Source organism: Amycolatopsis kentuckyensis (assembly GCF_041679295.1).
Taxonomy (GTDB): domain Bacteria; phylum Actinomycetota; class Actinomycetes; order Mycobacteriales; family Pseudonocardiaceae; genus Amycolatopsis; species Amycolatopsis kentuckyensis_A.
In genome coordinates, this window is the sequence record NZ_JBGDMD010000010.1 from 169923 (window position 1) to 281321 (window position 111399).

Annotated in this window: 112 protein-coding genes and 2 pseudogenes (2 of these 114 running past the window's edge); 68 read left to right on the forward strand and 46 right to left on the reverse strand. The window is 71.5% G+C overall.

What is annotated here, in order from left to right:
* The 5 genes in view from kdpB to ACERZO_RS37145 are tightly spaced (at most 21 nt apart) and all read left to right on the forward strand, a layout consistent with a single transcriptional unit that may run on beyond the window.
* Positions 1 to 543, forward strand: the 3' portion of a protein-coding gene (kdpB, locus tag ACERZO_RS37125) for a potassium-transporting ATPase subunit KdpB (protein ID WP_372670570.1). Its footprint begins 1509 nt before the window's first position; 543 of the gene's 2052 nt are visible here — the last part of the coding sequence; its start codon lies off the left edge, out of view; it ends in the stop codon at positions 541 to 543.
* Between the two features lie 4 nt (positions 544 to 547).
* Complete coding sequence (locus ACERZO_RS37130) at positions 548 to 1159, forward strand: potassium-transporting ATPase subunit C (protein WP_372670571.1); 612 nt, start codon at positions 548 to 550, stop codon at positions 1157 to 1159.
* Positions 1160 to 1163: 4 nt separating this feature from the next.
* Positions 1164 to 3692: a sensor histidine kinase gene (locus tag ACERZO_RS37135; RefSeq protein ID WP_372670572.1), complete on the forward strand. Its 2529-nt coding sequence runs from the start codon at positions 1164 to 1166 to the stop codon at positions 3690 to 3692.
* Entirely contained in the window at positions 3689 to 4387 is a 699-nt protein-coding gene (locus tag ACERZO_RS37140; RefSeq protein WP_372670573.1) for a response regulator, read from the forward strand. The genes ACERZO_RS37135 and ACERZO_RS37140 overlap by 4 nt, the downstream gene beginning before the upstream one ends.
* Positions 4388 to 4408: 21 nt before the next feature.
* Complete coding sequence (locus ACERZO_RS37145; RefSeq protein WP_372670574.1) at positions 4409 to 4636, forward strand: hypothetical protein; 228 nt, start codon at positions 4409 to 4411, stop codon at positions 4634 to 4636.
* Here ACERZO_RS37145 and ACERZO_RS37150 read toward each other — a convergent pair.
* Positions 4633 to 5772: an acyl-CoA dehydrogenase family protein gene (locus tag ACERZO_RS37150; RefSeq protein ID WP_372670575.1), complete on the reverse strand. Its 1140-nt coding sequence runs from the start codon at positions 5770 to 5772 to the stop codon at positions 4633 to 4635. The genes ACERZO_RS37145 and ACERZO_RS37150 overlap by 4 nt on opposite strands.
* A gap of 65 nt (positions 5773 to 5837) precedes the next feature.
* Here ACERZO_RS37150 and ACERZO_RS37155 point away from each other — a divergent pair, with 65 nt between their 5' ends.
* Positions 5838 to 6479: a TetR/AcrR family transcriptional regulator gene (locus ACERZO_RS37155; protein WP_372670576.1), complete on the forward strand. Its 642-nt coding sequence runs from the start codon at positions 5838 to 5840 to the stop codon at positions 6477 to 6479.
* 45 nt (positions 6480 to 6524) lie between these two features.
* On the opposite strand, the gene ACERZO_RS37160 is transcribed toward ACERZO_RS37155, so the two are convergent.
* On the reverse strand, positions 6525 to 7148 hold the full coding sequence (locus ACERZO_RS37160) for a hypothetical protein (protein ID WP_372670577.1): 624 nt from the start codon (positions 7146 to 7148) through the stop codon (positions 6525 to 6527).
* Between the two features lie 186 nt (positions 7149 to 7334).
* Between ACERZO_RS37160 and ACERZO_RS37165 the strand changes: the two genes are divergently transcribed.
* Both ACERZO_RS37165 and smc read left to right on the forward strand, forming a co-directional pair.
* Entirely contained in the window at positions 7335 to 7622 is a 288-nt protein-coding gene (locus ACERZO_RS37165) for an acylphosphatase (protein ID WP_372670578.1), read from the forward strand.
* 101 nt (positions 7623 to 7723) lie between these two features.
* Entirely contained in the window at positions 7724 to 11326 is a 3603-nt protein-coding gene (smc, locus tag ACERZO_RS37170; protein WP_372670579.1) for a chromosome segregation protein SMC, read from the forward strand.
* A 6-nt stretch (positions 11327 to 11332) separates the two neighbouring features.
* Here smc and ACERZO_RS37175 read toward each other — a convergent pair whose 3' ends face one another.
* The 4 genes from ACERZO_RS37175 to ACERZO_RS37190 form a co-directional block, all read right to left on the reverse strand.
* Positions 11333 to 11557, reverse strand: coding sequence for a hypothetical protein (locus ACERZO_RS37175; RefSeq protein ID WP_372670580.1), 225 nt, complete (start codon positions 11555 to 11557; stop codon positions 11333 to 11335).
* Positions 11558 to 11612: 55 nt separating this feature from the next.
* Positions 11613 to 12113, reverse strand: a complete 501-nt coding sequence (locus ACERZO_RS37180) for a DUF3455 domain-containing protein (RefSeq protein ID WP_372670581.1) — start codon at positions 12111 to 12113, stop codon at positions 11613 to 11615.
* An 86-nt stretch (positions 12114 to 12199) separates the two neighbouring features.
* Positions 12200 to 13768: a sodium:solute symporter gene (locus ACERZO_RS37185; protein WP_372670582.1), complete on the reverse strand. Its 1569-nt coding sequence runs from the start codon at positions 13766 to 13768 to the stop codon at positions 12200 to 12202.
* A gap of 16 nt (positions 13769 to 13784) precedes the next feature.
* Positions 13785 to 14984, reverse strand: a complete 1200-nt coding sequence (locus tag ACERZO_RS37190; RefSeq protein ID WP_372670583.1) for an anhydro-N-acetylmuramic acid kinase — start codon at positions 14982 to 14984, stop codon at positions 13785 to 13787.
* A 140-nt stretch (positions 14985 to 15124) separates the two neighbouring features.
* Here ACERZO_RS37190 and ftsY point away from each other — a divergent pair, with 140 nt between their 5' ends.
* Entirely contained in the window at positions 15125 to 16414 is a 1290-nt protein-coding gene (gene ftsY / locus ACERZO_RS37195; RefSeq protein ID WP_372670584.1) for a signal recognition particle-docking protein FtsY, read from the forward strand.
* Here the strand turns inward: ftsY and ACERZO_RS37200 are convergent.
* Together ACERZO_RS37200 and ACERZO_RS37205 are read right to left on the reverse strand one after the other, a co-directional pair.
* Positions 16411 to 17196: a hypothetical protein gene (locus ACERZO_RS37200; protein ID WP_372670585.1), complete on the reverse strand. Its 786-nt coding sequence runs from the start codon at positions 17194 to 17196 to the stop codon at positions 16411 to 16413. The genes ftsY and ACERZO_RS37200 overlap by 4 nt on opposite strands.
* Positions 17197 to 17233: 37 nt before the next feature.
* Positions 17234 to 17686: a hypothetical protein gene (locus ACERZO_RS37205; RefSeq protein ID WP_372670586.1), complete on the reverse strand. Its 453-nt coding sequence runs from the start codon at positions 17684 to 17686 to the stop codon at positions 17234 to 17236.
* A gap of 147 nt (positions 17687 to 17833) precedes the next feature.
* Between ACERZO_RS37205 and ACERZO_RS37210 the strand changes: the two genes are divergently transcribed.
* Positions 17834 to 18334, forward strand: a complete 501-nt coding sequence (locus ACERZO_RS37210) for a GNAT family N-acetyltransferase (RefSeq protein ID WP_372670587.1) — start codon at positions 17834 to 17836, stop codon at positions 18332 to 18334.
* Here ACERZO_RS37210 and ACERZO_RS37215 read toward each other — a convergent pair.
* Positions 18331 to 19107 carry an IclR family transcriptional regulator gene (locus ACERZO_RS37215; protein ID WP_372670588.1) on the reverse strand — a complete coding sequence of 259 codons (777 nt, stop codon included), beginning with the start codon at positions 19105 to 19107 and terminating at the stop codon, positions 18331 to 18333. The two genes, ACERZO_RS37210 and ACERZO_RS37215, sit on opposite strands and share 4 nt — an antisense overlap.
* A gap of 113 nt (positions 19108 to 19220) precedes the next feature.
* Between ACERZO_RS37215 and aceB the strand changes: the two genes are divergently transcribed.
* From aceB to ACERZO_RS37230, 3 genes are all read left to right on the forward strand, one after another.
* Positions 19221 to 20798 carry a malate synthase A gene (aceB, locus tag ACERZO_RS37220; protein WP_372670589.1) on the forward strand — a complete coding sequence of 526 codons (1578 nt, stop codon included), beginning with the start codon at positions 19221 to 19223 and terminating at the stop codon, positions 20796 to 20798.
* Positions 20798 to 21985, forward strand: a complete 1188-nt coding sequence (locus ACERZO_RS37225) for a DUF6986 family protein (protein ID WP_372670590.1) — start codon at positions 20798 to 20800, stop codon at positions 21983 to 21985. The genes aceB and ACERZO_RS37225 overlap by 1 nt, the downstream gene beginning before the upstream one ends.
* Positions 21986 to 22223: 238 nt before the next feature.
* Positions 22224 to 22547: a DoxX family protein gene (locus tag ACERZO_RS37230; protein WP_372670591.1), complete on the forward strand. Its 324-nt coding sequence runs from the start codon at positions 22224 to 22226 to the stop codon at positions 22545 to 22547.
* Here ACERZO_RS37230 and ACERZO_RS37235 read toward each other — a convergent pair.
* Both ACERZO_RS37235 and ACERZO_RS37240 read right to left on the reverse strand, forming a co-directional pair.
* Entirely contained in the window at positions 22544 to 23026 is a 483-nt protein-coding gene (locus ACERZO_RS37235; RefSeq protein WP_372670592.1) for a MarR family winged helix-turn-helix transcriptional regulator, read from the reverse strand. The two genes, ACERZO_RS37230 and ACERZO_RS37235, sit on opposite strands and share 4 nt — an antisense overlap.
* A gap of 1 nt (position 23027) precedes the next feature.
* On the reverse strand, positions 23028 to 24350 hold the full coding sequence (locus ACERZO_RS37240) for a PucR family transcriptional regulator (RefSeq protein ID WP_372670593.1): 1323 nt from the start codon (positions 24348 to 24350) through the stop codon (positions 23028 to 23030).
* Positions 24351 to 24472: 122 nt separating this feature from the next.
* Between ACERZO_RS37240 and ACERZO_RS37245 the strand changes: the two genes are divergently transcribed.
* The 4 genes from ACERZO_RS37245 to pucD are packed head-to-tail and all read left to right on the forward strand — an operon-like array spanning position 24473 to position 29395.
* Positions 24473 to 25345: an FAD binding domain-containing protein gene (locus ACERZO_RS37245; protein WP_372670902.1), complete on the forward strand. Its 873-nt coding sequence runs from the start codon at positions 24473 to 24475 to the stop codon at positions 25343 to 25345.
* Positions 25336 to 25803 (forward strand): (2Fe-2S)-binding protein, encoded by a 468-nt coding sequence (locus tag ACERZO_RS37250; protein WP_086679939.1) that lies wholly within the window; start codon positions 25336 to 25338, stop codon positions 25801 to 25803. Before ACERZO_RS37245 ends, ACERZO_RS37250 begins: the two co-directional genes overlap by 10 nt.
* Entirely contained in the window at positions 25800 to 27140 is a 1341-nt protein-coding gene (locus tag ACERZO_RS37255; RefSeq protein WP_372670594.1) for an 8-oxoguanine deaminase, read from the forward strand. Before ACERZO_RS37250 ends, ACERZO_RS37255 begins: the two co-directional genes overlap by 4 nt.
* The gene (pucD, locus tag ACERZO_RS37260; protein WP_372670595.1) at positions 27137 to 29395 is read left to right on the forward strand and encodes a xanthine dehydrogenase subunit D; all 2259 of its coding nucleotides are present in this window, start codon (positions 27137 to 27139) and stop codon (positions 29393 to 29395) included. The genes ACERZO_RS37255 and pucD overlap by 4 nt, the downstream gene beginning before the upstream one ends.
* On the opposite strand, the gene ACERZO_RS37265 is transcribed toward pucD, so the two are convergent.
* From ACERZO_RS37265 to ACERZO_RS37295, 7 genes and pseudogenes are all read right to left on the reverse strand, one after another.
* Entirely contained in the window at positions 29388 to 30956 is a 1569-nt protein-coding gene (locus ACERZO_RS37265; RefSeq protein WP_372670596.1) for a glycoside hydrolase family 27 protein, read from the reverse strand. The genes pucD and ACERZO_RS37265 overlap by 8 nt on opposite strands.
* A gap of 103 nt (positions 30957 to 31059) precedes the next feature.
* Positions 31060 to 31644: a TetR/AcrR family transcriptional regulator gene (locus tag ACERZO_RS37270; RefSeq protein ID WP_444843243.1), complete on the reverse strand. Its 585-nt coding sequence runs from the start codon at positions 31642 to 31644 to the stop codon at positions 31060 to 31062.
* Between the two features lie 197 nt (positions 31645 to 31841).
* On the reverse strand, positions 31842 to 32723 hold the full coding sequence (gene pucL / locus ACERZO_RS37275) for a factor-independent urate hydroxylase (RefSeq protein ID WP_372670597.1): 882 nt from the start codon (positions 32721 to 32723) through the stop codon (positions 31842 to 31844).
* Between the two features lie 3 nt (positions 32724 to 32726).
* A complete protein-coding gene (gene uraH, locus ACERZO_RS37280; protein ID WP_372670598.1) occupies positions 32727 to 33044 on the reverse strand; it encodes a hydroxyisourate hydrolase in 318 nt (105 codons plus the stop codon).
* Positions 33041 to 33505: a 2-oxo-4-hydroxy-4-carboxy-5-ureidoimidazoline decarboxylase gene (gene uraD / locus ACERZO_RS37285; protein WP_372670599.1), complete on the reverse strand. Its 465-nt coding sequence runs from the start codon at positions 33503 to 33505 to the stop codon at positions 33041 to 33043. Before uraD ends, uraH begins: the two co-directional genes overlap by 4 nt.
* A gap of 79 nt (positions 33506 to 33584) precedes the next feature.
* Complete coding sequence (locus ACERZO_RS37290; protein WP_372670904.1) at positions 33585 to 33962, reverse strand: helix-turn-helix domain-containing protein; 378 nt, start codon at positions 33960 to 33962, stop codon at positions 33585 to 33587.
* Positions 33963 to 34067: 105 nt separating this feature from the next.
* Positions 34068 to 34298: pseudogene (locus tag ACERZO_RS37295) on the reverse strand (helix-turn-helix domain-containing protein); the annotation flags it as partial.
* 131 nt (positions 34299 to 34429) lie between these two features.
* On the opposite strand from ACERZO_RS37295, the gene allB reads away from it, so the two are divergent.
* Both allB and alc read left to right on the forward strand, forming a co-directional pair.
* On the forward strand, positions 34430 to 35758 hold the full coding sequence (gene allB, locus ACERZO_RS37300; RefSeq protein WP_372670600.1) for an allantoinase AllB: 1329 nt from the start codon (positions 34430 to 34432) through the stop codon (positions 35756 to 35758).
* 1 nt (position 35759) lies between these two features.
* Positions 35760 to 36773 (forward strand): allantoicase, encoded by a 1014-nt coding sequence (alc, locus tag ACERZO_RS37305; RefSeq protein WP_372670601.1) that lies wholly within the window; start codon positions 35760 to 35762, stop codon positions 36771 to 36773.
* On the opposite strand, the gene ACERZO_RS37310 is transcribed toward alc, so the two are convergent.
* From ACERZO_RS37310 to ACERZO_RS37325, 4 genes are all read right to left on the reverse strand, one after another.
* Complete coding sequence (locus tag ACERZO_RS37310) at positions 36770 to 36946, reverse strand: hypothetical protein (RefSeq protein ID WP_372670602.1); 177 nt, start codon at positions 36944 to 36946, stop codon at positions 36770 to 36772. The two genes, alc and ACERZO_RS37310, sit on opposite strands and share 4 nt — an antisense overlap.
* Before the next feature lie 547 nt (positions 36947 to 37493).
* Entirely contained in the window at positions 37494 to 38249 is a 756-nt protein-coding gene (locus ACERZO_RS37315; RefSeq protein ID WP_372670603.1) for an MBL fold metallo-hydrolase, read from the reverse strand.
* A gap of 36 nt (positions 38250 to 38285) precedes the next feature.
* Positions 38286 to 38762 (reverse strand): CoA-binding protein, encoded by a 477-nt coding sequence (locus ACERZO_RS37320; protein WP_372670604.1) that lies wholly within the window; start codon positions 38760 to 38762, stop codon positions 38286 to 38288.
* Positions 38759 to 40045: an O-acetylhomoserine aminocarboxypropyltransferase/cysteine synthase family protein gene (locus tag ACERZO_RS37325; RefSeq protein ID WP_372670605.1), complete on the reverse strand. Its 1287-nt coding sequence runs from the start codon at positions 40043 to 40045 to the stop codon at positions 38759 to 38761. Before ACERZO_RS37325 ends, ACERZO_RS37320 begins: the two co-directional genes overlap by 4 nt.
* A 278-nt stretch (positions 40046 to 40323) precedes the next feature.
* On the opposite strand from ACERZO_RS37325, the gene ACERZO_RS37330 reads away from it, so the two are divergent.
* From ACERZO_RS37330 to ACERZO_RS37350, 5 genes are all read left to right on the forward strand, one after another.
* Positions 40324 to 40854 carry a DUF3887 domain-containing protein gene (locus tag ACERZO_RS37330; protein WP_372670606.1) on the forward strand — a complete coding sequence of 177 codons (531 nt, stop codon included), beginning with the start codon at positions 40324 to 40326 and terminating at the stop codon, positions 40852 to 40854.
* Between the two features lie 39 nt (positions 40855 to 40893).
* The gene (locus ACERZO_RS37335; RefSeq protein ID WP_372670607.1) at positions 40894 to 42192 is read left to right on the forward strand and encodes a serine hydrolase; all 1299 of its coding nucleotides are present in this window, start codon (positions 40894 to 40896) and stop codon (positions 42190 to 42192) included.
* Positions 42189 to 42626, forward strand: coding sequence for a VOC family protein (locus tag ACERZO_RS37340; protein ID WP_372670608.1), 438 nt, complete (start codon positions 42189 to 42191; stop codon positions 42624 to 42626). The genes ACERZO_RS37335 and ACERZO_RS37340 overlap by 4 nt, the downstream gene beginning before the upstream one ends.
* A 61-nt stretch (positions 42627 to 42687) precedes the next feature.
* Positions 42688 to 43101: a PPOX class F420-dependent oxidoreductase gene (locus ACERZO_RS37345; RefSeq protein WP_372670609.1), complete on the forward strand. Its 414-nt coding sequence runs from the start codon at positions 42688 to 42690 to the stop codon at positions 43099 to 43101.
* Positions 43102 to 43211: 110 nt separating this feature from the next.
* Positions 43212 to 44069, forward strand: a complete 858-nt coding sequence (locus ACERZO_RS37350) for a sigma-70 family RNA polymerase sigma factor (RefSeq protein ID WP_372670610.1) — start codon at positions 43212 to 43214, stop codon at positions 44067 to 44069.
* Between the two features lie 6 nt (positions 44070 to 44075).
* Here the strand turns inward: ACERZO_RS37350 and ACERZO_RS37355 are convergent, their stop codons facing one another.
* Both ACERZO_RS37355 and ACERZO_RS37360 read right to left on the reverse strand, forming a co-directional pair.
* Positions 44076 to 44702 carry a (2Fe-2S)-binding protein gene (locus tag ACERZO_RS37355; protein WP_372670611.1) on the reverse strand — a complete coding sequence of 209 codons (627 nt, stop codon included), beginning with the start codon at positions 44700 to 44702 and terminating at the stop codon, positions 44076 to 44078.
* Positions 44703 to 44769: 67 nt separating this feature from the next.
* Complete coding sequence (locus ACERZO_RS37360) at positions 44770 to 45621, reverse strand: putative RNA methyltransferase (protein ID WP_372670612.1); 852 nt, start codon at positions 45619 to 45621, stop codon at positions 44770 to 44772.
* A gap of 173 nt (positions 45622 to 45794) precedes the next feature.
* Here ACERZO_RS37360 and ACERZO_RS37365 point away from each other — a divergent pair, with 173 nt between their 5' ends.
* From ACERZO_RS37365 to ACERZO_RS37375, 3 genes are read left to right on the forward strand one after another with little or no spacing between them, the layout of a single operon-like run.
* Entirely contained in the window at positions 45795 to 47177 is a 1383-nt protein-coding gene (locus tag ACERZO_RS37365) for an ammonium transporter (protein WP_372670613.1), read from the forward strand.
* Positions 47174 to 47512, forward strand: coding sequence for a P-II family nitrogen regulator (locus tag ACERZO_RS37370; protein WP_086677886.1), 339 nt, complete (start codon positions 47174 to 47176; stop codon positions 47510 to 47512). The genes ACERZO_RS37365 and ACERZO_RS37370 overlap by 4 nt, the downstream gene beginning before the upstream one ends.
* Positions 47513 to 47522: 10 nt before the next feature.
* Positions 47523 to 49832 carry a [protein-PII] uridylyltransferase gene (locus tag ACERZO_RS37375; protein ID WP_372670614.1) on the forward strand — a complete coding sequence of 770 codons (2310 nt, stop codon included), beginning with the start codon at positions 47523 to 47525 and terminating at the stop codon, positions 49830 to 49832.
* Positions 49833 to 49936: 104 nt separating this feature from the next.
* Here ACERZO_RS37375 and ACERZO_RS37380 read toward each other — a convergent pair whose 3' ends face one another.
* From ACERZO_RS37380 to ACERZO_RS37405, 6 genes are all read right to left on the reverse strand, one after another.
* Positions 49937 to 51268, reverse strand: coding sequence for an FAD-dependent oxidoreductase (locus ACERZO_RS37380; RefSeq protein ID WP_372670615.1), 1332 nt, complete (start codon positions 51266 to 51268; stop codon positions 49937 to 49939).
* On the reverse strand, positions 51261 to 51923 hold the full coding sequence (locus tag ACERZO_RS37385; RefSeq protein ID WP_372670616.1) for a VC0807 family protein: 663 nt from the start codon (positions 51921 to 51923) through the stop codon (positions 51261 to 51263). Before ACERZO_RS37385 ends, ACERZO_RS37380 begins: the two co-directional genes overlap by 8 nt.
* A complete protein-coding gene (locus ACERZO_RS37390) occupies positions 51920 to 52522 on the reverse strand; it encodes a TetR/AcrR family transcriptional regulator (protein WP_372670617.1) in 603 nt (200 codons plus the stop codon). The genes ACERZO_RS37385 and ACERZO_RS37390 overlap by 4 nt, the downstream gene beginning before the upstream one ends.
* Before the next feature lie 69 nt (positions 52523 to 52591).
* On the reverse strand, positions 52592 to 53896 hold the full coding sequence (locus tag ACERZO_RS37395) for a GGDEF domain-containing protein (protein ID WP_372670618.1): 1305 nt from the start codon (positions 53894 to 53896) through the stop codon (positions 52592 to 52594).
* 537 nt (positions 53897 to 54433) lie between these two features.
* Positions 54434 to 55186, reverse strand: a complete 753-nt coding sequence (locus tag ACERZO_RS37400; RefSeq protein ID WP_372670619.1) for a glucose 1-dehydrogenase — start codon at positions 55184 to 55186, stop codon at positions 54434 to 54436.
* Positions 55187 to 55209: 23 nt separating this feature from the next.
* Entirely contained in the window at positions 55210 to 55794 is a 585-nt protein-coding gene (locus ACERZO_RS37405) for a TetR/AcrR family transcriptional regulator (RefSeq protein ID WP_372670620.1), read from the reverse strand.
* Positions 55795 to 55882: 88 nt separating this feature from the next.
* On the opposite strand from ACERZO_RS37405, the gene ACERZO_RS37410 reads away from it, so the two are divergent.
* From ACERZO_RS37410 to ACERZO_RS50380, 3 genes and pseudogenes are all read left to right on the forward strand, one after another.
* A complete protein-coding gene (locus ACERZO_RS37410) occupies positions 55883 to 56275 on the forward strand; it encodes a hypothetical protein (protein ID WP_372670621.1) in 393 nt (130 codons plus the stop codon).
* 52 nt (positions 56276 to 56327) lie between these two features.
* A pseudogene (gene ku, locus ACERZO_RS37415) lies at positions 56328 to 56900 on the forward strand (non-homologous end joining protein Ku); the annotation flags it as partial.
* 77 nt (positions 56901 to 56977) lie between these two features.
* On the forward strand, positions 56978 to 57202 hold the full coding sequence (locus tag ACERZO_RS50380) for a hypothetical protein (protein ID WP_444843245.1): 225 nt from the start codon (positions 56978 to 56980) through the stop codon (positions 57200 to 57202).
* Positions 57203 to 57465: 263 nt separating this feature from the next.
* Here ACERZO_RS50380 and ACERZO_RS37420 read toward each other — a convergent pair whose 3' ends face one another.
* The gene (locus ACERZO_RS37420; RefSeq protein ID WP_372670622.1) at positions 57466 to 57930 is read right to left on the reverse strand and encodes a MarR family winged helix-turn-helix transcriptional regulator; all 465 of its coding nucleotides are present in this window, start codon (positions 57928 to 57930) and stop codon (positions 57466 to 57468) included.
* 9 nt (positions 57931 to 57939) lie between these two features.
* Positions 57940 to 59730 carry an ABC transporter ATP-binding protein gene (locus ACERZO_RS37425; protein ID WP_372670623.1) on the reverse strand — a complete coding sequence of 597 codons (1791 nt, stop codon included), beginning with the start codon at positions 59728 to 59730 and terminating at the stop codon, positions 57940 to 57942.
* Between the two features lie 183 nt (positions 59731 to 59913).
* Here ACERZO_RS37425 and ffh point away from each other — a divergent pair, with 183 nt between their 5' ends.
* The 17 genes from ffh (at position 59914) to ACERZO_RS37510 (ending at position 74667) form a co-directional block, all read left to right on the forward strand.
* Positions 59914 to 61452, forward strand: coding sequence for a signal recognition particle protein (ffh, locus tag ACERZO_RS37430; protein ID WP_372670624.1), 1539 nt, complete (start codon positions 59914 to 59916; stop codon positions 61450 to 61452).
* 8 nt (positions 61453 to 61460) lie between these two features.
* Positions 61461 to 62537: an amidohydrolase family protein gene (locus ACERZO_RS37435; protein ID WP_372670625.1), complete on the forward strand. Its 1077-nt coding sequence runs from the start codon at positions 61461 to 61463 to the stop codon at positions 62535 to 62537.
* Between the two features lie 45 nt (positions 62538 to 62582).
* Complete coding sequence (locus ACERZO_RS37440) at positions 62583 to 63308, forward strand: CPBP family intramembrane glutamic endopeptidase (RefSeq protein WP_372670626.1); 726 nt, start codon at positions 62583 to 62585, stop codon at positions 63306 to 63308.
* Between the two features lie 102 nt (positions 63309 to 63410).
* A complete protein-coding gene (locus ACERZO_RS37445) occupies positions 63411 to 64202 on the forward strand; it encodes a CPBP family intramembrane glutamic endopeptidase (protein ID WP_372670627.1) in 792 nt (263 codons plus the stop codon).
* Between the two features lie 159 nt (positions 64203 to 64361).
* Complete coding sequence (gene rpsP, locus ACERZO_RS37450) at positions 64362 to 64805, forward strand: 30S ribosomal protein S16 (protein ID WP_155545316.1); 444 nt, start codon at positions 64362 to 64364, stop codon at positions 64803 to 64805.
* Positions 64802 to 65041: an RNA-binding protein gene (locus ACERZO_RS37455; protein WP_003103110.1), complete on the forward strand. Its 240-nt coding sequence runs from the start codon at positions 64802 to 64804 to the stop codon at positions 65039 to 65041. Before rpsP ends, ACERZO_RS37455 begins: the two co-directional genes overlap by 4 nt.
* Before the next feature lie 22 nt (positions 65042 to 65063).
* Complete coding sequence (gene rimM / locus ACERZO_RS37460; RefSeq protein ID WP_372670628.1) at positions 65064 to 65576, forward strand: ribosome maturation factor RimM; 513 nt, start codon at positions 65064 to 65066, stop codon at positions 65574 to 65576.
* Position 65577: 1 nt separating this feature from the next.
* Positions 65578 to 66357, forward strand: a complete 780-nt coding sequence (trmD, locus tag ACERZO_RS37465; RefSeq protein WP_372670629.1) for a tRNA (guanosine(37)-N1)-methyltransferase TrmD — start codon at positions 65578 to 65580, stop codon at positions 66355 to 66357.
* 131 nt (positions 66358 to 66488) lie between these two features.
* Positions 66489 to 66857, forward strand: a complete 369-nt coding sequence (gene rplS / locus ACERZO_RS37470) for a 50S ribosomal protein L19 (protein ID WP_086680529.1) — start codon at positions 66489 to 66491, stop codon at positions 66855 to 66857.
* Between the two features lie 31 nt (positions 66858 to 66888).
* A complete protein-coding gene (gene lepB / locus ACERZO_RS37475; protein WP_372670630.1) occupies positions 66889 to 67815 on the forward strand; it encodes a signal peptidase I in 927 nt (308 codons plus the stop codon).
* Between the two features lie 91 nt (positions 67816 to 67906).
* Positions 67907 to 68740: a ribonuclease HII gene (locus tag ACERZO_RS37480; protein WP_372670905.1), complete on the forward strand. Its 834-nt coding sequence runs from the start codon at positions 67907 to 67909 to the stop codon at positions 68738 to 68740.
* Entirely contained in the window at positions 68737 to 69060 is a 324-nt protein-coding gene (locus ACERZO_RS37485; RefSeq protein ID WP_003096226.1) for a DUF2469 domain-containing protein, read from the forward strand. The genes ACERZO_RS37480 and ACERZO_RS37485 overlap by 4 nt, the downstream gene beginning before the upstream one ends.
* Positions 69061 to 69313: 253 nt before the next feature.
* Positions 69314 to 69691 (forward strand): YraN family protein, encoded by a 378-nt coding sequence (locus ACERZO_RS37490; protein WP_372670631.1) that lies wholly within the window; start codon positions 69314 to 69316, stop codon positions 69689 to 69691.
* Positions 69691 to 71202 carry a YifB family Mg chelatase-like AAA ATPase gene (locus tag ACERZO_RS37495; RefSeq protein ID WP_372670632.1) on the forward strand — a complete coding sequence of 504 codons (1512 nt, stop codon included), beginning with the start codon at positions 69691 to 69693 and terminating at the stop codon, positions 71200 to 71202. The genes ACERZO_RS37490 and ACERZO_RS37495 overlap by 1 nt, the downstream gene beginning before the upstream one ends.
* A 280-nt stretch (positions 71203 to 71482) precedes the next feature.
* Positions 71483 to 72622 carry a DNA-processing protein DprA gene (dprA, locus tag ACERZO_RS37500; RefSeq protein ID WP_372670633.1) on the forward strand — a complete coding sequence of 380 codons (1140 nt, stop codon included), beginning with the start codon at positions 71483 to 71485 and terminating at the stop codon, positions 72620 to 72622.
* A 103-nt stretch (positions 72623 to 72725) separates the two neighbouring features.
* The gene (locus ACERZO_RS37505) at positions 72726 to 73709 is read left to right on the forward strand and encodes a tyrosine recombinase XerC (protein ID WP_372670634.1); all 984 of its coding nucleotides are present in this window, start codon (positions 72726 to 72728) and stop codon (positions 73707 to 73709) included.
* A 109-nt stretch (positions 73710 to 73818) separates the two neighbouring features.
* A complete protein-coding gene (locus ACERZO_RS37510; protein ID WP_372670635.1) occupies positions 73819 to 74667 on the forward strand; it encodes a FliA/WhiG family RNA polymerase sigma factor in 849 nt (282 codons plus the stop codon).
* Here ACERZO_RS37510 and ACERZO_RS37515 read toward each other — a convergent pair whose 3' ends face one another.
* On the reverse strand, positions 74668 to 75144 hold the full coding sequence (locus tag ACERZO_RS37515) for a M23 family metallopeptidase (protein ID WP_372670906.1): 477 nt from the start codon (positions 75142 to 75144) through the stop codon (positions 74668 to 74670). It lies immediately after the preceding gene.
* 635 nt (positions 75145 to 75779) lie between these two features.
* Between ACERZO_RS37515 and rpsB the strand changes: the two genes are divergently transcribed.
* The 5 genes from rpsB (at position 75780) to ACERZO_RS37540 (ending at position 80130) form a co-directional block, all read left to right on the forward strand.
* Positions 75780 to 76640 (forward strand): 30S ribosomal protein S2, encoded by an 861-nt coding sequence (rpsB, locus tag ACERZO_RS37520; protein WP_372670636.1) that lies wholly within the window; start codon positions 75780 to 75782, stop codon positions 76638 to 76640.
* Between the two features lie 88 nt (positions 76641 to 76728).
* On the forward strand, positions 76729 to 77544 hold the full coding sequence (gene tsf / locus ACERZO_RS37525) for a translation elongation factor Ts (protein WP_372670637.1): 816 nt from the start codon (positions 76729 to 76731) through the stop codon (positions 77542 to 77544).
* A gap of 118 nt (positions 77545 to 77662) precedes the next feature.
* Positions 77663 to 78406: a UMP kinase gene (gene pyrH / locus ACERZO_RS37530; protein WP_003065595.1), complete on the forward strand. Its 744-nt coding sequence runs from the start codon at positions 77663 to 77665 to the stop codon at positions 78404 to 78406.
* 48 nt (positions 78407 to 78454) lie between these two features.
* Positions 78455 to 79012 carry a ribosome recycling factor gene (frr, locus tag ACERZO_RS37535; protein ID WP_003065592.1) on the forward strand — a complete coding sequence of 186 codons (558 nt, stop codon included), beginning with the start codon at positions 78455 to 78457 and terminating at the stop codon, positions 79010 to 79012.
* Positions 79012 to 80130, forward strand: a complete 1119-nt coding sequence (locus tag ACERZO_RS37540) for a phosphatidate cytidylyltransferase (protein ID WP_372670638.1) — start codon at positions 79012 to 79014, stop codon at positions 80128 to 80130. The genes frr and ACERZO_RS37540 overlap by 1 nt, the downstream gene beginning before the upstream one ends.
* Here ACERZO_RS37540 and ACERZO_RS37545 read toward each other — a convergent pair.
* Entirely contained in the window at positions 80080 to 81006 is a 927-nt protein-coding gene (locus ACERZO_RS37545) for a LysR family transcriptional regulator (RefSeq protein ID WP_372670639.1), read from the reverse strand. The genes ACERZO_RS37540 and ACERZO_RS37545 overlap by 51 nt on opposite strands.
* Positions 81007 to 81101: 95 nt before the next feature.
* Between ACERZO_RS37545 and ACERZO_RS37550 the strand changes: the two genes are divergently transcribed.
* Positions 81102 to 82424: an MFS transporter gene (locus ACERZO_RS37550; RefSeq protein ID WP_372670640.1), complete on the forward strand. Its 1323-nt coding sequence runs from the start codon at positions 81102 to 81104 to the stop codon at positions 82422 to 82424.
* On the opposite strand, the gene ACERZO_RS37555 is transcribed toward ACERZO_RS37550, so the two are convergent.
* Positions 82412 to 83257, reverse strand: coding sequence for a VOC family protein (locus tag ACERZO_RS37555; RefSeq protein ID WP_372670641.1), 846 nt, complete (start codon positions 83255 to 83257; stop codon positions 82412 to 82414). The genes ACERZO_RS37550 and ACERZO_RS37555 overlap by 13 nt on opposite strands.
* 112 nt (positions 83258 to 83369) lie before the next feature.
* Between ACERZO_RS37555 and ACERZO_RS37560 the strand changes: the two genes are divergently transcribed.
* Positions 83370 to 84179 (forward strand): class I SAM-dependent methyltransferase, encoded by an 810-nt coding sequence (locus ACERZO_RS37560; RefSeq protein ID WP_372670642.1) that lies wholly within the window; start codon positions 83370 to 83372, stop codon positions 84177 to 84179.
* On the opposite strand, the gene ACERZO_RS37565 is transcribed toward ACERZO_RS37560, so the two are convergent.
* Positions 84119 to 84763, reverse strand: coding sequence for a PadR family transcriptional regulator (locus ACERZO_RS37565; RefSeq protein WP_372670643.1), 645 nt, complete (start codon positions 84761 to 84763; stop codon positions 84119 to 84121). The two genes, ACERZO_RS37560 and ACERZO_RS37565, sit on opposite strands and share 61 nt — an antisense overlap.
* A 162-nt stretch (positions 84764 to 84925) precedes the next feature.
* On the opposite strand from ACERZO_RS37565, the gene ACERZO_RS37570 reads away from it, so the two are divergent.
* The 6 genes from ACERZO_RS37570 (at position 84926) to ACERZO_RS37595 (ending at position 91684) form a co-directional block, all read left to right on the forward strand.
* A complete protein-coding gene (locus tag ACERZO_RS37570) occupies positions 84926 to 85933 on the forward strand; it encodes a FecCD family ABC transporter permease (protein ID WP_372670644.1) in 1008 nt (335 codons plus the stop codon).
* The gene (locus tag ACERZO_RS37575; RefSeq protein ID WP_372670645.1) at positions 85930 to 86955 is read left to right on the forward strand and encodes a FecCD family ABC transporter permease; all 1026 of its coding nucleotides are present in this window, start codon (positions 85930 to 85932) and stop codon (positions 86953 to 86955) included. Before ACERZO_RS37570 ends, ACERZO_RS37575 begins: the two co-directional genes overlap by 4 nt.
* Positions 86956 to 86965: 10 nt before the next feature.
* Positions 86966 to 87784, forward strand: a complete 819-nt coding sequence (locus ACERZO_RS37580; RefSeq protein WP_372670646.1) for an ABC transporter ATP-binding protein — start codon at positions 86966 to 86968, stop codon at positions 87782 to 87784.
* Positions 87774 to 88781 (forward strand): ABC transporter substrate-binding protein, encoded by a 1008-nt coding sequence (locus ACERZO_RS37585; protein WP_372670647.1) that lies wholly within the window; start codon positions 87774 to 87776, stop codon positions 88779 to 88781. Before ACERZO_RS37580 ends, ACERZO_RS37585 begins: the two co-directional genes overlap by 11 nt.
* A gap of 13 nt (positions 88782 to 88794) precedes the next feature.
* The gene (locus ACERZO_RS37590; RefSeq protein ID WP_372670649.1) at positions 88795 to 89280 is read left to right on the forward strand and encodes an Lrp/AsnC family transcriptional regulator; all 486 of its coding nucleotides are present in this window, start codon (positions 88795 to 88797) and stop codon (positions 89278 to 89280) included.
* Positions 89281 to 89389: 109 nt separating this feature from the next.
* The gene (locus ACERZO_RS37595) at positions 89390 to 91684 is read left to right on the forward strand and encodes a transketolase-like TK C-terminal-containing protein (RefSeq protein WP_372670651.1); all 2295 of its coding nucleotides are present in this window, start codon (positions 89390 to 89392) and stop codon (positions 91682 to 91684) included.
* On the opposite strand, the gene ACERZO_RS37600 is transcribed toward ACERZO_RS37595, so the two are convergent.
* Positions 91677 to 92273, reverse strand: coding sequence for a hypothetical protein (locus ACERZO_RS37600; RefSeq protein ID WP_372670653.1), 597 nt, complete (start codon positions 92271 to 92273; stop codon positions 91677 to 91679). The two genes, ACERZO_RS37595 and ACERZO_RS37600, sit on opposite strands and share 8 nt — an antisense overlap.
* A gap of 126 nt (positions 92274 to 92399) precedes the next feature.
* On the opposite strand from ACERZO_RS37600, the gene rlmN reads away from it, so the two are divergent.
* Together rlmN and ACERZO_RS37610 are read left to right on the forward strand one after the other, a co-directional pair.
* Positions 92400 to 93506, forward strand: a complete 1107-nt coding sequence (rlmN, locus tag ACERZO_RS37605) for a 23S rRNA (adenine(2503)-C(2))-methyltransferase RlmN (protein ID WP_372670654.1) — start codon at positions 92400 to 92402, stop codon at positions 93504 to 93506.
* Positions 93507 to 93537: 31 nt separating this feature from the next.
* Positions 93538 to 93804, forward strand: a complete 267-nt coding sequence (locus ACERZO_RS37610) for a hypothetical protein (RefSeq protein ID WP_372670656.1) — start codon at positions 93538 to 93540, stop codon at positions 93802 to 93804.
* A 39-nt stretch (positions 93805 to 93843) separates the two neighbouring features.
* On the opposite strand, the gene ACERZO_RS37615 is transcribed toward ACERZO_RS37610, so the two are convergent.
* The 9 genes from ACERZO_RS37615 to ACERZO_RS37655 all read right to left on the reverse strand — a co-directional run bounded on the left by ACERZO_RS37615 (position 93844) and on the right by ACERZO_RS37655 (position 104417).
* Entirely contained in the window at positions 93844 to 95508 is a 1665-nt protein-coding gene (locus ACERZO_RS37615) for a glucosaminidase domain-containing protein (RefSeq protein ID WP_372670657.1), read from the reverse strand.
* Positions 95505 to 97094: a CHAP domain-containing protein gene (locus tag ACERZO_RS37620; RefSeq protein WP_372670659.1), complete on the reverse strand. Its 1590-nt coding sequence runs from the start codon at positions 97092 to 97094 to the stop codon at positions 95505 to 95507. Before ACERZO_RS37620 ends, ACERZO_RS37615 begins: the two co-directional genes overlap by 4 nt.
* 219 nt (positions 97095 to 97313) lie before the next feature.
* Positions 97314 to 99092 (reverse strand): hypothetical protein, encoded by a 1779-nt coding sequence (locus tag ACERZO_RS37625; protein WP_372670661.1) that lies wholly within the window; start codon positions 99090 to 99092, stop codon positions 97314 to 97316.
* A 157-nt stretch (positions 99093 to 99249) separates the two neighbouring features.
* Entirely contained in the window at positions 99250 to 100044 is a 795-nt protein-coding gene (locus ACERZO_RS37630; RefSeq protein WP_372670663.1) for a dimethylarginine dimethylaminohydrolase family protein, read from the reverse strand.
* A gap of 91 nt (positions 100045 to 100135) precedes the next feature.
* Entirely contained in the window at positions 100136 to 100282 is a 147-nt protein-coding gene (locus tag ACERZO_RS37635; RefSeq protein ID WP_372670665.1) for a hypothetical protein, read from the reverse strand.
* A 75-nt stretch (positions 100283 to 100357) separates the two neighbouring features.
* Positions 100358 to 100840 carry a hypothetical protein gene (locus ACERZO_RS37640; protein WP_372670667.1) on the reverse strand — a complete coding sequence of 161 codons (483 nt, stop codon included), beginning with the start codon at positions 100838 to 100840 and terminating at the stop codon, positions 100358 to 100360.
* A gap of 299 nt (positions 100841 to 101139) precedes the next feature.
* Positions 101140 to 102465 carry a helix-turn-helix domain-containing protein gene (locus ACERZO_RS37645; RefSeq protein ID WP_372670668.1) on the reverse strand — a complete coding sequence of 442 codons (1326 nt, stop codon included), beginning with the start codon at positions 102463 to 102465 and terminating at the stop codon, positions 101140 to 101142.
* Between the two features lie 200 nt (positions 102466 to 102665).
* Positions 102666 to 103883, reverse strand: coding sequence for an MFS transporter (locus tag ACERZO_RS37650; protein ID WP_372670669.1), 1218 nt, complete (start codon positions 103881 to 103883; stop codon positions 102666 to 102668).
* Between the two features lie 237 nt (positions 103884 to 104120).
* Entirely contained in the window at positions 104121 to 104417 is a 297-nt protein-coding gene (locus ACERZO_RS37655; RefSeq protein ID WP_372670671.1) for a putative quinol monooxygenase, read from the reverse strand.
* Between the two features lie 167 nt (positions 104418 to 104584).
* On the opposite strand from ACERZO_RS37655, the gene ACERZO_RS37660 reads away from it, so the two are divergent.
* The 6 genes from ACERZO_RS37660 to ACERZO_RS37685 form a co-directional block, all read left to right on the forward strand.
* Positions 104585 to 105964 carry an AlkA N-terminal domain-containing protein gene (locus tag ACERZO_RS37660; protein WP_372670673.1) on the forward strand — a complete coding sequence of 460 codons (1380 nt, stop codon included), beginning with the start codon at positions 104585 to 104587 and terminating at the stop codon, positions 105962 to 105964.
* A gap of 21 nt (positions 105965 to 105985) precedes the next feature.
* Positions 105986 to 106810, forward strand: coding sequence for an isocitrate lyase/PEP mutase family protein (locus ACERZO_RS37665; protein ID WP_372670675.1), 825 nt, complete (start codon positions 105986 to 105988; stop codon positions 106808 to 106810).
* 164 nt (positions 106811 to 106974) lie between these two features.
* Positions 106975 to 108150, forward strand: a complete 1176-nt coding sequence (locus ACERZO_RS37670) for an acyl-CoA dehydrogenase family protein (RefSeq protein ID WP_372670677.1) — start codon at positions 106975 to 106977, stop codon at positions 108148 to 108150.
* 30 nt (positions 108151 to 108180) lie between these two features.
* The gene (locus tag ACERZO_RS37675) at positions 108181 to 109845 is read left to right on the forward strand and encodes a peptide ABC transporter substrate-binding protein (protein WP_372670678.1); all 1665 of its coding nucleotides are present in this window, start codon (positions 108181 to 108183) and stop codon (positions 109843 to 109845) included.
* A gap of 56 nt (positions 109846 to 109901) precedes the next feature.
* The gene (locus ACERZO_RS37680) at positions 109902 to 111227 is read left to right on the forward strand and encodes a SidA/IucD/PvdA family monooxygenase (protein WP_372670679.1); all 1326 of its coding nucleotides are present in this window, start codon (positions 109902 to 109904) and stop codon (positions 111225 to 111227) included.
* Positions 111224 to 111399: the 5' portion of a cupin domain-containing protein gene (locus ACERZO_RS37685; protein WP_372670680.1), read on the forward strand. It continues 196 nt past the right edge of the window; only the first 176 of its 372 coding nucleotides appear in the window; the start codon lies at positions 111224 to 111226; its stop codon lies beyond the right edge, outside the window. Before ACERZO_RS37680 ends, ACERZO_RS37685 begins: the two co-directional genes overlap by 4 nt.

The following is a 111399-nucleotide window of genomic DNA, read 5'->3' on the forward strand; positions in this document are numbered from 1 at the left end:
AAGAAGGAGCAGGAAGGCGGCCGGCTGGTCGCGATGACCGGCGACGGCACCAACGACGCCCCCGCGCTCGCGCAAGCCGATGTCGGCGTGGCGATGAACACCGGCACCTCGGCCGCCAAGGAAGCCGGGAACATGGTCGACCTCGACAGCGACCCGACGAAGCTGATCGAGATCGTCGAGATCGGCAAGCAGCTGCTGATCACCCGGGGCGCGTTGACCACGTTCAGCGTCGCCAACGACCTGGCCAAGTACTTCGCGATCCTGCCCGCGATGTTCACCGGCATCTTCGCCCAGCTCGGCGCGCTCAACATCATGCACCTGGCCACGCCGGAGTCGGCGATCCTGTCCGCCGTCATCTTCAACGCGCTGATCATCGTCGTGCTCATCCCGCTGGCCCTGCGCGGCGTGCGGTACAAGCCGTCGTCGGCCTCGGCCCTGCTGCGCCGCAACCTGCTCGTCTACGGCCTCGGCGGGATCGTCAGCCCCTTCCTCGGGATCTGGCTGATCGACCTGCTCGTGCGCCTCATCCCCGGAATTGGGTGACCTCGTGAACACTCTCGTCAAGCAGACCTGGGCCGGGTTGCGCGTCCTCGTCGTGATGACGGTCCTGCTCGGGATCCTCTACCCCCTTGCCGTGTGGGCCGTGGCCCGCATCCCCGGCCTCGAGGGCAACGCCGAAGGCTCGGTCGTCACGCAGAACGGCCAGGCCGTCGGGTCGTCGCTCATCGGCGTCGACCCGGTGCCCGCCGACCCCGCGCACGACCCGTGGTTCCACAACCGGCCCTCGGCGCTTGCGAAGGACGCGCTCGGCCCCGGCGACCCGTCGACGTCGGGCGCGTCCAACAAGGGCCCGTACAACGAGGACCTCGTGAAGACCATCGAAGAACGGCGTGCCGCCATTGCCCAGCGCGAAGGCGTTTCCCCCGGTCAGGTGCCGCCGGACGCCGTGACGGCGTCGGGTTCGGGTCTCGACCCGGCGATCAGCGTCGCCTACGCCGACCTGCAGGCCGCGCGGGTCGCGAAGAACACGGGTCTGTCGCTCGACCGGGTGAAGCAGCTGATCGAGCAGAACACGAGCGGGGCGGGGATCGGCGTCCCGGGCGTGAATGTGCTCCAGCTCAACTTGGCCGTGCAAGCCGCGGCCGGAGGGGCACACTGACAGCGTGACCAGTGCAAAGAAGCCGCGCCGAGGGGAGCTGAGGATCTACCTCGGCGCGGCTCCGGGCGTCGGCAAGACCTTCGCCATGCTCGGCGAAGCACGCCGGCGGCTCGACCGCGGCACCGACGTCGTCGTCGGCCTGGTCGAGACACACGGCCGGGCGCTGACCGCCGAACTGCTCGACGGCCTCGAGATCGTCCCGCGGCGGCACGCCGGCCACCGCGGCCGCGAGTTCGACGAGATGGACGTGGACGCCATCCTGGCCCGCGCGCCCGAGGTCGCCGTCGTCGACGAGCTCGCGCACACGAACGTGCCCGGCTCGCGCAATGCCAAGCGCTGGCAGGACGTCGAGGAGCTCCTGGCGGCCGGCATCGACGTGCTGTCCACGGTCAACGTGCAGCACCTGCAGAGCCTCAACGACGTCGTCGAGCGGATCACCGGCGTCACGCAGCAGGAGACCGTGCCCGACGAGGTCGTCCGCCGCGCCGAACAGCTCGAGCTGGTCGACATCACGCCCGAGGCGCTGCGACGGCGGCTGGCCCACGGCAACGTCTACCCGGCCGAGCGGATCGACGCCGCGCTCGGCAACTACTTCCGCCCCGGCAACCTCACGGCGCTGCGCGAGCTGGCCCTGCTCTGGGTGGCCGACCAGGTCGACGTCGCCCTGCAGCGCTACCGCGCCGAGCAGCGCATCACCGAAACGTGGGAAGCGCGCGAACGCGTCGTCGTCTCCATCACCGGCGGCCCGGAGAGCGAGACGCTCATCCGCCGCGCCAGCCGGATCGCCACCCGGGCCGGCGCCGAGCTGCAGGTGCTGCACATCCTGCGCGGCGACGGCCTCTCCGGCATCGGCCCGACCGCGATGGCCCGGTGCCGCACCCTGGCCGAAGAGGTGGGGGCCACCTTCCACACGGTCGTCGGCGACGACGTCCCGGCCGCGCTGCTGGACTTCGCCCGCGGCGTCAACGCGACCCAGCTCGTCATCGGCACTTCGCGGCGCTCCCGCGTGGCGCGGCTGTTCGACGAGGGCATCGGCGCGTCGGTCGTCCAGCGGTCGGGTCCGATCGACGTGCACATGGTCACCCACGCCGAGGCGGGCGGGCGGCTGCGGGCCCGGCTCGGCGCCAGCCCGCTGGGGTTCTCGCGGCTGGTCGCGGGCTGGGTGCTCAGCGTCGTACTGCCGGTGCTGGTCACCGTCGTCGGCTTCTTCATCCCGGCCGGCCTCGACTTCGCCACCGACGTCATCTCCTACGTGCTGGCCACGGTCATCGTCGCGCTGGTCGGCGGCCTCGGCCCGGCGCTGGTCGCGGCCGTGCTCGGCGCCGGCCTCCTCAACTTCTTCTTCACGCCGCCGCTGTACACGCTCAACGTGCACACCCCGCAGAACCTGGTGACGCTGATCGCGATGGTCGTGGTCGCGGTGCTCGTCGCGCTGGTCGTCGACCAGGCGGCGCGCCGGGCCACGCAGGCGGCGCGGGCGCGGACCGAGGCGGCGCTGCTCGCGTCCTACGCGCGGACCGTGCTGACCCACGCGAACCCGATCGAGCGGCTGCTGGAGAAGGTGCGGGAGAACTTCGCGCTGACATCGGTGACGCTGCTGGAAAAGCAGGAAGGCGAGTGGCGGGCGGTGGCGTGCGCGGGGGAGCACCCGTGCGCGGACCCGGACGAGGCCGACGTCGACATCGCCGTCACCGCGGACGTCCACCTGACCCTGCGCGGCCGGGCGCTGCCCGCGGCCGACCGGCGGGTCCTGGAAGCCGTGGCGGGACAGGCGCTGCTCGCCCTGCGCCAGCAGCGGACGGCGGCCGCGGCGGCCCGCGCCGAGCGCAAGGCCGAGGCGACCGAGCTGCGCACGACGCTGCTCTCGGCCGTCGGCCACGACCTCCGGACGCCGCTGACCTCGATCAAGGCGTCGATCGGCAGCCTGCGCGCCCCCGACCTCGATCTGTCCGAAGAGGACACCGCGGAGCTGATGGAGGCCATCGAGCTGTCGGCCGACCGGCTCGCGGGGCTGATCGACAACCTCCTGGACTCCTCGCGGCTGGCCACCGGCGCGGTGAAGCCGCACCTGCGCCCGGTCGGCTACGACGAGGTCGTCGCGCACGCATTGTCCACTGTGGACGGCTCGGACGACGTGCGGGTGGCGGTGGACGACCAGCTCCCGGCGGTGCTCGCCGACCCCGGCCTGCTGGAGCGGGTGGTGGCGAACGTCCTGGACAACGCCCTGCGGCACGGCGGGGGAGCGGTGTCCGCGCGGGCGTCGGCGCACTCCGGGCAGGTGGAGCTGCGGATCGTCGACCACGGCAAGGGCCTGCGCAAGGGGGTCGCGGACTCGGCGTTCGCGCCGTTCCAGCGCCTGGGCGGCGACCGCGACACGACACCGGGGGTCGGACTCGGGCTGTCGGTGGCGAAGGGGTTCACCGAGGCGATGGGGGGCACGATCCGCGCGGAGGACACCCCGGGCGGCGGGCTCACGATCGTGGTTTCGCTGCCCGCGTTCAGTGTCGAGTTCGAAGAAGAGGGGGTGCGATGAGCGACCCGGGTGCCACCGTGCTGGTGGTGGACGACGAGCCGCAGATCGTGCGGGCGCTGCGGATCAACCTCAACGCCCGCGGCTACAAGGTGATCACCGCGCACGACGGCACGGCCGCGCTGAAGGCGGTGGCCGAGACCAAGCCGGACGTGGTGGTCCTGGACCTCGGCCTGCCGGACCTGGACGGCACGGAGGTGATCGCCGGCCTGCGCGGCTGGACGACGGTCCCGATCATCGTGCTGTCCGCCCGCGGCGACTCGGCGGACAAGGTCCAGGCCCTCGACGCGGGCGCGGACGACTACGTCACGAAGCCGTTCGGCATGGACGAGCTGCTGGCGCGGTTGCGGGCGGCGGTCCGCCGCTCGGCGGTGACCGGCGCGGACGGCGCGGACGCGGTGGTGGAGACGTCGTCGTTCAGCGTGGACCTCGCGGCGAAGAAGGTCCGCCGCCACGACGGCGTGGAGGTCCACCTGACGAAGACCGAGTGGGGCGTGCTGGAGCTGCTGGTCCGCAACCGCGGCCGGCTGGTGGCGCAGAAGCAGCTGCTGCACGAGGTGTGGGGGCCGTCGTACGAGACGGAGTCCCACTACCTGCGGGTGTACCTGGCCCAGCTGCGGCGCAAGCTGGAGCCGGAGCCGTCGCGGCCCCGCCACCTGCTCACCGAACCGGGGATGGGCTACCGCTTCGAGGTCTAGCGGCGTGGATACCCCACGGCCATGGACGGGACGAAGACGTGGCTGCGGGGCGGTGAGCGCATCCCGCCGGTGATCGTGCTGACGCTGGCGGTGGGAGCGACGTTCGGCGCGTTCGGCTGGCTGATCACGGCGTTCGACGGCGGCGTGAGCGGGGTGACGTGGCTGCGCGTGGCGGCGGCGGGCGCGGGTGCCCTGCTGACGGTCTACCTGTGGGCGCTGTTCGCCCACCGCCTGCGACGCCGGCGCTAGAACCAGAAGGTCGGCTGCTCGATCCCGAACCGCAGCTTGGCGTACCTCTTGGCCGCCGCCGCGGAGAAGTAGATGTGCTGCGAAGCCGCGTGCAGGTCGCGGAAGCACCGCTGCACCGGCTGGTCCGCGTGCAACGCCCCCGCGCCCGCGAGACCCGTCACCGTGTCCACCGCGCTCAGCGAAGCCCGCATCGCCTGCTGGGTCGACAGCAGGAACTGCCCGCGCTGGGCCGCGTCCGGTACATCGCCCGCGCAGGCCGTCTCCCACAGCGCGCCGAGCGCGTCGAACACGAACGCACGGGCCGACCGCAGCTCTCCCTCGGCCCTGGTCAGGGCGACCTGGACGTCGCCGTCCTCGGCGATCGGGCCCGGGCCGGGCGGGCGGAACTTCGCCGGCGCGAACTCGGTGAACTCGTCCAGCGCGCGCCGGGCGATGCCGAGCGGGACCCCCGCCAGCAGCGTGCCGATGAACGTGAAGAACGGGAACCGCCACAACGGCCCGTCGTGACGCGCCGGGTTCGTGAACGGCGAGATCGTGTGCTCCTCGCGCACGACGGCCTCGATCTCGACGTCGTGGCTGCCGGTGCCGCGCAGGCCGCTGACGTCCCAGTTCTCGACCACCCGCACCTCGGCGGCCGGCACGACGGCGAGCCGCCAGTCCCGCGGGTCGCCGCCGGCGAAAGCGCCGTTGAAGAACAAGTCGGTGTGCGGGCTGCCGCTGCAGAACCCCCACCGGCCGGCGAACGCGAACTTCCCGGCGCCGTCCGGGGTGAGCCGGCCCATCGGCGCGAAGACGCCGCCGCCGATCGGGTCCGGCGTCCCGGCGACGAGCTCCGCGGCGACCGCGGGGTCGAGCCAGGCGAGGAACGCCGAGCCGTTGCCGATGGTGATCGTCCAGCCCGCGGACCCGTCGGCGCGGGACAGTTCCTCGACCACCTCGACGAGCTGGGCGGGCGGCAGCTCCTGCCCGCCGAGGGCGCGCGGCGTCGCCAGGCGGAAGAGCCCGGCTGCCCGCGCCTTCTCGACGAGGTCACGCGGCAGGGTTTGGAGCCGTTCGGCTTCGACGGCCCGCGCGCTCAGCTCGGGCGCGAGCTCCCGCGCGGCGGTCACGGCGTCGGTGGTGGCTTGTCCCATCATGGTCAGCGCCCCCTCAGGGTGTCATGATAGATGGACATCTATTCGATAGAGGAGTCTCTACCTAAATGGCCGAGCCTGTCAAGCGCCGGTACGACACGTCGCGACGCCAGGAGCAGGCGCGCGAGAACCGCCGCCGGATCCTGACGGCGGCGTCGGGGCTCTTCCGGGACAAGGGGTACGCGGGCACGTCGATGCCCGAGGTGGCGAAGGCGGCGGGCGTCGCGGTCCAGACGGTCTACAAGGCGTTCGCGAACAAGGCGACGCTGCTCAAGGCGGTCTTCGACGTCACGGTCGCGGGCGACGACGAGGACGTCCCCATCGCCGGCCGCGACTTCATCGCGGCGATCCAGGCCGAGCCGGCCGCCGCCCGGAAGATCGCGATGTACTTCGACCACCTCGCGGCGATCGCGCCGGTGGTGGTCCCGGTCCAGCTGCTGGCCAGGGAAGCGGCCGCGGCCGACCCGGCGGCCGCCGAGGTGTGGGCGCAGATGCGCGCGGAGACGCTCACGGCGATGACGTACTTCTCGGCCGATCTGCTGGCCACCGGGCAGGTCAAGCCGGACCTGGCCGCCGACGACGTCCGCGATGTCCTGTGGGCGTACCACGGGCCGGAGCAGTACGAGCTGTTGTGCCTGGAGCGCGGGTGGCCGCCGGAGCGCTACGGGACGTTCCTGCGCGACGCGGTCGTCGCCGCGATCCTGGCCTAGACATGCCGAAGGCCACCGCCGCAACGGTGGCCTTCGGAGCTCGGGTCACTGCGCGCGCGTGGTGCTCCCGCTCGCGCTCGGGGAGTCGGTCGTGCTCGGCGACGGCGCACCGCCGGTGCTGGAGCTGCCACCGGTGGTCGTCGACGGCGGCGGGTCGTCCGTGGTCGACGGTGGCGGCGTGGTGGTCGGCGGCTTGGGCGTCGTCGTGCTGGTCGGCGGCTTCGGTGAAGAAGTGGTCACCGGCGGCGGGTTGCCCGTGTCGTTGCGCGGCGGCGGGGGCGGGTCGGCGTGGGTGACGACCGTGGTGGTCGTCTTGCCGTCCGGGCTGACCGAAACCACCGTGGTCGGCGCGCTCGGCGACGACGTCGTCGCCGACTCGCTCGACGGCACGCCGCCCACCGTCGACGGGCCGCTGGACGACGGGGTGTTCGGCACCGTCTGCAGGCCGGCCTGCGAGGTGCCCTGGCCGCCGGTGCCACCGGTGCCGCCCGCGGTCGTGGCCGGGTCCGGGCCGGCGAGCTCGGCGACGGCGGCGAACGCGGTCGCGACCACCAGCCCGGCCACCCCGAGCACGACGTACCCGGTGCGGTTCGGTTTGCTGCTCTTCGGCGGGGCGGTGTCGATCCTGGTCACGGGGGAGTTCGAGGCGGACCCGTCGGGGCGGGGCATTGCAGGCTCCTCGGGGGTTCGGGAGAGGCGCGGTCGAGGCCGTGAATCGATCACTGCGTCCCCGGGCGGGGGAACCCGGGAGGACGACCTCGGCGGCGAGGTTATCACCGTGGGTGCCGCATTCGCCCAGGTAGTGGGCCTGTGTGATCACTGTGCGGAGTCGAAGAGTCCGGAAAGGATGAAAGCGTGAGTGAGGAACAAACGAACACGCGGTTGACGGCGTGGGTGCGCGGTCGCGTGCAGGGCGTGGGTTTCCGCTGGTGGACCCGTAGCCGGGCGCTGGAACTGGGGCTGGTGGGCAGTGCCCGCAACATGCCCGACGGGCGTGTCGAGGTCATAGCGGAGGGTGATCGAGACCACTGTGAGCGGTTGCTGACCGCTCTTCGGTCCGGAGAATCACCCGGAAGTGTGGAGACCGTCGTCGAGCGCTGGTCCGACCCGAAAGGGGGACTCACCGGCTTCCTCGAGCGGTAGGCCGCGCCGATGAGGGGGCGCGTCCGGCGGCCCGCCGGGGCCCCCGGGTAGCCTGGGACGATTGAACCGCCCGTACCGGCAGCCAGAGGGGTCAGCACCCAGTGCACCTGAAAAGCCTGACGCTCAAGGGCTTCAAGTCCTTCGCTTCGGCCACCACGCTGCGCTTCGAGCCGGGCATCACCTGCGTGGTCGGCCCGAACGGCTCCGGCAAGTCCAACGTGCTGGACGCCCTGCGCTGGGTCATGGGCACCCAGGGCGCCAAGGACCTGCGCGGCGGCAAGATGGAGGACGTCATCTTCGCCGGCACCGCGGGCCGCGCCCCGCTCGGCCGCGCCGAGGTCACCCTCACCATCGACAACGCCGACGGCGCGCTCCCGATCGAGTACTCCGAGGTCTCGATCACCCGCCGGATGTTCCGCGACGGCGCGAGCGAGTACGAGATCAACGGCGACCGCTGCCGCCTGATGGACGTCCAGGAACTCCTCTCGGACTCCGGCATCGGCCGCGAGATGCACGTCATCGTCGGGCAGGGCCAGCTCTCGGCGATCCTCGAGTCCAAGCCCGAAGAGCGCCGCGCGTTCATCGAAGAGGCCGCGGGTGTCCTCAAGCACCGCAAGCGCAAGGAACAGACCCTGCGCAAGCTGGCCAACATGCAGGGCAACCTCGACCGCCTCGGCGACCTGACGACCGAGCTGCGCCGCCAGCTCAAGCCGCTGGGCAAGCAGGCCGAGATCGCCCGCAAGGCCCAGTCGGTGCAGTCCGAGCTGCGCGACTCCCGCCTGCGCCTGCTCGCCGACGACCTGGTCACCCAGCGGACCACCATCGAACGCGACGAAGCCGACGAGAAGACGGCCCGCGCGCGCCGCGCCGAGGTCGAGCAGCACCTCGAGATCGTCTCCGCCGAAGAAGCCGAGCTGGAGGCCTCGCTCGCCGAGGACGCTCCGCTGCTGCAGACCGCGCAGGAGACCTGGTACAAGCTGTCCGCGCTGGCCGAGCGCCTCCGCGGCACCGTCCGCCTCGCGATCGAGCGTCAGCGCCACCTGTCGGCCGACGTCTCGACGTCGACCGGCGGCCGGGACCCCGAGGAGCTGCTCGAAGAGGCCGAGCGCGTCGCCGAGCAGGAAGAAGAGCTCAACGAGGCCGTCATGGAGGCCCGGGAGCTGCTCGCCCAGACCGTGCTGCGCCGCGAAGACCTCGAACAGCGCGTCCAGGCCGCCGAGCGCGCGCACTGGGCCGCCGTCCGCGCGATCGCCGACCGCCGCGAGGGCATGGCGAAGCTGACCGGCCAGGTCGAGGCGCTGCGCAGCAAGAACGGCGCCACCTCCGACGAGATCGACCGCCTCAGCGTCTCCCTCGAAGAGGCCGCCGAGCGCGCCGAGATCGCCGTCGAGGAACTCGAGATGGCCAAGGCCGAGGGTGGCGTCGAGGAGTCCGACGACGCCGGCCTGATGGACCGCCACGACCGCGCGGTCGAGGCCAACAACGCGGCCAAGGCGCGCGTCGAAGAGCTGGTCAAGGCCGAACGCACCGCCGAGCGCGAGATCGCGTCGGAGAAGGCGCGCGTCGAGGCGCTGTCGATGGGCCTGCGGCGCAAGGACGGCGCGGGTGCGCTGCTCGGCGCGTCCCACGAGCTGCCGGGCCTGCTCGGCTCGGTCGCCGCGCTGCTCACCGTCGAGCCCGGCTACGAGGTCGCGCTGGCCGCGGCACTCGGCCCGGTGGCCGACGCGGTCGCCGTCACCGGTGGCGAAGACGCCCTGCGTGCCCTGAAGTACTTGAAGGACACCGACTCCGGCCGCGCGGGCATCCTGCTCGGCGGGCCCGAGTCCACTGTGGACACCCACTCGTGGCCGTCGCTGCCGGAAGGCGCGCGCTGGGCGCGGGAGGTCGTCACGGCGCCGGCGCAGCTGCGGCCCGCCGTTGAGCAGGCCCTCGAGAAGCTGGCCCTGGTCCGCGACCTCGACGCCGCCCGCCACCTCGTGGCGGTGCACCCCGACGTCCGGGCGGTCACCGCCGAGGGCGACGTCTTCGGCGCCCGCTGGGCGATCGGCGGCTCCGGCAAACGCGAGAGCGTCATCGAGGTCCAGGCCGCCGTGGACGAGGCGGGGGAGCGGCTCCGCACGGCCGAACGCCAGCTGGAGCGCTACGCGGCCGAGCTGGAAGGTGCCCGCGCCGAGCAGCAGGCGCGTCGCGAAGAGGTGTCGCAGGCCAAGGACGCCCTCGGCGAGGCCAAGGTCCGCAAGGCGCGGTCGTCGGAGCGGCTCAACCGGCTGCAGCAGGCGGCCCGGCAGGCGCAGGCCGAGGTCGAACGCCTCGCCGGCCAGCGCGCGAAGGTCGAGCAGAGCCGCGAGCAGGCCCTCGCCCAGCTCGCCGAGCTGGAGGAACGCCTCGCCGCCGTCGCCGAGCAGCCCGTCGAGGACGACCCGGACACCGCCGAGCGCGACGCCGCCGTCGAAGAGCTGGCCGTCGTCCGGCAGGAAGAGATGGAAGCGCGGCTCGCGCAGCGCACCGCCGAAGAGCGGGCGCGCAGCATCGCCGGCAAGGCCGAAGGGCTCCGCCGTGCGGCGCACGCCGAGCAGCAGGCCCGGGAACGCGCCGAGCGCGCCGCCACGGCCCGCAAGCGCGGCGCCGAGATCGCCACCGCCGTCGTCGACGCCGGTGAGCTGGCGCTGGAGCGCATCGAGCACTCCGTCCAGCGCGCGGCCACCGAACGCGACCAGGTCCAGGCCCGCCGCCAGAGCCGCGAGCAGGCGCTGACGAGTGTCCGCGCCAAGGTCCGCGAGCTCACCGGCGAGCTGGAGAAGCTCACCGACGCCGTCCACCGCGACGAGGTCCTGCGCGCCGAGCAGCGGCTGCGGCTGGAGACCCTCGAAGCGAAGATCGCCGAGGACTTCGGCATCGGCCTCACCGACCTGGTGCAGGAGTACGGCCCGGACGTCCCGGTCCCGCCGAGCGCGGGCGAGATGGCCGAGTACGAGGCGGCCAAGGAGCGCGGCGAGGACGTCACCCCGCCGCCGCCGATGCCCTACGACCGCGACACCCAGGCCCGCCGCGCCAAGCGCGCCGAGAAGGACCTTTCCCTGCTGGGCAAGGTGAACCCCCTTGCCCTGGAGGAGTTCGCGGCGCTGGAGGAGCGGTACAAGTTCCTCTCCACGCAGCTGGAAGACCTCAAGGACACCCGCAAGGACCTCGAAGCCGTCATCAAGCAGGTCGACGAGAAGATCCTCGAGGTCTTCGCCGGCGCCTACGCCGACGTCGCCCGCGAGTTCGAGACGGTCTTCGGCGTGCTCTTCCCCGGCGGCGAGGGCCGGATGGTCCTCACCGAGCCGGACGACCTGCTCAGCACCGGCGTCGACGTCGAGGCGCGCCCGCCGGGCAAGAAGGTGAAGCGGCTTTCGCTGCTGTCCGGTGGCGAGAAGTCGCTGGTCGCGGTGGGCATGCTGGTCGCGATCTTCCGCGCCAGGCCGTCACCCTTCTACGTCATGGACGAGGTCGAGGCCGCGCTCGACGACACCAACATGCGCCGGCTGATCGGGCTGCTGGAGCAGCTGCGCGACTCGTCGCAGCTGATCATCATCACCCACCAGAAGCCGACCATGGAGATCGCCGACGCGCTCTACGGCGTGAGCATGCAGGGCGACGGCATCACGAAGGTGATCTCGCAGCGCCTGCGCACGGCCGAGGAAGAGCCGGTCCCGGTCAGCTGACCCGGCTCAGCGCATGTCGTCTTCGTGCGGCGCGCGCTCGTCCGGTTTCGCGCGTGGGTCGAACGTGCCGAGGTCGTTGCCGACCCAGCGTCCGTCGTCGATCCGCGCCCGGCGGCCGCGCGGGGTGATGAAGCCGCGCTTCACGCCCCGCTTGCGGTCCGCTCGGTCCATGACCAGCGCGATGACGAGCACCACGGCCAGAACAGCGCCGATCCCGATGAAGAACCCCATGTGAAACCCCCTCCTGCGCCCAGGCTACGGGAGCGGGAGGGGGTCTCACAGCCACTTATCCAGCGACCCAGAACGCGTAGTCCGCCGAGTAGCGCACCGCGGTCTGGGCGCCGTCCGTGCAGGTCCCCGCGGGGGCCACGCCGCCGCGGGTGTTCAGCCGCTGGATGTACGTCACCTTGCCGAAGATCCCGTCGCCGGTGTTGAGGTTGGCCTTGAGCAGCAGCTCCGGGATCGCGCCGTCGCGCGGCGAGTTGGCCACGGCCGACGCTCCGACCGTGCTGCCGTCCACAACGGACGTCCACACCGGACCCTTGCTGTGCAGCGCCACCGGCTTGCCGTGCCGGGTGAGCACCGCGGCGGGCTGGATCAGCGTCCACGCGCCGGCCGTGCACCCGTAGATCTGCACGCCCTCGGCGGGGTACGAAGCCAGCGCCCGGTTGCCGGCCGGGACCTTGATCGCGTCCGGCACCTTCGGGCCCGCCGGAGTGGCCGAAGCCGTCGCCGCGCCGCCCAGGAGCAGGGCGCCGATCGCGAGCGCCACCGTCATCCGCTTCATGAAGTCCACCTTCGATGTCCTCCCGCCGCTTCTCGGCGGGCTCCCGCACACCGACACGGGCGCCCGCCGGAAACGGTTCAGAAGGATCAGGCGGCGGGGACTTCCGCCTCCGCTTCGCCGGCGGCTTCGGCCTCGGCCGCCTTCGGGTCCGGCGTCCGGTGCCGCAGCGCCAGCAACCCGCCCACGACCAGCGTGATCACCACGCCGAGCAGCGTGTACCAGGGGTAGGCCAGCGCGACCTTGTCCCCGGCCGCCTTGCTGAAGTCGATGCCGATCAGCCCGCCGGTCTTCGCGCTGAACTTCACCCCGAGGATGACGAACGCCATCACCACGACCGTGGCGACGAACGCGATGATCGCGTCCGCCTGCCGGGCCTTCTTGATCAGCAGGCCGAGCAGGAACGACCCGAGCAGCGCGCCGTAGGTGTAGCCGGTGATCGCGAGCCCCAGTTCGATGACCGAGTTCTTCGTGGTGGAGAACAGCGACGCGAACACCGCGAACACGACCGCCCAGATCAGCGTCCACATGCGACCGTGCTGCAGCAGCTTCGAATCCTCGGGCGAACGCTTGGTGAAGCGCTGGTAGAGGTCGGCCACCGTGGACGTCGAAAGGGCGTTGAGCGCCGAGGCCAGCGCGCCCATGGTCGAGGCGAGCACACCCGCGATGAGCAGGCCCGACACGCCGACCGGCAGGTCGTCGATGATGAACCGCGAGAACACGTCGTCCGGGCTCTGCAGGCCGAGCTGCGCGACCGACTTGCGGCCGTTGAACACCCACAGCATCGCCCCGACCAGCAGGAACAGCGCGAACTGGATGGTGACGATGATGCCGGAGCCGATGAGCGCCTTCTGGCCGTCGCGCAGGCTGCGCGTGGCCATCAGCCGCTGCGCGATCAGCTGGTCGGCGCCGTGCGAGGCCATCGACAGCGCCGCGCCGCCGAGCACCGCCGTGATGAACGCGTACGGGCTGGTCAGCAGGTTCTTCGTGAAGTCGACGAGCATGAACTTGCCGTCGGCCGACGCCTGCGAGGCCCAGTCGGCGGGCAGCTTGTTCAGCAGCACGATCGCGGCCACCGCGGCGCCGCCCAGGTAGAGCGACAGCTGGATGACGTCGACCCAGACGACCGCCTTGATCCCGCCGATGTAGGCGTAGATCAGCGTCAGCGCGGTCAGGATCACCACGATCACCCAGTAGTCGAGGTGGATGTTGTAGTGCCCGAGGATCACCTTGATCGGGATCGCGCCGGCGAACAGGCGCACGCCCTCGGCGAGCAGCCGGGTGATCACGAACGTCACCGACGCCGTGCCCTGCAGGCCCGAGCCGAAGCGCTTGCCCAGGAACGCGTACGCGCTGACCAGGTTGCCCCGGAAGTACCGCGGCAGCAGCACGAACGCGGCGACCGTCCGGCCGATGATGTAGCCGAAAGCCAGCTGCAGGAACAGGAACGCGTTGCCGAAGACGAGGCCCGGCGTGCTGATCACGGTCAGCGTCGAGGTCTCCGTGGCCACCACGGACAGCATCACCGCGCCCCACGGGAGGCTGCGCTCGCCGACGAAGTAGTCGGCCGCCGACCGTTGCTTGCGGCCGACGAGCACGCCTATCAGCGGCATCGCCGCCAGGTAGACCACGATGATCGCGAGGTCAACACCGCGCATGGACTTCTCCTACCGTCTATCCGGCCTTCTCCGCGACTCGCAACCGCGTCACGGTGCCCCCCAGCGGGGCGGGAAGGATCAGGGGCCCGGCGCCCGGGACGAGCGCGCCGAGCAGGCGCGGCCCGCGCGCGCCGGTCGCCGACGGCACCGTACCGGGCACGCCGCACCAGGTGAGCCAGCCCAGCAGGGCGGTGAGGTAGGCCTCCTTGCCCGCGCCGGGCAGGCCGAGGTCGTCGCTGGTCTTGAGCACGGCTGACGGCAGGTTCCGGGAGAGGGCCGTCATCAGCGCCGGGTTCGCGACCCCGCCGCCGGAGGCGACGACCGTCGTGACGCCGTGGCGCAGGCACTCGCCGGCGACGGTCACCGCGGTGAACTCCGTCAGCGTCGCCAGCAGGTCGCCGGGTTCCACCGGCGCCAGCCCGGCGAGGGCGGCGTCGAGGTAGGGCGCGTTGAAGTGCTCCTTGCCGGTGGACTTCGGCGGCGCGGCGGCGAAGTACGGGTCGGCGAGCAGCCGCACGAGCAGGTCGGAGCGCACCGAGCCGCCGAACGCGAGCCGCCCGTCGACATCGCTGCGCTGCCCGCTGACGCGGTACGCGGCGACGTCGAGCAGGGCGTTGGCGGGCCCGGTGTCGTAGGCGATCGCCGGCTCGTCCCCGGCGACGACGGTGATGTTCGCGATGCCGCCGAGGTTGAGCGCGGCGACCGGGTGGCCGGTGCCCTGGGCGAGCCCGCGCAGCCACAGCTGGTCGAGCGTGCTCGCCAGGGGAGCGCCGTGGCCGCCCGCGGCGACGTCGCGGGCCCGCAGGTCGGCGACCACCGGGAGCCCGGTGCGCTCGGCGATCCAGGCGGGCTGGCCCAGCTGCAGCGTGCCGCGGACGTGGCCGTCCTCGACCCAGTGGAACACCGTCTGGCCCAGCGACGCGACGAGGTCGGCGCTGCCGCCGGCGAGCTCTTCGGCGCCGCGGGCGGCCGCGTCGGCGAAGGCCTGCCCGACGCCGGTGTCGAGCCGCGTCAGCTCGCCGGCGGTGCAGGAGTTCGGCGGCAGCGCGGCCAGGAGGGCTTCGCGCAGTGGTTCCGGGTACGGGATGTCGAGCTCGCCCAGCGGCGTCAGGACCACCGTGTCGTCTTCGGCGCGCAGGTCGGCCGCGGCCACGTCGATGCCGTCGACCGACGTGCCCGAAAGCAGCCCGATCATCCGGAAGCCGTGCGTCCCCATCCGGAGGGGTTTAGTGCAGGCACGCCGTGTGACGCAACCCACTTGGTGAAGTCTTGGCCCAATCGGGATCAACGTTGTTGCGAATTGCCTGTGCGGACGGGGTGTCCGGGACGGTGCGGTGCGGATGAAAGGATGGGCGGGTGTCGAGCACCTGGTTCCTGTTCGTAGTCGTCGCCGTCGTCGTGCTGGTCGCCATCCTGGTGACCGGCCTGCTGGTCGCGCGCAAGCGCCGGATCAGCCTGGACGCGAAGCGCGAGGTCGAGGAGAAGCCGAAGGGCGGCTCCTACGCGGCGAGCGGGGGCATCGCCCTCGCGCCCGGCGGTACGGAGGTCGAGCACCCCGTCGAAGACCGGCCGGAGACCGACGGTCAGCCCGCGGTCGGTGACGACGCCGCCGTGCCGCGTGATTCGGCGCAGCGCACGGTCCGCGACGTCAAGCTGCCCGAAGCGCCTCCGGAGGCTCCTGCCACGCCGGCCGCTCCCGCTGCCGAGGAGATCGAGCCGGCGACGGGCCGGATGGAGCGGCTGCGCGGCCGGCTGTCGAAGTCGCGGTCGGTGTTCGGCACGAGCCTGCTGGGCCTGCTCGGCGCGGGTGACCTCGACGAGGACTCCTGGCAGGACGTCGAAGACACGCTGCTGATGGCCGACCTGGGCGCGGCCACGACGACCCAGATCGTCGACCGCCTGCGCGACGAGCTGTCCCGCCGCGCGATCCGCTCGTCGGCCGAGGCGCGCGAGGTGCTGCACGAGGTCCTGACGGCGCAGCTGTCGACCGACAGCGAGCGCGCGGTGCGGGCGCTGCCGCACATCGTCGACGGCCGGAAGCAGCCGGCGGTGGTCCTGGTGGCGGGCGTGAACGGCACGGGCAAGACGACGACCACGGGCAAGCTGGCCCGCGTCCTGGTGGCCCAGGAAAAGTCGGTGGTGCTGGGCGCGGCGGACACGTTCCGCGCGGCGGCGGCCGACCAGCTCCAGACGTGGGCCGAGCGCGTGGGCGCGGAGGTCGTCCGCGGCAAGGAGGGCGCGGACCCGGCGGCGGTGGCGTTCGACGCGGTGAAGCGCGGCGTGGACACGGGAGTGGACGCGGTCCTGGTCGACACGGCGGGCCGGCTCCACACGAAGACGGGCCTGATGGACGAGCTGGGCAAGGTCAAGCGCGTCGTGGAGAAGCAGGCGAAGGTCGACGAGGTCCTGCTGGTCCTGGACGCGACGACGGGCCAGAACGGCCTGATGCAGGCCCGCGTGTTCGCCGAGGTGATCGACGTGACGGGCATCGTCCTGACGAAGCTGGACGGCACCGCCAAGGGCGGCATCGTGTTCCAGGTCCAGAAGGAGCTGGGGGTGCCGGTGAAGCTCGTCGGGCTCGGCGAAGGGCCGGACGACCTGGCGCCCTTCGAGCCGGGCGCGTTCGTGGACGCCCTGCTGGGTTAGGTGATCGGCTTCCCGGTCGACCAGTCGCGGACGGTTTCACCGAGTGCCCGCGCGGAGCTGTGGAAGAGGCAGAGCCCGTTCGCGCGGGCCGGGGCGGCGCACCGGGGGCCGAAGTCGGCGGTCGCCGCCCGGCACGGCGGCGCCTCGACGGCTTTCGGCTGGGCGACCGGCGGCCTGCGCGCCGCCTGTTCGCGGAGAGCTTCCAGCCGCGCCAGGATTTCGGTCGGGCTGGAGAGCTGCGGAACGGTCGCCTTCGGCAGCGCCGTCCGGAACGGGCCTGAGCCGTCGGGCGTCAGCAGGCCGAGCTTCTCGAGGAGGTCCGTCGTCGGGGCGGCGGTCTCGATGGTCAGCTGATCGGTCCGGTTGCCGGCGACGAAATGCTGGATCCCGCCGACGCCGCGCAGGAGAGGTTTGCCACCGAAAGCGGCGGGAGGATCGAAAACCAGCGCACCGATCAGGTAGTCGCCGCGGGGCAGCGTCAGGTGAGCGGCCTCGTCGAGCAGCATCGGCACGATCACGCCCGAGGTGCGTTCGCCTGCGAGCGGGGTCACCTGGAACGTGAGAAGCACCCGCTGCCCACTCGCCGGCACGTGCCGCACGACGATGTCGACGTCGCTGGTCACGTCGCCGAGCCGGTGCCGCGTGGGCTTCGGAACGTCGACGGTCTTCCGCCGCCACCGGTCGTCGAGCCGGTCGACGACCCGGTCCGCGCCCTTCTCGGCGATCCGGCCGACGAGCTTCTCCAGCACCCAGCCGAGCGGCGCGACGAACAGTTCGAACATTGCTCCCCCTCCGGCCCGGACACCGATTTTACCGGGCTCAGAGCCGGAAGAGCGGCGTCCCGTCCGGCTTCCGCAGTCCCAGTTGCATGATCACCGGCGCCGACGGGCGGGCGGCCGGGATCAGGCACGGGGACGTTCCGCGGGGCGTCACCGTCAGCCGGGACCAGCCGATGCCCTGCAGGGTGCGGCGGGCCGGGTCGACCACCATCGCCGCCCCGAAGTAGCGGCCGCCCGGCACGGTGATGCGGGCCGTGTGGCCCAGGACGAGCGAGAACGCCGTGCCGGTGCGGCTGCCCTCCTCCTGCAGCGTGAGGACCACCGGCGTGCGGACCTTCGCCGCCGAGTGGTGCCGGACGGTGATCTCGACCGTGCCCGCGGCCGTCTTGGGCGGGTGCGGCCACTTCGGCGGCGACGGCGAGCCGTCGAGCGCGCGCTCGACGAGCCGGTCGACGAGGTTCGAAGCGGCGAGCCAGCTGAGCTGCGGCTCCATCGGCGGTCCCTCCGGCGGAAATCCAGGTGACGGGCGGCGCGCGCCGGCGCAGAATCCCGGTATGCCCGGTTGACGCACGTCCGCTCGTGCCCCTCCTCGTGTCAGACGCCCGGAAGCCGTCGTCCGCTACACGAGAGAGGAACCATCATGACTGTCATCACCGGCGATCGGGTAGTCCTGCGCCCCATCGCCCCCGAGGACCGCGCCCGCGTGCGCGAGATCCTCGCCACTCCGGAGGTCGCCCGCTGGTGGGGCGACCCCGACACCGAGACCGAAGGCGTATACACCGTCGAGGACGGCTTCGCCTGCTACGTCATCGAAAGCGACGGCGTGGTCGTCGGGCTGATCCAGAGCTGCGAGGAACTGGACCCGCAGTACCGCCACGCGGGCATCGACATCTCGGTGCACCCGGACTTCCACGGCCGCGGCATCGGCACCGACGCCCTGCGGGCCCTGGCGCGCCACTTGCTCGACCAGGGGCACCACCGCTTGACGATCGACCCGGCGGCCGCCAACGAGACGGCGATCCGGGTGTACACGAAGGTCGGATTCCGCCCGGTGGGCCTGATGCGCAACTACGAGCGAGCGCCGGACGGCACCTGGCACGACGGCCTGCTGATGGACCTGCTGGAAGGGGAGCTGGCCTAGACCGTGACCGCCGACCGGGAAAGGCTCGCGCCCAGGGCGTCGGCCACCCGCTGCACCGCCGGGGCGATGTGCGCCACCGCCTCGGCGGTCAGCCGGCCCGACGGGCCCGACACCGAAACCGCCGCCGGCACCGGTGCTCCCGGCACCGCCACCGCCACGCACCGGACCCCCAGCTCCTGCTCGGCCTCGTCCAGCGCGTACCCCTGCGAAGCGATCCGCGAAAGCTCGACCGCCAGCGCGTCCGGGTCGGTGAACGTGTGCTCGGTGTACGCGGGCATGCCCGTCCGCGAAAGCAACGCCCGCACGTCCGAAGCCGGCAGGTGGGCCAGCATCGCCTTGCCCACCCCGGTGCCGTGCGGCAGCAGCCGCCGGCCGACCTCGGTGAACATCCGCATCGAGTGCTTCGAGGGCACCTGGGACACGTACACGACTTCGTCGCGCTCCAGGACCGCCAGGTTCGCCGTCTCGCCGACCTCCTCGACCAGCTCCGCCAGCAGCGGCCGCGCCCACGCGCCGAACTGCATGCTCGCGTTCTCGCCCAACCTGATGAGCCGCGCGCCCAGCGCGTAGCGGCGGTTCGTGTTCTGGCGGACGTACCCGAGGTCGACCAGGGTGCGGATGAGCCGGTGGATCGTCGGCATCGGCAGCCCGGACAGGGTCGCCAGCTCGGACAGGCTGGCTTCGCCGCCGGTGTCCGCGAGGTGTTCCAGCAGCTCGAAGGCGCGCTGCAGGGACTGGACGCCGCCGTCGCGCCCGTTCTTCTCCGCTGCCACCGGTGGCCCTCCTTACGTCGGCGTTGAGGTTCCGCTATGCAGAAACTATAGTCCGGCTGGTAGAAAACCGTAGGGCCGTTATCCAAGATTCCGAACCTTCGAGGTGTTTCCCCATGTCTTCTGAAGTCCAGGTGCTGGGCGAGCCGGTCGAGCGCGGCGACGAGATCCTCACCACGGAGGCGCTCGACTTCCTCGCCGGCCTGCACGACGCGTTCGCCGCCCGCCGCGACGAGCTGCTCCAGGCGCGGAGCAAGCGGCGCGAGGAGGCCCGGACCACCGGCAGGCTCGACTTCCTGCCGGAGACCCAGGAGATCCGCGACGGCGACTGGCAGGTCGCCGGCGCCCCGCCGGCGCTGCGGGACCGCCGCGTCGAGATCACCGGGCCGACCAGCCGCAAGATGACCATCAACGCGCTCAACTCCGGCGCGAAGGTCTGGCTCGCCGACCTCGAGGACGCCAACACGCCGCACTGGGCGAACGTCGTGTCCGGCCAGGTCAACCTGTACGACGCGGTCCGCGAGACGATCACGCTGGAGAGCGGCGGCAAGAGCTACGCGCTCAAGGACGACGTCGAGCACGCCACCATCGTGGTCCGCCCGCGCGGCTGGCACCTGCCCGAGCGCGGCCTGTCCTTCGGCGGGCGCGAAGCCGTCGGCGCGCTCGTCGACTTCGGCCTGTACTTCTTCCACAACGCGGCGGAGCTGCTGAAGCGCGGCAAGGGTCCGTACTTCTACCTGCCGAAGATGGAGAGCCACCTCGAAGCGCGGCTCTGGAACGACGTCTTCACCCACGCCGAGAAGACGCTCGGCATCGAGCACGGCACCATCCGCGCGACCGTGCTGATCGAGACGATCCCGGCCGCGTTCGAGATGGAAGAGATCCTCTACGAGCTGCGCGAGCACGCGTCGGGTCTCAACGCCGGCCGCTGGGACTACCTGTTCAGCGTGATCAAGTACTTCCGCGACGCGGGCGAGAAGTTCGTGCTGCCGGACCGCAACTCCGTCACCATGACCGCGCCGTTCATGCGTGCCTACACCGAGCTGCTCGTGCGCACGTGCCACAAGCGCGGCGCCTTCGCGATCGGCGGCATGGCCGCGTTCATCCCGAGCAAGGACCCCGAGGTCAACAAGGGCGCCTTCGAGAAGGTGCACGCGGACAAGTCGCGCGAGGCCGGCGACGGCTTCGACGGCTCGTGGGTCGCGCACCCGGGCATGGTCGAGCTCTGCAAGGAGGAGTTCGACAAGGTCCTCGGCGACAAGCCGAACCAGCTCGAGCGCACCCGCGACGAGGTGAGCGTCACCGCCGACCAGCTGCTGGACGTCGCCTCGACGCCGGGCGGCGCGACGGCGGCCGGCCTGCGCGCCGCGGTCGACGTCGGCGTCCGCTACATCGCCTCCTGGCTGGGCGGCAACGGCGCGGCGGCGATCCACAACCTGATGGAGGACGCCGCGACGGCGGAGATCTCGCGGTCGCAGATCTGGCAGTGGGTCAAGAACGGGACCACGCTGGACACCGGCGACGTCGTGACGAAGGAGCTGGTGCGCGGGGTGCTGACGGACGTCCGCGGCGAGCTGGCCCGGGAGATCCCGGCCGACCGGCTGCTGCCGGCGATCGAGCTGTTCGAGCAGGTCGCGCTGGCCGACGAGTTCCCGGACTTCCTGACGCTGCCCGCGTACGAGCGGATCAAGTAGTGCGTCTTCCCGACGACGTCTACGACGCCGCCGACGCGCGCCTGGCTGCGGCCGACGCGCGCGTCGCGGCGTCGTACCCGGGGGAGCGGCCGGGGCGGCAGCCGGTGCACACGGTGTACGTTCCGGCGTCGCGGTACAAGACGCGCCTGGTCGCCGACTGGGGCAAGCAGGCGATGCGCGTGTTCATCGAGCACGGCGACCTCCTCGGCGTCGACGCGGACGTGTACGAGCGTGTCCGCACGAAGCTGCTGACCGAGCCGATCGAGGACCTGCGCATCGACTTCGAGGACGGCTACGGCCGCGTCCCCGGCGACGTCGAGGACGCGGCGGCGCGGGCGGCCGGCCAGACGTTGGCGACGACCGGCGGGACACCGTTCTCGGGCATCCGCTTCAAGAGCTTCGAAGCGGCGACGCGCCGGCGAGGGATCCGCACGCTGGACCTGTTCCTGGGTTCCCTGCTGGAAAACGGGCCGCTGCCGACGGGGTTCGTCGTGACGCTCCCGAAGGTGACGGCGATCGAGCAGGTGTCGGTGGCCGCGGAAGTGCTGTCGCGGCTGGAATCGGCGTACGAGCTCGCCGAGGGCGCGCTGCGGTTCGAGGTCCAGATCGAGACGTCGCAGTCCATTGTGGACATCGACGGGACGCTGTCGGTACCGCGGATCGTGCAGGCGGCGTCGGGCCGGTGCTCGGGGCTGCACTACGGGACGTACGACTACAGCGCCGGGCTCGGAATCGCGGCGGCATACCAGAGCATGGAGCACCCGGCGGCGGACCTGGCGAAGGGCCTGATGCAGGTCTCGGCGGCGGGCACGGGCGTCCGGCTGTCGGACGGATCGACGAACCGCCTCCCGATCGGCGACGCGCTGCCGTCGGCGTGGGCGGAGCACCTGAGGCTGGTCCGCCGGTCGTTGGAGCGCGGCTTCTACCAGGGCTGGGACTTGCACCCGCACCAGCTGCCGACCCGTTTCGCGGCGACGTACACGTTTTACCGGTCGGGTTTCCCGGCGGCGGTGGAGCGGCTGCGGGCGTACGCGGAGAAGCAGGCCGGGGGAGTGCTGGACGAACCGGCGACCGCGCAGGCGTTGGCGGTGTACCTGTTGAGGGGGTTGGACTGCGGCGCGCTGGACGAAGGCGAGTTGTCCTTCGGGCGGCCGGAGCTGGAGAAGTACGCGCAACGCTTGGCGTGAGCAGTGGCTGAGAGAACGCCCCCGGGAAGGGGTGCTCACTCAGCCACTGCTCACCGGCCGGGGCTAGGCAAGCATCCGGCTGCGTCCGGGCCGGTGCACGAACACGGCGACCAAGGCCAGCAAGGCGAACTGTCCCGCGATCGTCCTTGCCGTCGCCCACGTCGGCAGCAAGGCCGCGACCAGCTGGTCAAGATCTTCCTGTAGGTCACCTTCCCGGCGCCCCACCCGTCGGGAAGGCATGCACACCGCACTCACCCTCACCGCGATCGTCCTCAACGCCGCGATCGGCGTCGCCGACCTGGCCAAGGCCGAGTTCGTCCTCGCCACTTCGCGAGCCGTCGACGTCCCGCCGAGCTGGCTCCCCGTGCTCGGCGCCCTCAAGCTCGCCGGCGCGGGCGGCCTCACCCTGGGCCTGGCCGGAATCGAACCGCTGGGCACAGCCGCGGCGATCGGCCTGATCCTCTTCTACCTCGGCGCGATCATCGCCCACGTCCGGGCGCGCAGGTTCGCCACCGGCGCCGCCCCGCTGCTCTTCCTCGGCCTCGCCGTCGCGACGCTCTAACGCAGCCGCGGCAGGGCGTCCCGCGCGAAGTGGCTCAAGATCCGCAGATCCTCCGCGAACCGCTCCCGGTGCTCCGGCGGCAACGGCCGGAAGAAGAACTGCTCGATGTTCTCCACGTGCACCCGGCTGGCCCGCACCGTCGTCTCCTCGCCCAGTGACGTCAACCGCACCAGCTGGACGCGCCGGTCGTCCGGCGAAACCGTGCGCGTCACCAAGCCCAGCGCCGACATCCGGTCCACCAGCCGGGTCGCGCCGCCGGTGGTCAGGACCTGCTCCTGGGCGATCGACCGCATCGTCAGCCCGGCCGGGCCAGTGCGGCCGACGATCAGCAGCACCTCGTACATCAGGTGCGTGATCCCGCATTCACGCTCCAGCGCGCGGCCGAGGAGGTACTCGAGCCGGTTCGCCGCGCCCTGCAGCCGGCCGAACGCGAGCACCCGCGGGTCGTGGGCGGCCTGCTGTGCCGACGTGATCTCCACTTCACTCCTCCATGCGCAACGCGAGGTAGACGTCGAGCTGGTCGGTGAACTCCGTCAGGTCCGCCCCGAGCAGCTCGCCAGCCCGGCCGATGCGGTAGCGCAACGTGTTGACGTGGACGTGCAGCGCCTTCGCCGCCCGCGTCGGCGAGCCCGAGCACTCCAGGAACACCCGCACGGTGTGCACCAGGTCCGTGTGCTGCTCGGCGTCGTACGCCAGCAACGGCCCGAGCACCCGGCGCCGCAACGCCGCGCGCAGCCCGTCGGGAGTTCCGGCCAGCAGCAGCCGGTGCGCCTCGACCTCGCTCGCCTCGACGGCCACGACACGTCCCGGTCGCCCGGCAGCGACGTCCAGGGCGAACCGCGCCGTCGCGGACGCCTCGGCCCGCGGAGCGGAATCGCCCACCCCGCACAGGATCCGGGACGCGCGCAGCAACGGCTCCACAGTGGACAGCTCGGCCGCACCCGGCCACCGCGCGACAGCCGCGTAGGAAGTGTCCCCAGTGGACTCGAACAGCAGCCCGTCCGGGAGCAGCTCCCGCAGGACGTCCCGGCTTTCGTCGCTGCCTTCGGTCCGCAGCGCGATGACGTGCGCCTCGTCGGGCACGTCGACCTCGGGCGCAACCGACCGCGCCCGCGTAACGCCCACGAGCCCGGCCAGTTCGTCGGCCAGCTCCGCCTGCGCGGTGCTCAGCGACCCGCCGACGGCGACCAGCCACGGCACGGCGTGGCGCCCCTCGACCGGCACCACCGTCAGCGACCCGGCTTCCTTCGCCGCGTACCGCCGCACGACGTCGGGCGCCGGCACCGGCAGCGGGGACGTCCCCGCGACGACCCGGCCGAGCCCGGACAGCACCCAGCAGGGCAGGCCGAACTCCGCGGACGCGCGCTCCAGCAGCGTCTCTACCGGAGCGTCCGCGGCAGCCTGCAAACGTTTGCGCGCGCTTTCGGACGCGGCGGCCAGCGCCAGCACCACCTGCTCGGTGATCACCGAGAACGACAGGTCGGCGGGCACCTCCAGCAGCGGGATCCGGTGCCGCTCGCAGGCCTCGACGACGTCGCCGGGGATGCCGCCGGAGTCGGCGCCGGACGCCGCCAGCGCCGCCGCTCCCGAGCGCGCCAGCGCGGCCACGAACGGCTCGGCGTCGCCCGGGCGCCGCCACCAGAGCAGGCCGGAAAGCACCAGCTCACCGGCCGAAAGGTACCGTCCGGGGTCGGGCAGCTCCGTGACGTAGATGCGCGTCACCGGGCGGTCGAGCAGCTCGGCCCCGGCTCGCGGGCGCAGCCGCAGACCGGGGAGGCCCAGCAGAGTTTTCACGGTCGTCATCAGGCTTGTAGGAAAGCACAACCGCACCGGGTTTCGCTCCTGTGCGTTTCATGCGCCGTGCCGTTGCCGCCCGGACCCGGTTCGGCGTCTACTGGTCTATCGCCCTCACGAAGGAGCAACGAGTGGAGTTCCTGCGTCCCACGACGCTCGCCGAGGCCCTCGCCCTCAAGGCGGAGCGGCCGGACGCCGTGCCGATCGCCGGCGGCACCGACGTCATGGTCGAGCTGAACTTCGACCACCGGCGCCCCGAGGCCCTGCTCGACCTGACGACGGTCCCCGAGCTGGCGGAGTGGTCCACTGTGGATCACCCGGGCGGCACGATCCGGCTCGGCGCCGGCGTCCCGTACACCCGCGTGATCGCCGAACTGGGTGAATCCGTCCCCGCGCTGGCGATGGCGTCCCGCACGGTCGGGTCGCCGCAGATCCGCAACCGGGGCACGGTCGGCGGCAACCTCGGCGCCGCGTCGCCCGCCGGCGACACCCACCCGGTGCTGCTCGCCCTCGACGCACGGATCGAGGTGGCCTCCGTCCGGGGGAGCCGGCTCCTCCGCGCGGAGGAGTTCTACGTCGGCGTGAAACGCCACGCGCTCGAGCCGGACGAGCTGATCACGGCCGTCCACCTGCCCGCGCACGCCGGCCCGCAGCAGTTCGCCAAGGTCGGGACGCGCAACGCGATGGTCATCGCGGTCTGCTCGTTCGGGCTCGCCCTGCGCGACGGCCGCGTCGGCGCCGCGATCGGATCGGCGGCACCGACCCCGCGCCACGCCCGCGAAGCCGAGGAGTTCCTGGCCGCCGAGCTGCCGTGGGGCTCCTCCGAAGCGTTGCCCGACTCGCTGAAACGCCGCTTCGGCGACCTGGTCGGAGAAGCCGCCGCGCCGATCGACGACGTCCGCGGTAGCGCCGCGTATCGGAAGCACGCTTTGGGGGTACTAGCGCGGCGTACGTTGACTTGGGCCTGGGACGAACACCGGACGGGGGAGCGCGCATGCGCCTGAATGTCACGATCAACGGCGAGAAACGCGAGGCGGACGACGTCTGGGAGGGCGAAAGCCTCCTGTACGTCCTGCGCGAGCGGCTCGGCCTGCCGGGCTCCAAAAACGCCTGTGAACAGGGCGAATGCGGCTCCTGCACGGTCTACCTCGACGACGTCCCGGTGTGCGCATGCCTGGTCGCGGCCGGGCAGGCCGAGGGCCGCGTGGTCCGCACGGTCGAGGGACTGGCCGACGGCGACACCCTCGACCCGGTCCAGCAGTCCTTTGTGGACGCGGGTGCGGTGCAGTGCGGCTTCTGCACGCCGGGCCTGGTCGTCGCCGCGCACGACCTGCTGAACCGCGTCCCGGATCCGTCCGACGAGGAGATCCGCGAGGCCCTCGCCGGCAACCTCTGCCGCTGCACCGGCTACGAGAAGATCCTCGACGCGGTGCGCGCGGTCGCGAAGGGCGGGGTCGCATGAGGACGCTCATCGCGAACGCGGCCATCGCCACGGTCACCGGCGAGGAGTACGCGAGCGGCCACGTCGTCGTCGAGAACGACCGGATCGCCGCGGTCGGCGAGGGCGTCTACACCGGCGAGTTCGACGAACGCCTCGACGCCGAAGGCTGCCTGGTCACACCCGGCCTGATCAACACCCACCACCACCTCTACCAGTGGGCGACCCGCGGGCTGGCCGCCGACCACACGCTCTTCGAGTGGCTGGTCGCGCTCTACCCGGTCTGGAAGCGCCTCGACGACGAGATCACGCACGCCGCGGGCACGGCCGGGATGGCGCGGCTCGCGCTGACCGGCTGCACGACCGTCGCCGACCACCACTACGTCTTCCCGCGCGACGGCGGCGACCAGGTCGCGGCGCTGGCCGCGGCCCGCCAGCGGATCGGCGTCCGGCTGCACGTCGTGCGCGGGTCGATGGACCGCGGCGAGTCCGACGGCGGCCTGCCGCCGGACAACCTGGTCGAGACGACCGAAGACGCGCTGACCGGCACCGAAGCGGCGATCGACCGCTTCCACGACGACTCGCCCGGCGCCCACCTGCAGATCGCCGCGGGCCCGTGCTCGCCGTTCTCGGTCACCGAGCGGCTGATGTCCGGCGCGGCCGAGCTGGCGCGCCGCAAGGGCGTCCGCCTGCACACCCACCTCGCCGAGACCCTCGACGAGGAGAAGCAGTGCCTCGCCGAGGTCGGCTGCACGCCCGCCGAGTACGCCGACAAGCTCGGCTGGCTCGCCGACGACGTCTGGCTCGCGCACACGATCCACCTGGCGCCCGAGGCGATCCGCCGCTTCGGCGCGACCGGCACGGGCTCGGCGCACTGCCCGACGTCCAACGGCCGGATCGGCGCCGGCATCGCCCCGGTCCGCGACCTGCTCGACGCCGGGGTCCCGGTCGGGCTCGGTGCCGACGGGGCCGCGTCCAACGAGTCAGGCGGCCTCGGCGAGGAGCTGCACCAGGCGTTGCTGCAGGCCCGGCAACGCGGCGGACCACGCGGCCTGACCACGCGGGAAGCGTTGTGGATGGGCACCATGGGCGGCGCCCGCTGCCTGGGCCGCGCCGACGACCTGGGCTCGATCGAGCCCGGGAAGCTCGCCGACCTCGCCGTCTGGGACCTGACCGGTCTCAACTACGCCGGTATCGCCGACCCGGTCGCGGCGCTGGTGCTGGGCACCCCGCCGCCGCTGCGCCGGCTGTTCGTCGGCGGCAAGGCCGTCGTCGAAGACGGCACCTTGCGCGAAGCCGACGAGTCCGAGATCGCCCGTGAGCTGGCGGCCGCGAGCGCCCGGCTGAGGGAGGGCAGATGACCACCACTTCCGTCACCACGCAGACCGCGAACGGCGTCGGCGCGTCACCGCGCCGCCCCGACGGCACGGTGAAGGTGCGCGGCGAGTTCGCCTACTCCTCGGACCTGTGGCACGAGGACATGGTGTGGGGCGTGACGCTGCGCAGCCCGCACCCGTACGCCCGGATCACCGGCATCGACATCACCGAGGCTTTGGCGGTGCCTGGCGTCTACGCGGTGCTGACGCACGAAGACGTCCCCGGCGTGAACCGGTACGGCCTCGAGCACGCCGATCAGCCGGTGCTCGCGTCCGACGTCGTGCGCTACCAGGGCGAACCGGTCGCGCTGGTCGCCGCCGACCACCCGGAGACCGCGCGGCGGGCGATGAAGCGGATCGTCGTTTCCTACGAAGAGCTTTCGCCGGTGACGGACTCCGAAGCGGCCGTCGCGGGCGAAGGGCCTTCGCTGCACGAAGGCGGCAACGTCGTCCGGCACGTGAAGATCCGCCGAGGTCCGCAAGACCTCAGCGCCGACGTCGTCGTCTCGGGCGTCTACGAGGTCGGCATGCAGGACCAGGCGTTCCTCGGCCCCGAGTCCGGGCTCGCGGTCCCGGACACCGAAGGCGGCGTCGACCTGTACGTCGCGACGCAGTGGCTGCACGTCGACCAGCAGCAGATCGTCGCCGCGTTGGGCCTGCCCGTCGAGAAGGTGCGGTTGACGCTCGGTGGCGTCGGCGGCGCGTTCGGCGGCCGTGAGGACCTGTCGATGCAGGTCCACGCGTGTCTCCTCGCGCTGCACACCGGCAAGCCGGTGAAGATGGTCTACAACCGCGAAGAGTCCTTCTACGGTCACGTCCACCGTCACCCGGCGAAGATGTACTACGAGCACGGAGCCACCAGCGATGGCCGTCTCGTCTACGTACGTACGCGCCTGTACCTCGACGGCGGCGCGTACGCGTCCTCGACGGGCGCAGTGGTCGCGAACGCCGCCACGCTCGGTGTCGGTCCGTACAAAGTGGACAGTGTTTCCGTGGACTGCTGGGGCACGTACACGAACAACCCGCCGTGCGGCGCCATGCGCGGCTTCGGCGCGGTGCAGGCGGCCTTCGGGTACGAGTCGCAGATGGACAAGCTCGCCTCCGCATGTGGACTGGACCCGGTCGAGATCCGCGTCCGCAACGCCATGAGCGAAGGCGATCTGATGCCGACCGGCCAGGTCGTCGACGCGGAAGCGCCGGTCGCCGAGCTGCTTTCCCGCGTCCGGGCCATGCCGATGCCGCCGGACCGGCCGTTCGACCTGCGGCACATGCCCGGTGGTGTCTCCAACACGACGCACGGCGAAGGCGTCGTCCGCGGCGTCGGGTACGCCGTCGGGATCAAGAACGTCTGCTTCTCCGAGGGCTTCGACGACTACTCGACGGCCCGGGTGCGCCTGCAGCTGGTCGGCGGCGAACCGGCCGCGACCGTGCACACCGCGGCCTGCGAGGTCGGCCAGGGCCTGGTGACGATCATGCAGCAGATCGTCCGGACCGAGCTGGGCGTCGACCGGGTGACGGTCCTGCCGATGGACACCTCGATCGGCAACGGCGGCTCGACGTCGGCGTCGCGCCAGACCTACGTCACCGGCGGCGCGGTCCAGGCTGCGTGCGCTGCGGTGCGTGCGCGGCTGTTGTCCCGTTTCGACCAGCGGGTGCGGGTGGTCGGCGGCAAGCTCGTCGCGGCCGACGGCCAGGTGGTCGCGGACCTGGTGGACGTCCTCGGCGACGACGTCCACGACGAGACCGTGGAGTGGCGGCACCGGCCGACTTCTTCGCTGGATCCGGAGACCGGTCAGGGCACCGCGCACGTGCAATACGCGTTCGCGGCGCACCGGGCGGTCGTCGACGTCGACACGGAACTGGGCCTGGTCAAGGTGGTCGCGCTGGACTGCGCCCAGGACGTCGGCAAGGCGCTGAACCCCCAAGCCGTGGTGGGCCAGATCCAGGGCGGCTCGGCCCAGGGGCTCGGGCTCGCGGTGATGGAGGAGATCCAGACGTCCGGCGGGAAGATCCGGAACCCCTCCTTCATCGACTACCTGATCCCGACGGTCCTGGACATGCCGCCGATGAGCATCGACGTCCTGGAGCGCCCGGACCCGCACGCGCCGTACGGCCTGCGCGGGGTCGGCGAGCCGCCGACGATCTCGTCGACCCCGGCGATCGTCGCCGCGATCCGGGCCGCGACCGGGCTCGCGCTGACGCGCGTCCCGGTCCGGCCGGAGCACCTGACCGCTACTTGAGCTGCCAGTTCTGGTTGGCGTCGTCGTTGCAGCCCCAGAGTTCGAGCTGGACGCCGTCGACGTTGCCGGCGGGCTTGTCGCCGCCGGTGACGTCGACGCAGAGACCGGCCTGGGTGATCGAGCCGTCGGCCTCGTGCTTGAACTTCTGGTTCGCGCCGCCGTGGCAGGTCCAGACGATGAGCTTCGTCCCGGCGGTGGAGCTGCCGCCGTCGGCGTCGAGGCAGAGGCCGTTGGCCTTCAGCTCACCGGCGCTGGTGAACGTCCAGGACTGGTTCGGGCCGCCGTCGCAGTCCCAGATGTCGACCTTCGTGCCGGGTGTGGTGACGTTGCCGTTGACGTCGATGCAGCGGGACGACGACGCGCCCTGCAGCGGCTGGGCGGTGCTGCTGCCGCTCGCGCCGGCCTTGACGCGGTAGACGACGGCCCCGTGCGACGGGACGTTCGCGCTGATCGTGCCGGTGCTGGTGGTCTGCTCCTTGGACCACAGGTTGGTCAGCCGGTAGCTCGACGCGGCGGGCAGGCCGGCCGCGGCGGCTGTCGTCGAGACAGTCTTCGTGGTGCCGTTCTCGTTGAACAGCACGACGGCGACGTCGCCGTTCTGGAGCGGCTTTTTGAGCACGTCCAGGCCGCCGCTCGACGAGATCCGCGTCGCCTGCTTGCCGAGCGGGTCCTGGTCGATGGCGATGACGTCGGCGTTGAGGTAGGTCGAGAAGGTGGCGACGCTGGCGGAGCGGAGATCGGCGCCGGCGATCAGCGGCGCGGCCATCGCGGCCCAGAGCGTGAAGTGGGCGCGGTCCTCCTGGAAGTCCATGCCGTCGCCGACTTCGAGCATGTCGGGGTCGTTCCAGGCGCCGGGTTTCGCGGCCGAGGCGAGGCCGACGTTCTGGCGGTAGATCGAGTCGATGCTGCCCCAGTTGTTGGTGATGTCACCGGTGGTGCGCCACAGGTTGCCGACGTCCGGCGCCCAGGTCGACGGGCTGAAGTTCCCCCATTCGCAGATGCTGTAGGCGATCGGGCGGCCGGTCGCCTTGAGCGCGTCGCGCATCGCGGAGTAGCGGCGGACGTAGTCCTGCTGCGTCTCGCCGGCGGGGCTGCCGCAGTTGTCGTACTTGAGGTAGTCGACGCCCCAGCTCGCGAAGAGGGTGGCGTCGGCCTGCTCGTGACCGAGGCTGCCGGGGTAGTGCTGGCAGGTTTCGGAGCCGGCGCTCTCGTAGATGCCGAACTTCATCCCGCGGGCGTGGATGTAGTCGCCGAGGGCCTTGAGGCCGCTGGGGAACTTGGCGGAGTCGGCGACGAGGTTGCCGTTGCCGTCCCGTGTCTTGGTCATCCAGCAGTCGTCGAGGTTGACGTAGGTGTAGCCGCGGTCTCGCATCCCGGAGCTGACCATGAGGTCGGTGGTCTGCTTGACGAGCGTCTCGTTGATGTCGCACTCGAAGGTGTTCCAGGTGTTCCACCCCATGGGTGGCGTTCTCGCGAGGCCGTTTTCGAGGGCTTGCGCGGGCGGGCTGCTGAGGGCGGCGCCCGCCAGGACGGCGGCAAGGACGGCGAAGACTCGGCGCATGGCGGCTCCAACCGGACGGCGTTGTCTGGACCACTGCACGCAGCATCGGTGTCGGGTCCTGCGCGGTCAAGCGCCATTTTGAGTATTCGTGTTGGATTCCCGACTAAAGTTGTGCGTTCTCGTCGAGTAGCCGCCGGGCAACGTCCACGGTGGCGGCCCCGGCAACGGCCATGGCCTCGGTGTCCCGCAGCGAGCGGCAGAGGACGAAGGCACCTTCGAGGTTGTTGACGGCGGCGATGGTCAGCGTCCGCGCGGCGGCTCGGCTCAGGCCGAACTTCCCGAACTTTTCGGTGCCGGCGTCGATCCAGGCGGTGAAGACCTCGGCGGTGGCCTGCCGCAGCGGTTCGTTGGTGGAGGCGACCTCGAGGGCCACGGTCGCGATCGGGCAGCCTTCGACGTAGTCGGTGGCTTCCAGGGTGGCGATCCCGGCGGCGAAGAAGGCTTCGATCCCGCTGATCAGATCGGGAGCGGGCGCGATGAAGAGGTCGAAGAGCTGGATGTAGGCGAGCCCGGAGGTCCGGACGACTTCCGTGCCGAGCTGCTCCTTGCCACCGGGGAAGAAGTGGTAGAGCGAGCCGAAGGGGGCATTCGCTTCCGAGACGATCTGCTTCAGCCCGGTGCCGGTGTAGCCGTTGCGCCGGAAGAGTTCCGCGCCGGCGGCCATGATGCGTTCTTTGGTCCCTGCCACGGGATCGAGGATACGCGCTCGTTAGAGCGTTCTACCGAGTCCGGCTTGTCCACAGCCGGGCAGTGATGTGGACAAGCCGGCGCTCGAGTCGGCTTTTCGCGGGTTCTGTCGGCGGCTCCCGATACACTGGATGCGGGGCCGGTCCCCCGGAGAGGGCGGGGGCTGCGTTGGGGGCGGCGATTCCGCCGGGGCGCTGGCTAGTGGATGTCCCAGGCCGGGCCCGGGTCCTCCGCGTCGTCGCGCACGATCGTTCCCTCGATCAAGCCGTACGGCCGGTCCGCCGCGTAGAACACCTCGTTGTCGTTCTTCAGCCCGAACGGGCTCAGGTCCACCAGGAAGTGGTGCTTGTTCGGCAGCGACAGCCGCACCTCGGCGACCTCTTCGCGGGCCTTCAGCACCGCTTCGCCCATCGCGTAGAGCGTCTGCTGCAGCGAAAGGCTGTGCTTCGTCGCGAACGTCTCCAGCATCAGCCGCCGGATTTCGCGGTGGCTCTCGGCCCAGTCGATGTCCTCGCCCTCGTAACGCCACCGCGCCGTCACGGCGGTCGCGAGGATGCGGTCGTCGGTCTCGGCGAGCGTTGTGTACTGGTCGCGCGGGAAGCCGTGGAACTCCGATCCCGTGGACTTCAGCAGCGTCAGCCCGTCGATGCCGGACACGACCCACGCGCGGCCGTCGCGGACCGTCACCGCCGTGGTGCGCCGCTCGTCGCCGGATCGGCTGAACGCGTGGTCGTGCGGCTCGCTGCCGACGGGGATCCGGTCCCAGCCGTGCTCGTCGATCTTGATCCGCGCGCCCGTGATGTTGCCCTGCGTGCCGGTGAAGTGCCGCGCCAGGCGGAGACCGAAGTCCTCGATCTCGCCGACCGGCGCCTCCTTCGCGAAGGCGTACACGGTGTTCTTCTGCGTGTCGGTCGCGAGCACGCCGGCGTTGTCGCCGGTGAGGTGCGTCGCCGCGAGCTCGCCCCGTAGCGACGTCGACACGGTGAGGTCCTTGAGGTGGTGCACGGGGCCGTCGCGGCGCACCGTCACCAGGCGGACCTCCGCCTTGCCGTACTGGTTGGGGCCCAGGGTGATGGCCACGGTTCAGCTCCCTCGGTAGGTCGAATAGGCGAACGGGCTGAGCAGGAGCGGCACGTGGTGGTGCGCGGTGCCGTCGGCGATCCGGAAGGTGAGCGCCACCTCCGGGAAGAAGGCGTCCGGGCCCAGGTAGGCGCCGGTGTCGAAGACCAGGCGGTAGGCGCCGGGCTCGAGGGTTTCCGGGCCGAGGTCGCGGATGCGGCCGTCGCCGTCGGTGCGCCCGTCGGCGATCGGCTTGCCCTCGGCGGTCTCGAACCGGACGGCGATCCCCGTTGCCGGACGGCCGGTCGCCGTGTCGAGGACGTGGGTGGTCACGAGGCTCACGCGGTCACCGCTTTCGCGAGTCGGAGTTCGGCGATCTTGAGGAGTTCCCGCCCGGCGACGGCCAGTTCGGTCGCGGGAGCGTTGTCCAGTCTTTCGCGGAGGATCTTCAGGAGTTCGTCACCGCTGCGGCCGCTGGCGCAGACGAGGTAGACGTGGCCGAACTTGGCTTCGTACTCGGCATTGGCGGCGGCGAAGGCGTCGACATTGTCCACACCGGACTGTTCCGAGCGCGCCCAGCCGTCCGCCGGCTTTTCGCCGATCCGCGGGTGGGCGGCCATGGCCTGCCGGATCTCGTCGGTGGTCAACGGCAGGTCGGCGGCGGCCTTGAGCGCGTCGACGTCGGCGTACGGCCGGCGCTCGAGGATCGCGTCCACCCAGCGGGGGACGGCGAGGCAGGCGGTCAGCGCCGGACGCACGTTCTCGGCGTCGGCGGCGTTGAAGTCGGTGAGGGTGAGCAGCACGGGGAACTCCTCGTGAGTGGCGTCCCGCTGACCGTACGTCGGCGCCGGAGTTCCGTCAACATTTTGTTGAAAGCGCTGGTCAGTCGGTTTCCCGGTTGAGGTAGTTGTAGACGGTGAAGCGCGTGACGCCCAGCGCGTCGGCCACCGAGGAGACGGATTTCCGCAGGCCGAAGGCACCGCGTTCACGCAGGATCCGCACAGCCCGCTGCTTCCCGGCGCGGTCGAGTTCGCCCAGCTTGGCGCCCATCTCGCGTTCGAGGTCGGCGATGAGCCGGGCGAGGGCATCGGTCAGTTCGACGACGGTTTCCGGTGAGCCGGCCTTGCCTGTGGCGCGCGGTCCGACGACGGTTTCCGGTGAGCCGGCCTTGTCTGCGCCGCGCGGTCCGGCCGCTGCTCCCGGGCTTCTCGCGCTGGTGGGTTCAGAGGCCACATCCGCGCCGACTGGTTCAGGGGCCATGTCCACGCTGCCTGGCCCGGCGGCCGTGCCTGCGCCGACTGGTTCGCCGGCACCGGCCCGATCCACTCCGGCCGGTCCGGCGGCACCGGCCGGGTCCGTGCCGGCCAAGCGCACCTGCAGCGTCACCTGGGTCGCGCCGCCCTCGATCGCTGCCTTCGCGATGGCCGGAATGGCGTCGAGCAGAGCCTTCGCCTCGCCCCGCGCGAGCGTCCCGAGCGGCCCGAAGTCCGTCTCCAGCCCCGCTTCCACCGCGGCGTCGCGCGCGGCGAGCGCGTGCTCGGGCGGCGAACCCTCGCCGTGGAACGGTTCGCTGGTGAACTCCGCTTCCAGTCGCACGAGGATGACCGTAACGCGCCGCGTCCGTCGTTGACGAGCGGCGCGCGCCGTGGTTACTGTCGTTGTGCGAAACCGTCTTTCCGTACTGTGAAATCGGCGGTGGTTCAATCCTCCCGGAGAAGGGTTTTCGGATGGATCTTGTGGTGCGCGCGGCCCGAGCCGTCACGGCCGAGGGCGAGGTTCCGGCGACCCTCGGCGTCGACGGCGGCCGGATCGTCGCGGTCGAAACCGGCGGCGCTTCGTTGTCCGGCGACCGAGTGGTCGACCTCGGCGACGACGTCGTGCTGCTGCCGGGACTCGTCGACACGCACGTCCACGTCAACGATCCCGGCCGCGCCGAGTGGGAGGGCTTCGAAACGGCGACGCGCGCAGCCGCGGCGGGCGGCGTCACCACGATCGTGGACATGCCGCTCAACAGCCTGCCCCCGACGGTCGACGTCGCGGCGCTGGAGGTCAAGCGCAAGGCGGCGGCCGGCCGGGTGCACGTGGACGTCGGCTTCTGGGGCGGCGCGATTCCCGGCAACGTCGGCGACCTGCGCGCCCTGCACGAAGCCGGCGTGTTCGGCTTCAAGTGCTTCCTGCTCCACTCGGGGGTCGACGAGTTCCCGCCGCTCGACCCGGCGGGGCTCGACGAAGCGTTGCGCGAGCTGAGTTCCTTCGACGCGTTGATGATCGTCCACGCGGAAGACGCTCACGAGATCGATTCGGCGCCGGAGCCGCACGGCGGTCGCTATGTCGACTTCCTCCGCTCGCGGCCGCGTGAGGCGGAGAACCTCGCGATCACGCACGTCATCGAGGCGGCCCGCCGTCACAACGCGCGAGCGCACATCTTGCACCTTTCGTCGGCCGAGGCGTTGCCGCTGGTCGCCGCGGCGCGACGCGACGGCGTGGCGCTGACGGCCGAAACCTGCCCGCATTACCTCAGTTTCATCGCCGAGGAGATCCGCGACGGCGCGACGCAGTTCAAGTGCTGCCCGCCGATCCGGGAGGCGGCCAACCGCGAGCTGCTGTGGCAGGGACTTGCCGACGGCGTGATCGACACCATCGTCAGCGACCATTCGCCGTGCACGCCGGAGCTGAAACGCTTCGACAGCGGCGACTTCGGGCTCGCCTGGGGTGGGATTTCGAGCCTGCAGCTGGGGCTGCCGGCGATCTGGACCCAGGCCAGGCAACGCGGGTTCGCGCTCACCGACGTCGTCCGCTGGATGGCCGAACGGCCGGCGGCGCAGGCCGGGATGCGCCGCAAGGGTCACCTGGCGGCCGGGTACGACGCCGACTTCTGCGTGTTCGCGCCGGACGAGGCGTTCGTCGTCGACGTCGCGAAACTGAAGCACCGCAACCCGGTCAGCGCGTACGACCGGCGGCCGCTCGCCGGCGTCGTGCGCTCGACGTGGTTGCGGGGCACCGAAATCACCGGCGACGAGCCACGCGGCGCGTTGCTGAACCGGGGGGACTGCTGAAATGGAGGCTGCCTTGTCCGACCGTCCTGAGTGGACTGAGCTACCCGACCTCGCGTCCCGCCGCTTCGGCGGGACGGTGATGTGGGCGACCGACGAACTGTTCGCCGAGAAGGAGAACCTGGTCAACCCGTGGACGCCGGCGCACCGCGCCGAGACGTTCGGCCCGAAGGGCCAGGTCTACGACGGCTGGGAGACCCGCCGCCACCGCGAACCGGGCGACGACCAGGCGCTGGTCAGGCTCGGTTTGGCCGGCACGGTCACCGGAGTCATCGTGGACACGGCGTTCTTCAAGGGCAATTACCCGCCGTTCGTCTCGGTCGAGGCGGCGTCGGTACCGGGCTACCCGTCGGCGGCCGAGCTGCAGACGGCGGACTGGGACGTCCTGGTCGACCACGCCCCGGCGGCCGGTCACACGGAGAACTTCTACGCGGTCAACGGTTCGCGCCGCTACACGCACGTGCGTTTGACGCAGCACCCGGACGGCGGGGTGGCGCGCCTGCGCGTCCACGGAATGCCGATCCCGGACCCGGACCTGCTCGATCCGGACGCGCTCGACTTGGCGGCGTTGGAGAACGGCGCCGTGGTGACGGGATGCAGCAACAAGTTCTACTCATCGCCGAACAACCTGCTCTCACCCGGCCTGGCGGCGCACCAGGCAGAGGGCTGGGAGACGGCCCGCCGCCGCGACGACGGAAACGACTGGGTGACGCTCCGCCTCGCGGGCGCGGGCATCGTCCGGTTCGCCGAGCTGGACACGAGCAACCTGAAGGGCAACGCCCCGGGCTGGGCATCGGTGAGCGGCCGCGGCACCTACGGCGAGTGGGTCGAGTTGCTGCCGAAGACCCGTCTGCAGCCGGACACCCGCCATCGCTTCGCTTTGAAGGACGGGCCGGAGGTGACGGAGGCCCGCCTGGACATCTACCCGGACGGCGGACTGGCGAGGTTGCGCCTGTTCGGCCGGCTCACCGAGGCGGGCCGGACGAACTTGAAGGCCCGCTACGCCAAGACGCGTTAGTCGTTCGCGCCGGGGCGGTTGAGGTAGGCGGAGGCCAGCGAGAGCACACAGGCACAGCCGATGATGGCGCTGACCCACCACTGGAGCCCGACCACGACGCTCCAGACGAAGCCCGCCGCCGCCAACACGGCGACGAGGATGTTCCGGAACTGCAGCGGGGTCGGTTTGGCCATGTCATCAGCCTCTCACGGGCGGGTGCGGGGTCGCGGCGGGCCCATGCGTCTTGCGGTGGGGCCTTGCACCGAGCTGGTGGCGGACTGAGGCTGGTCCGCCGCCGCCGCCGCCGCCGCCGCCGCCGCACCGGCCGGCCGGTGCGGCCGGCCCAGCCGCAGGTCCGCCGGCGTGACCGCGGCCGTGCCGCTGCTGTCGCCGCCGCACCAGCCAGCCCAGCCGCAGGTCCGCCGCCGTGCCGCTGCTGTCGCCGCCGCACCAGCCGGCCCAGTCGCAGGTCCGCCGCCGGGACTGCGGCCGTGCTGCCGTTGGCCGCCGCCGAAGCGGCGGCGCCCGCTTGTTCCCGTGGTGTGCGCCGGACAGCGGCGCGCCCGCTCATCGCCTCTGAGGCTTGCGCCTCGGCGGCGGCGAGGCGTGCAGTGCCACGCGAGGTCAGACCTGTGCCGGTCTGGCCTCGCCGCGAGTTGGCTGCCGGGGTTGCGTCTGACCGCCGCCGGACTGGCCGCTCGTCCCCGCCCCGCCCCGCCCCGCCGTGCCCTTGCCCGGTCCTCAGACCTCTGCGCGCTGGCCTGGCTCGAGCAGCACTAGGCGGTCGGTGAGGCCGGCCGACTCGAACTCCTTGCTCAGCACGTCCGGTCCCTCGCTGAAGTGCTGCCAGCCGCGGAAGTGCAGCGGTACTACCTTCGCCGCGTCCAGCACCTTTGCCGCCTCGACCGCGTTTGCGCTGGTCAGCGTCAGGGGAGCGCCGTCGAAGAACTTCGTGCGCGCTGCGCCGGCGAACAGGAGCGCGATGTCGATGCGGAACCGCGACGCGATCTCGCGCACCAGTTCGACCGACGCGTTGTCCCCGCTCACGTACACCGTCGGCAGGTCGGTGCCGCTCAGCACGAAGCCGGTGACCTCGCCGGTTGTCGACTCGGCTCCCTCCGGGCCGTGCAGCGCCGGGACCGCGGTGACCGTCAACGGTCCGACATGTGTCTCCTCCCATGGCTTCAAGCCCTGCGCGGTCCCGCCGAGCCGTTCGGCTCCGCTCGGCGTGACCAGGGTCAGCGGCACCGTCCCGAGGTAGGCGCGGCCGCGGTCGTCCAGGTTGTCCGGGTGCTGGTCGTGGGACAGCAGGACAGCGTCCACCACGCCGACCGCTTCTTCGGTCAGCACCGAGTCCTCGGTCTTGACCAGCACGCGGTTGCCGACGGGGTGGTCGCCGGGCGCGTCGAAGGTCGGGTCGGTGAGCAGCCGCACGCCGCCGAGCTCCAGGAGCGCGGTGGGGCCGCCGGACAAGGTGATCCCCAGTTTCTCGGTCATGCCCCTGGCCAACAGCGGGAACGTGCGTTCTCTTCCCTACGGTGCCGACTGCCTCCGTGAGCTGATCACGCCGGTGTTGAACCCGGCCAGGTGGAGCCCGCCCGCGAAGCGCGCGTGTTCGATCTTCACGCACCGGTTCATCACGACGTCCAGCCCGGCTTCCCGCGCCCGGTCGGCCACCGGCTCGTGCCACAGCCCGAGTTGCAGCCACAGCGTCCGCGCGCCGGCGTCGATCACCTCTTCGGCCACCTGCGGCAGGTCGTCGTGCTTCCGGAAGACGCTGACCAGGTCCGGTTCACCCGGTACGTCCCTGAGCGACGCATACACCGGTTTGCCGAACAGCGTGTCCAGCCGCGGGTTGACGAAGCTGACCTCGTAGCGCGTCGACGAGAGCAGATACGTCGCGACGAAGTAGCTCGGCCGCGCCGGATTGGCGGACGCGCCCACCAGCGTCACCGACTTCGTCCGGTTGAGGATCGCCCGCCGTTCGACGGCGCCCACCGCGTACGTCATCCGGCCACCGCCTTGCCCAGCGCCTGGTCGAGGTCCCAGAGGATGTCGTCGACGTCCTCCAGCCCGATCGACAGCCGGATCAGGTCGGGGCCGACGCCCGCGGCCGCGAGCTGGTCCTCGGACAGCTGTGCGTGCGTGGTCGACGCCGGGTGGATCACCAGCGTCCGCGCGTCTCCGACGTTCGCCAGGTGCGACAGCAGTTCCACCGATTCGACGAACTTCTCGCCCGCCGCCCGGCCTCCGTCGATGCCGAACGAGAACACCGCGCCCGGCCCGGCGGGCAGGTACTTCTTCGCCAGGTCGTGCTGGGGATGTGCGGGTAGCCCGGCGTACGACACCCACGCCACCCGGGGATCCGCTTGGAGGTACTCGGCGACCGCCTGGGCGTTGGCGACGTGCGCGTCCAGCCGCTGCGGGAGCGTCTCGACCCCTTGTAGCAGCAGGAAAGCCGAGTGCGGCGACAGGACCGCGCCGATGTCCCGCAGCTGCTCGGCGCGCAATCGGGTGCAAAACGCGTACTCGCCGAAGTTCTCCCAGTACCGGAGGCCTCCATAGCTTTCGACGGTCTCGGTCATCCGCGGGAACTTCCCGTTGCCCCAGTCGAACTTCCCGGACTCGACGACGATCCCGCCGAGCGTCGTCCCGTGCCCGCCGAGGAACTTCGTCGCCGAGTGCAGCACGATGTCCGCCCCGTGCTCGATCGGGCGGCACAGGTACGGCGTCGCCAGTGTCGCGTCCACCACGAGCGGGATGTCGTGCGAGTGCGCGAGATCCGCCAGCGCCGCGATGTCGGCGATACCGCCGCCCGGGTTGCCGATCACCTCGGTGTAGAGCAGCCGGGTCCGGTCGGTGATCGCGGCCGCGTAGTCGTCGATCCCGCCGCTGACGAACGTCGTCTCCACCCCGAAGCGCCTCAGCGTGCCGGTGAGCTGGGTGACCGTGCCGCCGTAGAGGCCGCTCGCCGACACGATGTGGTCGCCCGCTTCGGTCAGCGCGCTGAAGGTGAGGAACTCCGCGGCCTGACCGCTCGCGGTCGCCACGCCGCCGATGGCACCTTCGAGGCTGGCGATCCGCTCCTCGAACGCGGCCACGGTCGGATTGCCGATGCGGCTGTAGATGTTGCCGTACTTCTGCAGCGCGAAGAGGTTCGCCGCGTCGGCGGCGTCTTCGAAGACGAAGCTCGTGGTCTGGTAGATCGGCACGGCCCGCGCGCCGGTCGCCGGATCGGGTGCGCCGCCCGCGTGCAGTGCGCGGGTCCGGAAGCCCCAGGTGCGTTCACTCATCGGTTCTCACCGTAACCGTCCTCCCCATCGGATGGCCACGCCTCCCAGGTGGCGGGCGCGGTCATTTCGTGCTCTCGACGGTAGCACGATTCGAGATTACGTGCGCTACACTCGAAAGCATGAAATGCGCCGCCTGTGGCAAGCCGCTGCCACCTCGTGAAGGTTCTGGGCGAAAACGCCAGTACTGTGATGCCACCTGCCGGAGTGCCGCCCGCCGGCAACGGGAGCACGTAAAGACGGACTTGACATATCCCGATCGTCAATACATTCTTGACAGCGTGCCGGCACACGGGCCGTTGGGTTCGGTGCGCGAAGCATTGCGGAAGCTGCGCGAGGCGGAAGAGGCACTGCGGGACACGGTGGACGTGGCCAGGACGGCCGGGCACACGTGGCAGGAGATCGGCGACCTGCTCGGCACGAGCCGGCAGGCCGCTTTCCAGCGGTTCGGCCGGCCGGTCGATCCGACGACGGGAGCATCGATGACGGACTTGAAGCCACCGGACGCGATCGATCGCGCCCGGGAACTCGTGGCGGAGCTCGTCGGCTGCCAGTGGCACGAGGTCCGCCGGGACTTCGACGACCGCATGCGCGACGCGGTCGGCGAGGACGAGCTGAAGCTCGCCTGGGCCCAGGTGGCCGGGTCGGTCGGGCGGTACGAGCGGACGGGGGAGCCGTATGCGCGGTCCATGGGCGACCACACGGTCGTCCACATGCCGCTGGCCTTCGAGGCCGGCGAGCGGACCGTCCAGGTGACCTACCGGGAAGACGGCCGAGTGGCCGGGTTGTGGATCCGGCCGCCCGAAGAGTAGCCGGTGATCAAGGGGAACCATGGAAGCACAGGGGGAGAGATGAAGAGAGCGATAGCGGCTGTGGTCGCGGTCTTGGCGGCACTGGTGGCCCCGGCCGCCCAAGCCGCCGAGGTGCCCACGGCGGCGCAGCAGCTCGAGTGGGTGGTGGACGCGACCGGGCGGGTCCCGGTGTCGGACGCCGAGGTCCGCCAGCACGTCGCCCAGGTCCTGCTGGACGTGGTGGGCGGTACGGCGGGTGTCAACGGTGCGCTCGGCGGGCTGGGCCTGCTCCAGGTGAAACGGATCGTCACGGAGGCGCCCGACCACGTGGAAGCGGCGGTGCACGGGACCACCGACGACTACCTGCTCAGCCTGCACGTGGACCAGGCCGGGCTGATCGACGGGCTTTCGGCGAAACCGGACGACCCGGTCCCGGCGTCGTGGCCGGAGGTCGACGCGCAGCTCGCGGCGCTCGGCACCCGGGTGTCGTTCGGCGCGTCGGAGATCCTGCCGGACGGGCGCTGCCGGGACGTGCACGGCGTCCGCGGCGACGTGCAACGGCCGTTGGGGTCGGCGTTCAAGCTCTACGTCCTGGGCGCGCTCGGCAAGGCGGTCGCCGAGCACCGGGCGTCCTGGACCGAACAGCTCGCGATCCGGGACGACTGGAAGAGCCTGCCGTCCGGGGTGCTGCAGAACGAACCGGCCGGCACGCGGCTCCCGTTGTCCACCTACGCCGACAAGATGATCTCGATCAGCGACAACACCGCCACCGACCACCTGATCCACCGGCTGGGGCGGGACGCCGTGCAGCGGCAGCTCACCGCGTTCGGCAACCAGCGGCCGTCGGCGAACATCCCGTTCCTGACCACGAAGGCGATGTTCGAGCTCAAGGCCACGCAGTACCCGGCTCGTGCCGACGCCTACCTGGCGTTGCCACGCTGGGCGCGTCCCGCGGCGGTCGCCGGGCTGGAACGGCTTCCGCTCACCGGCCTCCAAGGCTGGCAGGCACCCGAGAAGATCGACGACATCGAGTGGTTCGGTTCGCCGGACGACATCTGCCGGGCGTTCTCCGGACTGCAGAAGGAGAACCAGCCGGAAATCGGGCACGCGTTGTCGCTGAACGACGGTGGCCTCGGAGTCGACCGGGCGAAGTTCCCCGAGGTCTGGTTCAAGGGCGGCAGTGAACCCGGCGTGCTGACGTTGAACTACTTGGCGCGCACGGCGGACGGCCGCTCACTGGTCACCAGCGTCATGGTGTCGGACCCGGTCGCGCCACTGAACGAAAGCCACGTCGCGGCACGGGGAATCGCCGTCGCAAAGGGCGCCGTGGCGCTCCTCGCGGCTACGCTTCGTCCGTGACGGTGCGGTGGAGCCTGACGATCGACTGCGCGGAACCCCGCGCACTGGCGAGGTTTTGGGCGGTGGCCCTCGGCTACATCGAGCGGCCACCACCCGCCGGGTTCGCCACCTGGGAGGCCTGGTTCGCACACCAGGGCGTGCCCGAGGAGGAGTGGGGCGACGGCGCCTACCTGAGCGATCCGGAAGGCGTGCTGCCGAGCCTGAGCTTCCTCAAGGTGCCCGAGGGAAAGGTCGCCAAGAACCGGGTGCACCTGGACGTCCAGGCCGGTGGCGGTCGCGACGTTCCGTGGGAGACGCGGTGGGAGCGGGTCGTCGAGGCGGTCGCCCGCCTCACCGCGGCGGGCGCGACTGTTGTGCGCGAAGACGTGCTGGACGGTCGCCCGGACCACGTCGTCATGGCGGATCCGGAGGGCAACGAGTTCTGCGTGCTCTGAGCTGTCGATCCGGGGGCGCCGCGTTCGTGTGGGGGGTGGATCCGGACACGAAGGAGTGCTCATGAAGTTCACCGACGAAGAGATCGGCTACCTGCGTTCGCAGCCACTCGCCCGCGTGGCCACGCTCGGCGATGGGGAACAGCCGGACGTCGTCCCGCTCGCGTTCGAGTTCGACGGCGAGCACTTCTGGGTCGGCGGGACCGGCGCGGCCGTGGCGGCCACCCGCAAGTTCCGGAACATCGGTGCCGGCCGGCGGAAGGTCGCCTTGGTGGTGGACGACCTGGTGTCGCTGCAGCCGTTCATCGCGCGGGCGATCCGCGTGTACGGCGAGGCGGACGATCCCGTGGAACGGACCGGGCTGGTGGGGCCGGGGCTGTACACGCGGATCACCCCGCGGATTTCGTGGAGCTGGAACATGGCGGGGGAGCCCGTGGGCGAGACGTGGTACGAGCCGAGGAGGGTGGTTCATGGCTAGTTGATCCGGGCCGGATGACCCAGGTCACGCACGACGTCTGCACGTTCCGGTCACATCGGCCGCCGCCGCGGGGTCTACTGCTACGACTGCGGCGGAAGGAACGGGGCACGGTGGACACGCTGACCGAACGGTTCGAGCAGGAGCGGCCGCGGCTGCGCGCGGTCGCCTACCGGATGCTCGGTTCGGCGAGCGAGGCCGACGACGCCGTTCAGGAGGCCTGGCTGCGGTTCGACCGCACCGACCTGAGCGAGGTCGAGAACGTCGGCGCGTGGCTGACGACCGTCGTCGCGCGGGTGTGCCTGTCGATGCTGCGCACGCGACGCAACCATCGCGAGGAGCCCTTGGACGACCGGCCCGAGCAGGGCGAGGACCGCCGGGACCCCGAGCAGGAGGCGGAGCTGGCCGACACCGTCGGGCTGGCGCTGCTGGTCGTGCTCGACGCTCTGGCGCCGGCCGAGCGGGTCGCGTTCGTGCTGCACGACATGTTCGCCGTGCCGTTCGACGAGATCGCGCCGATGATCGACAAGACACCGGCGGCGGCTCGTCAGCTGGCGAGCCGGGCCCGGCGGCGGGTCAGGGGCGGCTCCGCCGTGGACGCGGACCTGCCGCGGCGGCGGAAGGTCGTCGAGGCGTTCCTGGCGGCGTCCCGGGGTGGCGACTTCGACGCGCTGCTCGCGCTCCTCGCGCCGGACGTGGTGCTGCACGCGGACCGGTTCGTCGGCCCGAGCCCGGCGCCGGTCGTGCTGCGCGGCGTCGAAAACGTGCGCAAGGGCGCGGTGCTGGCCTCCGAACGGGCCCGTTCCAGCGAACTGGCCCTCGTGGACGGCTCGCCGGGCCTGCTCTGGATGCCGGAGGGACGGCTGTCGGTCGTCCTGGCGTTCCGGGTCGACGGCGACCGGATCGCCGGCATCGAGGTCATCGCCGACCCGGAACGGCTGCGCGAGCTGGAGCTGGCCGTCCTCGACTGACCTGGGTCAGCCCAGGGCGGCGCGGAGGCGCGCGTTGCGCTCGGCCGGTGTCTGACGCGGGCAGCTCACGCACTTCGGGTTGCCGACCTCGTAGATCAGGCAGCACGAGGCGCGGTGCACCGCGGGTGTCCGGCCGACGCGCACGAAGCGGGGCTTCGGCAGGTCCAAGCCGATCGCGGCGACGAGCGGCTCGGCCAAGGCCATCGCGCGTTCCGGATCGGACGTCCACAGCAGCCGGTTGCCGATCGAGTCGGTGGCGATGGCACCGAGTGCACGCGCGCGGGCTCCGGTGACGTCGGCGATCGTCGCGATGGCGGTCCCGAGTGCCTCGCCGAACGCCGCACCGAGCTCGGGCAGGCCGCCGGGGAGGGGCCGGGTGGACCGGGCGCCGAGGAACCGGCCGTCGGCGAGGAGGTCGATCTCCACGGCGTCGAGCGACGGGTCGGCGAGGGTCCCGGCGACCAGGCCTTCGAGCGCGGGAGCTACGAGCACCGACGAGAGCGAGTACCACCAGATCGTGCCGAGCACCTCCGGCGCGGCGCAGCCGTAGAGCTTGGCCGCCCCGCCGATGCGGGCGCGGACCCACTCCGCGTCCGCGAGCAGGGTCGCGGACGCGGTCCAGTCGGGCTTCACGGCACCCAGCCTTCCAGACGGCGGCGGCCGGGACGGCGTCGCGAAGACCGGGGCACCGTCGGGAAGCTCACAGCCGCCGGTAGGTGGAGACCGTGAAGGACACCGTCACGGCCTGGGGCTCGCTCAGCGCGTCGAGGCGGGACCGGCGGTCGCCGCGATCGAGGTGGAAGGCCGTCGGGCCCATCTCGACCGCCTGGCGGATCTGCTGCGGGCTCAGCTCCGTCGTGCGGCGGACCTCCGTGCGTCCGGTGCGGGCGAAGTACTCGCCGAGGGTGCCGTCCAGGCGTTCTTCCTTGCGCTCGTCCACCGACAGCACCAGGTCGCCCAGCTCGCGGAGGTGGTCCGGCGCCGGGGCGGCGACCGTCAGCAGACCGCCCGGACGCAGGACGCGGTGGAATTCCGGCCCGTTGCGGGGCGCGAAGACGTTCAGCACCGCCGACGCCACTTCGTCGCCCACCGGCCACGGCTCCCACAGGTTCCACACCGCCGCGCCCAGCCTCGGGTGGGCGCGGGCCGCGCGGCGCAGCGCCACCGCGGAGACGTCCAGAGCGAGACCGACCGCCGCGGGCGCCGCCTCCAGGACGTGCGCCAGGTAGTAGCCCGTTCCGGCGCCCGCGTCGATCACGAGGCCCGAGGCCTCCGCGCAGACCCGGGCCAGCTCGTCGGCCAGCGGGCGGTACGCCTCAGACGCGAGGAAGTCCGCGCGGGCCGCCACCATCGGGGCGGTGTCCGCCGTTCCGGCCGGGATTCGCGCGTGCAACAGGTTCACGTACCCCTGGCGGGCTAGATCGAAAGAGTGGCCCGATGAACAACGCAGCGTGCGTTCGACACTCTTCAGCGGCGAAGCGCACACCGAACAGCGCAACGCCTCGACGACCCGGGGTGGCAGTGGGTCATTCCCGTGGTCGGCTGGGGTCATGGGGATATTCGACCACGACGTAACGCAACTGGACACTCCAGGACACATCCCGGGAAACCTGGCTGTAACAACCGGGCGCGGACAGTTCACGCGGGCGAAACCTCTCGCGCCGCCCCGTGAAACACCGCGCGCCAAAACTGCCATCGCACAGACCCAGGGCACGGGAGGACGATGTGCTGAACGCAGGAGACACCGCATGGGTATTGGCCAGCGCCGCGCTGGTCATGCTCATGACACCGGGATTGGCCTTCTTCTACGGCGGTATGGTCCGCGCGAAGAGCGTCTTGAACATGCTGATGATGAACTTCATCGCGCTGGCCGTGGTGGGGGTGCTGTGGGCGCTGTACGGCTTCTCGATGTCGTTCGGCGACGACGCCTTCGGCGGCCTGCTCGGTAACTTCCACTTCGCCGGCTTGGAAAACACCTTCGGGAAGCTCGCCGGCTTCGCGGTCGCCGCCACCGACTCGGCGCCCGCCGTGGCCTGGCCCGGTACCGATGCGCTGCCGGTGCTCGCGTTCGTCATGTTCCAGCTGATGTTCGCCATCATCACGCCCGCGCTGATCTCCGGCGCCATCGCCGACCGCGCGAAGTTCTGGGGCTGGACGCTGTTCGTCGTCATCTGGGTGACGGTCGTGTACTTCCCGGTCGCGCACTGGGTGTTCTCCTTCAACGGCTTCGTCGGCGAGAACGCGGTCGGTGGCTGGATCGCCAACAACCTCAAGGCGCTCGACTTCGCCGGTGGTACCGCGGTCCACATCAACGCCGGTGCGGCGGGTCTCGCCTTGGCGATCGTGCTCGGCAAGCGCAAGGGCTGGCCCAAGGACACCGGCCGGCCGCACAACGTCCCGTTCGTGCTGCTCGGCGCGTCCCTGCTGTGGTTCGGCTGGTACGGCTTCAACGCGGGTTCGGCGCTGGCCGCCAACGACCTCGCCGCCGTCGCGTTCACCAACACGACCGTCGCCACCGCCGCGGCCGTCCTCGGCTGGCTGATCGTGGAGCAGCTCAAGTTCGGCAAGCCGACCACCCTCGGCGCGGCGTCCGGCGCGGTCGCCGGCCTCGTCGCCATCACCCCGGCGTGTGGTTTCGTGAGCCCGCTCGGCGCCATCGCGATCGGCCTCATCGCCGGTGTGCTCTGCGCGCTCGCCATCTCGCTCAAGTTCAAGTTCGGGTTCGACGACTCGCTCGACGTCGTGGGCGTCCACCTGGTCGGCGGCATCGTCGGCACGCTGCTGATCGGCTTCTTCGGCACCACGAGCGTCAACGCGCTCGGTGCCGACGGCCTCTTCTACGGTGGCGGGTTCACCCAGCTGGGTCGTCAGGCGGCGGCCGCCGGTGCGGTGCTCGCGTACTCCTTCGTCCTGTCCTTCATCATCGGTTTCGCGATCAAGAAGGCGGGCGGCTTCCGCGTCAGCACCGAGGACGAGGTCGCCGGCATCGACGAGGCCCAGCACGCGGAGAGCGCGTACGACTTCACCGGGTTGTCCGGCGGTGGCGCTCCGTCCACCCTTCCGGTCAAGACCGCCCCGGCGGCGAAACTCGAGGAGAGCAAGGCATGAAGCTCATCACGGCGATTGTCAAGCCGTTCACGCTCGACGACGTCCGGTCCGCGCTGGAGCAGCTGGGCGTGCTGGGCATGACGGTCAGCGAGGTCCAGGGCTACGGCCGGCAGAAGGGCCACACCGAGGTCTACCGCGGCGCGGAGTACTCGGTGGACTTCGTGGCCAAGCTGAAGATCGAGGTCGTCACCGACGACACCAACGTGGAGAAGGTCCTCGAGGCCATCACCACGGCCGCGCACACCGGCAAGATCGGTGACGGCAAGGTGTGGGTGACCCCGGTCGAGACAGTGATCCGCGTACGGACCGGCGAGCGCGGCACGGACGCTCTCTAGGGCATACGGGATGGCCGACGGGGGCGAACTGGTCAAGGCCACCGAGCGTTTGCTCGAGGGCAGGCACGGGAGGCTGGGGGCGTCCGCACTGCGGGCGGCCCTGGTCGACCTCTACGAGTTCTGGCTGGGCAGGGGAGCCTCGGCGGCCGGCGTCGACACCGCGGAACCGGGTGTCGCGCTGGTCGCCGTGGGCGGGCTCGGCCGCCGGGAGCTGGTGCCGTTCTCCGATCTCGACCTGCTGCTGGTGCACAACGGCAACAGCGGCGTCGGCGAGATCGCGGACGCGCTCTGGTATCCCTTGTGGGACGCGAAAGTCGGGTTGGACCACTCGGTCCGCACACCCGGCGAAGCACTGAAGGTCGCTTCGGAGGACCTTCGGGTGGCCATGGGCTTGCTCGACGCCCGGCACATCGCCGGGGACGCCGAGCTGGCCGGCCGTCTGGTCGCGGCGGCGCGCGACCAGTGGCGCCGCACCGCGCGCAAGCAGATCCCGGACATGACGGCGTCGGTCCGGCAGCGCTGGAGCCGCAGCGGCGAGATCGCGCAGTCCGCCGAACCCGACCTCAAGCACGGGCGGGGCGGGCTGCGGGACTTCGCCGTCCTGGAGGCACTGGCCGCGGCGCAGCTCACCGCGCGGCCCGGCGAAGAACTCCTGGAAGCCAAGGAACTCCTGCTCGACGTCCGCACCGAGCTGCGGCGCGAGATCCGGCGCGAACGGGACATCCTGTCCGCGCCGGAGGCCGAGCTGGTGGCCGTCGAACTCGGCTTCGGTGACCGGTTCACGTTGGCGCGCAAGCTTTCCGGTGCGGGCCGCACGATCGCGTACGCGCTCGACGTCGCGCTCCGGTCCACTGTGGAGCCGCCGAAGGCGCGGTTCGGGCGACGTCCGTCGCGCACGCCGCTCGCCGAAGGCGTCGTGCTGCACGGGAACGAGGTCTCGCTGGCCCGGGACGCCGTCCCGGCGAAGGATCCGGCACTGCTGCTGCGGGTGGCCGCCGCGTCGGCGCGCACGGGCAAGCCGATCGCGCTCGGCACGCTCAAGGCGCTCGCGGAATCGGCGCCCGAGCTGCGGGCGCCGTGGCCGCCCGAGGCGTTGAACGCCCTGGTCGAGCTGCTGGGCGCGGGGGAGGGGCTGGTCGACGCCGTCGAGTCGCTCGACCGCACCGGTCTGTGGGCCCGGCTGTTCCCCGAGTGGGGTGCGGTCCGCGACCTCCCGCCGCGCTCGCCGGTGCACCAGTGGACGGTCGACCGGCACCTCGTGCGCACCTGCGTCGAGGCGGCCAAACTGACCACCACGGTGCCCCGGCCGGACCTGCTGCTGATCGGCGCGCTGCTGCACGACATCGGCAAGGGCCGCGACGCCGACCATTCGGAGCTGGGCGCCAAGATCTCCCTCCAAGTCGCGACGCGCCTCGGCTTGAGCGCGGCGGACGCGGCGACGGTGTCGGCGATGGTCCGCCACCACCTCCTGCTGCCGCACACCGCCACGCGCCGCGACATCAGCGAGCCGGAGACGGTCGGGCGCGTGGTGAAGACCCTGGACAGCGACCTCGTCCTGGTCGAACTGCTGCACGCGCTCACCCAGGCCGACTCGCTGGCCACCGGCCCCGGCGTCTGGACGGACTGGAAGGCGCGGCTGCTCGCCGAGCTCGTCACCGGCTGCGAGGAAGTGTTGCGCGGCAAAGGGTTCACCGCGCCCGAACCGATGGACGACGAACAACGCGAGCTCGTCAAGCAAGCCGTCGCTTCGGGCAACGGCGAGATCCGGATCAGTGCGCACGGCAAGGTCGTCACGGTGCTGCTGGCCGTGCCGGCCCGCGCGGAGCTGCTGGCCCCGGCGGCCGGTGTGCTCGCGCTGAACTCGATGGAGGTGCACTCGGCGGTCCTGCGCGGGCACGACGGCGGTCGCGCCGGGGTGTTCACGGCGTCGCCGAAGTTCGGGTCGTTGCCGGACGCGACGCTGTTGCGCGAGCAGTTCGCCCGCGCGGTCGCCGGCACGCTCCCGCTCACCCAGCGCCTGGCGGCGAAGGAACGCGACTACGGCTCGCCGGCTCCCGTGGCGCCGAAGGTCCTCTGGTTCGACGACGAGACGAGCGGCCCCGACACGGTGGTCGTCGAACTGCGCGCCGCCGACCGGATCGGGCTGCTGTTCCGGGTCGCGGGGGCGCTGCGCCGCTGTGACGCGGAAGTGCGCTGGGCGAAGGTCGCGACGCTGGGCGGCGCGGTGGTCGACTCGTTCGCGGTGACGCCCAGGAGCGGCCGCATCGAGCCGGGCTGGCGACGCGAGGTGGAGCAGGCGATCCTGGCCGCGGCTTCCTGACCCGGCCGGCTCAGGCGCCCCAATGTGGCCTTCGGTGCGTCAGACGCACCGAAGGCCACATTGGGTGCGGCTGACGCAACCAAGGCCACATTGGGGCGCTTCGGCTACACCGGTGCGCCGAGCCAGCGGTGGAGTGCTTCGTCCAGGCCGGGCCCGCCGTCCCACGCGACGTACCCGTCCGGCCGGACGAGCCGAGGTGCCGCCCCCTCTCGGCCCTCGACCCGTCCGGCCCACCCCGCCGGCACGGCCGCGCCCACCAGCACCGCGCGGCCGTCCGCGCTCGCCGGGACGTCGGTCGCGCGGCCGGTGATCCCCGGGTACGTCACGCCGATGCCCGACAGCTCCGCGGCGACCGCGCGCCGCGCCTCGGGGACCGCCAGCAGTTCCGTGACGACCTGCCGGACCGCCGCCGCGTCCGGGTCGGGTACGCCCAGGACCGCCTGGGCCCTCGTGCTGACCAGCACGCGCGCCGCGACCGGGTGGCGCTCGTCGTGGTAGCTGTCGAGCAACCCCGTGGGCGCCGTGCCGTGCACCGTCGCGGCCAGCTTCCAGCCCAGGTTCACCGCGTCCTGCAAGCCCAGGTTGAGGCCCTGGCCGCCGACCGGGAGGTGGACGTGCGCGGCGTCGCCCGCGAACAGCACCCGGCCGTGGCGGTACTGCTCCAGCTGACGGGACGCGTCGCCGAAGCGTGACGCCCACAGCACGTCGCCGACACGGATCTCCGGCCCGTGTGCCGCGGTCAGCGCGCGCTGCACCTCGTCGGCCGTGACCGGGGCGTCGCGGCCGAGCCGTTGCTGCTCCTCGCCGTAGACGATCGTGCGGTAGCGGCCGCCGGACAGCGGCAGCAGGTAGCCCGATCCCGACGTCGGCAGCGTCCAGTCCTCGGCCACGTCGGCGGGTTTGGCGGCCAGGGTGACGTCCGCGACGACCAGCGAGATCCGCGCCGCACGGCCGGGGAACGCGGCGCCCAGCAGTGTCCGGACCGTGCTGTGCCCGCCGTCGGCGGCGACCAGCCAGCCGGCGCGGTGCTCGCGGCCACCCGCGGTGACCGTCACGCCCTCGCCGTCCTGCGTCACGGCGGTGACGGCCGCGTCGCGCAGCACCGGCGTCCGCAGCCGCGCCTCGATCGCCGCCGTGACGTGCGCCTGCTCCACGCCGAGCCGGTACGGGAAGCACGTCGGCAGGTCGGTGTAGTCGATCGGGACGCCCGAGAAGTGCCCGGCGGGCAGCTTCGCCCGGACGTGCGGCTCGATCGCGGCGAGCAGGCCGCGGTCGGCCAGCACCTCGACCGACCGTGGCTGCAGGCCGAGGGCCTTCGACTGCGTGGTGGGCTCGGCGTCCCGCTCGACGACCAGGACGTCGACGCCGGCGCGCTCCAGCTCGAACGCGGTCAGCAGACCGGTCGGGCCCGCCCCCGCGACCACGACGTCAGGCATCGAGGTTCTCCTTGCGGAGGTACCAGACGTGCCAGGCGATCAGCGCGGCCAGCGCGCCGAACCACGTCACGTTGGTCACCAGCGAGATGAGGTCGATCGGCAGCGTGTAGACGAGCACGATGTGCACCACCGCGCTGCCCAGCAGCACCGCGCCCCAGGCGGCCGTGTCGATCCGCAGGCCGCGCCGGAACCGGGCGTCGGTGTCCCAGCGGCCGGCCCACGCCTGCGCCCCTTCGGCGCCGCGCTTGACCTCGGCGATCGTGCGGCCGAGCGTCAGCTGCGCCGGCCGGCCGACGAAGACCGTCACCAGCATCCACGCGCCGAACAGGCCGCCCAGCGCCGCTGTCCAGCCTTCGCGGATCACCAGCGTGCGCGGGTCGTCCGACAGCAGGCCGAGCACGACCGACAGCACCAGCACGCTCAGCGTGACCAGGGCGACGAGGTCGACCTTGCGGTTGCGGGCGATGGTCCACAGCACGTACGGCGCGGCCACCAGGACGCCGGCCATCAGCGCCCACCACTGGCTCACCCCGGCGGCACGCAGGCCGTAGAAGAGTGCCATCGGCACGACCACTTCGAACACGATGTTGCGCACGTTGGCGCGGACGAGCCGGCGCAGGCCGGCGTCGGGTTCGGTCTTCTGCTCGATCATCACGCGGATTCCCCAGTGGATTCGGGTGCGGTGGCCCGCACGTAGAGGTCGGCGAGATCGCGGCCGATGCGCGCGAGCTCGGCGGGTTCGGGCACGTTCGCCGCCGCGGTGGCGACGACGGCGTCGAGCCCGGCGGTCAGGGCGAGCGCCGTGGTCCGGGCGTCGAACGGCCCGAACGCGCCCGCCGCCTGCCCGGTGCGGAAGTGCTCCTCGAACAGCGCGAGCCGTCCGTTGACGCCGGCGCTCTGCGAACCGGCGTTCTTCACCAGGTCGATCAGCGCGCGGATTTCGGCCGGGTGCTCACCCACGAGTTCGACGTTCGATTCGACGAAGGCGCGCAGCTGCGCGACGTGCCCGACGGCGGCGTCGATGCGCGGCTGCATGAACGCCCCGGTGATCTCCTCGATCTCGGTGACGCAGGCCTTGAGCAGGTCTTCCTTGCCCGCGAAGTGGTAGCTGATCATGCCGGTGCTCGACAGCCCGGCGTGCTTCGCGATCCGGCTGAACGACGCCTTGAGGTAGCCGGCTTCGGCGATCACTTCGATCGCCGCCCGCACGATCTGGGCCCGCCGGCCGGACTCGGTGAACGTTCTTGCTCGCATGAGCAAAATTTAGCTCAGTCGAGCAAATCTGACAAGTCGCCAGGTCAGGGCAGGTATACAGGGGGTGAATCAGGCAGGCGCGGTGCCGTCGACGACCTGGTTGCGGCCCGCGTCCTTGGCCCGGTACAGGGCCTTGTCCGCGGCCTGCAGCAGCCGGTCGACGGCCGTGCCGCCGTCCGGGTAGGTCGCGACGCCGATCGATGCCGACAGGCCGCCGATCGCGCGGATGTGGCTGCCGTCCTCGTACTCGACCCGCAGGGACTCGATCGCCGAACGGATGCGCTCGGCCACCGCGAGCACCGCCGCCGGCCCGATGTCCGGCAGCAGGACGACGAACTCTTCGCCGCCGAAGCGGCCCACCGAGTCGTAGTCGCGGACCGCGCTCTTGATCGTCGCCGCGACCGCGCGCAGCACGGTGTCGCCCGCGAGGTGCCCGTGCTCGTCGTTGATCAGCTTGAAGTAGTCGAGGTCGATCATCAGCACGCCGAACGTGCTGCGCGTGCTCCGCTGGGCGCGGGCCAGTTCGCGCGACGCGAGCAGGTGCCACCCGGTCGTGTTGAACAGGCCGGTCTTCTCGTCGGTCGTCGCGGCGATCTCCAGCTGCTTGATCAGCACCGCCCGGTGCAGCACCAGCAGCGGCGGCACGATCGCGAGAGCGAGCGCGGGCAGCGTCGCCAGCGTCAACGCCGTGAGCAGGCCCAGGCAGAGCGTCGCGATCTCGAGGAGGTTGTCGCCGAGGCCACCGAAGAACGCCTTGATCGAACGCTGCGTGATCGTGAGCGCCGGGAGGATCGTGATCGCCGCGACCAGGAAGTACGTCACCGCGGCCAGCGCGATCGCGGTGACGCCTCGCCAGCCCGCCGTCAGCGCCGTGTACATGTCCGGCACGCCGAGACGGCTCAGGACGAGCTCGGCCGAGTAGCAGGTGACGACGACGAGCGTCGCGTTCAGCGTCGTCCGGAACGGCGGGACGCGCTTCATCCGCGCGAGGCTGCGCGTCGCCAGGTGCGCGTACAGGACGGCGATCAGCGCCGCGACGAGCGCGGGCGGCAGGAGCAGCACGCCGGCGAACGTCCAGACCGACGTCAGGTTGATGTGCGGGGTGTCGGACACCAGCCGGCGGACGCGCTCGATCTTGCGGCCCAGCTCGGCCTGCAGCACGCCGAGGATCGCGAGGACGGTGAAGACGACCAGGTCCCACCCGTGCGCGGGCACGACGACGGCGGTCCAGGCGGTGGCCACGAGGGCGACGGACTCGACGAGGAAGCAGTAGAAGATCAGTGACCCGCGCTGCCGCCAGAGGGTCCAGTGAGCAGGGTTCAGCGCCCCTCGGATCCGGCCCGCTCGGGGTTCGGCCGGACGGGCGCCGTCCATACTCAAGGCGGTGCAACTCCCCTGGGTGATTCGACGATCCGCGTCCACTTCACCACATTGGGCGACCGCGATCGACGATTGCCACACGATCGGAGCAGCGAAGGGAGGCCGCCGCCATGCGCAACCGCGAGTCCTGACGCCCCGGCCGATGTCCGCGCTACGCCGGAAGGAGGCCGTCATGCGCAACCGCGAGTCCTGAACCGCCACTCCCCGTACCGCCGCCCGAGAGGAGAACTGCCGTGCGCAACCGCGAGTCCTGAACCGCCGCAGCCCGCCCCTCCGCCCGAAAGGAGCCGTGTCGTGCGCAACCGCGAGTCCTGAAACCCGACGTCCTGCCGTTACGCGCGAGAGGAGAGCCCCGTGCGCAACCGCGAGTCCTGAACCCGCAGGTCACCCGTCCGCACCCCCGGAAGGAGCCGCGCCGTGCGCAACCGCGAGTCCTGAGCCCGCCGCCACCCAGTCCGTCCCGCACGAGAGGGGATCGTCACCATGCGCAACCGTGAGTCCTGAAGGAGCCGCGGGCCCGGGTGGGGCCGCTCAGGCGGTCGCCCCGCCGTCGACCACCAGGTCGTGCCCCACGGTGAAGGCCGCTTCGTCCGAAGCCAGCCACAGCACCGCGGCGGCCACCTCGGCGGTGGCTCCCACCCGGCCCAGCGGGATCGCCCCCTTGAGCCGTTCCGCGCGATCGGCGTCCGTCTCGCCGGGGCGCCGCGACATGTCCGTGTCGGTCGCGCCCGGGCTGACCGCGTTGATGCGGACGCGATCGGCGATGTGGTCGCGCGCCGCCGTTCGGGTCAGCGCGCTCACCGCGGCCTTCGACGCCGCGTAGGCCGCCATGTTCGGCAGCCTGCCGTGTGCGCCGATGTTCGACGCGATGTTGACGATCGCGCCGCCGCCGTGCGCCCGCATATGCGAGACCTCGTGCTTCACGCACAGCCAGGTCCCCGTGACGTTCGTGGCCAGCACCGCGCCGAAGCCGTCCTCGTCGAGGTCCGCGGCCGGTGCCGGCGACCCGAGGATGCCCGCGTTGTTGACCGCCACGTGCAGCCCGCCGTGCCGCGCGACGACCGTCTCGACCATCCGCGCTACGTCTCCCGAATCGGTGACGTCCACCGTCACCGCACTCGCGTCCCCGCCGATCTCCTTCACCGCGGCGGCGAGCCGCTGCTCGTCCCGGCCCGCGACGACCACTGTCGCGCCCTCCGCCGCGAACGCCCGCGCGGTGTCCCGTCCGATGCCCGAGCTGCCGCCCGTCACCAGGACGACCTTGCCCGCGAACCGTGCCCCCATCGTGTGCCTTCTTTCTGGTCTGATCAGTCTTGAATGAGTCGTAAAGCCTGCGAAATGGCCGCGTCCAGCCGGCTCGCCGCGTCCGCGCTCTTGCCCAGGACGCGCAGTCCTTGGAGCACGGTGAGCAGGAATCGCGCGAGTGTCGCCGGATCGCTGCCGTCGGGGAGTTCTCCCTGGGATCGCGCGCGTTCCAGCGCCATGGTGAGGGCGACCTCGAGGGTGTCCCAGCTGCGCTCCACCAGCCGCGCGACCTCGGGGTCGTGGGGGAGCAGCTCGATCGCCGCGTTGACGACGAAGCAGCCCATCCTGGTCTCGTCGCCGAGGATTTCCGCCTGGTAGCCGTCGAAAAGCCGCCGCACCGCGGCCACGCCCGAGCCCGGTCCCGACAGCTCGGCCACGACCCGGGCGTCGGTCCGCTCGGCGTACCGCTTCAACGCTGTCACGTAGAAGTCGTGCTTCGTGCCGAAGGTGGCGTACAGGCTCGCCTTGGCGACGCCGAGGTGCGTGACGAGGTCGCTGACCGACGTCGCTTCGTAGCCCTGCTGCCGGAACAGCGCGAGCGCGGCGTCGCAGGCTTCGTCGACGTCGAACTCCTTGACCCGGGACATGGAACGGACTCTACTTCTTTCGAGAACGATCGGTCAAATAAAGGCGCGACGGTGTGTCGCCGTAGCTGGCAGCGGGTGCGGTGGCACGATGGCTGCTCTGACCGGCTCGAGGGGGTGGGTGATGCACGACGTGACGCTGCCGCCGACGGTCGTCGCCGCCCACCTGCGCTCCTGCGCCGAGGAACTCGCCGCGAGCCTGCGCTGCGGCGGCCCGGGCGCCACGACCGCCGAGCTCACCGACGTCGTCGCCCACCTGATCGCCGGTCAGGAAGCCATCTCCCACGCGCTCGCCGGCCTCGCCGCCCGTGTCGAAGGCGGGGCGAACGCGCTCGCCGCGGCCCCGCCGCTGGACGTCGAGGTCGTCACCGAGGTGCTCCGCGCGGCCGCCATCGCGGCCCGCTGTTCGGCCGAAGCGCTCGACGAGGTCACGCCGTCGTTCGAATGTGTGAGCGAATCCGTCGCGCCTGACACCCGTTTGTAGCTGTCGGCGCGCGAGGTCGCTTGCCTAGCCTGGAGCTGCGGAGGTGGCTCGCATGCGCGCAGTCTGGACGGGCACGATCGGGTTCGGCAGCTACGCCGTTCCGGTGAAGGCGTACAGCGCGACGGAGGACCGCGAGCTGCCGCTGCACCAGGTCCACGAGGCCGACGGCGGCCGCGTCCGGGTGAAGCGGGTCTGCGAGGTCGACGGCGCCGAGGTGCCGCCCGAGCAGATGGTCCGCGGGTACGCCGTCCCGGGCGGTGACGTCGTGCTGCTGTCGGACCACGAGCTCGCGTCGCTGCCGATGCCCGGCCGCACGATCGCGATCCGCGGGTTCGCGCCGCTCGCCGACGTCGACCCGATCTGGTTCGCGAAGAGCTACTACCTCGAGCCGGAGCCGGCGGGGACGAAGCCGTACGTGCTGTTCAGCGAGGCCCTGCAGGAGTCGGGGCGGCTTGCGCTGGTCACCGTCGCGCTGCGCCGCCGCGAGACCCTCGGCGCGCTGCGCGTGCGCGACCAGGTGATCGTGCTGGAGACGATGCGGTGGCCGGACGAGGTCCGCGCGTCCGACTTCCCGTTCCGCCACGCCGACGTCGACATCCGGCCGGGTGAGCTCCGGCGCGCGGTGAACCTCGTCGAGGAGCTGGCCGGCGACTTCGACCCCGGCCGCGCTACCCCGACCGTTACCGCGAGGCCTTCCAGGCGTTGGTCCAGGCGAAGATCGACGGCGCGGAGGTCGTCCAGCCGACGGCGGCCGAGCAGGTGGAGGGCGTCACGCGGCTGCTGGCGGCCCTCCAGGAGACGGCGTCCGAAGCCGAGGACGCGCGCAACGCGGCCGTGGCGAAGGCGAAAGCTGCCGCGTCGAGGGCGGCGAAGGCGCGTACAACGGCGAAGCGAGCGGCTGGTCGTGGCCGCGCGAAGACGCCTTGAGTATTACTACCCACGGGTAATTGAGGGTTCTCCCACTGCTGGCCGGGTACCCGGCCGCGGCAGACTTCGTCCTGCCAGCGGGTACCGGACCGCCGGCAGGGGGGAGAACCGGACGGCCCCTGGGGAGGTGAGCCGTCCGGGGACCAGGGTTCCGGGGCGGGCCGACGGAGGAGCGGCCCGTTCCGGAATCCGCATCGCACCGCGGGGAGGCGGCGCGAACGCCGAAGCCGCCGTGGAGGGATCGAGGGGTCTCCGCGGCGGCTTTAGGCGTCCGCCACCCGCAGCATCAGCTCCGAAGCCAGGCTCAGCAGCTGCCGTTCGGTCGGCGACAGCGTCGCCTCGATCGCGCCGGCCAGCCAGCGCTCGCGTCGGACGCTGTACTCGCGCAGCACCGCCAAGCCGGCCGGCGTGATGCTGACCAGCGACCGGCGCCCGTCCGCCGGATCGGGGGAGCGCGTCACCAGCTCGCGTTCGGTCACCCACGCGAGGATCCGCGTCAGCGATTGCGGCTGCAGCCGTTCCGCTTCGGCCAGCTCGGTCGGCGTGTGCGTGCCCGCCCGGTAGAGCCGGCTCAGCACCGCCAGCACCGCCGGGCCCGGGCCGCTGGGGTCGCGCTCCGCGCGCATCCGCCAGTTCAGCCGCCCGACGCCTTCGCGGACCCGGTGGGCCAGCTCGGCCAGCTCGGGGTCCGCGCTGACCGGTGGTGCGACGTCGGGTTCGGGCTGCATGGCCCCAGGTTAGGCGGTTCCCCGGACCAGCCGGGCATAACGCCCGTCGCGCGCCAGCAGCTCGTCGTGCGTCCCGCGTTCGACGATCCGGCCCTCGTGCAGCACCACGATCTGGTCGGCGTGCTCCACAGTGGACAGCCGGTGCGCGATGGTCAGCGTCGTGCGGCCCGCGGCGAGCCGGTCGAGCTCGGCCTGCACCGAGCGTTCCGTGCGCGTGTCGAGCGCGCTGGTCGCCTCGTCGAGGATGAGCACCGGCGGGTTGCGCAGCAGGATCCGCGCGATCGCCATCCGCTGCTTCTCGCCGCCGGAGAAGCGGTAGCCGCGCTGGCCGACGACGGTGTCGTAGCCCTCGGGCAGCCCGGCGAGCGTGTCGTGGATGTGCGCTGCCTTCGCGGCGGCCTCGATCTCCTCGTCGGTCGCGTCCGGCTTCGCGAAGCGCAGGTTCTCCCGGACGGTGTCGTGGAACAGGTACGTCTCCTGCGACACCATCCCGACGCCGGCGGCGAGCGAGGCCAAGGTGACGTCGCGGACGTCGGTGCCGTCGATCGTCACCGTCCCGTCGCTCACCTCGTACAGCCGCGCCACCAGGTAGGCGAGCGTTGTCTTGCCGGAGCCGGTCGAGCCGACGAGCGCCGTCGTGGTCCCCGCCGGGACGTCGAGGTCGACGTCTTCCAACGTCAGCGGACCGTCTTCGTCGTACCGGAAGCAAACCCCGCGCATCGAGACATCGCCGCGGCGCACCTCCAGGGTGCCGGCGCCGGGCTTGTCCCCGATCTCCACCGGCAGGTCGAGGACCTCGAAGATGCGCCCGAACAGCGCCTTCGACGTCGCCACGTTCTGCCCGATCGTCTGCATCGCGCTCGCCGGGGCGACCAGCCGGTTGAGCATGCTGGTGAACGCCACGACGGTGCCGAGCGAGATCGGGGACGCCCCACCCGCCAGCGCCAGCCCGGCGATCCAGTAGACCAGCGCCGGGATGACGGTCAGGCTCATCGCCCGCGACGCGATCTGCCAGCGGCCGGCCAGCGCCGCCGCCCGTTCGAGGGACGCGATCTCCCGCGACTCGGCGCCGAACCGTTCGCGCATCGCCCGTTCGTTGCCCATCGTCTTCGCTAGCAGCACGCCGGTGACCGAGAGGGACTCTTCGACCATCGTCGTCAGCCGGGCCATCCGCCGGGTCCGGCCGCGGGCCAGGTTCCGCCGCTTCTTGCCCAGCCGCAGCGTGAACAGCAGGAACAGCGGGACGACGATCAGCGAGAGCGCCGCGAGCTGCCAGTCGAGCAGGATGAGCGCCACTGTGATGGCGGTCGTCGTCGTCAGGTTCTGCACCATCGACCCGGCGGTCGTCGTGATGACGTTGTCGACGCCGCCGATGTCGTTGAACACCCGCGAGAGCACTTCGCCGCTCTTCGTCCGGGTGAAGAAGCCGAGCGACATCCGCTGCAGGTGGCCGTAGACCGCCACGCGCAGCTCGTTCATCACGCGCTGCCCGATCGTGTTGGACAGCCCGGTGGTGGCCACGCCCAGCGACGCGCTGCCGACCGCGCAGGCGATCATCCCGCCCGCCAGGAAGCTCAGCAGCAGCGTGTCGCGGTGCGGGAGGGCGTCGTCGAGGATCTCGCGCAGCAGGAACGGCGAAGTCACGCCGAGCCCGGCCTGCACGACGATCAGCGCGAACAGCGCGGCGAGGGGGCCGCGGTGCGCGTGGAACAGGCCGGCGATCCGCCGGAGGGGGACCGGCTCGTCGGTGTCGGTGGTGGGCTCGGCGAGCGACGGACGGGCTCTGGTCGCGGAGGTCATACGCCTATGTTTACCGAATCGCGCGCAGCTTTCCAGCTATTTCCCCAAGCGAGGCCTTGGGGTAGTACGCATGCGTGTACGACGTGCGCGTACCCGTGAGGCCGACGACCTGGAGCGACTACCCTCGGGAGGGCCGGCCTCGTCCGGCGCGCCACCATCGACCCAGCTGGAGCGTGCACACCCGTGTTCGACACCCTGTCCGATCGGCTCACCGCCGCCCTGCAGACGCTCACGCGCAAGGGGAAGCTGTCCGACGCCGACATCGACGCCACCGCGCGCGAGATCCGCATCGCGCTGCTGGAGGCCGACGTCGCCCTCGGCGTGGTCAAGACCTTCATCGCGAGGATCAAGGAGCGGGCGAAGGGCGCCGAGGTCTCCCAGGCCCTCAACCCCGCGCAGCAGGTCATCAAGATCGTCAACGAGGAGCTCGTCGGGATCCTCGGCGGCGAGACGCGCCGGCTGAACCTGGCCAAGAACCCGCCGACCGTGATCATGCTGGCCGGTCTGCAAGGTGCCGGCAAGACGACGCTCGCGGGCAAGCTCGCGCTGTGGCTGAAGAAGCAGGGCCACGCGCCGATGCTGGTCGCCTGCGACCTCCAGCGTCCCAACGCCGTCACGCAGCTGCAGGTCGTCGGCGAGCGAGCCGGCGTCGTCACCTTCGCGCCCGAACCGGGCAACGGCGTCGGCGACCCGGTCGACGTCGCCCGCCGAGCCATCGCCGAAGCCAGGCACGCGCAGCACGACGTCGTCGTGGTCGACACCGCGGGCCGCCTCGGTGTCGACGAAGAGCTGATGAAGCAGGCCGCGGACATCCGCGACGCCGTCGAGCCGGACGAGGTCCTGTTCGTCGTCGACGCGATGATCGGCCAGGACGCCGTGACCACGGCCCAGGCGTTCCAGGACGGCGTCGGCTTCTCCGGCGTCGTGCTCACCAAGCTCGACGGCGACGCCCGCGGTGGTGCCGCGCTGAGCGTCCGCGAGATCACCGGCCAGCCGATCCTCTTCGCCTCCAACGGCGAGAAGCTCGAGGACTTCGACACCTTCCACCCGGACCGGATGGCGTCGCGGATCCTCGGCATGGGTGACGTGCTCACCCTGATCGAGCAGGCCGAGCAGGCCTTCGACCAGAAGCAGGCCGAGAAGGCCGCGGAGAAGCTCTCCAGCGGCCAGCTCACCCTGGAGGACTTCCTCGAGCAGATGCTCGCGGTCCGCAAGATGGGCCCGATCGGCAACCTGCTCGGCATGCTCCCGGGCGCCGGCCAGATGAAGGACCAGCTGGCCCAGGTCGACGACAAGCACCTGGACAAGCTGCAGGCGATCATCCGCGGCATGACCCCGGCCGAGCGCGAAGACCCGAAGATGATCAACGGCTCCCGGCGGTTGCGCATCGCGAACGGCTCGGGCGTCACGGTCCGCGAGGTCAACGACCTGGTCAACCGGTTCTTCGAGGCCCGCAAGATGATGGCCCAGATGGCCGGCCGGTTCGGCTTCGGCGGCGGGGGCGGCGGCTCCAAGTCCCGCAAGGGCAAGAAGGGCAAGAAGGGGCGCGGCCCCACGCCGCCCAAGGTCCGCGGCGGCTTCCCCGGCGGCATGCCGATGCTGCCCCCGGGCGGGCAGATGCCGGGCGGGATGCCCGACCTGTCGCAGCTGGGCGGCATGAACGACGTCCCGGGCTTCGACCCCTCGAAGTTCAAGCTGCCGAAGAACCCGAAGGACAATTGAGCAGGGCGTTGGGGAAGACACTGCACGCCGCCGGGGTGGTCCTGCCCGGCGGCGAGTCCCGCGAACTGTGGATCACCGGTGGCCGGATCTCGTTCGAGCCGGTGCCGGACGCCGAGACGCTGGGCCGGGACGTCTTCCTCGTGCCGGGCCTGGTCGACGCGCACTGCCACCCCGGCATCGGCGTCGGCGGCCCCGTGTCGCTCGAAGAGGCGACGGAGCAGGCGCTCACCGACCGGGCCGCGGGCACGCTGCTGATCCGCGACTGCGGGCTCCCGATCGACGTCCGGCCGCTGCAACGGCGCGCCGACCTGCCGACGATCATCCGCGCCGGGCAGCACCTGGCGCTGGCCAAGCGGTACATCCCCGGGCTCGGCATCGAGCTGGAGGACCCGTCGCAGCTGCCGGACGCCGTCGCCGAGCAGGCCCGGGACGGCGACGGCTGGGTCAAGCTCGTCGGCGACTGGATCGACCGCGGTGTGGGCGACCTCGCGCCGCTCTGGCCGGACGACGTCCTGGCCGAGGCCGTCAAAGTGGCGCACGAGAACGGCGCCCGCGTCACCGCGCACGTCTTCGGCGAAGCCGCGCTGCCCGGCCTGATCGCGTCGGGCATCGACTGCCTCGAACACGGCACCGGGCTCAGCGGCGACCAGCTCGCGGAGCTGGCGCGCAACGACGTCGCGCTGGTCCCGACCCTGATCAACATCGACAACTTCCCGGGCATCGCGGACAAGGCCGGCAAGTACCCGGCGTACGCCGAGCACATGCGGGCGCTGCACGCGGGCGTCGGCGAGATGGTCGCCACGGCGATCGAAGCGGGCGTACGCGTCTTCGCGGGCAGCGACGCGGGCGGCATGGTCGAGCACGGCCGGCTCGTCGACGAGATCGAGGCGCTGCACCGCGCCGGCATGACCCGCGAGGCGGCGCTGGCGAGCGCGTCGTGGGCCGCCCGCGACTGGCTCGGCCACCCCGGCATCGCCGACGGCGCGCCCGCCGACCTGCTCGTCTACGCGAGTGATCCCCGCGAGGACCTGGGCGTCCTGCGCCACCCTTCGCACATCGTGCTCGGCGGTGTGGTGTACGCGTAGACCCCGCCGATTTCCTTGCGGGGTCGGCACTTTAGCGTTGGGCCCGTGACGGACGACGACGGCGCACGGCGCGTGCTGGGGGCGCACTGGTGTTTCGTGGCGTTCTTCGCGGGGATCGCCGGCTACTACCTGATCAACCTGATCATCGCCGCGGGGGTCAACCGCAACGTCGGCGAGTTCGACCCCCTCGAGCTGCACGACATCGGCCCGCTGTTGCTCCTGGCGTTCGTGCCCAACCTGCTGCTCGGCCTCGGCCCCGCGGTCGGGTCGTGGCGCTGGGGCGAGGGCCTGAGCGCCGACTTCGGACTGAAGCCGACCTGGCGCGACGTCCGGATCGGCCTCGCCTGCGGCGCCCTCGCGCTGGTCGTCGGCTACGGGCTCAACCTCGTGCTGATCGCCGTCTACGGCGCCGACGACGTCTCCGACAGCCCGCTGACCGACCTCGCCGACACCTTCGACGGCGACACCGTCTGGCTGGTGCTCGCCGCGGTGATCGTCATCGCCGGCGCGCCGATCACCGAAGAGCTGCTGGTCCGCGGCACGCTGTGGAAGGCGCTGGCGTTCCACCGGGTCCCGCCGTGGGTGGTGCTGCTGCTCACCTCGGTGGTGTTCGCCCAGCTGCACGGCGAGCCGACGCGCACGATCGCGCTCATCGGCCAGGGCATGGCCATCGGGCTGGCCCGGCACCTTTCCGGCCGGGTGAGCGCCGGGGTCATCGCGCACGCGGCCAACAACCTGCCGCCCGCGGTGCTGCTGTTCGTCGCGCACTGAGGGTGTTGCGAGAATCGTGCACAGTAGTCGGACGGATACTGTGCGATCACTTTGCGGCCGCTAGGCTCGTCGTAGGAGCCGAGCGACCGCGGAGGGCCAGGCGTGACCACTTCCCAGCCCCGGGACCCGGCTTCCGACGCGCTGCCGGAGCCCGAGGAGCCGGCCGCGTTCCTCGAATCCCCGCGGCGGCACCGGTGGGGCTTCGGGGCCTTCCTGCTCGTCGAGGCCGTGCTGCTGGCGTCGGCGGCGTTCGTGTCGGTGCTGGTCGGCGACACCGGCCCCGGCCCGCTGCCGATCCGGGTCGTGCTGCTCGGCACGATGCTGCCGACGATGATCGCGGCCGGCGTCGCGGTGCTGATCACCTACCTGCGCGGCAACGGTCCCGTCGTCGACCTGCGGCTGGAGTGGCGCTGGGCCGACGTCCGCACCGGGTTCCGCTTCGGCTGTATCGGGCTCGTGTTCACCACTCTCGGCGCCTACCTCTGGACGCAGCTGGTCGGCAACGCGAACGCGACGTCGGCGATCAGCGCGCTGGTCGAGGACCGGAAGATGTCGATTTCCGCGGCCATCGTGATGTTCGTCTACCTCTGGCTGCTCGGCCCGATCTGCGAGGAGGTCATCTACCGCGGCCTGCTCTGGGGCGCCGCCGAACAGCTGCAGTGGCGCAGCGAGCGCTGGGGCCGCGTGGCGGCGTTCCTGCTGTCGACGGCGGTGTTCGCGGCCAGCCACCTCGAGCCGCTGCGGACGACGTTGCTGCTGGTCATCGCGGTGCCGATCGGCCTGGCCCGGCTGGTCACCGGGCGGCTGCCGGCCAGTATCGTCGCCCACCAGGTGAACAACTTCCTCCCGGCGCTGACCATCCTGCTCGGGGCGCTCGGGGTGGCCTCTTTCTAGGTGCGCGGGCGCCGTCTGGCAGAATGGTTCACTGCCTGCTTCCGCCGGACCCTCTCACCGTGCGAAAGCTCCTGACCTTCGGGTGCCCGCGTCCGTGTCCCCACTCGGCTCGCGTGCGCCCAGCCCAGCACCAGAGAGACTCGAGGAGAACCCACACCCGTGGCCGTCAAGATCAAGCTGCAGCGCCTCGGCAAGATCCGTGCGCCGTACTACCGCATCATCGTCGCCGACGCGCGCACCCGCCGGGACGGCAAGGCCATCGAGACGATCGGCAAGTACCACCCGAAGGAAGAGCCGAGCCTGATCGAGGTCGTCTCCGAGCGCGCCCAGTACTGGCTGGGTGTCGGCGCGCAGCCGACCGAGCCGGTCCAGCGCCTGCTGGAGATCACCGGTGACTGGCAGAAGTTCAAGGGCCTGCCGGGCGCCGAGGGCACCCTGAAGGTGGCCGAGCCGAAGCCGTCCAAGCAGGACCTGTTCAACGCGGCCCTGGCCGCGGCCGGCGAGGAGCCCTCCACCGAGGCCACCACGCCGAAGAAGAAGTCCGCCCCCAAGAAGGCCGAGGCCGAGAAGGCCGAAGCCACCGAGGGTGAGAAGGCCGAGTGAGCTTTCTGGCTGACTCCCTCGAGCACCTGGTGCGCGGGATCGTCGACAACCCGGACGAGGTCCGGGTCGAGCTGCTGACCACACGTCGTGGCCGCACGCTCGAGGTGCACGTGCACCCCGACGACCTCGGCAAGGTGATCGGCCGGGGCGGGCGCACCGCGACCGCCCTGCGCACCGTCATGGGTGGCATCGGTGGCCGCGGCGTCCGCGTCGACGTCGTCGACACCGACCGCTGAGCCTCATCGAAACACGGTCAGGATGGACGTCGTAGTCGGCCGCATCGCGAAGGCGCACGGCATCCGCGGGGAACTCGCGGTGGACGTGCGCACGGACTCGCCGGACGAGCGGTTCAGGATCGGTGCGGCCGTCACGACGAAGCTGCGTGACGGCAGCAAGAGGGAACTCACCATCGCAGCCGCCCGCGAACACAGCGGGCGGCTGCTGGTGCGTTTCGAGGAGGTCCTGACCCGCGACGTCGCCGAGACGCTGCGGGGCGCGCTCCTGCTCGCCGACACCGACACGCTGCCGCCGACGTCGGACCCCGACGAGTTCTACGACCACGAGCTGGCCGGCCTGCGGGCCGAGCTGGCCGACGGGACGGTCGTCGGCAAGGTCGTCGAGGTCGTCCACTCGCCGGCGGGCGAGCTGCTGGAGCTGGACGTCGAGGGCCGCGAGGTGCTCGTGCCGTTCGTCCGCGCGATCGTCCCCACGGTGGACGTCCCGGGCGGCCGGGTCGTGCTCGACCCGCCGGAAGGGCTCCTGGACGCCTGAGATGCGCATCGATGTCGTCACGATCTTCCCGGAGTACCTCGACCCGCTGCGCGCCGCGCTGCTGGGCCGCGCGATCGACCGCGGCCTGATCGAGGTCGGCGTGCACGACCTGCGCGACTGGACCCAGGACGTCCACCGCGCGGTCGACGACGCGCCGTACGGCGGCGGCCCCGGCATGGTGATGAAGCCGCAGATCTGGGGTCCGGCGCTGGACGACGTCTGCACGTCCGGGACGCGGCTCGTCGTGCCGACGCCGGCGGGCAAGCCGTTCACCCAGGAACTGGCCCACGCCTACGCCGCGGAAAAGCACCTGGTGTTCGCCTGCGGCCGGTACGAGGGCATCGACCAGCGGGTCGTCGACGACGCCGCGCGCCGGATGCCGGTCGACGAGGTGTCGATCGGCGACTACGTGCTGGTCGGCGGCGAGGCGGCGGTGCTGGTCATCGTCGAGGCCGTCGTCCGGCTGCTGCCCGGCGTGCTCGGCAACGCGCGTTCGGCCGCCGAGGACTCGTTCTCCGACGGCCTGCTCGAAGGGCCCAGCTACACGCGCCCGGAGGTGTGGCGGGACCTGGCCGTACCGGACGTGCTGCGGTCGGGCAACCACGCGCTGATCGACCGCTGGCGGCGTGACCAGGCCCTCGAGCGCACGGCCCGCCGCCGCCCCGATCTCCTGGCGCGGCTGCCGGAAGGTAGTCTCGACAAGCACGATCGCGGGGTCCTGGAGGGCTTGGACCCCGAGCAGGCTCAGGGCCGGTTCCGGCCGCCCGATCCCGGTCTGTAATACTTGACAGGTTGGCGTGAGTGGACTGGCCGTCCACCAGCCCGCCTTCAGCCCCCCGGGTCGCCCGCAGCTTGACCGCTGCGCGCCCGGGATCTGTACGCAAGCCATACGAAGACGAGGACGGACCACCGATGAACACCCTGGACGCGCTGGACAAGCAGTCGCTGCGTTCCGACATCCCGGACTTCCGCCCGGGCGACACGCTCAAGGTGCACGTCCGCGTCATCGAGGGCAACCGCGAGCGCAACCAGGTCTTCCAGGGCGTCGTGATCCGCCGTCAGGGCGGCGGCATCCGGGAGACCTTCACCGTTCGCAAGATCTCCTTCGGCGTCGGCGTGGAGCGCACCTTCCCGGTGCACTCGCCGAACATCGCCGAGGTCGAGGTCCACAAGCGCGGTGACGTGCGGCGCGCGAAGCTGTACTACCTGCGCGACCTGCGCGGCAAGAAGGCCAAGATCAAGGAGCGCCGCGAGAACCGCGAGACGGCCTCGGCTAACTGAGTCACAACCCGGTTACCGGTAGCCTGACGACGTGGCCGAACCCGTGTCCCAGAACGCTCCTGAGGATGACCCCGATCGCTCCGAGGAGGACCAGCCGAGGCGGTCCCGCTCCGAGGAGCGCGGGGGGTCCCGACGGCGGCGAGCCAAGCCCGCCAAGAAACGGTCGTTCTGGAAGGAACTGCCGATCCTGCTCGTGATCGCCCTGGTGCTCACGATCCTGATCCAGACATTCCTCGCGAAGGTCTTCATGATCCCTTCGGGGTCCATGGAGGCCACCCTGCACGGGTGCCCCGGCTGCACCGGTGACCGGATCCTCGTCGACCGGGTCACCTACGACTTCACCGAGCCCTCGCCGGGCGACGTGATCGTGTTCAAGGGCCCGCCGGCGTGGGTCAACAACGAGATCGCGCCGCAGGAGTCGAGCAACATCGTCGTCCAGGGCCTGCGTGGTCTCGGCTCGCTGGTCGGGTTCGCCCCGCCGGACGAGCGCGACTTCGTCAAGCGCGTGATCGCGGTCGGCGGCCAGACGGTCCAGTGCTGCGACACGCAGGGCCGGGTCGTCGTGGACGGCAAGGGGCTCGACGAGCCGTACGTCCACTGGGAAGACCCGTCCAACCAGGCCGAGCGGCCCTTCGAGCCGGTCAAGGTCCCCGCCGGGACGGTGTGGGTCATGGGCGACAACCGCAACAACTCCGACGACTCCCGGTTCCAGGGTGGCGGCGGCGTGAACGGCGCGGTCCCCGTGGACAACATCATCGGCAAGGCGCGGATCATCGTCCTGCCGCCGAGCCGGTGGGGCGGGATCACCGACCACAACCCGCAGGAAGCGGCCCAGCCGGTGGCGCTCGGCGCGCCGGCCTGGCAGAGCGGCATCCCGCTCGGTGCCGGGGTCGCGGCGGCGTGGCCGGCGCTCTTCCTGGGGCGCAAGCTGAAGTCCGGACTCCGCCGGAAACGCTAGCCACCCCGATCCGTGTCGGCAGACGGGTGATCCAGCCTTGACTCTTCCCGTTCCCCTCACCGCGGCCGAGCCGATCCGGCCGCCGCGGGCCGTGGTGCGCGGCGACCTCTTCTGGGGTCTGCAGGGCGCGCTCGACCGCCGTGGCCTCGGCCCGGTCGCCGGTGTGGACGAAGCAGGTGCCGGAGCGTGCGCGGGGCCGCTGGTGGTCGCGGCCTGCGTGCTCAAGCAGGGTGACGCGAAGCTCACCGAGCTGACGGACTCGAAGCTGATGACGGCGAAGGCGCGCGACCGCGTCTACGACCTGATCCTCAAGCGCGCCGTCGACTACTCGGTGATCGTCATCCCCACGGCCGAGGTCGACCTCTACGGCATCCGGGTGATGAACCTGGAGGGCATGCGGCGCGCGGCGGCGGCGCTGCGCGGGTCTCCGGGCTACATCCTCACCGACGGGTTCCGGGTCCCGGGCCTGACGGCGCCGAACGCGGCGGTGATCAAGGGCGACCGCTCGGTGGCGTGCATCGCGGCCGCGTCGGTGCTGGCGAAGGTGACGCGAGACCGCATCATGGCGGGCTACCACGACGACCTCCCGCACTACGGTTTCGACGTGCACAAGGGCTACAGCACGTCCGACCACCTGGCGGCGCTGCGCGAGCACGGCCCCAGCGACGTCCACCGGTGGTCGTACACGAACGTCGCGACGGTGGCCGTCAAGCACGGCCTGCGGCCGACGCGGCCGGTCGTGCTGACCTACGCGGCGCTGGAGAAGGCCATGGAGTCCGGGACCGCGGCGAGCCTGACCGCGGTCCTCGACGAGGCACTCGAGCCACAACTCAGCCTGCCGCTGCATGCCCCGGGCGCGGGTGTGGGTCACAATGAACGCTCCGCCGGAGCAGCACGAGCCCGAGGAGGGGCGCGGATTTCATGAGCGCAGAGGATCTCGAGAAGTACGAGACCGAGATGGAGCTCTCGCTGTACCGCGAGTACCGCGACATCGTCGGCCAGTTCTCGTACGTGGTGGAGACCGAGCGGCGGTTCTACCTGGCGAACGCGGTCGACGTCCAGGTCCGCGACGGCGGCGGCGAGGTGTACTTCGAGGTCCGCATGTCCGACGCGTGGGTCTGGGACATGTACCGCCCGGCCCGGTTCGTCAAGCACGTCCGGGTCATCACGTTCAAGGACGTCAACGTCGAGGAGCTCGACAAGCCGGACCTGAGGTTGCCCGAGGACGGCCCGTTCTCGGGCTGAGCCCCCGTCTTCACCCGCGCCGGTTCGTCCTTTCGGACGAGCCGGCGCTTTTTTGCCCTGTAGCACAACGGACCGACAATCCCGGCCGCCCCGCGGCGATCCGTGGACGAGTTGTCCACATACCCCCGGTTGTCCACAGCCCGGCGTTTCCGGCCTGGTTTCGCCCCCGCGCCCCCTGGCATCGTCGAACGCACACGCACCGTGATCGCCGGGACCGCCCCGGTGACCGGCGCACCGACGAGGGGGCGACACGATGACGGGCACCGACCAGCTCGCAAGACACCGCCGCGACCTGGGCGCGTGGGGCGAGGACCTCGCGTCCCGCCACCTGCAGGACCGCGGCCTGGTCCTGCTGGGCCGCAACTGGCGCTGCCGCGAAGGCGAAATCGACCTGATCCTCACCGACCGCACCCGAGTGGTGTTCTGCGAGGTCAAGACCCGCACGGGCACCGAGTTCGGCTTGCCATCGGAGACGGTGACGGAGGAGAAGGCGGGCCGAGTACGCCGAGCAGCCGAGCGCTGGCTACGCGAGTACCGCATCGGCTGGTGCCCGGTCCGCTACGACGTGGTGACGATCCTCGCGGAGCCGGGCAAGCGCCCCCGCGTCCAGCACATCGAGGCGGCGTTCTGATGCCTATCGCGAGGGCTTGGAGTGTCGCTTTGCTCGGCATCGACGGCCGGGTCATCGAGATCGAAGCCGATCTCGGCGGCGGCCTGAGCCGCGTCACGCTCGTCGGCCTCCCCGACACCGGACTGCGCGAGGCCAAAGACCGTGTCCGGTCGGCCGTCCGCAACTCCGGCCAGTCCTGGCCCGACGGAAAAGTGACGCTCGGCTTGTCGCCGGCGAACCTCCCCAAGGTCGGTTCGGCGTACGACCTCGGCATCGCCGCGGCCGTCCTCGCTGCTACCGGCTCAGTCCCGGCGACGCGGCTGGACGGCACGGTCCTGCTGGGCGAGCTTGCCTTGGACGGCCGTGTCCGCCCGGTGCGCGGCGTTCTCCCAGGACTCCTGGCGGCACGGGCGGCCGGTTACCAGCGCGCCGTAGTCCCCGCGGACTCGCTGGTCGAGGCAGCGCTCGTGGACGGCATCAACGTCGCCGGCGCGGCCCACTTGCGCGACCTGGTGGGGTGGTTGAAGAACGAGACGGACCTCGTACCCCCTGATCCGCCGAGCCCACCGGCAATCCCGTCGGTACCGGATCTCGCGGACGTCATCGGCCAGCCGGAGGCCCGCTGGGGCCTGGAGGTCGCGGCGGCGGGAGGCCACCACCTCTTGCTCACGGGTCCACCGGGCGTCGGGAAGACAATGCTCGCTCGTCGTTTGCCGGGGCTCCTGCCGCCTCTGTCTCCGGAAGAGTCGTTGGAGGTGACGGCGGTGCACTCGGTTGACGGCTCACTGTCGAAGTCGTCGCCGTTGGTGACGGTGCCGCCGTTCGTGGCCCCCCACCATTCGATCACGGTGGCGGCTCTGATCGGCGGCGGCAGTGGCTTGCCCGTGCCTGGCGCGATCAGCCGGGCCCACCGTGGAGTGCTGTTCCTGGATGAGGTCTGTGAGTTCGGCAGCGATCGGCTCGAGTCGCTGCGCACGGTGCTGGAGGAGGGCGAGGTCCGTATCGCACGCGTCAAGGGCTCGATCACCTACCCCGCGCGGTTCCAGCTGATCCTGGCGACGAACCCGTGTGCCTGCGCACCGCCCAAGGAGGTGGATTGCGTGTGCTCTCCGACAGCCCGTCGTCGCTACTTGGGCCGATTGTCTGGTCCGCTGCTCGACCGGGTGGACATCCGCGTGAACTTGCGACCGTTGAGCGCCATGAATGCGCACGACACGGGAGCGATGGAGTCTTCCGATACGGTCCGCAGCCGGGTGTTGCAAGCTCGCGAACGAGCGGCGCACCGCTGGCAAGCTCACGGCTGGCGCTCGAATTCGGAGATCCCGGGGCCGGCCCTACGCCGCGCGTTCACCCTCGCCCCGAACGCAACGCTGCTGCTCGACCGAGCAATGGACCGCGGAGCTCTGAGCGGCCGAGGGGCCGATCGTTGCCTGCGAATCGCATGGACCCTCGCAGACCTTGATGGCGAACCCCGTCCCGGCGTGGACCAGGTCAGCTCAGCCCTTGCCTTCCGCGAGCGGGTGGCGGCATGAGCGCCGCGAAGCTGCGCACGGCCTACCCGCGGGTCGCGGGGCGGCTGACCCCGATTTTCGCCAGGCGAGCGAGCCAGAGGCCTGACCGGCTATGCCAAGCCAGCGTTCCTCTGGCGAAGTCCACGACCATCGCGGGGCCAGGTCCGGTCGGCTCGTCCTTGACGTCGCGACCGGGCGGTGCAGTGAACCCCGATGGGTTGCGGCGGCCGTGCGCATCGGCGGCCGACCCGCCGGCACACTCGATCGGCTCGCTTCAGGCTATTCGTGAGCGGGTGGCGGCATGAGCGTCGACGAGCTGCGGCAAGCCCGCGCCTACCTACTGCGCGTCGCGGAGCCTCCAGCCGCCGCGCTGGTCGCCTTCGTTGCCGAGCGCGGCCCGGTCGACGCGGCCGCCCGGGTGCGTCGAGGGGACTGTCCGCCCGAGGTGCTCAAAGCGACCGAAGCACGCCGCGGATTCGACCTCGTCGGCCAGGACTTCGCGCGGGCCGCCGCGGCCGGGGCTCGGCTCGTCGTCCCCGAAGACGATGAGTGGCCCGCCTGGCCGCTGCTCGCCCTCGAACAAGCGGCCCGGCGTGGCGTGTCCGAAGCCGTGCCTCCGCTCGCGTTGTGGGTCACCGGCGATGTCGCCCTCGGCACCGCCGCCGACCGCGCTGTCGCCGTGGTCGGTGCTCGGGCGGCGACCGAGTACGGCGAGCACCACGCCGCCGAGCTGTCCTACGGCTTGGCCGCCCGGGGCGTTCCGGTGTTCTCGGGCGCGGCTTATGGCATCGACGGCGCCGCCCACCGCGGTGCGCTCGCCGCCTCGGGCGTCACCGTCGCCGTGCTCGGCTGCGCCGTCGATGCGGGCTATCCGGCCGGCCACGTCGGCCTGCTCAACCGGATCGTCCGCGACGGCGGCGCGGTCGTCAGCGAGTACCCGCCCGGCACACCGCCCGCCCGGCACCGGTTCCTGGTCCGCAACCGGCTGATCGCGGCCCTCACCGAAGGCACCTTGGTCGTCGAAGCCGGCAAACGCAGCGGCGCGCGCAACACCGCGAGCACCGCCGGGGCCCTCGGCAAGGTGGTCATGGCCGTGCCGGGACCCATCGCTTCGGGGATGTCCGTCGGCTGCCACGACCTGATCCGCGACTCCCGCGCGACACTCGTCTCGACCGTCGACGAGATCCTCGAGACCGTCGGCCGCTTCGGCATCGCCGAGGACCCGGCCGCGCGGCCGAGGCGTCCGACCGACCGGCTCGGCCCCGAGGCGTTGCGGGCCTACGAGGCGCTTGCCGCACGCACCGACCGGTCGGACTCCGAAATCGCCGTCGAATCCGGGCTGCCGCTGCGGAAAGTGCGTGCCTTGCTGCCGGCGTTGGAGATCGACGGATTCGCCGTCCGCGGCGACGCGGGCTGGCGACGACGGAGGGAAAGCGCGTGAACGCCACGAAATCCGGGCGAAATCGTCGAAGCCGTTCGGCCGGTCCGGTGTGCCCGCGTGGCGATCCTTGACCGGAGGCGGATGTTCGCGCAGCGTGACATCCATGCCGCCGCCATCACACTCCGGCCGGGGCCGCCGGCCGGACCTGCGTGCGCTCCGGGCCGCGCTGCCCGAGCCGGTCCGGGCCGTCGTCACCGGGTACGAACGGCACCTCGGGCTGGAACGCGGCCTGTCCGCGCACACCGTCCGGGCGTACGTCGGTGATGCGGTGTCGCTGCTCGGGTTCGTCGTCGACGGCGGTGGCGGGCTCGCCGACCTGGATCTGGCGCGGCTGCGGGCGTGGCTCGCCGCCCAGCAGACCGGTGGGGCGAGCCGGACGACGCTCGCGCGGCGGGCCGCCTCGGCGCGGACATTCACCGCCTGGGCGCACCGGACCGGCGTCCTCGCGACCGACCCCGGCGGCCGGCTCGCCGCGCCGCGGGCGCACCGCACCCTGCCGGGGGTGCTGCGCGCCGGCCAGGCGGGGGAGGTCATGCAGGCGTCGGCGGCCGGCGCGGCCGAACGCGATCCCGTCGCACTGCGTGATCGCGCGATCGTCGAGCTGCTCTACGCCACCGGCATCCGCGTGTCCGAGTTGTGCGGGTTGGACCTCGGTGGAGCCGACTTCTCCCGTCGTGTCGTGACGGTGCTCGGCAAGGGCGGCAAGGAACGCGTGGTGCCGTTCGGCGTCCCGGCAGCGCAAGCGCTCGACGACTGGATCACCGAGGGACGGCCGAAGATCGTCGCGGAAACCGCCGGTGACGGCGTCGAGCCCGCGCTTTTCCTCGGTGTCCGGGGGAAACGCGTCGACCCGCGCGCGGTGCGGCGGGTGGTGCACGACGCCGTCTCGGCGGTGCCCGGAGCGCTCGACATGGGGCCTCACGGCCTGCGGCATTCGGCGGCGACGCATCTGCTCGAGGGGGGTGCGGATCTCAGGAGCGTTCAGGAACTGCTCGGTCACGCTACGCTTGCCACGACGCAGCTCTACACTCATGTGACCGTCGACCGGTTGAAAGCGATCCATGACCGAGCGCACCCCAGGGCCTGAGGCAGCCCGGGGAGTCTCGCCGGGGTCGTCACCAGCGGGCCCGGCGGCGCACGCGCATCCGCACGAGCACGGAGACGACACTGAGCCGCATGCCGAGAACGACTGTGCAATGACCGCAGGACCGCACGTGACCGAAGCCACCGGAGTGACCACTCGCGGTGAGGCCGCCGCGCCCGCGGAATCGCGCGCCGGCTACGACGTCGACGCCGGGATCGCGGCGCTGTGGCGGCAGTTCGCCGACAGCCCCGACCAGGCGTCGCGCGATCGGCTCGTGCTGCACTACGCCCCGCTGGTCAAGTACGTCGCGGGCCGGGTCGGCACCGGCCTGCCGACCCACGTCGACGTCGGTGACCTCGTGCAGTCCGGCATCTTCGGCCTCGTCGACGCGATCGAGAAGTTCGACCCCGAGCGCGGCCTGCGCTTCGAGACGTACGCGATGCAACGCATCCGCGGCGCGATCCTCGACGACCTCCGTTCGCAGGACTGGGTGCCGCGCGCGGTCCGCAGCAAGGCCAAGGAGGCCGAGCGCGCGATGGAGCGGCTGGGCGCCCGCCTGAACCGCACCCCGACCGACGCCGAGCTCGCCGCCGAGCTGGGCATCGGCCTCGACGACCTGCGCGACTTCTACGGCCAGCTGCAGCTCACCAGCGTCGTCGCGCTGGAGGACCTGGTGGCCGCGGGCAAGGACAGCGGCTCGCTGGTCGACACGCTGCCCGACGACGACGCCGTCGACCCGGTCGCGGTGCTCGTCGACCAGGACAACCGCCGCCAGCTCGCGCAGGCCATCGCCCAGCTGACCGAGCGCGACAAGATCGTGGTCAGCCTCTACTACTTCGAGAGCCTGACCCTCGCCGAGATCGGCAAGGTCCTCGGCGTCACCGAGTCACGGGTCAGCCAGCTGCACACGCGAGCGGTCATGCGGCTGCGCGCCAAGCTGGTCGAGCAGACCGGCACCTGATCAGGGCCCACCTCCCCACGGCTTGAGGCGGAATTCGCCGAGCTCGCCGGTGAGGGCGAGGGGATCGACGTACTCGTCGCCCCGCCGCACGCCCCAGTGCAGGCAGGCGGCGATCGCGCAGCCGGGATGCCCGGCGAGGACGGTCCCGAGCACCTGCCCCCGGTAGACCTGCTCCCCGACGGCGACTTTCGGCTCGACGGGCTCGTAGGTGGTGCGCAGGCCCCCGTCGTGGTCGACGGACATGACGGGCCGCCCGCCGACGAGCCCGGCGAAGACGACGACACCGGCATCGGCCGCGAGTACCTCCTGCCCGGGGACGGCGGCCAGGTCGACGCCCCGGTGCCCGGCGCCGTAGGGCGTTTCGGGGGCGTCGAAGTACTTCGTGACCACCGGAACGGGTGATAGTGGCCAGGAGAGCCGCCCTTGGGGCACGGCCGGAGTCGAGCCGAGCGCGGTCGCCGGTTCGACCACCGCCATCAGCTCGGCTCGCACGCGCTCGGCCAGCCGCCGGCCACCGACCGACGGCGGGCGCTCACCCGTCCGGGGTGGTGGTGCGGGTGGGGGTCTGTACTCGCCAGGTATCCCCAGGCCGGCCGGTGCCGCCGCGAACACCGGACCGGCTGCCCGCCCGGACGCGGGCGGCGCCGGGACCACCACGGCCAGCCCCGCCAAAAAGACCGCAGTGACCAGGGCAATCATGCCCCAAACGCGACCCGTCGAACGCCGCCTGAAACCGTTGATCAACTCCATGGCTCCAGCCTGCGGCACCGGACACCCGCGTGGGGGCCCGGTCGCGAATCTGTGGACAACTCGGGCCGTTCCGGAGCCGGTGTGGACAACTCGGCCGCCGGTGGGGGAGGGGCTGGTGGCAGGGGGTAGAATCTTCTGCGCGGTCCGCGTGAGCGGGCTGACTTCGCGTGCACGTGCGCGTTCCCTCGAATTTTTCCTACCGCGGGAGACGCACGGGGTCCGGCGGTCCCTGGGGCTCATCACCCCTCAGGGTCCGGGCTCCGGCACGGGCACCAGGGCGAACGGCCACCCGGCCGCGAGCGACAAAACCGAGCAGCGCGTCCAGCGGGCGCGCGCGACACAGAAGAGGTGTGATTCCGGCAATGGCCGTCGTCACCATGAAGCAGCTGCTCGACAGCGGCGTGCACTTCGGGCACCAGACCCGTCGGTGGAACCCGAAGATGAAGCGCTACATCTTCACCGAGCGCAACGGCATCTACATCATCGACCTGCAGCAGACGCTGACCTACATCGACCGTGCGTACGAGTTCATCAAGGAAACCGTCGCGCACGGCGGCACCATCATGTTCGTCGGCACCAAGAAGCAGGCTCAGGAAGCCATCGCGGCCGAAGCCTCGCGCGTGGGCATGCCCTACGTGAACCAGCGCTGGCTCGGCGGCATGCTGACCAACTTCCAGACCGTGCACAAGCGTCTCCTCCGCCTGAAGGAGCTCGAGTCGCGCGAGCAGACCGGCGGCTTCGAAGGTCTCACCAAGCGCGAAATCCTCACGCTCACCCGTGAGAAGGACAAGCTCGAGAAGACCCTCGGCGGTATCCGCGACATGGCCAAGGTGCCGAGCATCGTGTGGATCGTCGACACGAAGAAGGAGCACATCGCCGTCGGCGAGGCTCGGAAGCTGAACATCCCGGTCGTCGCGATCCTGGACACCAACTGCGACCCGGACGAGGTCGACTACCCGATCCCGGGCAACGACGACGCCATCCGGTCGGCCGCGCTGCTGACCAAGGTCGTCGCCGAGGCCGCGGCCGCCGGTCTGATGCAGCGCTCCAGCCGCAACGGTGCCTCCGCGGACACCAAGCCCGAGCCGGGCGTCGCCGCCGACGAGCCGCTGGCCGAGTGGGAGAAGGAGCTGCTCGCCGGCTCCGAGACCGCCGCCGCCGACGCGACCGAGGCCGCTGCCGCGACCGAGGCCGCCACCGAGCAGGCGACCGCCTCCTCCTGATGTCCCACCGCCCGTGCGGCCGGCCCTTCGGGTCGGCCGCACCGGCGTAGCAACCCACAGATTTCCTGCAAAGGACGGATTTACCAGAATGGCGAACTACACCGCCGCTGACGTGAAGCGCCTGCGCGAGATGACCGGCGCCGGCATGATGGACTGCAAGAAGGCGCTGGAGGAGAACGACGGCGACTTCGAGAAGGCCGTCGAGTTCCTCCGCATCAAGGGCGCCAAGGACGTCGGCAAGCGCGCCGAGCGCGCCACCGCCGAGGGCCTGGTCACCGGCGACGGCGGCGTCCTCATCGAGCTCGACTCCGAGACCGACTTCGTCGCGAAGAACGCCGACTTCCAGGCGCTCGCCGCGAAGATCGTCGAGGTCGCGAAGACCCTCAAGACCAGCGACGTCGAGGCGCTCAAGGGTGCCGAGCTCGACGGCAAGACCGTCAACGAGGTCGTCCAGGAGCTGTCCGCCCGCATCGGCGAGAAGCTCGAGCTGCGCCGCGTCGTGGCCTTCGAGGGCCAGACCGCGACCTACCTGCACCGCCGCGGCTCCGACCTGCCGCCGGCCGTCGGGGTGCTCGTCGAGTTCACCGGTGACGACGCCGAGGCCGCCCGCGGGGCTGCCATGCAGGTCGCCGCGCTGCGCGCGAAGTACCTGACCCGCGACGAGGTGCCGGCCGAGATCATCGAGAACGAGCGCCGCATCGCCGACCAGACCGCTCGCGAGGAAGGCAAGCCGGAGCAGGCGCTGCCGAAGATCGTCGAGGGCAAGGTCAACGCCTACTACAAGGACAACGTCCTGCTCGAGCAGCCGTCGGTCAAGGACAACAAGAAGACCGTCAAGGCCCTGCTCGACGAGGCCGGCGTGACGCTGACCAAGTTCGCGCGTTTCGAGGTCGGCCAGGCCTGAGCTCAGGCCAGGGCGTAGGTTTCACACCCACAGTGCCCCGTCTCCGTCCATCGGGGACGGGGCACTGTCGGGTCCAGAGAAGTTTTGCAGCGGTCGAGGGGCGTAGGAGGCGACATAGATGGGTGACCGGGTCGAAGGTGGCTACCGGCGGGTGCTGCTGAAGCTGGGCGGCGAAATGTTCGGCGGTGGTTCGATCGGCGTCGATCCGGATGTCGTCCACTCGGTCGCGCAGCAGATCGCCGACGTCGCCCGCACCGGCGTCCAGGTCGCGGTCGTGATCGGCGGCGGCAACTACTTCCGCGGCGCGGAGCTCTCGCAGCGCGGCATGGACCGCGACCGCGCCGACTACATGGCGATGCTGGGCACCGTGATGAACTGCCTGGCGCTGCAGGACTTCCTGGAGAAGGAAGGCCTGCCCACCCGCGTGCAGACCGCCATCACGATGGGCCAGGTCGCCGAGCCCTACATCCCGCGCCGCGCCGAGCGGCACCTGGAGAAGGGGCGCGTCGTGATCTTCGGCGCCGGGGTCGGCATGCCGTACTTCTCCACCGACACCGCGGCGGCGCAGCGTGCGCTCGAGCTCGGCTGCGAGGCCGTCCTGATGGCCAAGGCTGTCGACGGCGTCTACACCGCGGACCCCAAGGCCGACCCCACCGCCGAGATGTTCCGCGAGATCACCCACCGCGAGGTGCTGGAGCGGGACCTCAAGGTCGCCGACGCGACGGCGTTCAGCCTCTGCATGGACAACAACATGCCGATCATCGTGTTCAACCTGCTCACCGAGGGGAACATCGCCCGCGCGGTGAGTGGTGAAAGAATCGGCACGTTGGTCAGCACCCCCGCCGACGGGGTGCCGGCCTAGACCTGCTGGGATCAGCAAGCGCCACCCATCACAACTACGGGAGTGACCGTGATCGACGAGACCCTCCTCGATGCCGAGGAGAAGATGGAAAAAGCGGTGTCCGTCGCCAAGGACGAGCTGCAGTCGGTACGCACCGGCCGGGCTTCGTCGGCGATGTTCTCGCGGATCGTCGTCGAGTACTACGGCTCGCCGACCCCGCTGAACCAGCTCGCGAGCGTGAACGTGCCGGAAGCCCGGATGGCGCTCATCAAGCCTTACGACCAGTCGCAGCTCGGCGCCATCGAGAAGGCGATCCGGGAGTCGGACCTCGGCGTCAACCCGAGCAACGACGGCCAGGTCATCCGCATCGTCATCCCGCAGCTCACCGAGGAGCGGCGCAAGGAGATGGTGAAGGTCGCGAAGGGCAAGGGCGAGGACGCCCGCGTCTCGATCCGCAGCGTCCGCCGCAAGGCCAAGGACGAGCTCGACCGCATCGCCAAGGACGGCGAAGCCGGCGAGGACGACGTCGCGCGCGCGGAGAAGGAACTGCAGAACCTGACCGACACCTACGTGCACAAGGTCGACGAGCTGGTCAAGCACAAGGAAGCCGAGCTGCTCGAGGTCTGATGGCACAGGTGAGCGAGGAACGCGAGGACCGGGTGGACGCGACCGGAGAACAACCGGCCGGCACGCCCGGGACGCCGGGACCGGGCTACGACGGCACCCCGGCCACGCCGGATTTCCCGGGAACCGCCGGGGCGGCTCCGGCGGGCGCCGAAACCGGCGAGGCGGCCGGTTCGGCGACCTCGCAGCCAGGCCTAGCGGCCGCACCGGCGGGCTCGGAAACCGGCGAAGCGAGCCGGTTGTCGGCTGCCGGGGCCGCCGAGGCGACCTCGGTGCCGGTCACGCCGGCGGCCGAGGGCAAGAAGGCCTCCAAGGCCGGCCGGAACCTGCCCGCGGCCATCGGGGTCGGGTTGCTGCTCGGTGCCGCCATCATCGTTTCGCTGCTCACCGTGCGCTTCCTCTTCATCGGGATCATCGCGATCGCGATCGCGGTCGGCACCTTCGAGTTCGCCGGGGTGCTGCGCCGGGTCGCCGACGTCAAGGTCGCGATGATCCCGGTGCTCGTCGGCGGGCAGGCGATGATCTGGCTCGCCTGGCCTTTCGGCCGCGAAGGCGCGCTCACCGCCTTCGTCCTCACCGTGCTCGCCTGCCTGCTGTGGCGCCTGCCCGGCGGCGCGAAGGGCTACCTGCGCGACATCAGCGCGTCGACGTTCGCGGCCGCCTACCTGCCGCTCTTCGGGGCCTTCGCGGCGATGCTCGTGCCGCCGTCGGACGGTGTCGGGCGGGTGCTCACCTTCCTGATCGGCGTCGTCGCGTCGGACACCGGGGGCTACATCGCCGGTGTGCTCGGCGGGAAGCACCCGATGGCCCCGACCATCAGCCCGAAGAAGACCTGGGAAGGCTTCGGCGGTTCGCTCGTCGGCGGGGTCGTGGCCGGCGCGCTCACCCTGAGCCTGCTGCTGGACGGCCACGTCTGGCAGGGCGTCATCTTCGGCGTCGCGATCGTGCTCACCGCGACCCTCGGCGACCTCGTCGAGTCGCTGATCAAGCGCGACCTCGGCGTCAAGGACATGGGCACGCTGCTGCCCGGGCACGGCGGCATCATGGACCGCCTCGACTCGCTGCTGCCCTCAGCCGTCGTGTCCTGGCTGCTGCTCTCGGCTTTCGTGCCGCTCGGCTGACCCGGCGTCCCAGCGCATCGTCGCCCGCAGGCCGAGCACCCGCTCGACGACCAGGGCGACCTCCGGCCGGTCGTCGTCGCGGCGGTGCACCAGGAACCACGGCCAGCGCGCCGGCGTGGTGATCGGGCGGCGTGCCAGGCTCGGCGGGAACGGTGCCGTGTGCCGCTTCGGCGACTGCAGCACCGGGACCCGCAGCTGCGTCACGTGGTCGAAGAACGCCTGGCCCGTGACGCCGCCGTCGTCGATCCGGACGACGCGCGCGCCACTCGCCGCCGCGTAGCCGAGCGCGAACTCGTTCCACGCCTGCCACGACGACTGGTCGGAATCCACCAGCACCGACACCGCGGCCGCCGGCACCGTCTCGGCGCGCGCGAAGCGGTGATCACCCGGCAGGACCGCGGGCAGAGTCTCGACGCGCACCAGGTGCGCCGCCAGGTCCAGCTCCGCGAGCCGCCGCTCGTCCACCCAGGTCAGCGCCAGGTCCAGGGTTCCGTCGGCGACGCGGACGACCTGCGTGTGCGACGGCAATACCCACTCGTCGAGCCGGGCGACGTCGCCGAGCAGTCCCGTCAGTTCGCCGGGCAGCCAGCTCACGTGCCCCAGCCGCAGCTTCGTCCGCGCGGTGCCGCGGACGCGCTGGGCGGCCGCGTCCGCCAGCTCCAGGATCTGCCGCGCGTCGCCCACCAGAGCGGCCCCGGCGCGGGTGAGCTCGACGTGCCGCCGGTCGCGGACGAACAGCGCCGCGCCCAGCTCGCGTTCGAGCTTCTTGATCTGCTGCGACAGCGACGGGCTCGCGATGCGCAGCCGTTCCGCGGCGCGGGTGAAGTGCAGCTCCTCGGCCACGGCGAGGAAGTACCGCAGCTGCCGCAGCTCCATGGGAACACCGTAGACCTGCGGTGCGAGGTTCCGCCTAACAGACGTAGGCGATGCTTCGTGGACCACCGAAGCTTTCGCGGGTTTGACTCGGGGTCATGACCACCGAAACCCGTGCTCCGGCGAAGCTGGCCCTGTCCGCCGTCTGCCTGGGCTTCCTGATGATCACGCTCGACGCGACCATCGTGAACCTCGCGCTGCCCGCGATCGGCGCCGAGTTCGGCGAGCCGTCGACCGCCGCGCTGCAGTGGGTCGTCGACGCCTACACCGTCACGCTCGCCGCGTTCCTGCTCACCTGGGGTGCTGCCGGCGACCGGTGGGGTTCGCGACGCGTCTTCGAAGCGGGTGTCGCCGTCTTCGTCGTCGCCTCCATCGGCTGCGCGCTCGCCGGGAACGCGACCTGGCTGATCGCGGCCCGCGCGGTCCAGGGGGCGGGGGCCGCCGCGCTGCTGCCGTCGTCGCTCGCCTTGATCGTCCACCAGTTCCCGGACGCGCGGGACCGGGCTCGCGCCCTCGGCGTCTGGGGCGGCATGAGCGGCGTCGGGCTGGCCGCCGGGCCGGTGCTCGGCGGGCTCGCGGTCGGCCTCGCCGACTGGCGGCTCGTCTTCGCGGTCAACGTCCCGGTCGGGATCGTCGCGATCGTCCTGACGCGCCGCGCGGTCACGGAACCACCACGCCACCAGACGCACCTCGACTTCGCCGGGCAGCTCTTCGGCACAGCGTCGCTGGCCGCCTTCGTCGCCGCGTTCATCGAAGCCGGCCACGTCGGCTGGGTCGCTCCGGCGACACTCGCGCTGCTCGTCGGGGGCGTGGTGGCCGGCGCGGTGTTCGTGACGGTCGAGAAGCGCGTACCCGAACCCGTGCTGCCGCTCGAAATACTCAAGATCCGGAACTTCGCGGTGGCGACCGGGATCGGCGGCCTGTTCAACTTCTGCCTCTACGGCACGCTCTTCTGCCTCGCGTTGTTCCTGCAACGCGCTTGGGCGCTCGGCGCGCTGGCCGCCGGGCTCGCGCTGGTGCCGCTGACGATGGCGGTCGGGCTCAACGCGTTCTTCAGCGGACGGCTGACCGGGCGGTTCGGCCCGCGCGTCCCGATGGTCGCGGGCGCGGTGGCCGGGCTCGCCGGCGCGACCGGCTTCGCGCTGCTCCCCGCGGAGCGCGCACTCGTGCCGTTCGTCATCGTCTCGGTCGTCTTCGGCTGCTGCTCGCTGGCCATGCCGGCGATGACGTCGCTGGCGATGAACTCGTTGCCGGGCAAGGCCGGGCTGGCCGCCGGCGTGCTCAACGCGTCCCGCCAGACCGGCGGCGCGATCGGGGTCGCGCTCGTCGGCGCGCTGCAGCCGGCCGCCGGGATGTGGCTGGTGGCGGGCGGGTACGCGCTGGTGGCGGGGCTGGCCTTCGCCGAGCGTCAGTCGTCGTAGGGGTCGTCGACCTCGGCGCGGCCCCATTCCTCGGAGACGCGCGAGTGGTCGATCACCGCGAAGACCGCGCCTTCCGGGTCGGCGAGGATCGACATCCGGCCGAACGGCGTGTCGTACGGCTGGATCACGACCGTGCCGCCGTGCATGAGCGACTCGCCCGCGACCGCGTCGACCCCGCGCGCCGGGTCGATGTCGAAGTAGACGAGCCAGTGCGGCGGGGTGTCGAGGCTGTACTCCGAGCCCATGACGTACCGGTACAGCACGGGTTCGTGTTCGATGAGCCATTCGACGTAGTCCAGGGACTCGCCGTCGCCGATCTGGTGGCTCCCGTAGGTGAAGAGCTTGGTGTAGAAGTGATCCGCCGCGACGCCGTCGTGCGTGTTGAGGTCCGCGCCGCTGAAGGTGTTGGGGATCCCGGTGACGAACTCCCAGTCCGGTGGCACCTCCCAGAACACCACTGGCGCGCCGCAGGCGTCGAAGGCGTGCAGGATCGTGCCGCGCTGCGGGATCGGCATCGGGCCGAGCGTCAGCCGCCCGCCGAGGTGCTCCACCCACTCGGCCGCGCTCGCGGTGTGCGGCACGGACAGGTGCGGCATCCAGCCCAGCGGCGCGCCCGGCGCGGCGCGGTACAGGCCGCCGACGGGGAGGTTGTTCATCGTCGCGATGGCGTAGCGGCCGTCGGACGTCGCCGGATCCCGTTGAGTGGTGTACTCCCAGCCGAAGAGGGCACCGTAGAATCTCTCCGCTACGGCCTGCTCGCGGCAGGCCAGCTCGATCCAGCACGGAAGCCCGGCCGGAACCGGGGACGGGGGACTGGCCGGGCCGATCGTCATGTGGTGCTCCTCCCGAGACCCACCGAATTCTAGGCGTGAACCGTGTGGTTTCCGCCAAGATTCGGTCGCCGGAAAATCACTGCCGGCGCAGGAGAGCCCGAAAGGAGCAGCGGTGCGGTGGTCGTCCCGGCGCGCGGAGGTCGTGCCGAGTCCGAACATCTGGTACTACCCGGCGGACTACGAGCTGGAGAACCGGGCGCAAGACAGCGCCGGCGAGATCTGGCGCGTGCTGCGCGAAGAGGTCGATTGGGCCGGCCGGGACGTGCTGGACGTCGGCTGCGGAGACGGGTTCCACTTGCCGCGCTTCGCCCGTGACGCCCGTTCGGTGCTCGGGGTCGAGCCGCACGAGCCGTTGGTGCGAAGCGCGCTGAAGCGCGTGGAGGGACTGTCGAACGTGGACGTCCGGATGGGCCGGGCCCAGCGGCTGCCGGTCCGCAGCGCGAGCGTCGACGTCGTCCACGCGCGCACGGCGTACTTCTTCGGACCCGGCTGCGAGCCGGGCCTCGCGGAGGCCGAGCGGGTGCTGCGGCCGGGCGGGGCGATCGTGATCGTCGACCTCGACGTGACCAGCGAGCCCTACGGCGGCTGGATGCGCGCCGACCTCCCGCACTACGACCCGGTGGCGGTGGAGCGGTTCTTCGCCCGCGCCGGGTTCGGCCTACGCCGGGTCGCCACCGAGTGGCGTTTCGCGACCGCCGCCGACCTCGAAGCGGTGCTGAAGATCGAGTTCAGCAAGCGCGTCGCCGAACAGGCGATCACGGAGTCCTTGCAGCGTAACGGGAATCGCGCGCAGGACCTGACGCTGCCGGTGGGCTACCGCGTGCACACGCGGGTCAAGCCCACCGGCCTCGTCCTGCCAGGTCACTCGGCTGCTTCTTCGGAAGCCGAGGACTCGTCTTCGTCCTCGCCGAGGATGCCGTAGAGCGAGCGCCGGGCGTCGTTGAGCACTTCGGCCGCGCGGGCCTGCTGGCTCTCGGTGCCCGCGCGCATGATCTGCACGACCGCGGCGGCCAGGTTCTTACCCGCCTTGGCCAGCCCGACCTCGGTCGGGTCGACGTCCTGCGCGATCTGCTCCCACGGCGGGGTGCTGTCCTGCTCCTCCGCGGCGGTGCGGCCGGCGTCGGTCAGCTCGAAGAGCTTCTTGCCGTGCTCGTCCTTGCTGATGACCAGGCCTTCGTCGGCCAGCAGCTGCAGCGTCGGGTAGACCGAGCCGGGGCTCGGGCGCCAGAAGCCGCCGGAGCGCTCGCCGATTTCGCGGATGATCTCGTAGCCGTGCCGGGGCTGCTCGGCGAGCAGCGCCAGGATCGCGGCGCGGACGTCACCGCGGCGGCTGCGCCGTCCGCCGTGACCCCGCCGGCCCGGTCCGTGGCCCCGGCCGCGTCCGCCGCGCGGACCGAAACCCGGCCCGAAGCCCGGGCCGAAATCGCCGAAGCCACCGAAGGGCGCACGCCCACGTTCCTGGGCGAAGGGGTGTTCTTGAGTGAAGGGGTGTCGTTGCCTACGCATGTCGGTTGTTCCTTTCTCGAACGGTTGCGACACGTTCACGATATATCGGAAACAGTCGGATGGCAACCTCACTCTGGTGATGCCGCTCACGGAACTTGAGCCCTCAAGTTCCGAGCCATAGGGTAGGCAAGCCTAAAGACCTGTTAGCAGAGGTAACGACCAGTGCGGACCCGATCGCTCCCGCTCACGGCCGGGCTGGTGGTCCTCACCGCGGCCGTGGCCGCCGCCGTGCTGCTCAGCATCGCCGTCGGCACCCGCGGCCTGAGCCCGGCCACCGTGCTGGACGCGCTCTTCCACTTCGACCCGGGCAACCCCGACCACCTCGTGGTCCGCGAGCTCCGGCTCCCGCGCACGCTCGCCGGGGTGCTCGCCGGCGTCGCGCTGGGCCTGTCCGGCGCCGTCATCCAAGGCGCGACGCGCAACCCGCTGGCCGACCCGGGCCTGCTCGGCGTCAACGCGGGGGCGGCCCTCTTCGTCGTCCTGGGCATCGGCACCTTCGGCATCACGAGCGTCGGCGGATACGTCTGGTTCGGCTTCGCCGGTGCCGCCGCGGCCGGCGCGGTCGTCTACGGCGTCAGCTCGCTCGGCCGGGCCGGGGCGACACCGGTGAAGCTCGCGCTCGCCGGCGCGGCGGTGACCGCGGCCCTGGCCTCGGTGACCAGCGCGCTCCTGCTCACCGACGCCACGACGTTCGACCAGTACCGCTTCTGGCAGGTCGGCTCGCTGACCGGCCGGGACGCCGCGACGATCACCCAGGCCGTGCCGTTCGTGGTCGCCGGCGTGGTCCTCGCGCTGGTCTCGGCCCGGCTGCTCAACGCGCTCGCGCTCGGCGAGGACGTCGCCCGCTCGCTCGGCCAGAACGTCCCGCTCGCGCGGCTGGTGTGCGCGCTGGCCGTCGTCGTGCTCTGCGGGTCGGCGACGGCGATCGCCGGGCCGATCGCGTTCGTCGGGCTGACCGTGCCGCACGCCGCCCGGCTGCTCACCGGCCCGGACCACCGCTGGCTGCTGCCGTACTCCGCGCTGCTGGCCCCGCTGCTCCTGCTCGTCTCCGACGTCGTCGGCCGCGTGGTCGCGCGTCCGGCCGAGGTCCAGGTCGGGATCGTCACGGCGCTCGTCGGCGCGCCCGTGTTCGTCTTCCTCGTGCGCCGCCGGAAGGTCGTGGCGGTGTGAACGCCGTCGAGGTGGTCGCCGCCGCGCGCCGCCGGGGCTCGGTCCGAGCCCGTTCGGTGACACTGGTGCTGCTGCTGGCGATCGTCGCCGTCTTCGCGGTTTCGCTGGCGGTGGGCGACTTCCCGGTGCCGCTCGGCGACCTGCCCGGGCTCCTCTTCGGACGGAGTGCCGGCCGCGCGGCCTACGTCGTCACCGAACTGAGGCTGCCGCGCGCGGTCACGGCCGTCCTCGTCGGCGTCGCCTTCGGGACGTCCGGCGCGCTCTTCCAGCGCCTGCTGCGCAATCCGCTCGCCAGCCCGGACGTCATCGGCGTGACGCAGGGCGCGAGCGCGGCGGCGGTCGTCGCGATCGTGCTGTTCGGCGCCGGCGGCGCGGTCGTCTCGGCCGCCGCACTGGCCGGCGCGCTGCTCACCGGCGCCACGATCTACCTCCTCGCGCGCCGAGGCGGCGTTCCCGGCTACCGGCTGGTGCTCGTCGGCGTCGGGGTCGGGGCGGTGCTGACCAGCGTCGTCTCGTACCTGATGACCTGGGCCGACGTCACGCTCGCCCAGCAGGCCCTCGTCTGGCTGACGGGCAACCTCAACGGCCGCGGCTGGGACCACGCCGGCCCGTTGGCCGCCGCGCTCGTCGTCCTGCTGCCCGCGGCGCTGCTGCTGGGCCGGGCGCTCACCGGGCTGCAGCTCGGCGACGACACCGCCGCCGGGCTCGGGCTGAACGTCGAACGCACCCGCGTGACGCTGCTCCTGGTCGCCGTCGCGCTCGCCGCGTTCGCGACGGCCGCCGCCGGGCCGGTCGCGTTCGTCGCGTTCGTGGCCAACCCGATCGCCACCCGGCTCGTCGGCGGCGCTCGCGCGGGACTCGTGCCCGCGGCGCTCACCGGCGCGCTCGTGGTCCTGCTGGGCGACTTCGCGGCCCAGCACCTGCTCGGCGCCCAGCTGCCGGTCGGCGTCGTGACCGGCGCGGTGGGCGCGCCCTACCTGCTGTGGCTGCTCGCGAGCGCCAACCGCGCGGGGCGGATGTGAGGGGAACGCCGTGACACTGCACACCGAGAACCTCGAGCTGGGCTACGGCCCGCTGCGCGTGGTGAAGGACCTGTCCGTGCGGATCCCGCCCGGCAAGGTCACCATGATCGTCGGGACCAACGCGTGCGGGAAGTCGACGCTGCTGCGCGGCCTGGCGCGGCTGCTGACTCCCACCCGAGGTGCGGTCTACCTCGACGGCACGGGCATCACGACGTTGCGCAGCAAGGACGTCGCGACGGTGCTGGGCCTGCTGCCGCAGTCGCCGACGGCGCCCGAGGGCATCACCGTCGCCGACCTCGTCGGCCGCGGCCGTTACCCCCACCAGGGGATGTTCCGCCGCTGGAGTGCCGAGGACGACGACGCCGTCGCGAAGGCGATGCTCGCGACCGACACCGTCGAGCTGGCCGACCGGCCGGTCGACGAGCTGTCCGGCGGGCAGCGCCAGCGCGTCTGGATCGCGATGGCCCTGGCGCAGCGGACGCCGTTGCTGCTGCTCGACGAGCCCACGACGTTCCTCGACATCGCCCACCAGGTCGAGGTCCTGGACCTGCTGGCCGAGCTGAACGCCGAGGACGGCCGGACGATCGTCATCGTCCTGCACGACCTCAACCTGGCCGCCCGCTACGGCGACCACCTGATCGCGATGAAGGACGGCCGGATCGCCGCCGAAGGCGCCCCCGCCGACATCCTCACCGCCGACCTCGTCGCCGACGTCTTCGGCATGCCCTGCCAGGTCATCCAAGACCCGGTCTCCGCCACGCCCCTGGTCGTCCCGATCGGCCGGCGGCGGGCCACCCCTCAGGAAGAAGGCACCCCCGATGCGTCCTAAGTGGACACGCCCAGCCGCCGTGCTCGCGGCCGGCACCCTGCTCGCCGCCTGCTCGCAGCCGGCGAAACCCAGCAGTTCGGGCGTCGGCGACCAGGAGGTCGCCACCGGTGGCCGGCTGTTCTCGACCGCGGACAGCGAGACGGCCAAGCTCGGCGCGGACGTCGGCCCCGGCGTCTTCCCGCGCACCGTCACGCACGCGCTGGGCAAGACGAAGCTCGACAAGAAGCCCACGCGGGTCGTGGTCCTGGACAGCGGCGAACTCGACGACGTCCTCGCGCTCGGCGTCACGCCCGTCGGGATGGCGACGACGGCCGGGCAGAGCGGCGTGCCGTCCTACCTCGCCGACCGCGTCAAGGGGATCCCGACGGTCGGGGACATCAACAACCTCGACCTCGAGCAGATCGCGGCGCTGACGCCGGACCTCATCGTCGGCAGCAAGCTGCGGGCCAACGACCTCTACCCGCAGCTGTCGAAGATCGCGCCGACGGTGTTCAGCATCCGGCCCGGGTTCCCGTGGAAGGAGAACCTGCTGCTGGTCGGTGCTTCGCTCGGCGACGAGACGAAGGCCGTCGGGCTGCTGAACGACTACCAGAAGCGCGCGAACGAGGTGAAGGCGTCGGTCAAGGGCGCGCCGAAGATCTCGCTGCTGCGGTTCCTCTCGGGCAACATCCGGCTCTACGGCAACCTGTCCTTCATCGGCGTGATCCTCAAGGACGTCGGTCTCGAACGGCCCGCGAACCAGAACATCAACGAGCTGGCCGCGCAGATCTCGAAGGAGCGCATCGACGAGGCCGACGCCGACTGGATCTTCTACTCCAGCTACGGCGCCGGGCCCAGCGCGGACGAGAAGGCCGTCACGAGCAGCGGGCTGTGGGCCGGGCTGGGTGCGGTGAAGGCGAAGCACGCGATCCCGGTGGCCGACGAGGTGTGGTTCCTCGGGTTGGGCCCGATCGGGGCGATGAAGGTCCTCGACGACCTTCAGAAGTACCTGGGCTGAGAAGATCGGGCGCGTGCCGGAAATCATCGACGAGATCGACGCGCGTCTGCTGGAAGCGCTGGGGGAGGACCCCCGGGCCACGGCGGTCGCGCTGGCCGAGCGGCTGGGCCTGTCCCGCAACACCGTGCAGGCCCGGCTCGTGCGGCTCGAGCAGCGTGGCGTCCTCCGGTCGTTCGAACGCCGCATCGACCCGGCCCGGCTGGGCTACCCGCTGCGGGCCTTCGTCAACGCGATGGTCGACCAGCGGCGCCTGGCCGAGATCGCCGACGCCCTGTCCACGATCCCCGAGGTCACCGAGGTGTGCGGGCTGACCGGGGCGAGCGACCTGATGGTGCAGGTGGTGGCCGTCGACGCCGACGACCTCTACCGCATCGCCGGGCGCATCCTCGCCTCGCCCGGGGTCGAGCGGACGAACATCTCGCTCGTCATGCGCGAGCTCGTCCCGTACCGCCTGACGCCCCTGCTGGACCGCGTGCATTCTGCGCACCCGGAGACCTGAGCCGTCCGCTTCCGGTGTGCATTCTGCGCACTCGCGGTGGCATCGGTTGTGCGTTGCGTCCACCAGTGCTGTCCTGGTGTGCGCTTCCTGCACGAAAGGTGTGTCGACGATGACCCATGCCCCCGTGACCGCCCCGGCGCTCACCGCGATCGAGCAGCGGGTCCTCTGGCTCGCCACGGCGATCGTGCACCAGGCCAACCGGGTCCGGCCCAACCCGTCGGGGCTCAAGGTCGGCGGGCACCAGGCGTCGTGCGCCTCGCTGGTCTCGATCATGACGTCGCTGTGGTTCCGGCACCTGCGGCCCGAGGACCGCGTCTCGGCGAAGCCGCACGCGTCGCCGGTGCTCCACGCGATCAACTACCTGCTCGGCGAGCTGGACGAGGCCTACCTGCCGACGCTGCGCGAGTTCGGCGGCCTGCAGAGCTACCCGAGCCGCGCCAAGGACCCCGACCCCGTCGACTACTCGACCGGCTCGGTCGGCATCGGCGCGACCGCCCCGATCTGGGGCGCGCTGGCGCGCCGCTACCTGACGACCCGGGGGTCTTCGGCCGGCACCGGCCGCCAGTACTCGCTGGTCGGCGACGCCGAGCTGGACGAGGGCGCGATCTGGGAGGCCATCCTCGACCCGGCCGTCGCCGAGCTCGGCGAGATCGTCTGGATCGTCGACCTCAACCGCCAGTCGCTCGACCGCGTCGTCCCGAACATCGCGGCCGGGCGGCTGCAGGGCATGTTCGACGCGGCGGGCTGGCAGGTGCTGACGCTGAAGTACGGCCGCCTGCTGGAGGAGCTGTTCACCCGGCCGGGTGGCGCCGAGCTGCGCGCCCGGATCGACGGGATGCCGAACCCCGAGTACCAGCGGCTGCTGCGCTGCGACGCGGGCCAGGTGCGCGACCGGCTGCCCGCGGGGGACGCGGCGTTGGCCTCGCTCGTGGCGTCGCTGGACGACGAGACGCTGCTGGCCGCCGTCCGCAACCTGGGCGGTCACGACCTCGGCTCGCTCGACGAGGCCTTCGCGTCCATTTCGGACGACCGGCCGACGGTGATCTTCTGCTACACCGTCAAGGGCCGCGGGCTGCCCACGCAGGGGCACCCGCAGAACCACTCTTCGCTGCTGACCGTTTCGCAGATGGAAGAACTGGCTGCTTCGCTGGGTACGGACCTCGCTTCGCCGTGGGAAGGCTTCGCCTCGGACTCGCCTGAAGCCGCGTTGTGCGCCGAAGTTGCTTCGCGTCTTCGCCGTCTGGACGTTCCTTCGGCGCCTTCGCTGGAACTGCCCGTCGACATCGGGCGTACGCCTTCCGGGACGGCTACGACGCAGGCGGCGCTGGGCCGCGTCCTGCTCGACCTGACGCGCGAAGCGCCCGAAGCGGCGAAGCGCGTCGTGACGGTCAGCCCCGACGTCAGCTCGACGACCAACCTCGGCGGCTGGGTCAACAAGGTCGGCGTCTGGTCGGCCACCGAGCGCCGCGACTGGTTCGAGGACGACCCCGAGACGATCATGCACTGGCGGGAGAAGCCGACCGGCCAGCACGTCGAGCTGGGCATCGCCGAGACGAACCTGGTCGGCCTGCTCGGCGAGCTGGGCGCGACCTGGAGCCGCTGGGGCGAGCCGCTGCTGCCCATCGGCGTCATGTACGACCCGTTCGTCGAGCGCGCGCTGGAGCCGTGGTCGTTCGGCATCTACGCGGGCGGGCAGTCGATCCTGATCGGCACGCCGTCCGGCGTCACGCTCGCCCCGGAAGGCGGCGCGCACCAGTCGATCACCACGCCGTCGATCGGCATCGAGCAGCCCGGCTGCGTCAGCTACGAACCGGCGTTCGCGATCGACACCGAGTGGACGCTGCTGGCGGCGCTCGGCCGGCTCGGCAAGCCGGGCGGCACGTCCTCGTACTTCCGGCTCTCGACGCGCCCGGTCGACCAGACGCTCGCCGCCGTGCCGACCGACCCGGCGGCGCGCGAACGCCGTCGCCGCCAGGTGGTGGCCGGCGCGTACCTGCTGCGGCGCGCTGCGGAACCGGTGGTCACGCTGGCGGCGATGGGCGCGCTGGTGCCGGACACCCTGGCGGCGGCCGAGCGGCTGGCCCAGGTGGGCGTCGAGGCGGACGTCGTGTGCGTGACCAGCCCGGGTCTGCTGTTCGAGGCCGTCCAGGCGCGGTCGGGCCGGGGCGACGGCTCGTCGTGGATCCTGGACCAGGTGTTCCCGGCTTCGCGGGCTCGCCCGTTGGTGACCGTCCTCGACGGGCACCCGCACACGCTGGCGTTCCTGGCGGGGATCAACCGCGTGCCGTCGGTCGCGCTGGGCGTCACGAAGTTCGGGCAGTCGGGGTCACTGGAGGACGTCTACCGCTACTACGGCATCGACACGGACGCGATCATCCGGGCCGCGCTCGACGCCGTCAGCTGAAGGTCGCGCCGGCGAGCAGGGCGTCCATCTTCTCGTTCCAGCCTTCGAAGGCCCCGTACTGGACGACGAGGATCTTGCTCGTCGGCAGCCACCACATCCGGACCTGGTTGTTCTGGGTCTCGTCCTTGCAGGTGACTTCCCAGCGGCCGTACTCGGCCGTCTTCGTGCCGATCGGCTTGAAGCCGGATTCGACGAGGTTGCTGCCGGTCGCCTCCGCGGCCTGCCCGGGCGGCGACGCGGCGGTGATGCACGTCGGCACGTCGGTGCCGGTGTACCAGCCGAAGGGGCGCTTCGCGCTCGGGAGGTTGATGGGCGCGTTGGGGTCCGCGGTCGCTTCGTGCAGGTCGAGCAGCCGGGCTTCGCAGACGACGGTGCCTTCGGCGACACAGCCGTCGAGCAGGCCGTCTTCGCTCGCCTGGGTGTACTTCGCGCCCGGGGGCAGCGTGACGTGCATCGTCCCGACGACGACCTGCGGCCCGGCGGCCTTCGTCACCGTGGGTACGGGCTGCGCCTGCCCGCCGGTCGACGTGCTGCAGGCGGCGGCGCTCAAGACCACCGCGAGGGCCAGGACGTTGTGCCGGAAGGACACGGGCTCACCTCTTTCGTCCGCTGTTGGACTCCCGGACGGCCTTCCCGGTTTCGCCGGTGACCTGGCGTACATTCGGCCAGGGCGGTTCGGGCGGTGCTGGTGGGCGCGTGGGACACTGGTCAGGTTATGACTGCCCTCCCGCTCGTCTTCGACGCCCCCAAGCGCGGCCTGCCGCCGCGCCACCTCGCCGACCTCTCCGTGGCCGAACGCGCTGCCGCCGTCGCCGAGCTGGGGGAGAAGCCGTTCCGCGCGAAGCAGCTGTCGAACCACTACTTCTCGCGGTTGACGGTCGACCCGGCGGAGATGACGGACATCCCGGCGGCTTCGCGGTCGAAGCTGGTCTCGGATTTGATGCCGACGCTGCTGACGGAGGTCCGCGCACTGGAGGCCGACCGGGGCGCGACCCGCAAGACGCTCTGGCGCGCCCACGACGGCACGCTCCTGGAGAGCGTCCTGATGCGCTACCCGGACCGCGCGACGCTGTGCATCTCGAGCCAGGCCGGCTGCGGCATGGCGTGCCCGTTCTGCGCGACCGGCCAGGGTGGTCTGGACCGCAACCTGTCGACGGCGGAGATCGTGGACCAGGTCCGCTCGGCGGCGGCGGTCATGCGCGACGGCACGATGCCGGGTGGTCCCGGCCGGCTGTCGAACATCGTCTTCATGGGCATGGGTGAGCCCCTGGCCAACTACAAGCGCGTGGTCGCGGCGGTCCGGCGTATCACGGACCCCGCGCCGGGTGGTCTGGGGATCGGGCAGCGGTCGGTGACGGTGTCCACTGTGGGGCTGGCGCCGGCGATCCGGAAGCTGGCGGACGAGAAGATGCAGGTGCGCCTCGCGGTGTCGCTGCACACGCCGGACGACGAGCTGCGGGACACGCTGGTGCCGGTGAACAACCGGTGGTCGGTGGACGAAGTTCTGTCGGCGGCGCGGTACTACGCGGACACCTCGGGACGTCGGGTGTCCATCGAGTACGCGTTGATCCGGGACATCAACGACCAGCCGTGGCGGGCGGAGCTGCTGGCCAAGCGGTTGCGGCAGCACCTGGGTCAGCTCGTGCACGTGAACGTGATCCCGTTGAACCCGACGCCGGGTTCGAAGTGGGACGCGTCGCCGAAGCCGGTGGAGCGGGAGTTCGTGCGGCTGGTCAACGCGGGCGGGGTAGCGTGCACGGTGCGGGACACCCGCGGCCAGGAGATTGCCGCGGCCTGTGGCCAGCTGGCCGCCGAAGGCTGATTTTTGTTTCAGTGATGGAGAAATTGTCGTGATGTATGCCCCCAGCCTGCTCGACCCGGCTGCGGAATCGTTGAAGCTCTCGGATTTCACCGGCGCGACGGACGTCGCCCGGGAGGCGCGGACGTTGCTGGGCGAGCGGTTCAGCTCGGTGACGTTCATGTACGTGCTGATGCGCGCGTACGAGGTGGAGTACACAGCGGCCTGTGATGCGGCGCGGTGGCACGAGTTCCACGGCGGCCCGCGGGCGCTGTCGGATGACGATCTGGAGAAGCTGCTCGCTCCGTGGCTCGACCGCTGACAAGGCCCCCGAGGAATCCCCGGGGGCCTTGGGCGAGCGTCAGTTCGCGATGGTCCAGTCGCCGATGGCGGACCAGTAGTTCCAGTTCGCCGCGCTGTAGTTGTGGATGAGCTTGCCGTCCGTTCCGCGGGCGAACGCCTCGACGTTGCCGTCGTGGTCCTGGTACACCGCGCTCGGTGCGCTGCCGAGCTGCCAGCCGCCCGCCGTGGACCAGTCGTGCCAGGTGCCGCCCGTGTTGTACGTGTGGATCAGCCGGTTGTCGGCCGCGCCGCGGGCGAACACCTCCGTTGTCCTCGTGCCCGGCTCGTAGATCGCGCTCGGGGTGCCGGTGAACGTCCAGTCGCCGATGGCGGACCAGTAGTTCCAGTTCGCCGCGCTGTAGTTGTGGATGAGCTTGCCGTCGGTTCCCCGGGCGAACACCTCCGTGTTGCCGTCGTGGGCCTGGTACACCGCGACGGGGTCGCCGCTGATCTGCCAGCCGCCGGCCGCGGACCAGTCGTGCCACGTGCCGTCGGCCGTCTTGTAGATGTGGACGAGCCTGCCGTCGGTGCCGCGGGCGAAGACGTCGACCGAGCGGGTCGCGTCCTGGTAGACGACCGACGGGGTGCCGGTGATCCGCCAGTCACCGAGCGTGGTCCACGAATGCCAGACGTTGTCCGCGGTCTTGTAGATGTGCACGAGCTTTCCGTCGCCGCCGCGGGCGAAGACGGCGGTCGCGCCGGTGTCGGGTTCGTAGATCGCCGTCGGGTCGCCGGCGAGCTGCCAGTCCGGCAGGACGGCCCAGGTGCCCCAGGCCGAGCTGTCGGTGTGGATCAGCTTCCCGTCGGTGCCGCGCGCGAAGACCTCGGTCGTCCCGGTGTTCGCCTGGTACACCGCGGCGGGCCGGCCCGCGAGCTGCCAGCCGCCGATGGCCGACCAGTCGTGCCAGGTGCCGCCGGTGTTGTAGGTGTGGACGAGCCGGTTGTCCGCCGCGCCGCGCGCGAACACTTCCGTCGTCCCGGTGTTCGGCTCGTACACCGCGGACACCGGGGTGGCCGTGGCGCCGCCGGCGGTGTCGAACCGGTACAGGTCGTACGTCTGCATCAGCCCGATGACCTTGCCCGAGTAGTCCGGGTCGGTCGCGTAGTGCACGGCGACGTGCTGGATGAACGCGTCCGGGTCGTGCCGGTGGGGCAGGGCGTCCGCGTAGACGGAGAACGTGGTCAGCAGCCGGCCGTAGTCGCGGAACGAGTCCGTCATCGACGCGTACACCCGGAAGTACGCGGTGGCCGGGTGGCAAGCCGGGTCGCACTCCGTCGTCGGGTACTGGCGGCAGCCGATCGCGATCCCGCCCGGCGAGTCCGGTGAGACGCACTTGAAGCCGAAGTAGTTCTTGTCGTTGGCCGAAAGGCTGCTGCCGCCCCAGTTCGACTCGAGGATCGCCTGGCCGACCGTCACCGACGCCGGGATGTCGAATTCGTCGTGCACCTGCTGGGCGGCCGGGCCGGCGAGCGCGATGAAGTCGTCCGAGGTGCTCTGCGCCCGGTGGGTTCCGCCCAGCGCGGCCTCCTCGTTCGCGCGCTGCCGGGCCGGGTCCACCAGCCGTGCGTCGTCGGTGGTCGTCGTCTTCGCGGCCGGTGCCGCGATGGCGGGTGCCGTGGCGACCGTCGTGATCAGCGCCAAGGCGCCGAAGGCGGTTCCGGCTCGCAGTGTCCAGCGGTTCACGCCGCACCCCCGTTCTCTTCGGCGAGCTGCCAGTCGCCGATCGAAGACCAGGCCGACCACCCGGCACCGGCGTTGTAGACGTGGACCAGCCGGGCGTCGGCCCCGCGGGCGAAGACTTCGGTGACGCCGTCGCCGGGCCGGTGGACCGGCAGCGGCTGGCCACCCAGCGCCCAGTCGCCGATCGCCGACCAGGCCGACCACCCGGCACCACCGTTGTAGACGTGGATCAGCTTGCCGTCGGTGCCGCGGGCGAAGACTTCGGTGACGCCGGAGGACGGCTGCTCGACCACGGCCGGGCTGCCGTCGAACGTCCAGGCGCCGATCGCCGACCAGGCCGACCAGCCTTCGCCGGCGTTGTAGACGTGGACGAGCTTGCCGTCGGTGCCGCGGGCGAAGACCTCGGTGACCCCGGATCCGGTGGGGTGGACGACCGCGGGCACGCCGCTCAGCGCCCAGTCGCCGATCGCCGACCACCCCGACCAGCCGGCGCCGGCGTTGTAGACGTGGATCAGCCGGGCGTCGGTCCCGCGGGCGAAGACCTCGGTGACGCCGGTGTCGGCCCGGTGCACCGCCACCGGGTCGCTCGCCATGGTCCAGCCGTCGATCGCGGACCAGGCGGACCAGCCGGCGCCGGAGTTGTAGACGTGGATGAGCTTGCCGTCGGTGCCGCGCGCGAAGACTTCGGTCGTGCCGGTGCCCGGCTCGTACACGACGCTGGGGTTGCCCTGCAGCTTCCAGCCGCCGATCACCGACCACGCCGACCAGCCGTCGCCGCTGTTGTAGGTGTGGATGAGGCTGCCGTCGCCGCCGCGGGCGAAGACCTCGGTGGTGGCCGTGTCGGGGCGGTAGAGGGCCACCGGGTCGCCCGCAAGGTTCCAGTCGCCGATCGCCGACCAGTCCGACCAGCCGCCGCCGCTGTTGTAGGTGTGGATCAGCTTGCCGTCGGTGCCCCGGCCGAAGACCTCGGTGACGCCGGTGTCCGGCCGGTACACCACCCGCGCGGTCTGGGCCGAGTCCACATCTTCCCGGACGAGCGGGCTGACGAACCCGGAGATCGTCTGGCCGGCGACGCTCTGCCCGACCCGGCCGCCGCCGGTCGCGGTCTGCACCGAGGAAGTGTCCGGCGTGGCACCGAAGTTGCCGTTGATCGTCCGGATGGTCCCGTCCGCGTTCACGGTGTCGACGAGGGCGACGTGGTCGGCGTAGCCGTTGCCGTCGTAGTTGAAGACGGCGGCGTCGCCGACGCGGGGAACGTAGCCGGGGTCGGCGTGCAGCGTCCCGTTCCGCTGCCCGTAGCGGTAGAAGCTGCCCGCGGCGGCGTTGAGCCCGGTGACGTCGACGCCGTGGTGGCCCCACACCCACATGGCGAAGTCCGCGCACCAGGCTTCGTGGTTGGCGCAGCTGCTTTCGTAGCCGGTGCCGCCGAGGCTGTTGGTGCCGCAGATGGTGACGCCGAGGTTGGCTCTGGCGAGGTCGCGGATGTCGGTTCTGGTGTCCGCGTACGCCGCCGTCGCGCCGAGCAACGTCAGGGCCGATCCGGCCAGCGTTGCGGCGGCGACGGCGCCCAGTAGTCGTCGTGCGATCAAGGTGACCTCCAAGGTGGACCCCGTGAGGACGCCTCGCCGGCCTTCCTCGCTTCCCGGGACCGCCGTAGCTTGTCCGGGGTGGGTGAAAGAAACCTCAAAGGCGGTTTTAGATGAGCACGCCCGGGATCTGACGCGGGCGGAGCGCGATGTCCTCGAGTTCCTGCTGTCAGCGGACTTCGACGGCGCCGACCGGCTGCCCGACATCTCGGCGATGACACTTCAGCCGGACGGGGATTCCAGGGGGTCGGGCTCCGGCCACGCGAGCTGGACCAGCTCCTGGCCGTAGCGCCTGCTGACGGCCGTCACGCGGCCCGGCATCAGGGCCGACGGCCAGACTCCGAACACCAGCGGTCCCTCGCGGAAGTCGCCGTCGCCGATGACGCCCGGGGTCTGCAGCCCGGCCAACGTGTTCAGCACCCCGTGCTCCAGCGCGGCGGACGCTCCCTCCGTGCGGCGGGCCACCACCAGGTGGAGGCCGACGTCCTGCGCCTGCGGCAGGAACTCGCGCAGTGGTTCGAACGGGTCGACGTCGCCGGGCGCGACGAGTTCGGCGTCGTCCACGACCACGTACAGGTCCGGTCCGGACCACCAGCTGCGGTTCTTCAGCTGCTCCTGCGTGACGTCGGGCCCGGGGAGCCGCCGCCGCAGCGATTCCCGGACCTCCTCCATCATGGTGCTGAGCTGGGCGTGGGACACCGCGTAGGCCAGCAGGTGCTCGGTCGCGACGTAACCGAGCGAGGTGCGGCGGTAATCCACCAGCAGGATGACCGCCTCCGCCGGGGTGTGCCGCTCGACGATGCCGCGCAGGATGCTGCGCAGCAGTGTCGTCTTGCCCGACTCCGGCCCCATGAACGCCACGAAGTGCGGATCGGCCCGCGGGTCCCAGACGGCCGCGGTTCCGTCGATGCGCAACCCGATCGGGAGAGCTTCGGCCGACGGCACCGCGGCGTAGGGAACGTGCGTCGGCAGTGCGGTCAACTGCCTCTTCGGCTCGTCCGGCAGGTCCTCGAACGAGACCGAGCCCGAGGTGAACACCGCCGAATCGAAGCGCGAACGGGTGAGGAACACCGCGTCGGCGAACTCCGGGCCGTGGGCGAAGCTCGCCGATTCGAACACCGCGTCGCCGCGGAAGCTCGCAGCCGCGAAATCCGTGTGGCCGCCGAACGCCGTCCCGGTGAAGTCCGCCTCCGCCGTGAACGTCGCCGAGGCGAAGCCGGCCGCGTCGGTGAACGTCGCGGCGGCGAAGCGGGCCGGGCCCACGAACGTCGCCGAGTGGAAACCGGCCGACCGCACCCGGCAGCCGCTCAGGTCGAAGCCGAGCAGGCTCGCGCCGGCGAGGTCGAGGTCGAGGTCCGGCCAGAAGCGGTGGTCCGGCGCGTCGGGACGCAGGTGGGCCGCCAGCACCTCGCCCACGGCCTGCCGGACTCGGCCCTGCTGCCCGAGGGGGTTTTCGACGACGTCGGCGGCCGCGTCGGTGAACATCCGCAGGTACGCGCAGAACACGTTGACGATCGTCTGCCGCTGGCCGGGGCTGCTCTGGCCGAGCCGTTCCAGGGCGTAGAGGCCGCCGAGCTGGACCGCCAGCCGCTCCGAACCCAGCTGGTCCACGGCGGTGCTGTAGAGCTCGGTGAGCCGCCGTTCCGCCGCGTCCAGCCGGGCGTCCTCGGCCATCCGCTCCTGCAGCGCGTGCGTGCGCGCCACCGCCGCCTGGTCCAGGTCCTTCTGCTTGAGGCCGATCTCGGTGCTCCGCTGCCGGCGCGCGGAGAGCAGCAGCGCCGCCGCCCCACCCGTCCCGACGACGACGGTGCCTGCCGTCTTGATCGCCTCCAGCTGGTTGCGCTCCTGCGCGTCGCCGTGGCCGAAGGCCGCCAGCAACCACACCGCGACCACGACGCCGAGCACCACGATCACGGCGGAGGCGAACCAGATCATCCGGATCGACAGGACCCGGTAGGCGACCTCGCCCGGCTCGTGGTCCCTCGCCATGCCCTCGTCCACGGTGATCACCGTAGGCCATGGCCGCCACGGCCGCGCCGGATTCCGTTCGGAGTCAGCGCAGCACCCGGCGGCGGTTCAGCAGCGTCTCGACGTCGAAGCCGAGACGAACATCGCGGACGAACCGCGGTGCCCGGCGAGCCCGCCGGGCACCCGGCCGTCAGGGGTTGTCCAGCGTCAACGCCGTGCAGCGGATCCCGCCGCCGCCCTTGCGCAGTTCCGTCGTGTCCAGCTCCGTCACCGTCAAGCCCATCGACCGCAGGTCCGCGGCGAGCCGCGGGGCGCCCGAGGTCATCGTCACCGTGCGGCCGTCGCTGATCAGGTTCAGCGCGAACGCCGCCGCCTCGGCCGGGGCCACCTCGATCAGCTCCACGCCCAGTCCGCGCAAAGTACGCAGGCTCGGCGCGTCCAGCGCCTCCGGGTTGTAGGCCAGGACACCGGAACTGATCACCGCCACCGCCAGATCCAGGTCGTACCACCGGGAACTGGTCGTGCGGAGCGGGACGACGTCGTAGTCCAGGTGCCGCGCCAGCGTGCGCAGCGCCCGGGTGTCCGTGCGCTGCCCGTGCGCGGCCAGCAGCAGCGAGCCGCACGCCAGCGCGTCGCCCTGGCCGCTGAACGCGTAGCGCGTCGAGGCCACCTCGAAGCCGTGGGATTCCAGCCAGGCCCGGTGGTGCGGGGTTTCCGGGGCCCGCTCGGCCGGGAGCGTGGCCAGCACCGCGCGGTTGCCCTGGACCACCGCCGCGTTGGCGGTGTAGGTCATGTCGGGACACGCCGGGTCCGCGTCGACGAACTCGACCTTGCGGCCGGCGGCCAGGTGCGCCTCCACGATGTTCTCGTGCTCGGTGAGGGCGGCGTCCACGTCGGGCTGGACCGCGACGTGCATGTACGGGTTGATCTCGTAGTCGACGCGGAAGTACCGCGCGGAACACATCAGGAGCCGTTGGTGCGTCATGGGTTCACTCGATTCGTCGAGGCGGGCGGGCGGTCGGGCTGGGGGTGGCCCAGCCCGGGCGGCGCACGGCCGGCGAAGCGAGCGAGCCGGGTCAGCCCAGGCCGCGCAAGCGGAACAGCTCGATCGTCATGAGGTAACCCGGCTGCGACCGGGCCGCGTCGATGCGCTGCGCCACCGTGGTGGCCGACGGCGCCGGACGCATCGCCGCGCTCACCGCGCGGACCAGTTTGGCGATCATCCTTTTTTCCTCTCTCGGGGGAGAACTCAGGGTGCCGCGAAGCGGGGCAGGCGGTCTGGCCGGATCCGGACACGTTCACCGCGTCGCGTTCAGGAAGCCGATGACGACCGCGCCCCACCAGCACAGCTGCGAGACCGCCGTGGTGAGGCCGCCCCGGACGAGCAGGCGCGCCGGGACCGGGTCGTCGACCAGCGCCATCCGCCCGCCCAGCGTCGTCGCGTGCACGCCGTTGACGGCCAGCACGCCGACGAGGCAGAGCTTCACGACCGTGGCCGCGGACCCGAGGTCGGGCGACAGCAGCGCGCCGCTCGCGACCAGGCCCGTCACCCCGCCCCAGACCAGCAGGTGCAGGCGCGACGCGCTGCGGACGGCCTCGGCGAACGGCACCCGGCCGAGGGCCCACAGGGCGAAGAACCAGTCCGCCACCAGGACCGCGCCCAAGCCGAGCACGAGCGACGCGAGGTGGGCGAACAACGCGATGTCGTGCCACGCGGTGTTCGGCTGCACCCGCGTCGACAGCCAGATCGCCGCGGCGAGCAGCATGATCGAAGCAGACATGGCGCAATAGGCCGCGTAGCGTCGGTGAACACCGGGCCCCGGCGGACGCGGGGCGGGCGGGATCCGTACCGGGATGCCGTTGTCGAGCATGACCTGTCCTTCCGGGGAAATCCGTGGGAGAACGGGTTCCGCCGGAACGACCGGTGCGTCCGACCTGCCTGCGTCAGCGGGAAACCCGTGCTGTGCTGATTACAGGCCATCGCGGACTTGGCTGGGAGCGTTGTCCGCAAAGGACAATCAATCCCGTTGGCTTCGGGAGAAGACAAGGACGGCGGCGCCGTTGCCGGGCCGTCCCGGGGCTAGGCGGACACGGGCCCGGCGAGGGCGGAGAAGTCGTGTCCACCGCGTTCGACGGCGCCCAGCACGAAATCCCGCACCGGCGGCGGCACATCACGCCCGTCGAGGTACGGGTCCGCGTGCGTGAGCAACCCGGCGTCGGCGATCTCCTCGGCCAGCTCGTCCAGCGCCGGCGGCCACGGATCCGGTGCGCCCGGCGAAGTCCGCGCCAGCTGCTCCAGCAGTTCCCGCGCCGGCGGGCTGAGCGTGCGGTACGCGGACTCCAGGGAATCTCGCAGGGACAGGTCCCCGACGCTGAGCCAGTCCGCGGTGTTGCCGTTCAGGCGCCATTCTTCGACGACCCGCCGCAGCGTCAGCCGCGGCCGCGAGGCGATCTTGCGCAGCGCCAGGTCGAGCGCGAGCGGCAGGTCGCCGCACAGCTCGGCGAGGCGGTCGCAGTCGGGTCCGGCGGAGACGGCGACGTGCGGCAGCGCCGCGGTGATCATCGCGATCGAATCGCCGCGCGGCAACGGCGTCAGCTGCAGCCGCTGGACGTCCCGCAGGCCCAGCAGGCGTTTGCGGCTCACCAGCAGGGTCGTGCTCGTGGTCGTCTCGGCCAGCAGCGGGCGCACCTGCTGCTCGTCCTGGACGTTGTCCAGCACGACCACGAGCCGGCGTTCGGCCAGCAGCGTCCGGTACAGCCCGGCGCGGTGGTCGACCGTGCCGGCCAGCTGGTCGTCGTCGACGCCGAGCGCGCGCAGGAACCCGTCGAGGACGTCGGCGGTCGCCGGCACCGGGGGAGCGCCGCCGCCGTGGCGCAGGCCGCCGAGGTCGGCGTAGAGCTGCCCGTCGTTCTCCTCCGCCGCGATCGCGTGCGCGTGGTGCAGGGCCAGGTCGCTCTTGCCGACGCCGGCGGGTCCGCTGATCACCATCGGGGTGTCGCGCGGGGAACGCAGCCAGGCCAGCTCGGCCGCCCGCCCGACGAACCCCCTGGGTCTCGGTGGTAGCTGCGCCGGGTGCGGCGGGGTGCCGCGGCGCTGGAACAACGTCGGTCTTCTCTTGCGGCCCCCGAACGGGGGCTGCGTATAGCCGCTCGTCGCGGCGTGCCAGTGCCGGCGCCACGCCTCGTCGTCGCCGCCGCACGCGGCCACGAACGCCAGTGTCACCTGCAGCGACGGCATCCGGTTGCCGCTCGCCGCGCTGGAGAGCACCGACGACGAGAACATCGCCGACCGGGCCATTTCCCGGTAGGTCGGGTTCCCGGCCCGCGCGCGCAGTTCGCGCAATTCCCGGGCGAACTGGGTGGCGATGCCACCGGACGTGTTGACGGGTTTTTCTGGTCTGCCCATGTGAATCCCTTCCCCTTGTTCACTCAGAGTCGCTCGTAGCCGCGGGTGTCTCTTCCGCTCTTTGGCGGCCTTGCTAGCCCGTTCGGGTATTTCCATGACACTTGGTCGATCATTTCCGGTGCTTTTTTACGTCGTTCCGGTGAATTGTGGCAACACTCGACGGCCGCCCGCGCGCAGCGGACGGCCGTCGGGAGCCGGTCTCAGGCGGACGCGGGGCGGGCCGCCGTCATGCCGAGCAGCGCGCACAGCGCCGCGACCAGGCCGAGCGCGCCGCACAGCCACCAGACGCCGTTGCCCAGCGCGACCCACGCGGCGACGCCGAACAGCGGGCCGAGCGCCATGCCGAGGCCGAAAGTCGCCTGGTGGGCGCTGATGTAGCGCGCCTTGACGGCGGCCGGGAACGTCGAGGGGTAGGCGAACATCGTCGGCCCGTTGACCATGATCCCGAAGACGAACACGACCGTGCAGACGACGAGCGCGACCGCCGACCCGCCGCTGAGCCCGAACCCGGCGACGCCGAGGCCCATCAGGACCGTCCCCGCGGTGGCGGCGACGTGGCCCGGCCAGCGCGTGACGTAGGAGGTGATCTTCAGCTCGCACAGGATCAGCACGGCCGACGCGGTCACGAGCACGACGCTGTAGAGCCCGGCGGAGTGCCCCTCGGCGGTGATCTTCAGCGGCAGCGCGACGGTGTACTGGACGTAGATGACCGACCCGATCAGCACCGAGGCCAGGAAGAACCAGAACCGCCCGTCCCGCAGCAGGATCCCGTACGCCGTGCGCGTTCCGCCCTCCTTCGGCGACGCGGGTTCGCGCTCGACGCGGTGGTCGGGCAGCAGCCGCAGCGCGACGACCGCGTAGAGCAGCGCGGTGGCCGCGTCGAACCACAGCAGGAGGTTCCAGTCGAGGAGGATGAGCCCGGCCGCGATGAGCGGGCTGAGCGCCGCGCCGAGGTTGAGCGCGATCCGCATCATCGAAAAGCCCATCACGCGGTCGTCGCCCGGCATCAGCTCGCTGAGCAGGACGGCGGCGGCGGGCCGGTAGCTCTGCGTCGCGAGGCCCGCGAGCAGCAGCGCGGCCATGAGCGGGACGTGGAAGCCGGGACGGCCGAACAACGGGATGACGGAAAGGATCGCGGCCGAACCCGCCATCGCGGCGGCGATCGTCGCGCGCGGGCCGATGCGGTGGACCAGTTCGCCGCCGAGCAGCCCGCCGAGGACCGAACCGACGCTGTAGGCGGCGATGGCGACGCCGGCCTGTCCCGCGGAGAAGCCGCGGAAGACCAGGTACAGCACCATGAACGTCTGGACGAACGCGCCGAGCTGGTTGACGAGCACGCCACCGAGCAGGTAGCGGACGGGCGTGGGCGTCCGGCGCAGGACGGCCAGCACGCCGGCGGGTTTTTCGGTGGTGGTCACGGCCGAGCCTCCAGGTGGCTTGCGATGGGGGGTGCCGCACCCGCGATCCGGGGTGCCGGCTTCCTCATTGCAGCGGCCTGGCCGGTTGACCGGCAGAGTTGTTTCCTCCGGAAAATCAATTCCGGGGTGACGTGGGCTACGCGGAATGCCGGAGCGTGACGCCGTTGTCGCGGAATCCGCATTACCCGCGCCCGGCCGGACGCAGCCATTGCTGCATCCGGCCGGTGACGGTGGAAATCAGAGCCCGACGATGAGTTCGTGGTCGATTTCCACGAACTCGGTGATCAGGTCGGCGAACTTCCCGGCGATCAGTTCCTTGTAGACCGCGGAGCCGGTGTGCGCGTCGTAGGCGGCCTGGTCGGCGAAGTGCTCGACGAACAGCAGGAAGTCCGGCTTGGCGGGGTCGCGGTACACGCGGAAGGACAGGGTGCCGTCCTCCTGGCCGGGCCCGAGCGGCGCGAACTCGTGGACGAGCGCTTCGGCCTCGGCCTGCTTGCCCGGCTTGAGGGGGATGGGGAACACCTTCGCCAGCATGGGAAAACCTCTCGGTAGTGCGGTGGTTGCTTCGCCGATCACTCTGCCGAGCGCGGACGGGAACGTCCGGCCACATCCGGACACGTCTTCTCCCGGGGTGCGGACCTCCCCCGCTGATGTCCGGATCTGGCTAGCGCGGGCGAGGCCCGATCCCCTACACCTGGGGCATGACGACTTTTTCGGCCGTGGTCACCACCGGCATCTACTGCCGGCCCGGGTGCGGGGCGAAGCCGCTCGCGGAGAACGTGCGGACGTTCGAGCTGGCCGCCGAAGCCGAGGCGGCCGGGTTCCGGGCGTGCCTGCGCTGCCGTCCCTACCGCGTCGCCGGCCCGGTCGGCGCGGACGCACCCGAGCTCGTCTGCCGCGCAGTGCAGCTCATCATCGCCGGCGCGCTGGACAGCGACACCGAAGCCGCGCTCGGCCGGCGGCTCGCGGTGTCGCCGCGGCACCTGCGCCGGCTCTTCCACGACCACCTCGGCGTGACGCCGGACCAGCTCGCCCGCTCGCGGCGTGCGCACTTCGCGCGCCGGCTGCTCGACGACTCCGACCTGACCGTCGCGGACGTGGCGTTCGCCGCCGGGTTCGGCAGCCTGCGCCAGTTCAACCGGGACATGAAGCTGGTCTTCCGCGCGTCCCCGGTCGAGCTGCGCAGCCGGCGCCGCAAGGCCGACCGGATCGCCGCGGACGGCGGCCTGCGGATGCGGCTGCCGTTCGCGCCGCCGCTGCACTGGGAAGCGCTCAGCGAGTTCCTCGCCGAGCGCGCGGTCCCCGGCGTCGAGTCGGTACGCGACGGCGTCTACCGGCGCACGATCAGCCTCGACGGCGAAGCCGGGGTCATCGAGGTCGCGCGCGGCGGCGACGACCACCTGCTGCTGACCGCGCACATGCCGTTCTGGGAAGGCCTCATCCACGTCGTCGACCGCGTCGGGCGGATGTTCGGCGTCGACGCCGACACCGCACCCGCCGAGGCCGCTCTCGCCGACGACCCGGTACTCGGGCCGCTCCTGCGCAAACGGCCCGGGCTGCGCGTGCCGGGTGCCTGGGGCTTCTTCGAGATCGCGGTCGAAGCCGTGCTCAGCCAGTACAGCGTGCGGACGCGGGTGCGGCGGCAGCTGGCCGCGCTGGTCGAAGCGGCCGGGCAGCCGGTGCCCGGTCTCGAGCACGGCCTGACCCACCTGTTCCCGTCGGCCGAAACCCTCGCCCAGGCGGACCTGGACGCGGCCCGGCTGCCCGCGGCGACCGAGCGGACGCTGCGCGCGTTGGCCTCCGCCGTGGCCGCGGACGAAACCCTGCTCGACCCCGGCGCGAGCCTGGCCGACTGCACGTCCGCGCTGACGGCGTTGCCCGGCATCGAGCAGAGCACCGCCCAGGAGATCGCGCTGCGGCTGGGGCACGCCGACGCCTTCCCGGCCGCCGAGCGCACGGTCGAGACGAAGCTGCTCGAGCACGACGTCTTCGCCGTCGCCGGCCGCATGGCCGCCGCCTGGCACCCCTGGCGCGCGTTCGCCGCCACCCACCTGATCGCCGCCGGCACCCCGGCTGCCTGAAACACCCCACAAGGAGAACCGATGCCTGCCAAGCACCTCGCCGAACGGCTGCGCGCCCTGCACACCGACCGCACGCTGGTGCTGCCGAACGCCTGGGACGCCGCCAGCGCGGCCCTCATCGCCCAGGCCGGGGCCCCGGCGATCGCCACGACCAGCGGCGGGGTCGCCTGGTCCGCGGGACGGCCCGACGGCCACGGCCTCACCCGGGAGGAGATGGCCGAGCTGGTCGCGCGGATCGTGCGTGTCGTCGACGTGCCGGTGACCGCCGACATCGAGGGCGGCTACGGCCCGTCCGCCGACGACGTCGCGGCGACCGTCCGCGCGATCGTCGAGGCCGGCGCGGTCGGGGTCAACCTGGAGGACTCGACCGCCCCGGGCGGCCCGCTGTTCGACGTCCCGGCCCAGGTCGGCCGGGTCCGCGCGGCCCGCGACGCGGCGACCGCGACCGGCCTGCCCGAGCTGTGGATCAACATCCGCACCGACGTCTACCTCTTCGGCATCGGCGAACCGGAAGGCCGCCTGGACGACGTCCTGACCCGGGCGGGCGCCTACGCCGCGGCCGGCGCGGACAGCCTGTTCGTGCCGGGGCTCATCGATCTGGAGACGCTCACCGTGCTGGTCAAGGAGAGCCCGCTGCCGGTGAACGTGATGGTGTGGCCGGGCGCCCCGACCGTCGCGGAGCTGGAAGCGGCCGGCGTCCGCCGGATCAGCGTCGGCACCGCGATCGCCCAGTCCGCCTACGCCGTCGCCCAGCGCGCGGCGGCCGAGCTGCTGGAGCACGGGACGTACACCGCGCTGGAGGGCGGCCTCGACTTCGGGACCGTCAACAGCGCTGTGACCGCCTGACCTTCTTCGTAGACGCCGGCCGCGACGGAAATCCGTCGCGGCCGGCGTCTACTTCTGTTTTGCACCCCGTTGATTTTCTTTGGTGGACAACCGTTTCCATCAATTAAACCGCTGGCTTCAATCACTTCCACAGCCGAGAAGAAGACCTCGAGGGAAGTGATGTGATGACCGTAGTCGAGCCGCTGCCCGTCCGGCCGCCCGAGACCGCCGCGGAGATCCTGGCCCGGGCGCAGGCCCTCGCGCCGGTGCTGCGGGACCGCGCCGAAGAGATCGAGCGGGCCCGCCGGCTGCCCGCGGACGTCGTGGACCTGCTGCGCGGCACCGGGGTGTTCCGGATGGGGTTCTCCCGCGCTCACGGCGGTCCCGAGCTGACCTCGATCGAGCAGACCGAGGTGATCGAAGCCTTGGCGTACGGCGACGCCGGCGCCGGGTGGTGCGCGATGATCGGGTCGGACACCGGGCTCTACGCGTCCTTCCTGGACCACGCCGTCGCCCAGGAGATGTTCCCCAGCCTGGACATGGCGACCGCCGGACTGCTCTTCCCCAACGGCCGCGCGGAAATCGTCCCCGGCGGCTACCGCTTGACCGGCCGCTGGCAGTTCGGCAGCGGCGTCACGCACGCCGACTGGGTCGTCTCCGGGGCGTTCCTGTACCGCGACGGCGAGCCCGAGCACGACTCGATCCTGCTCATGGTGCCGAAATCCGACGTCGAGGTGCTCGACACCTGGCACACGACCGGCCTCGCGGGCAGCGGCAGCTGCGACTACGCGATCACCGACGTGTTCGTGCCCGCCGAGCACACGCTCACCTTCGCCGAGGTCCGCGGCGGTTCGGGCCCGCTGGCCCAGCCCGAGGTCCACATGCGGAACATGCCGGGCGTCGCGCTCGGCGTCACCCGCGCCGCGCTCGACCACGCCACGGACACCGCCGTCGCGAACGGCCGCGAGGACGACTACCGCACGCAAACCACGATCGCCGAGTGCGAAGGCGACTTCGCCGCGGCTCGCGAGGGCGTCTACGGCGCGTTGCGGCGCCAGCACGAAGTCCTCACCGCGGGCGGCACCCTCGACGACCTGACCCCGCGCGAGCGGGCCGCGCTCCCGCTGTCGCGGCGGCACGCGTTCCGCACGGCCAGGGCGATCGTCACGCGCCTCTACGACCTCGTGCAGACGTCCGCGATCTACCGGCCTTCGCCGCTGGACCGCTGGCTGCGCGACACCACCACGATGTGCCAGCACATCGTGGCGCAGGACCGGATCCTGCAGACCGCCGGCGCCCACCTCCTGGGCGGCCGGCCCGCGTTCCCGCTGGCCCTCGGCATCACCTCCAGCCGGCGCTGACCCCACCCCACCCAGAGAAGGAAGACACCCATGCGAAAGCTCCGGGCCGCCGTGTGCGCGGCCGCCGTGCTGGCCGTGACGCTCAGCGCGTGCAGCACCCCGAGCGGCCCCACCGCCGCTCCGTCGCCGGACGGCGCCGCCGCGCCCGCCGCGGCGAACATCGACCGCGACGCGGTCATCAGCTACAGCGAGACCGAACCGGCCAACCCGCTGGTGCCGGGCAACACGACCGAGGTCGGCGGGATCAGCGTGCTGGGCACGCTCTTCCGCGGCCTGATCGAGTACGACGCCAAGACGGCCGCCCCGCACAACGCCGTCGCGGACTCGGTCACCACGACCGACTCCAAGGTGTGGACGATCAAGCTCAAGGACGGCTGGACGTTCCACGACGGTACGCCCGTTACGGCCAAGAGCTTCGTGGACGCGTGGAACTACACCGCGTATTCCCCGAACCTGATGGCGGGTGCCAGCTACTTCTCGCACGTCGTCGGCTTCGCGCAGGTCAACAACGCGACCGCGGACGGCAAGCAGCCGGCCACCCTGCCGGCCGCCAAGGAGCTGTCAGGCTTGAAGGTTGTCGACGACAAGACGTTCACGGTCACCCTCGACGCGCCCTTCTCGGAGTTCGGCGTCCAGCTCGGCTACGCCGCCTTCTTCCCGCTGCCCGCGAGCTTCTTCGCCGACCGCAAGGCGTTCGAGGCGCACCCCGTCGGCAACGGGCCGTTCGAGTTCGACTCGTACACGCCGGGCAAGGACCTCGTCGTCAAGCGGTTCGACGGCTTCGCCGGCGCGCAGAAGCCGAACATCGGCGGCATCGACTTCCGCTTCTACACCGACCTGGACAAGGCGTACGCCGACGTCCTCGCGAACAAGCTCGACTTCCTGTCGTTCACGCCGTGGACGTCCACCCAGGGCGGCAAGATCAAGAAGGACCTGCCCGACGACCGGCGCAAGACCTACACCTACCTCGGCTACCAGGCGATCGCGTTCCCGCTGTTCGACAAGCGCTACGACAGCCCGCAGTTCCGCCAGGCGATCTCCATGGCCATCGACCGGAAGGCCCTGATCCAGCAGGTGTTCAACGGTGGCCGCACGCCGGCCGACGGCCTGGTCGCCCCGAACGTCCAGGGCCACCTGGACAACCAGTGCGGCGAGCTGTGCACCTACCAGCCGCAGAAGGCCAAGCAGCTGTTCGACGCATCCGGCTTCCAGGGTGACATCGAGCTGACGTCGAACATCGACTCCGGCAACCAGGAGTGGATGGAGGTCATCTGCCGCCAGATCCAGGCCTCGCTGGGCCACACCTGCAAGTTCACCCCGCAGACGACGCTCGGCGACTTCCGCAAGCAGCTCAACAACCGGACCGTCACGGGCATCTACCGCTCGGCGTGGGTCGCGGACTACCCGTCGATCGAGAACTTCCTCAACCCGCTGTTCCGCACCGGTGCCGCGTCCAACGTCGGCCAGTACTCGAACGCGAAGGTCGACGCCCTGCTCCAGCAGGCCGACGCCGCTCCTTCGCAGCAGCAGGGCCAGGCGCTCTACCAGCAGGCCGAAAAGCTCGTCCTGCAGGACATGCCGACCATCCCGATCTGGTGGCAGTCCGGCACCGCCGCCTGGGCGTCGCGGCTGCACAACGTCCAGCCCACCCAGTTCCGCGAGCTCGACCTCTTCAGCGTCACCGTCAGCAAGTAGCTCCCCGCGGCGCGCCGCGACCCGGCGCGCCGCGGGTCGATCCGGAGGAAACAGAGATGACTGTCCACGAAGTGGATGTCCTGATGATCGGGGCCGGCCCGGCGAACCTCGCGCTGGCCGTCGCCCTCGAGGAGTGCGGCCGGTCCGGCGTGGCCGGCGGCGCGATGATCCTCGAACAGCACGAAGACGTGAAGTGGCAGCGGAACCTGATGCTGCCGTGGGCGCGCAGCCAGGTGTCCTATGTGAAGGACCTGGTGACCCTGCGCAACCCGCGCAGCCGCTTCTCCTTCCTCAACTTCATGCACGAGCGCGGCGAGCTCGACGAGTTCGTCAACCTCGGCACGTTCAACCCGTTCCGCTGGCAGATCTCGGCGTACCTGCAGTGGGTCGCCGACTCGCTGGAGCGGGTGCAGGTGCGCTACAACGCCCGCGCCGAGCGGGTCCTGCCGATCCACTCGGAGTCGGGCCAGGTGCTCGGGTTCACCGTTCCGCTGTCGGACGGCGACACGATCCTCTGCCGCGACCTGGTCGTCGGCGGCGGCCGCGACGCCCACGTGCCCGAGGTGTTCCGGGGGCTGCCGGCCGAGCGGGTCGTGCACAGCACCGAGTTCAGCACCCGGGTCGCTTCGACGGTCGGGCTGGCCCGCCCGGGCAAGCCGCTGCGGCCGGTCGTCGTCGGGGGCGCCCAGAGCGCGGCCGAGATGTTCATGGCCCTGCACCAGGAGGCGCCGGGTTCCTCCCCGACGCTGCTGCTGCGCGCGATCGCCCTGAAGGACTACCAGACCAGCAAGTTCGTCAACGAGCTGTTCTTCCCGTCCTTTGTGGACGAGTTCTTCACGATGTCCGAGGTGGCGCGGGAGAGGGTGCTCGCGGAGATGCACCTGACCAACTATGGCGGCCTGGCCGCGCCGTTCCTCGAAGAGCTGTACACCATGATCTACAAGCAGAAGATGCTCGGGAAGCCGGTTTCGACGGTCCGCGGCTCCGCCGACGTCGTCCGCGCCCGGGCCGACGGCGACGAGATCGTGCTCGACGTCCGCGACCTCAAGCACGACACGGTCGAGCGGATCCGCTGCGACGCGGTGTTCCTCGGCACCGGCTTCGACCCGCGGATGCCGGCGATGGTCCGCGGCCTGGCCGACGCGATCGGCCTGGACGGGATCTCGGTGAACCGGCAGTACCGCGCCGACCTCGGCGCCGGCGCCCACGGCGCGCTGTACCTGCAGGGCGTCAACGAGGCGACGCACGGCATCTCCGACTCCTTGATCAGCGTGCTGGCCCAGCGGTCGGCCGAGATCGCCGGCGACATCGTCGAACGGCGCGGCACCGGTCCCGGCGAGGACCGTCGCCGTTCCGGCGAGTCCGTGGTGGTGGCGGTATGATCGACGTCCGCCCCCTCGACCGCACCAACCTGGAACGCGCGTACGGGCTCGACTCCCAGCGGCTGCTGCCGTGGCCGGAGCTCAACGCGCCGTTCGAAGGCGCCTGGTGCGTCCTGCGCCCGCACACCACGTCCACCGCGCACTCCCACCACGAGTACGAGATCTTCATCGC

Coding starts and splice junctions, on each gene's coding strand:
- ACERZO_RS37310 (WP_372670602.1), bottom strand. CDS start 36,946: ATGGCCAAACCGACCCCGCTGCAGTTCCGGAACATCCTCGTCGCCGTG.
- ACERZO_RS37585 (WP_372670647.1), top strand. CDS start 87,774: ATGCGTCCTAAGTGGACACGCCCAGCCGCCGTGCTCGCGGCCGGCACC.
- ACERZO_RS37675 (WP_372670678.1), top strand. CDS start 108,181: ATGCGAAAGCTCCGGGCCGCCGTGTGCGCGGCCGCCGTGCTGGCCGTG.
- ACERZO_RS37140 (WP_372670573.1), top strand. CDS start 3,689: ATGAGCGACCCGGGTGCCACCGTGCTGGTGGTGGACGACGAGCCGCAG.
- ACERZO_RS37390 (WP_372670617.1), bottom strand. CDS start 52,522: ATGCGAGCAAGAACGTTCACCGAGTCCGGCCGGCGGGCCCAGATCGTG.
- ACERZO_RS37610 (WP_372670656.1), top strand. CDS start 93,538: ATGTATGCCCCCAGCCTGCTCGACCCGGCTGCGGAATCGTTGAAGCTC.
- ACERZO_RS37490 (WP_372670631.1), top strand. CDS start 69,314: ATGACGGGCACCGACCAGCTCGCAAGACACCGCCGCGACCTGGGCGCG.
- ACERZO_RS37230 (WP_372670591.1), top strand. CDS start 22,224: ATGCACACCGCACTCACCCTCACCGCGATCGTCCTCAACGCCGCGATC.
- ACERZO_RS37630 (WP_372670663.1), bottom strand. CDS start 100,044: ATGACGCACCAACGGCTCCTGATGTGTTCCGCGCGGTACTTCCGCGTC.
- ACERZO_RS37545 (WP_372670639.1), bottom strand. CDS start 81,006: ATGGAGCTGCGGCAGCTGCGGTACTTCCTCGCCGTGGCCGAGGAGCTG.
- ACERZO_RS37240 (WP_372670593.1), bottom strand. CDS start 24,350: ATGACGACCGTGAAAACTCTGCTGGGCCTCCCCGGTCTGCGGCTGCGC.
- ACERZO_RS37345 (WP_372670609.1), top strand. CDS start 42,688: ATGAAGTTCACCGACGAAGAGATCGGCTACCTGCGTTCGCAGCCACTC.
- tsf (WP_372670637.1), top strand. CDS start 76,729: ATGGCGAACTACACCGCCGCTGACGTGAAGCGCCTGCGCGAGATGACC.
- ACERZO_RS37655 (WP_372670671.1), bottom strand. CDS start 104,417: ATGCTGGCGAAGGTGTTCCCCATCCCCCTCAAGCCGGGCAAGCAGGCC.
- rplS (WP_086680529.1), top strand. CDS start 66,489: ATGAACACCCTGGACGCGCTGGACAAGCAGTCGCTGCGTTCCGACATC.
- ACERZO_RS37320 (WP_372670604.1), bottom strand. CDS start 38,762: ATGACGTACGCGGTGGGCGCCGTCGAACGGCGGGCGATCCTCAACCGG.
- ACERZO_RS37255 (WP_372670594.1), top strand. CDS start 25,800: ATGAGGACGCTCATCGCGAACGCGGCCATCGCCACGGTCACCGGCGAG.
- ACERZO_RS37145 (WP_372670574.1), top strand. CDS start 4,409: ATGGACGGGACGAAGACGTGGCTGCGGGGCGGTGAGCGCATCCCGCCG.
- ACERZO_RS37410 (WP_372670621.1), top strand. CDS start 55,883: ATGGCTGCTCTGACCGGCTCGAGGGGGTGGGTGATGCACGACGTGACG.
- ACERZO_RS37640 (WP_372670667.1), bottom strand. CDS start 100,840: ATGTCTGCTTCGATCATGCTGCTCGCCGCGGCGATCTGGCTGTCGACG.
- ACERZO_RS37375 (WP_372670614.1), top strand. CDS start 47,523: ATGGCCGACGGGGGCGAACTGGTCAAGGCCACCGAGCGTTTGCTCGAG.
- ACERZO_RS37405 (WP_372670620.1), bottom strand. CDS start 55,794: ATGTCCCGGGTCAAGGAGTTCGACGTCGACGAAGCCTGCGACGCCGCG.
- ACERZO_RS37550 (WP_372670640.1), top strand. CDS start 81,102: ATGACCACCGAAACCCGTGCTCCGGCGAAGCTGGCCCTGTCCGCCGTC.
- ACERZO_RS37370 (WP_086677886.1), top strand. CDS start 47,174: ATGAAGCTCATCACGGCGATTGTCAAGCCGTTCACGCTCGACGACGTC.
- ACERZO_RS37425 (WP_372670623.1), bottom strand. CDS start 59,730: ATGACCTCCGCGACCAGAGCCCGTCCGTCGCTCGCCGAGCCCACCACC.
- ACERZO_RS37325 (WP_372670605.1), bottom strand. CDS start 40,045: ATGAGTGAACGCACCTGGGGCTTCCGGACCCGCGCACTGCACGCGGGC.
- pyrH (WP_003065595.1), top strand. CDS start 77,663: ATGGGTGACCGGGTCGAAGGTGGCTACCGGCGGGTGCTGCTGAAGCTG.
- rimM (WP_372670628.1), top strand. CDS start 65,064: ATGGACGTCGTAGTCGGCCGCATCGCGAAGGCGCACGGCATCCGCGGG.
- ACERZO_RS37250 (WP_086679939.1), top strand. CDS start 25,336: ATGCGCCTGAATGTCACGATCAACGGCGAGAAACGCGAGGCGGACGAC.
- ACERZO_RS37540 (WP_372670638.1), top strand. CDS start 79,012: ATGGCACAGGTGAGCGAGGAACGCGAGGACCGGGTGGACGCGACCGGA.
- ACERZO_RS37190 (WP_372670583.1), bottom strand. CDS start 14,984: ATGGGGACGCACGGCTTCCGGATGATCGGGCTGCTTTCGGGCACGTCG.
- ACERZO_RS37420 (WP_372670622.1), bottom strand. CDS start 57,930: ATGCAGCCCGAACCCGACGTCGCACCACCGGTCAGCGCGGACCCCGAG.
- ACERZO_RS37595 (WP_372670651.1), top strand. CDS start 89,390: ATGACCCATGCCCCCGTGACCGCCCCGGCGCTCACCGCGATCGAGCAG.
- aceB (WP_372670589.1), top strand. CDS start 19,221: ATGTCTTCTGAAGTCCAGGTGCTGGGCGAGCCGGTCGAGCGCGGCGAC.
- ACERZO_RS37635 (WP_372670665.1), bottom strand. CDS start 100,282: ATGATCGCCAAACTGGTCCGCGCGGTGAGCGCGGCGATGCGTCCGGCG.
- ACERZO_RS37360 (WP_372670612.1), bottom strand. CDS start 45,621: ATGACCCCAGCCGACCACGGGAATGACCCACTGCCACCCCGGGTCGTC.
- ACERZO_RS37510 (WP_372670635.1), top strand. CDS start 73,819: ATGACCGCAGGACCGCACGTGACCGAAGCCACCGGAGTGACCACTCGC.
- ACERZO_RS37180 (WP_372670581.1), bottom strand. CDS start 12,113: ATGAAGCGGATGACGGTGGCGCTCGCGATCGGCGCCCTGCTCCTGGGC.
- ACERZO_RS37505 (WP_372670634.1), top strand. CDS start 72,726: ATGCCGCCGCCATCACACTCCGGCCGGGGCCGCCGGCCGGACCTGCGT.
- ACERZO_RS37150 (WP_372670575.1), bottom strand. CDS start 5,772: ATGATGGGACAAGCCACCACCGACGCCGTGACCGCCGCGCGGGAGCTC.
- allB (WP_372670600.1), top strand. CDS start 34,430: ATGGATCTTGTGGTGCGCGCGGCCCGAGCCGTCACGGCCGAGGGCGAG.
- rpsB (WP_372670636.1), top strand. CDS start 75,780: ATGGCCGTCGTCACCATGAAGCAGCTGCTCGACAGCGGCGTGCACTTC.
- ACERZO_RS37175 (WP_372670580.1), bottom strand. CDS start 11,557: ATGGGGTTCTTCATCGGGATCGGCGCTGTTCTGGCCGTGGTGCTCGTC.
- ACERZO_RS37335 (WP_372670607.1), top strand. CDS start 40,894: ATGAAGAGAGCGATAGCGGCTGTGGTCGCGGTCTTGGCGGCACTGGTG.
- ACERZO_RS37200 (WP_372670585.1), bottom strand. CDS start 17,196: ATGTTCGAACTGTTCGTCGCGCCGCTCGGCTGGGTGCTGGAGAAGCTC.
- ACERZO_RS37155 (WP_372670576.1), top strand. CDS start 5,838: ATGGCCGAGCCTGTCAAGCGCCGGTACGACACGTCGCGACGCCAGGAG.
- ACERZO_RS37485 (WP_003096226.1), top strand. CDS start 68,737: ATGAGCGCAGAGGATCTCGAGAAGTACGAGACCGAGATGGAGCTCTCG.
- ACERZO_RS37395 (WP_372670618.1), bottom strand. CDS start 53,896: ATGGACGGCGCCCGTCCGGCCGAACCCCGAGCGGGCCGGATCCGAGGG.
- pucD (WP_372670595.1), top strand. CDS start 27,137: ATGACCACCACTTCCGTCACCACGCAGACCGCGAACGGCGTCGGCGCG.
- trmD (WP_372670629.1), top strand. CDS start 65,578: ATGCGCATCGATGTCGTCACGATCTTCCCGGAGTACCTCGACCCGCTG.
- alc (WP_372670601.1), top strand. CDS start 35,760: ATGGAGGCTGCCTTGTCCGACCGTCCTGAGTGGACTGAGCTACCCGAC.
- rlmN (WP_372670654.1), top strand. CDS start 92,400: ATGACTGCCCTCCCGCTCGTCTTCGACGCCCCCAAGCGCGGCCTGCCG.
- dprA (WP_372670633.1), top strand. CDS start 71,483: ATGAGCGTCGACGAGCTGCGGCAAGCCCGCGCCTACCTACTGCGCGTC.
- ACERZO_RS37185 (WP_372670582.1), bottom strand. CDS start 13,768: ATGCGCGGTGTTGACCTCGCGATCATCGTGGTCTACCTGGCGGCGATG.
- ACERZO_RS37400 (WP_372670619.1), bottom strand. CDS start 55,186: ATGGGGGCACGGTTCGCGGGCAAGGTCGTCCTGGTGACGGGCGGCAGC.
- ACERZO_RS37210 (WP_372670587.1), top strand. CDS start 17,834: ATGACTGTCATCACCGGCGATCGGGTAGTCCTGCGCCCCATCGCCCCC.
- ACERZO_RS37265 (WP_372670596.1), bottom strand. CDS start 30,956: ATGCGCCGAGTCTTCGCCGTCCTTGCCGCCGTCCTGGCGGGCGCCGCC.
- ACERZO_RS37680 (WP_372670679.1), top strand. CDS start 109,902: ATGACTGTCCACGAAGTGGATGTCCTGATGATCGGGGCCGGCCCGGCG.
- ACERZO_RS37495 (WP_372670632.1), top strand. CDS start 69,691: ATGCCTATCGCGAGGGCTTGGAGTGTCGCTTTGCTCGGCATCGACGGC.
- ACERZO_RS37380 (WP_372670615.1), bottom strand. CDS start 51,268: ATGCCTGACGTCGTGGTCGCGGGGGCGGGCCCGACCGGTCTGCTGACC.
- ACERZO_RS37555 (WP_372670641.1), bottom strand. CDS start 83,257: ATGACGATCGGCCCGGCCAGTCCCCCGTCCCCGGTTCCGGCCGGGCTT.
- ACERZO_RS37565 (WP_372670643.1), bottom strand. CDS start 84,763: ATGCGTAGGCAACGACACCCCTTCACTCAAGAACACCCCTTCGCCCAG.
- ACERZO_RS37645 (WP_372670668.1), bottom strand. CDS start 102,465: ATGGGCAGACCAGAAAAACCCGTCAACACGTCCGGTGGCATCGCCACC.
- ACERZO_RS37665 (WP_372670675.1), top strand. CDS start 105,986: ATGCCTGCCAAGCACCTCGCCGAACGGCTGCGCGCCCTGCACACCGAC.
- ACERZO_RS37670 (WP_372670677.1), top strand. CDS start 106,975: ATGACCGTAGTCGAGCCGCTGCCCGTCCGGCCGCCCGAGACCGCCGCG.
- ACERZO_RS37205 (WP_372670586.1), bottom strand. CDS start 17,686: ATGGAGCCGCAGCTCAGCTGGCTCGCCGCTTCGAACCTCGTCGACCGG.
- ACERZO_RS37160 (WP_372670577.1), bottom strand. CDS start 7,148: ATGCCCCGCCCCGACGGGTCCGCCTCGAACTCCCCCGTGACCAGGATC.
- ACERZO_RS37315 (WP_372670603.1), bottom strand. CDS start 38,249: ATGACCGAGAAACTGGGGATCACCTTGTCCGGCGGCCCCACCGCGCTC.
- ACERZO_RS37515 (WP_372670906.1), bottom strand. CDS start 75,144: ATGGCGGTGGTCGAACCGGCGACCGCGCTCGGCTCGACTCCGGCCGTG.
- ACERZO_RS37290 (WP_372670904.1), bottom strand. CDS start 33,962: ATGGCCCCTGAACCAGTCGGCGCGGATGTGGCCTCTGAACCCACCAGC.
- ACERZO_RS37660 (WP_372670673.1), top strand. CDS start 104,585: ATGACGACTTTTTCGGCCGTGGTCACCACCGGCATCTACTGCCGGCCC.